This is a genomic window from Enterococcus sp. DIV2379 (genome assembly GCF_050542965.1).
Taxonomy (GTDB): domain Bacteria; phylum Bacillota; class Bacilli; order Lactobacillales; family Enterococcaceae; genus Enterococcus_D; species Enterococcus_D entomosocium.
On the sequence record NZ_CP172938.1, the window covers coordinates 230,686 to 346,028 of the forward strand.

Here is a 115,343-nt window from a genome sequence, read left to right on the forward strand (position 1 = left end):
AGATGATCCGTTACGAGTAGCTTATGTGGAAAAAGTGATCGCGGGGACAGATCCTGAACACGCATTTTACTGGGGAAGGATCACGGATTATGATCAATACATCGTGGAAGCAGCCGCATTGTCATTGACTCTTTTATTGCAAAAGGATGCTTTTTGGACAGCGTTGCCGCAGAAGAACCAGCGAAAGCTAGTGGCTTGGCTATCCCAAGCACTTGAGTGCAAGATTCCTAAGAACAACTGGACATTCTTCAAAGTGTTGATTCGCGTTGCCCTGTTTCACTGTGGGGAACCGTTGGCAAAAGAAGCATTGTCCCAAGAGTTGGCATTGATCGATTCCATGTACATTGGCGATGGTTGGTACGTAGATGGGAAAACGACGCAGCGAGATTACTATATTCCTTTTGCGTTTCATTATTATGGCTTGATTTACGCTACATTTATGCAAGACGAAGACCCAGAATGGGCACAGCGTTTTAAAGAACGAGCCACCCGATTTGCCCAAGATTTCATCTATTATTTTGATGAAGACGGCGAAGCCTTGCCCTATGGCCGCAGCCTGACCTATCGGTTTGCGCAAGGTGCTTTTTTCTCGGCGCTGGTTTTCGCAGATGTCGAAGCGATCCCATGGGGACAGGTGCGAGGACTACTAGCGAAACACTTGCGCAATTGGATGGCGCAGGAGATTTTCACTTTCGATGGTCGCTTGTCCATCGGATACCACTATGAAAATCAAGTGATGGCAGAAGGGTACAATGCACCAGGCTCGCCTTACTGGGGGCTTAAGACCTTTTTGCTTTTAGCGGTCGCAGAAACGCATCCTTTTTGGCGGGCTGAACCTGAGCCAATCAAGAGAGAGCCGCAAAAACGGATTGAAAAAGGCAATATGTTGCTGGTGCACAATGAAAAAAACCATCATTTGTTGGGGTATCCTGCAGGTTTGATGCTTGAACAGCAAGCGCATGCTCAAGCAAAATACAGCAAATTCGTCTATTCGAGCAAATTTGGCTTCAGTGTGCCGAAAGCCGGCGTCACGTATGCCGAAGGCGCCTTCGATAGTACATTAGCTATTGCTCGAGATGGCAGCTATTTTCGCACGAAGGGCGCAGTCATGGATTATCGAGTGACGGAAAAAGGCATCTTTATCCAATGGGCTCCCTTTGGGGAGGTAGTGATTGAAACTGAGATTTATCCATTTGGTCAGTGGCATGTGCGCGTGCACGAGTTGACGACGACGATTTCGTTGGACCTTCGTGAGGGCGGATTTAGTGTACCGCTGACTGGACGGTTGCCTCAGGCCCAAACAGGACCGACCTGGAGTCGAGTCAGTGAAGAGGGCTTTTGTTCTCAAATCATCAACATCGAAGGCTATCAACAAGCCAGTATTGTTCAGCCAGAAGCCAATACCTCCGTCTTTTTTCCAAGAACCAGTTTTCCGTACTTAGCACAACATATTCCGCCAGGGAAGCACCGTTTGATTTGTTTAGTCGGTGGTATCGTAGAAAAAGAAAGGATCGATCCAAATGATTACGCTAGCAATAAAAAATAAGCAGGACCAGGTGATCGTCGGTCGCATCGACCATGAAAAAGAACCCGCGCCATTTCAAGTTTCTGATGATGATTTGGCCGTATTAGCCATTAAAAACTATCCCTATGAGGAAGGAGATAAGATCGTTATTGAGGTGACGGGGGAAAATCCGTATTATGTCCTTCAGCTTGATGAAACCTTAGCACCATCACTGATCTATCTTTCCCAATCCACTTGGGAGTATCAGATTCCTTGGACGGAGTCCGCTCGAAAGTCCTCGGTGGAAACGGCCTTTACCTCGCAGCGCCATCACCTGATGGTGCGCAAAGCCCATGCGTTTGAGATCACGAATTATCAAAATTTATCCTTCAATGCCCATGATCAAAAGTCAGCGACAGGGGCGTATCCTCATGCTTCAGCGAATGTGGAAACGCGAGATGATTCCGTCTTTTTTGCCAAGAATGCGATTGATGGAAAATATGGCAACCGATCCCACGGGTCGTATCCGTTTGCTTCTTGGGGCATCAATCAGCAAGCCGATGCTGCATTGACCATTGAGTTTGGTCGTCCCGTCTTGATTGATCGGGTTCGCTTCCTATTGCGGGCAGATTATCCCCATGATAGCTATTGGACCAAAGGGACCTTGGTCTTTGCTGATGGAGAAGAGCTGGTGGTGGAAACGACAAATACGGCGTCTTTTCAAGAAGTTCGTTTTCCAAAAAAAGAAACGACTAAGCTGACCTATAAAGAGCTGCAAAAAGCAGAGGATGATTCCCCCTTCCCAGCTCTTACACAAATCGAAGTATTTGGTTGGAACTGTTAAAAAAAGAGGACGAGAGTATGACAGGTCTGCATTTGTGTGCAGTTGTCATGCTCTTTTTTTTAGGAATCAAGGAAGGAAGGTCGCTTTTTTTGTGCGGTTACGTTATAATGATTTCAGTTAATATGTTAACAAGTTAAGGAGAGGGTAAATATGCGTCTGCAAGAGAACAAACAACGCTTGATCCTGTTAGGAGAAAAAGTGACCGATGTGTGGGTAGCGGATAAAATCACCGCGTGCATCCAACAGATCGAAAAAAATAGTCAGCGCTTTGGCACACAATTTCCTTCAGCCTGTGCCACCAATGGCAAATATCGGCTGAAAGGCAACGATGATTGGACCAATGGCTTTTGGACCGGGATGTTGTGGCTCGCCTATGAGTGGACCAAGGAAAAGAACTTTCTTGATCGAGCTATGGCAAATATCGACAGTTTTCAAACGCGTTTAGACGACCATTTTGTATTAGATCATCATGATATTGGTTTTTTATATAGCTTATCTGCCGGTGCGGGCTACAAGATCACTGGCGATGAACACTGCAAGCAAGAAGTCATTCAAGCAGCAGATGTTTTGTTGGCACGGTTTCAAGAAAAGGGGGAATTTATTCAAGCTTGGGGCTCTTATGGCGACCCACAAGAATACCGCTTGATTATTGATTCGCTACTGAACTTGCCGCTTTTATTTGCAGCAACTCAATTGTCGGGAGAGCCTCGCTACGCAGAGGTTGCGAGTAAGCATTATCAGACAGTCCGAAAGACCGTCATTAAGAATGACGCCACCACCTTTCATACGTATTATTTCGAGCCAGAGACGGGGCAGCCAAGTCACGGTGCGACGCATCAAGGAAACAGCGACCAATCGATTTGGGCACGAGGGCAGAGCTGGGCGATTTTAGGGCTTCCTTTGAATGAAAGCTACCTGCATAGTCAGCCTTTTCCAGAAAATTATCCGCAGATCGTGGAGGTGTTTTTGGCTCATTTGCCAGCAGATTTGGTGCCGTATTGGGACTTTGATTTTAACGACCAACATCCTGCTGAAAAAGACAGCTCAGCTTTAGCGATTGCGGTTTGTGGCTTGTTGGAAGCAGAGAAAATGGGGGCATATCCCGATGCTAAAAAAATCGCTAAAGGGATGCTTTACCAATTAGGCGAACATTATGCAGCGAACCAAGTGCCAGAAAATGAGGGCTTATTGCTGCATGGTGTGTATGCTCATGCGGAAGGCAAAGGCATCGATGAACCCAATCTTTGGGGTGATTATTTCTATTTAGAAGGATTGATCCGATTGGCATTGCCTGATTGGCAAAGATACTGGTAAAGGGGAAGACGACATGCGAACGTTTGAGATAAAAGAAGATTTTTTGTTAGATGGAAAACCAATCAAATTGATCAGCGGAGCGATCCATTATTTCCGCATGACACCGGCGCAATGGACAGATAGCCTCTACAATCTAAAAGCACTGGGAGCCAACACAGTTGAGACCTACATTCCTTGGAATCTCCACGAACCTCGTGAAGGAGTCTACGACTTTGAAGGAATGAAAGACATCTGTGCTTTTGTAAAGCAAGCCCAAACGCTTGGCTTGATGGTCATTTTACGACCTTCCGTCTACATCTGTGCTGAATGGGAATTTGGCGGGGTGCCAGCTTGGCTGTTAAATGAACCGATGCGGTTGCGCTCAACCGACCCACGCTTCATGGCAAAGGTGCGCAACTATTTCCAGGTCTTGTTGCCAAAGCTTGTACCGTTGCAGATCACCCATGGGGGACCAGTGATCATGATGCAGGTGGAAAATGAGTACGGCTCTTATGGAATGGAAAAAGCGTATTTGCGCCAGACCAAGGAGTTGATGGAAGAATACGGCATCGATGTACCCTTGTTTACCTCAGATGGGGCATGGGAAGAAGTACTGGACGCTGGGACATTGATTGAAGACGACATCTTTGTCACAGGCAATTTCGGCAGTCGTTCCAAGGAAAATGCGGCTGTGATGAAAGAGTTTATGGCAAAACATGGCAAAAATTGGCCCATCATGTGCATGGAATATTGGGATGGCTGGTTCAACCGCTGGGGCGAGCCGATCATCAAGCGAGACGGTCAAGACTTAGCTAATGAAGTCAAAGAGATGTTAGCGGTCGGCTCCTTGAATCTCTACATGTTCCATGGAGGCACGAACTTTGGCTTTTACAATGGCTGTTCCGCTCGGGGAGCGCTGGATCTACCACAAGTGTCCAGCTATGATTACGATGCTTTACTGACAGAAGCAGGAGAACCTACCGACAAATACTATCATGTACAAAAAGCCATAAAAGAAGCCTGTCCCGAAGTGTGGCAAGCCAAACCACGGACCAAGCAATTAGCGGCATTAGGAACCTTTCCCATCGAAAACAGTGTCTCATTATTGGCTATCAAAGATCAGCTGATGGCACCACAAGAAAGCATGTATCCTCTAACAATGGAAGCTGCCAGCACAGGCTACGGCTATTTGCTCTATTCGGTTCAGTTAAAAAACTATCATCGAGAAAACAAATTAAAAGTGGTAGAAGCTAGCGATCGGTTGCATATTTTTACCGACGGCCAATTACAGGCGATCCAATACCAAGAAACGCTAGGCGAGGAGCTGTTGATCCAAGGGGCACCAAATAAAGAAACCATCGAGCTAGATGTCTTAGTGGAAAATTTAGGGCGCGTGAATTACGGGTTTAAATTGAACGGGCCTACACAAGCCAAAGGTATCCGTGGAGGCATCATGCAAGATATTCATTTTCATCAAGGCTATCGTCATTACCCATTGACGCTTTCAGCAGAGCAGCTACAAGCCATCGATTATCAAGCAGGAAAAAATCCGACACACCCCTCCTTTTATCAAACGACCTTCAGGCTGACAGAGGTAGGAGATACGTTTATCGATTGCCGTGGGTATGGGAAAGGCGTCGTTATCGTCAACGGCATCAATCTTGGTCGCTATTGGCAACGTGGCCCCGTGCATTCCTTATACTGTCCGAAAGAATTTTTGAAAAAAGGCAGCAACGAAGTCGTGGTATTTGAAACCGATGGCGTTGAGATCAAGGAACTCGTTTTCTGTGATCAACCTGTCGTAGAATAAAAAAATAGAAGTAGAGACCCAAATTTACGCGGGCTCTACTTCTATTTTTGTTTTGAAATATTTCCAGTGCTTGTAGCTGACGATGTATTCAGCGACACTTCCATCTGCCAAATAGGAGTGCTTGACTTGTTTAACCGCAGGCTCTCGGAAGCTCAGTTGCAATAAGTTCAACAATTCAGTGTCATCAGGAAAGACGATTTCGTTGGTTTCAACAGAAGCCAATGAGAAAAGGTCGATCGCAAAGTCTTTTCGGACCCGCTCATAAACACTAGCATATTGGTTGAGGTTTTTGGCGATCGGTTCTTTCATCAGCTTCTTCGGCAAATGAGTGATGTGAACCAAGAAAGGAACGTCGCCAAAATAGCGGACTCGTTTGATTCGGTAGTAGGAAGCACTGGCAGCCAATCCTAATTCTTTCAAAATCTCTGGGTCATTTCCTTCTTCCACCGCAAGGACCTTGACCTTTTCTTGGTCCAGTGAATGCAGCTCAATGTCGGAGAACTTCACACTCTGAGATACTTTTGCTTTTGAAACAAAGGTCCCTTTGCCTTGGATGCGATACAGATAGCCAGCACTCGTCAATTCATTCAACGCTTTGACTGCCGTGATCGAACTAACAGAATACATCCGCTTGATATCCGCCTCTGAATAAAACTTATCGCCGGGAATGAATTTATGGTCTTTGATTTCTTGTAAAAGATCTTGCTTGATCTGCTCATACTTTGGCAGCACAGTGGTTTCCCTCCATTCCATATGAATACATCAAGCATAACATGTTAAATCCTTTCCTGCCACTTAATTAGTGTAGAAAATTCGTTGTTTTTCAGTCTATACAGGCCTGAAAAATAAAATTCAATATGTTAAGATATTAGGTTTACGAATGGCTTGCCATGTGGTATAGTATGCTTACAAGGAACATAACATGTTAAGTGGGGCGACCTGCGGAGTAGGAGGGAAATTAGTGGAAAACATTGTATTGATCAGTCATGGCGGCATGGCAGAAGGGGTCAAAAGCAGTCTGGAGATGATCGTAGGCCAGCAAGCAAACGTTCACACCGTTTCATTACGACCAGATAGTGACAATCTACAATTTGAGAAAGAATTGAACGAGAAAATGAAAGCCCTTAACGGTCCAACATTGATTATTGCGGATTTATTAGGAGGAACCCCGTGCAACGTTGCAGTCAAGAATTATTTAGAGGATGACGAAGTGGCGATCTTCGCTGGAATGACATTGTCCGTAGTGATCGAGGCAGTCGTCAATCAACGAGCGACGATCAAAGAGCTGCTTTGCTTAGCCAAAGAAAACATCGTTGATGTCAAAGCAGGGATGAACCAAGCAGAACAAGAGATGTTAGAAGAAAAGCAAGAAGAATTAGGGGATTACAGTGCGTATGCTGGGCAAGAAAATATCGTCAATAGTCGGATCGATGAGCGCTTGATCCATGGACAAGTCGCCGGTATCTGGTCCACCAGTTTAAACACGCAACGGATCATCGTAGCCAATGATGAAGCCGCCGCAGACCCATTACAAAAATCTTCTTTACGAATGGCAGCGCCAACTTCGATGCGACTTTCCGTCCTTCCAGTGGCAACGGCAGCCAAAAATATTCGTGCCGGTCGTTATGGAAAACAACGGTTGTTTTTGCTTTTCAAAAATCCCCAAGATGTTTTGCGTTATATTGAAGCAGATGGACCGATCAAAGCGATCAACGTTGGCAACATGAGCTACAAAGATGGTGCACGGGAAGTAACCAAAAGTATTCAAGTGATGCCAGAAGAAGAACCAATCTTTGAAGCGATCGCCGCAAAAGGCATCACCGTCACGGCACAGCTTGTTCCCAATGAACCATCGATCGACTTTATGAAGAAATTACGAGGATAAACCAGGCAGGGATTGAATCGAGGAGAATATGTAGCGGAAGATTTGTCAAAAAACGAGTGTTTTTCACGATTTATCTGAGGCGACATAACGATCGATAACTAGCCAGTTAAGACTCGTTCATACAATTAGGAGGAAAATTCATGCATTTAGCAGCGTATCAAATCATTCTTATTACTGTTTATGCTTTTATTGCTATTAATGATTCACTTATTTCCAATACGTTGACCCAACCAGCGATCGCCGGAATGATTTCTGGAATGATCATGGGGGACTTAAAGACCGGTTTGATGGTCGGTGGGACCTTACAGTTGATGCGTTTGGGGATCGCCGCATTTGGTGGTGCATCCGTCCCAGATTATTTTACCGGCGCAGTACTGGGGACAGCGTTTGCCGTGATCTCAGGAAACGGCGCGGAATATGGCATCGGCTTAGCAGTTCCAGTGTCCTTGCTGATGCTGCAACTGGATGTCGTGGCTCGTTTTTGTAACGTATTTCTACTACACCGGATCGATAGAGCCATCGACAACATGCAAGTCAAACGAATCCCACGGTTAGTTTTATCGGGTTCTTTCTTATGGGGATTGTCACGGGCGATTCCGATTTTATTGATGCTTTTAGCTGGAGATGCAGTCGTTACGACGATTACCGATAACACGCCAGAATGGCTGATGACTGGACTAAAAACCGCTGGTGGCGTCTTGCCAGTCGTCGGGGTAGCGATCTTATTGCGCTACTTGCCAACAAAGCACTACATTCCTTATTTGTTATTAGGCTTCTTTTTAGCTGCGTATCTGCAAGTGCCAATGCTCGGCGTTTCCATCATTGGGCTCGTAGCAGCAATGTTAGTCTTTAAACGAGATAGCGAAAAAGGCACCGTTGCAACGGCAGCTGCCGGAGATTTTGAAGGAGGATATGATGGCGATGAGTGATCAAAAACTGACAAAAAAAGAGTTGAATACCATTAGCTGGCGTTATATTTTGGCAAGCCAATTAAACTGGAACTATGAGCGAATGATGAGTTCGGGCTACCTTTACGGCATCCTGCCCGTCTTGAAAAAATTCTATGGCCATGATGAAACCCAGCTGCAAGATATGCTGCGGACCCACAATCAATTTTTCAATACCAATGCGATCTTTGGGAACTTGATCATGGGGATCGATGTCGCGATTGAAGAACAAGACGGACACAAAGCCAAAGAAACGATCATCGCCTTGAAAACGGCCTTGATGGGTTCCTTAGCCGGTGTCGGTGACTCCTTGTTCCACGTGATTTGGGGAACGATCTTTGGCTCTGTTGCTGGCACATTGGCGCAAAATGGTTCCGTCGTTGGTTGTGTCATCTGGATCATCGCCAACATCGCGTTACTTTTCGGTCGGGCAGCGTTGCTTCCCTTAGGTTACAAACAAGGGGTCAAATTAGTGACGACCTTGAAAGACAAATTATCTGCCTTCACTAATGCCGCAACCGTTTTAGGGGTCACAGTGATTGGTGCTTTGATTCCCTCTGTCGTTAAAGCGACCGTTCCTTTTGTCTATAAAAAAGACGGCGTCGAATTAGTGATCCAAGACACGTTGGATGCCATCTTGCCATCCCTTGTACCTATCTTGCTCGTCTTGCTGACCTACTGGATGTTAGGCCAAAAGAAACTAAATTCCACTCGAGTGATTTGGATCATCTTGATCTTGTCGATCGTTTTGAGTGCGTTTGGTATTTTGGGTTAGGAAAGAATCATGGTGTAAAAGGAAATGGGCAGCTGCTGTGATTGTTTTGTAAATCGTATAAGCAGTTAGGGTAGTCAACCTGTTTTCTTTTTTAGAATAGTTGAACTAAATGGAAAAGAGTGCGGAAATGAATTTCTTCACTCTTTTCCCATTCCACGAAATGATAGCGCTATCTTTTGCGCGGGGAAATAGGAGGAGTAAAGGATGGAAAAAGGGAAAAAATATCTGCTGATCATGGGGTGTTTCTTGTTGCTGTATTCGGTAGTTGGCGCCACTCGTCTTTCTGGAAATGCCGAGGAACAAATACCCGAATTGCCGGAAGCAGAATCGATCTATCACTCGGATTTTTCTAACCAGAAAGGGTCTTGGCAAGATTTAGTCGGGAAAGCCGAAGTAGCACAAAATGCTACTGGTTTAATGATCAGTAATACGAAGCAAGGCACCAATCTGGAATCAGTAACGCTCAACAAAGATGCTCCCAAGCGGTCTTCAGGGGATTTTGAAACTACTTTCTTATATGAAGACCAAGCGAACATTGGGGTGGTCTTTCGCGCAGATGAACAAAAGACAGATCAGTGGCAATCGTTTGCTTATAATCGTGATGGGCAGTGGCAACTTGGTCAACCAGGTGGAAAATGGCTGACAGCTATTTCTGGACCTACTTTGATTGCGGGACAAAAATATAAACTCTTGCTTCAGTATGAGGGCTCGAGTTTTCGTGCCTTTTTAAATGATCAGCTATTTTATGAGAATCAAAAGGTAAACTATCCCAATGGTACGGCAATTGATGGGGACTGGTCCGGGTATGTGGGTATCCGTTTGTTTGGCAATTTATCTAAGCTGAAGGTATTATCGATGCGCAGCGGTCCTATCGGCAGCTTGCCCGTGGAAGATCACACAGCAGAATTTATGCAACTGCAAGAAAAATGGCAAAATCAACTGGTTTCCGATCACTATGATCCAAATAATCCGACTATGGCTGATTACGTGCAGATGGTCACCTCAGAAGCTGAGGCGTTGTATCAAACCATAAATAAAGCATCTGATCGAACGAGCCTATGGCCCCTCGAACAAGGGAATACTGCTTCAGCGGATGTAACGACTCAATTTACAAAATTACAGAAAATGGCTTTAGCCTATGGCACGAAAGGTAGTTCTTTGTATCAAGATGATGCAGTGGCGACGACGATTATTGATGGGATAGATTTCATGGTCACTCGAAAAGGGTATGATGGGAAAAAGTACCATGGAAACTGGTGGGATTGGCAAATCGGTGTCCCGCAAAAACTGATCAGTACTTTAATGATTTTAGGCGCTGAGTTACCGTCCGAGAAATTACAGCAATACACTGCCATTATCAGCAGTTATGTACCAGATCCCTTTAAGCAATTGTATACGAAGACACAAGGCAGTTTTACTGAGCTTGCTTTTATTCCAAATTTTGTGACTTCTGGTGCTAATCGTACAGATCTCGCGCTTACTGTATTAGGCTTGGGCATTTTGCAAAGGGACGCTGGGAAAATCACCCAAGCTTCAGCAAGTATCGAAGAAGTATTTCAGTTAGTCACAAAAGGCGATGGTTTTTATAAAGATGGCTCCTTTATTCAGCATAATACGATCCCTTATACTGGTTCTTATGGAAATGTACTGATCAAGGGTGTGGGACAAATTCTAGCTATCACGCAAGGGTCAAGTTTTGAAATGGATGCCGATCTCGTACAAACGTTTGTCAAAAATGTTGATCAAGCATTCTTGCCGTTGATCTATCAAGGAGAAATGTTGCCGTTGGTCAATGGTCGTTCGATTTCAAGAGCTCCAGCCAAAAACAAAGTCGGTTATGGCTCATCAACAGTTTATAATTTGCTGATCGTATCCCAATTCGCACCAACTCAATACCAGCAAAGATTCCGTGAAGCTGCCAAATATTGGCTCAAAGAAAATCCAGACTATTATTTGACGAATGCAAGAGACTTCAATGATTTACAAATGACGATGAATCTCTTGACAGACCCATCGATTACAGGGGATGCATTACCTTTTACGGGAACAAAACTGTACGCTTCAATGGATCGCTTTGTTCAACGAACAACTGATTATATGGTGGGTTTAGGACTATATTCCAGTCGTATTTCTTCCTTTGAAGCTGGCAACAAGGAAAACAAGCGTGGGTGGCATACAGCAGACGGGATGCTCTACCTCTATAATGATGATCAAGTTCAATTCAATTCTAGTTATTGGCCGACCGTCGATCCATATCGCTTGCCAGGAACAACCGTGGATACCATACAATTAGCGGATGAAAATTCAGCTTTTACAACGGTAACGTCTCCAGAAAAGTGGGTAGGCGGTGTGGCTTATGATGGTGCAGCTGCGGTGGGAATGGCATTAAACAAAACGGGTACAAAAAATAACGGGAATGTTTTACCTATGAACGTGCGGGCAAAAAAATCGTGGTTTATCATTGATGGGCAGATTGTCGCTTTAGGTGCGGGAATTACTGGTGATACGACAGCTTCTATTGAGACGGTCGTGGATAATCGCTTACTAAACGATGCGTATACTTATCAAATCCTTTCTGATCAAGGAAGTATTGATCAAACAAATGAAACAAGCAGCAAGCAGTGGTTGTTGTTAGACTCCGATCATTCCCAGGCCAATATCGGTTACTATTTTCCAGAAGAAACGACAGTAAACGTGGTAAGTGAAACACGAACAGGTAGCTATACAGAAATCAATGAGGCCTTTCCAAGTAATGCGGTTTATACCGGAGAATATCGAAAATTCTTGATCAATCATGGCAAAAATCCCATGGAGGATCATTATGCGTATGTCATGTTGCCAGGTATCAATGAAACAGAACTGACTGCCTATGCCCAAGAAGAACCGCTGGAGATTTTAGCCAATACCTCGGAAGTTCAAGCAGTAAAACTTGATCAAACTGACTATTTAGGTATCAATTTTTGGCAGAATGATGGAGGTAGTGTCGCCGATATTACTACTAACAAACCTCTTTCATTGATTAGAACAAGTAGAGAAGGCAAAACCATCTATGCCTTTTCTGATCCAACTCAAACAACGACGACCATGACCTTAAAATTGCCAAAAGACTACCAAAAAATCGTCTCTCAAAGTGATGGAATCAGCTATGATGCTTCGACGGATCTATTTACGGTAAACTTTGCGGAGCAAGATGGTGGAAATAAAGTGATTGTAGTCGAGTAAGGTGTTTCAATGCTATCTGTCTCATCATCAGCTAGGGATCAATCTCTAGCTGTTTTTTGTCAGCTAGAAAATGAAACGATGAAAGGCTAAACATAGATTTTTTCGTTGACTATTAATTCCTTTAACTACTTTTCAAGGGCCGAGGTTTTGTCAAAAAAATCCTCACAGAAAATGCTGAAAACTTGCGCATTAGCATGAAACGTTTGCTAATTTTCTTCTTACTTAAAAGGCGTATGTTTGCCACTAAAGAATGTATCTAAGATTGCAAGCACACTTTTCCAAGATTGCAGTGGCAACTTTTCAAGTAAGAATTGGTAGCGAATTTATCCGAAGGCGCGGCGATTAACAATATACTCTTCTCCATCAATTTCAAAAAGATAATAGTGTTGACCATAAATAGAAACAATATCTTCAGTAACTGAAACAGTTCTATTCATAAGATTATTACTAGAAATTGTTCCTACATATGGATCTCTTGGGGACAGAGACAGTTTATACAAATTATAGTTACCTGTTATTTCAACTGTTTGATCGATGAAAGTAACGCCAGAAATTTTTCCAGCAGGAGAATCTAAAAAGATTGAGGCAATTTGATTAGAACGAGGATTATTCAAATAATAGATTTTATCCCTATTATTAAGGATATTTAGTATCGCATATTTGTTGAATAATGGGACAGCAGGAAGTATCCCCTTAGAAATTGAGTCCGCCGTTTTTTGCGCTGCATCCAGCATCTCTTGATTGTTGCTAACCTGGGCATCATATAAATCAGCCATCACTGATCCATTGTCATGTTGGAGACCTAAAGTATGCCCCATTTCATGTCGGATAGTTGAAACCAGCTGTACGTAGCCAGAGGTTCCTTTTCCAGATGATGCGTCATTTAAAGCAGCTTTATTCAAAAATATTCTGTTCGTACTATTCCCCCAACCAAATCCGGAGTACCCCATATCTGCATAGGAATCGCCATCCGTTGATTGCAAAACTAAATCAACTTGGTTATCTGCTGCATTTACACTTGATTTTTCGACAATTACCGATCTCCCAATCGACTGATTCCATGATTGCGCAGCTTCATTGACAGCCTCTTGGTAGGCTTCTCCTAGTGAGTTTGAGTCGTAAATGATGGTACCGTATTCGTTAACACAAGTAGCTGTACCATACAATATTCCAGGATAGTAATAATCAACAATAGGCGTCTTCGCTATGTCGGCTGACTTTGCATCTACAGAAATTGTTCCTATAGAGTAAATTAATGCAATTAAAAATAACGAACGAATTCTTGAAAAAATTTTTTTTCATTGTTTTCCACTCCTTAAACTTGTTGACTTGATTTCATACAGATAATTCCAAAAATCTTTTTCCCATCTATCTTGTATGGAAAGATGCTCCCAGGGCATCGAATTTTTTTCAAATTCAACGAAATGTCGAATCTTTATATTTTTTCTAGCTTTTTCAATTTTCAAAAATTTGAGTGGATTCACATTTTTTGCCCAATCAAATAACCAATGATCATCTTTCTGGTAATTGTATTCATAAGGCAACAACTCAACACTTCTCTCACAAAGAATGTTTAAAATGGTTTGATCTAAATACAAGTATTCATTCTTATTTATCATACGTACTATGGCTTCTGGTCGTATCTGTTCATTGAACACAACTACATTAAATAAAATAACTCCAGAATTGAAGTAATTCTTCATAGTTTTTACGCCAAAATATTTAAAGCTGTCCTCTGTATCACTTATAACTGAGAAGTAGAAGTCTCTAACTGCAGCAATTGATTTTTGATCAGGGATCAAATCAAAGAAATTGGATACGTCATCGTATACAATAGTGTCATTATCTAAATAGAGAATGTAATCATAATTGCTAAAATATGAAGGTAGAAATAATCTCCACAGAGTGACTTCAGGAAAACGCGAATTACTATAATTCTTTATTTCGTTTATTATTTTAGGTGGATACCAAATAGTAATAATTACATTTTTTTCTCCATATAATCTAGAAATACTTTTCAATTTCAGTATTTCTTCGTTCCCTAGTTCATTTACAACTACTAATATATCTAAAGGTTCATTCCCTTCATAAGTATTTACTATTGACGCAATGGATACTGCAGCTAATTGAATATGTGACCCCGTAACACAATAAACGACAGCTTTCTTCTTCATAGTTCATGTCCACCCTTTTTAGTGTTTTTTATTTTTTAATAAAAACCTTCTATAGAAACTTAGGCAATAAAAGCATTTAAGCTTATTTTATCGTATCTGATTTCCAATATGAGCGTTAGTCCCACTATTGGGATTAACATAGTTAACGAGAATCAACAATTTCTTATCGTATTTTCCCAAAAGGGTTGTCAGATTAAGCATAAATCAAAAATCCCGTCAGAGAAATCTGACGGGATTTTGGTGGTGAACCTAGGTAAAACAGGTCATTGTTATCCATTCCAAGCGAACTAAAAAACTGTTAAATCAATATTTCGCAACCAAGTGAGGTTGCTACTTTATTCCCACTCCACAGTAGCAGGTGGTTTACTCGTAATATCATACACGATCCGATTAACGTGTGCGACTTCGTTGACGATGCGGACGCTGATTTTTTGTAGGACTTCCCATGGGATGCGGGCAAAGTCAGCGGTCATGCCATCGATTGAAGTGACTGCACGGATGCCGACGGTATAATCGTAGGTCCGGCCATCACCCATGACACCGACGGAGCGGATGCCTGGTAAGACGGTGAAGTACTGCCAAATGTCGCGGTCTAAGCCGGCATTTGCGATTTCTTCCCGCAAGATTGCGTCCGAGTCGCGGACGATCGTTAGTTTTTCTTCTGTCAATTCGCCAAGGACACGAATGCCTAGACCTGGTCCAGGGAATGGTTGGCGCCATACGATGCTGTCTGGCATGCCAAGTTGAGTCCCTAATTCACGGACTTCGTCTTTGAACAAGGTGTTCAATGGTTCGATCAATTTGAATTGCATGTCTTCAGGTAACCCACCCACATTGTGGTGTGATTTGATGGTTTGAGCAGTTTCGGTTCCTGATTCGATGACGTCGGTATAAAGGGTTCCTTGGGCAAGGAAAGAAACGCCTTCATCGCCAGCTAGTTTGGTTGCTTCATCATCGAAGACATACACGAATTCATTCCCGATGATCTTGCGTTTTTCTTCAGGATCAGAAACCCCAGCAAGTTTTGATAGGAAACGTTCTTTGGCATCAACTTTGATGATGTTCAAGCCGAATTTGCCACCTAAGCTTTCCATTACTTGCTCGGCTTCGCCTTTACGCAAGAGGCCGTGGTCAACAAAAATACAAGTCAGTTGATCGCCAATCGCTTTTTGTAAAAGAACACCAACGACAGAAGAATCGACCCCGCCGGAAAGACCAAGCAAGACTTTTTTGTCGCCCACTTGTTCGCGGATTTTTGCGATTTCCATATCGATGAAGTTATCCATTGTCCAATCACCTGTACATTGACAAACGTCAATGGCAAAGTGACGCAGTAAGTCGTTGCCGTATTCTGAATGGCGAACTTCTGCGTGGAATTGGATACCGTACATTTTGCGTTCTGCATCTTGGATAGAAGCAATCGGGCAATCTTTGCTCGTCGCCACAACATCAAAGCCTGCAGGTGCTTGAGTGACCAAGTCCCCGTGGCTCATCCACACGGTTTGGGTTGCGGGCGTGTTTTGGAAAAGGGCCGCTGCATCAGAAGTGACTTCCAATTCTGCTTTGCCGTATTCACGGTTTTTGGCAGGTTCAACTTTTCCGCCTAATTTATAAGTAATCAACTGCATGCCGTAACAGATCCCTAAAACTGGGATGCCTAAATCAAAAATTTTCTCGTCGATGCCGAAAGAGTTCTCGTCGTAGACGCTGTTTGGTCCGCCAGATAAGATGATCCCTTTTGGATTCATCGCTTTTACTTCTTCAGCGGTAATGCGGTGGCTCAATAATTCTGAGAAAACACCGAACTCACGAATACGGCGTGTAATCAGCTGGTTATACTGACTACCGTAATCAAGTACGATAATTTTTTCGACGTTTGGCAAAGTGTCAACGTTTGTCACAATAAATTACCTCAATTCTTTTAGTTTTTATTGAAAAAAGGCTAGGCCTTTTCAACAGCATAATTATAAAAATGAAGCGGTCAATACTTGCGCAAGAACACTTCATCGATCAAATGGTGCTTTGTTTTATGAAGAATTATATCGGCTCTGCTGCGTGTAGGCAAGATATACTCGTGTAAATTCTTTAAATTCACATTTTTCCATACTTCTTTTGCCATTTTAATCGCTTCCTTGCGATCCCCGATCGCATATTGGTAATAATAATTGCTAGGGTCTTGAAAGGCAGTGTCTAGTAATGATTCAAATCGTTCCAAATACCATTTTTCAATCAGTGCCGGTTGGGCGTCCACGAAAATTGAAAAATCAAAAAAGTCACTGATATAGATTTGTTGGTTGGCAGGTAGTTGCAGGGTATTGATGCCTTCCACGATCAAGATATCTGGTTGACTGATCGTTTCATACGTATCAGGAATAATATTGTAGACTTCATGGGAGTAGACGGGGATCTGGATGTCTGGTTCTCCTGATTTGACCGCATTCAAAAAGTTGATCAAGGCTTCCATGTCATAACTTTCTGGAAATCCTTTGCGATTCAAGCTGCCGCGTTCTTCCAAGACTTCGTTCGGATACAAAAAGCCGTCAGTGGTGATCAGTTGGACGGTTCTGCGGGGAAACAAACGGGCCAATAAATTTTGGACGAGCCGTGCGGTGGTACTCTTGCCGACGGCGACGCTTCCGGCGATGCCGATGATAAAAGGCGGCATTTTAACATAGCGGTGTAAAAAGAGTCCCTTGCTGAGGGTCAATGATTCAAACTCTTTCATATAAAGATGGATCAGATGGCATAAAGGCACGTAAACATCTTCCACATCTTGGACCGAGATCCGGTCGTTCAAACTTTTGATATTATCCAATTCTTCTTGAGTGAAAGGCATCATTCCGTTCGTATAAAACCCTTGCCATTGCTCACGAGGAATTTGATAAAAATTCATGGTTTCTTGCATAGTAGGCTCCTTTTTTGCGGCATCATCGGTTTCTCTTAGAAGCGATAGGCCACTGTTCGAAAGTATTTTACCATAGAAACCCGCTGAACTTGGAAAAAAGACATGATTTCCTTTGCAGAAACAACAAAAAACTGTTTTTTCGTTGTTTTTTTTGCTGGGCGTTTACTTCTGGCTGTTTTTCGGTATGATTAGAAAGAAGCAGCAGACAAATCTTGCACGCCTTTTTACTGGTGTTTTCACTACGTTCACTCGTTCTAATAGAAGCAACAAGGAAAAAACCAGTAGAAGCCAGTAGAAAAAACAAGCGAAAAGGGAATAGAAGAAAGGAGCATAAACATGAGTAATCATTACTATACAGAAAATCCTGATACAGCCCATGATTTTGAACAGTGGTCGTTTGAATTAAGAGGAAAGAAGTTTCATTTTGTGACAGATAGCGGGGTGTTTTCCCGAGACACGGTGGACTACGGCTCGCGGGTGCTGATCGATGCGTTTGAGTGGGCGGAGCTGCCAGAAGGAAGTCTGCTAGACGTTGGGTGTGGCTATGGTCCTGTTGGCTTATCGTTGGCTTATGCAAGTCAGCGACCTGTCGAGATGATCGATATCAATCAGCGGGCAGTGGATTTGGCAAAAGGCAATGCCCAGCGTAACGGCATTGAACAGGTAGATATCCATCAATCCAATATCTATGCCCAATTAAATCAACCTGCTTATGCGGCGATCCTCAGCAATCCACCGATTCGGGCAGGAAAAGAAGTCGTCCATGAGATTTTGACAGGGGCGTTTCCACTACTAAAAACAGGGGGAACTTTAACGATCGTGATCCAAAAGAAACAAGGGGCGCCGAGTGCTCAAAAGAAAATGCAAGAGACCTTTGGCAATGCCGAAATCATCAAAAAAGACAAAGGCTATTACATCATTCAAAGCGTAAAAGAAGCGTAGCTGCTCTTTGATTCTCAGCAGATCAAAGGCATCGCCAAGGCAAGCGCTGGTTAGCAGCAACTGGACCAGTTGGTTTCTCAAAAAGCCTATTGCCAACAGCCTTTCGGGCAATTGCAGCGTTGGTTAATCAGCTGTCTATATCATCGGGCTATTTTTGATCAACGAAAAAGAAAGTCGCACACTTGTTGAAAGTGTGCTATTTTTTTTGAGAAAAATTTGCTACACTTTAGGCAAGAGAGGAGAGAAGCAGATGAAATTGACGATTAAACAGATTGCTGAAATGGCTGGCGTCTCTGTCACGACCGTGTCGCAGATCCTAAACAATAAAGGCAGCCGTTTTAGTGAAGAAACCCGGAAGCGGGTCTTAGATATCGTAAATAAATATCACTATAAGCCGGATTTTTTTGCTTCGAATCTTATCAACCGCCATTCAAAAACGATCGGAATGATCGTGCCTGATGTGACGGATTTCTTTTTCTCTAAAGTCATTGAAGGGGCGGAAAGTTATTTCAATCCACTAGGTTACATGCTAGTGTTATGCAATTCGCGCCACAGCCAAGAAAAAGAGGTTCAATATTTGAATGAACTGTCTCATCGTTCGGTAGATGGTATCTTATTAGCGACGCCGCATTTACTGCCGGAGGATTATTCCTTGAAGAGCGGGTTCTTTGATGACCGACCAATTATTTTAGTCGATCGCGGGATCAATCAGCGGGACAATGGTCGTTTAATCGTGAAAGAATACGAAGGTGCCTACCAAGCCGTCAGTTATTTGATCAAAAACGGTCACCGCAACATTGTGATGCTCAAAGAAATCACCGGCTACTATCAATTAGAGGAACGGTTCAATGGCTATCGCCATGCCTTGAAGGATCATCAGATCCCTTTTAAAGGCCGATATGTAGAAAATGCTGAATTAACGGTTACCGGCGGGTACGAAGCAACGAAGGAATTATTAAAGTACAAAGAGATCACAGCATTCTTCTGCGGTAACGACGCCATGGCGATCGGCTGTTATCAAGCGATTTATGAGGCTGGCAAAAAAGTACCAGAAGACTATTCGGTGATCGGCTTTGATGCCTTGAAATTATCGGAATACATCACACCACCGCTTACCACGGTCATGCAGCCGACCTTTGAGATCGGTTTTACCGCAGCAAAGTTTTTAGTGGACGCCATTGAGTTTCCGACACGGCGAATTCCAAATAAGATTTTTGATACAAAATTAATTATTCGTGAGAGCGTGAAGACATTGACAAGCGAGAAATAATGCGGTATATTTCTTCTTGTAAGTGTTTTCATAGTTTTGCGATATTTCGTAAACTGTTTTACTAAAGTGGTTTACCCTACGAAAAATTATTGTATAATGTTAAAGGAAGCGAGGGTCATTTCGATGCGAATGGTGGATTTAATTGAAAAGAAACGTGACGGCAAGTCATTGACGAAGGAAGAAATTGACTACATTGTAACTGCGTATACTGAAGGAAGTATTCCAGATTATCAAATGAGTGCCTTGTTGATGGCTATTTTTTATGTAGATATGACAGATGAAGAGATCACGAACTTAACGCTAGCAATGGCAAATTCTGGTGAAGTGATCGACCTATCCTCAATTGAAGGAATCAAAGTCGATAAGCATTCGACTGGTGGTGTTGGTGATACGACCACGTTGATCCTAGCGCCATTAGTGGCTAGTGTTGGCGTACCGGTTGCGAAAATGTCTGGCCGCGGCTTAGGCTATACCGGAGGGACGTTAGACAAGCTTGAAGCGATCCCTGGATTTAAAATCGAGCTTTCTGAAGCCGACTTTATCCGATTAGTCAACGAAAGTAAAGTGGCCGTGATCGGTCAATCAGGAGATTTAGCTCCTGCGGACAAAAAACTGTATGCCTTACGAGATGTGACGGCAACGGTTAGTTCGATCCCATTGATCGCCAGCTCGATCATGAGTAAAAAAATCGCGGCAGGTGCCGATGCGATCGTGTTAGATGTAACCACAGGCGATGGCGCCTTTATGAAAAACTTGGAGGATGCCAAACGCTTAGCCCAAACGATGGTCCGCATCGGAAAATTGGCAAATCGCCAAACGATGGCAGTCATTTCTGATATGTCACAACCTCTAGGGGAAGCGATCGGGAACAGTTTGGAAGTGGTGGAAGCTATTGAGACACTGCAAGGAAAAGGACCGAAAGACTTGGAAGAAATGTGCTATGCACTGGGCAGCCAAATGGTCGTTTTAGCGAAAAAAGCTGATTCATTGGAAGAAGCACGCCAACTGTTGGAAGAAGCCTTGCATTCAGGCAAAGCGTTAGAAAAATTCAGACAGATGATCATAGATCAAGGCGGAGACGCTTCAGTGATCGATGACCCGAGCAAGATTTTGACAGCAAAATATGAAGTTGAGGTCCCAGCGAAAACTAGCGGCGTGGTGACGAAATTAGTTGCCAATGAGCTAGGGATCGCGGCGATGATGTTAGGGGCAGGTCGTAAGACCAAAGACGAAGACATCGACCATGCAGTGGGCATCAAATTGCATAAGAAAGTTGGCGAATCCGTAACTGAAGGGGAATCGCTATTGACGATCTATAGCAATACCGAAGCAATCGAGGATGTCAAAGCATTGATCGACCAAAATATTGAAATTGGGGAAGATGGCGCAGAACCGCCATTGATCCATGACATTATTACAGAATAAGGAGCGAATAAAAATGGAATTGAATCGCATGATCGACCACACGATTTTGAAAGCAGACGCAACGGAGGAAGATGTTTTACGAATCATCGAAGAGGCAAAAACCTATCACTTCTATTCTGTCTGCATCAATCCAACGTGGGTTTCATTAGCAGCAGAAAAATTACAAGGCGAACCAACGGCTGTTTGTACCGTGATCGGGTTTCCTTTAGGGGCAAACACATCTGAAGTCAAAGCTTATGAAACAACAGATGCGATCAAAAACGGCGCAGATGAAGTCGATATGGTAATCAACGTAGGTGCCTTGAAATCAAAACAATACAAAAAAGTTCAAGCAGACATCGAAGCAGTCGTTGAAGCAGCCAAAGACAAAGCGCTTGTCAAAGTAATCATTGAAACAGCGTTATTAGACAACGAAGAAATCGTCAAAGCCTGTGAATTAGCCAAAGCAGCTGGTGCAGATTTCGTGAAAACCTCAACTGGCTTTTCAACTGGTGGGGCAGTCGTTGAAGATGTTCGCTTGATGCGTGAAACAGTAGGACCAGAAATGGGTGTCAAAGCTTCTGGTGGTATCCACAACGAAGCAGAAGCTGCAGCTATGGTCGAAGCGGGGGCAAATCGCTTAGGAACAAGCGCAAGTGTTGCTATCGTGACTGGCTCAACAGGTGCTGGCTACTAAGCTTAGCATTATTAAGTAAAGTAGCAAAAATTAAAAACAAGAGCGGGGAAGACAATGACAATAGCGAAAAAAGAGTGGATCGACACCGCCGTTTCCGCCTTAGATAAAGCGTATGTGCCGTACTCTAAGTTTCCGGTCGGTGCTTGTCTCGTTGCCAAAAATGGGACGATATATCAAGGGATCAACATTGAAAATGCCTCATATGGCTTAACAAATTGCGCAGAAAGAACGGCTTTTTTCAAAGCCGTTTCTGAAGGCGAAAAAGAGTTTCAACATTTGGTTGTGGCGGGTCATACGCCAGAACCGATCTCTCCTTGCGGTGCTTGCCGCCAGGTCATGGTGGAATTTTGTGCGCCAGATATGCCGGTGACCTTAGTCGGCGATGATGGTGTGATCAAAGAAACCACGGTAGAAGGCCTATTGCCTTATTACTTTACGAACAAAGATTTATAAACCATGTTCATTCAGTCGATGCGGCTGTTGAAAAAAACTATATTTTTAGGGGGCTTTACAGCAATGAAAAAAGCAAAATTATTTAGTTTAGGTATTGTTGCAGTAGCTGGGTTGACTTTACTTGGTGCTTGTGGCGGAGGAAATTCAGGTTCAACTGATTCAACTGGTGGCGGTTCTGCAGACGGTACGACTGATGCAGCGCATAGTGTCGCAATCGTTACCGATATCGGCGGGGTGGATGACCGTTCATTCAACCAATCCGCATGGGAAGGCTTAGAAGCATGGGGGGAAGAACACGGGATCGCTCGCGGTGCTGGTGGTTATGACTACGTGCAATCAAATGAAGCATCAGAATACACAACAAACGTAAATGGTGCCGTTCAAAATGGTTTCAAAACGATTTTCGGTGTAGGTTACTTATTGAAAGATTCAATCGCAGCAGCAGCAGACCAAAACCCTGATACACAATTCGGGATCATCGATGATGTGATCGAAGGCAAAGACAACGTTGTTTCAGCAACATTTAAAGATAATGAAGCAGCTTACTTAGCTGGTTATGCTGCAGCTTATACAACCAAAACAAACAAAGTCGGCTTCATCGGTGGTGAAGAAGGCGTCGTTATCGACCGTTTCGAAGCTGGTTTCACAAAGGGTGTTCAAGACGCAGCTGAAAAACTAGGCAAAGAAATTACCATTGATTCTCAATATGCAGCATCATTTGGTGATCCTGCCAAAGGAAAAGCATTGGCAGCTTCAATGTATCAAGGCGGCGCTGACGTAATCTTCCACGCATCTGGCGGTACTGGTGCAGGTGTCTTCCAAGAAGCAAAAGCAATCAACGAACAATTGAACGAAGCAGACCTAGAAGACAAAAAAGTTTGGGTCATCGGTGTGGATAGCGATCAACAAGACGAAGGAAAATTCACAACTGCTGACGGCAAAGAAGATAACTTCACACTGGCTTCAACATTGAAAGGTGTTGGCGCAGCGGTACAAGATATCTCAACTCGTGCGTTAGAAGATAACTTCCCTGGCGGCGAACACATTGTTTACGGCTTGAAAGATGGCGGTGTAGACATTACTGAAGGGTTCCTTTCAGATGATGCCAAAGCAGCGATCGAAACAGCGAAACAAGACGTGATCGACGGCAAAGTAGAAGTACCAGAAACACCTGAAAAATAAAGTGGTTCTTTTCGGTTATCTTGCCCTAGCCTAGGGCAAGATGATCGTTGTTGGATTACTATGTTGATGAAAGCTACGGGTTTTCATGAGGATAGTAATCATCCTAAGCAATAGCAATTATTTTTTTGACATGACGAATGGTTTGTATAAGCGAATTAGAAAGTAAGGATGTGAGTAATTTGGCTGAGGAAAAATATGTTGTAGAAATGCGTCATATCACCAAAGAGTTTGGAACGTTCAAAGCCAATGACGATGTCAACTTGCAAGTAAGGCCAGGAGAAATCCACGCATTGCTTGGTGAAAATGGAGCGGGCAAGTCGACCTTGATGAATATGCTGTCAGGATTATTGGAACCAACATCTGGTGAAATCTGGATGAATGGTGAAAAAGTGAATATCACGAGTCCGACCGCAGCAAACAAATTGGGGATCGGTATGGTGCATCAGCATTTCATGCTGGTAGACGCCTTTACTGTAACAGAAAATATCATTTTGGGAAGCGAACCCCATCATCTCGGTGTGTTAGATCGCAAGAAAGCCCGCAAAGAAATCAAAAAAGTTTCTGAACAATATGGTTTATCGGTTGATCCAGATGCCTATGTGCGTGACATCTCTGTCGGGATGGAACAACGGGTAGAGATCTTGAAAACTCTTTACCGCGGCGCAGATGTACTGATTTTTGATGAACCAACGGCAGTTTTGACACCGCAAGAAATCGAAGAGCTGATCGAGATCATGCGCGGATTGGTGCGTGAAGGGAAATCGATCATCTTGATCACCCACAAACTGGATGAGATCAAAGCGGTGGCAGACCGTTGTACAGTTATCCGTCGGGGGCAAGGGATCGGCACTGTCAATGTCAAAGACGTCAGCTCCCAACAGTTGGCCGATATGATGGTTGGTCGTTCTGTGTCCTTCAAGACACCGAAGAAAGAGGCGTCACCAAAAGAAGTCGTGCTTTCTGTTGAAAACTTAGTTGTAAAAGAAAACCGTGGCTTAGAAGCAGTCAAAAACTTAAGCTTAGAAGTACGTGCAGGTGAAGTATTGGGGATTGCTGGTATCGATGGCAATGGGCAATCAGAGCTGTTACAAGCCATCACTGGTTTACGGAAAGTCGAAAGTGGCAAGGTCTTGCTGAATGGCGATGACATCACCAACTTCAAGCCTCGGAAAGTCACCGAAGCCGGCGTTGGTCATGTGCCAGAAGACCGCCATAAATACGGGCTTGTCTTGGATATGATGTTATCAGAAAACATCGCCTTACAAACCTACTACAAAAAACCTTTGAGTAATGCAGGTGTCTTGGACTATGGAGAGATCAACGAGTTTGCTCGTGACTTGATTCAAGAATTTGACGTACGAACAGTCAATGAGATCGTACCGGCACGGGCATTGTCCGGCGGGAATCAACAAAAAGCGATTATCGCACGAGAAATCAGCCGCGATCCTGATCTATTGATCGTTGCCAATCCGACCCGTGGGTTGGATGTCGGAGCGATCGAATTTATCCACAAACGCTTGATTGAACAACGGGATAAGTTCAAAGCTGTTTTATTAGTCAGCTTTGAATTAGATGAAATTTTGAATGTATCAGACCGCATTGCTGTTATTCATGCTGGTGAGATCGTTGGGGTCGTTGATCCGAAAGAAACATCAGAGAAAGAGCTTGGCTTGTTGATGGCAGGGTACTCCTTGGAGGAAGCAAGACGAGAGCTGCAAATGGAGGAAGTAGGTGGTTCGGTTGAATAACCGCAAAGAAAAGATCCGCAATATATTAGTGCCGATCATCGCTGTCTTGTTGGGATTCGTCCTTGGCGGAATCATCATGGCGGCCTTCGGCTACAGCCCGATCACAGGGTATACACAAATGTTCCGGACCGTTTTTATCAACGGACAAACAGGTGGGTTAAATGCCCGCAACATTGGTGAGATTTTTGTTACAGCAGGACCATTGATCTTTACCGCTCTTGGATTTGCCGTTGCAAACTCAGCGGGATTCTTCAATATCGGTCTTTCTGGGCAAGCGCTAGCAGGTTGGGTTGCCAGTATCTGGGTCGCACTAGCGATGCCGGATGCGCCTCGGTTGGTGGTCTTGCCATTAGCCGTGATCGTAGGGGCGTTATGCGGGGCGATCGCAGCTGCGATTCCTGGGTTCCTACGGGCATTCTTTGGTACGAGTGAAGTCATCGTGACGATCATGATGAACTATATCTTGCTTTATACGGGGAACCATTTAGTCAATAATGTGATGAGCGAATCCATGATCACGACAAAAGGGGTCACGAAAATGGTGGGGGAAAATGCCTCCATGCAGACCCCGTTTCTAGCAAGCATCACGAGCAACTCTCGCTTGAACTTGGGGATCTTCTTAGCTTTAATCTTCTTAGTTTTGGTTTGGTTCTTGATGAAAAAAACCACTCTTGGTTATGAGATCCGCGCGGTGGGCTTGAACCCAAGCGCTTCTGAATATGCTGGGATGAGTAGCAAACGGACGATCATTATCTCCATGATCATCTCTGGAACACTTGCCGGATTAGGTGGAGTCGTTCAAGGACTAGGAACGTTTGAAAACTTCTTCGTTCAAGGGTCATCATTAAGCATCGGGTTTGACGGTATGGCTGTATCCTTGTTAGGAAGCGGCTCATCGATCGGAATCTTGCTTTCAGCCCTCTTGTTCAGTATTTTGAAATTAGGTGGACAAGGCATGCAGTTTGCAGGTATTCCATCTGAATTAGTTGATGTTAATATCGCAATTATTATTTTCTTCGTAGCGATCAGTTTTGTGATTCGTTTCTTGTTGGCAAAAATCTTTGACGGCAAAAAAGAAGCGCTGGTCGTACAGGAGATTGAAGCCCAACCAAACGATCAAGATCAGGAAGGAGGAACCATCTAATGGATATTAGTTTAATTTCTTCGATCGTCACTCAAACATTGATTTATGCGTCTCCTCTGATTTTGACGGCGCTAGGTGGCGTGTTCTCAGAGCGAAGCGGGATCGTTAACGTGGGTCTTGAAGGAATCATGGTTATGGGTGCTTTTAGCTCGATTGTTTTCAATATTGAATTTGCGTCACAATTTGGTGCGTGGACACCGTGGTTAGGGATGCTCGTCGGCGGACTTGTCGGTGTGGTTTTCTCCTTGCTGCATGCGGTGGCAACCATCAACTTCCGTGCAGACCACATCATCAGTGGTACGGTGATGAACTTGATGGCACCAGCTTTGGCCGTGTTCTTAGTTAAAGCGATCTACAACAAAGGGCAAACCGATAACATCCAACGGACATTGGGGTATTTCAATTTCCCGATTCTTAAAGATATTCCTATCATTGGCCCGATTTTCTTTAATCAAACGTTCTTACCGGCGTACTTCGCCATTTTGATCTCAGTGATCGCGTGGTTCGTGATTTTCAAAACACGCTTTGGGTTGCGTCTTCGTTCTGTCGGTGAGCATCCTCAAGCAGCTGATACCTTAGGGATCAATGTTTACGTGATGCGTTACTCAGGCGTCTTGATCTCTGGATTCCTTGGTGGGATGGGCGGTGCCTTGTTTGCTCAATCGATCGCGGGTCGCTTTGCTGTGACAACGATCGCCGGTCAAGGGTTTATCTCGATGGCTGCGATGATCTTTGGTAAATGGAATCCACTTGGTGCGATGGGAGCAGCGATTTTCTTCGGTTTCGCGCAAAACATCAGTATCGTAGGTGGCCAGCTGCCAATCATCTCTTCCATTCCAGCGGTTTACTTACAAGCTGCGCCTTATGCCTTGACGATCATCGTGCTCGTTCTTTTCCTTGGAAAAGCTGCTGGTCCGAAAGCTAACGGGAAGAACTACATTAAATCTAAATAATTTTTTCAGTATGAAAGGGTGGGGCTATGGGACATGAATGTGTTGCTGTGTCCTGCCCTTTTTCTATCCTCTGGGTGAAAGGAAAGCGTCAGGAATTTCCAAAGCAACCCAGCGCAATTTTTGCTTAAGTTTAGTATGATAGAGGTAGTAGATCCGCTTGTAAAAGCATAAAATAAAGAAAGTAGGGAATAGAATGTTTAAACGTGTACACTTGATCGTGATGGATTCAGTCGGAATTGGTGAAGCACCTGATGCGGCAGCTTTTGGTGATGTCGGTTCAGATACATTAGGCCATATTGCAAAAGAAGCAGGCTTAACGATCCCTCACTTGGAACAATTAGGCCTAGGTACGATTCGTCCTTTAGAAGGCGTAAAGGCGGTAGCTGACCATGATGGGTATGCAACCAAATTGGAAGAAGTTTCTGTTGGGAAAGATACGATGACGGGTCACTGGGAGATCATGGGCTTGAATATCCAAAAGCCTTTCCGCGTATTTCCAGATGGGTTTCCCGATGAATTGTTGCAACAGATCGAAGCGTTCTCTGGACGCAAAATCGTCTGCAATGCGCCGTATTCTGGGACAGCAGTCATTGATGACTTTGGCGAACATCAAATGAAGACCGGGGATCTGATCGTTTACACTTCGGCTGACCCAGTGTTGCAGATCGCCGCTCATGAGGAAATCATTCCATTAGAAGAATTGTATCGTATTTGTCAGTACGTTCGGGATATTACGAAAGATGAGCCGTATATGATCGGCCGCATCATCGCGCGTCCTTATGTCGGTGAGCCTGGAAACTTTACTCGTACGAGCAATCGTCATGACTACGCACTCGATCCATTTGGCCATACAGTGTTAGATTCATTGAAAGAAGCTGGAAAAGACGTGATCGCCGTTGGGAAAATCAATGATATCTTCAATGGGCAAGGAATCACCGATTCTGTACGGACGAAGAGCAATATGGACGGTGTGGATCAATTACTGAAAGTGATGAAACAAGACTTTACGGGTCTAAGCTTTACGAACTTGGTTGACTTCGATGCGCTTTATGGTCACCGTCGCGATGTCGTAGGGTATGCCCACGCCATTGAAGATTTTGATTTGCGTATTCCAGAACTCTTAGAAGCAATGGGAGACGAGGATCTGCTGTTGATCACAGCTGACCACGGCAATGACCCAACCTTTACGGGAACGGATCACACGAGAGAATATGTGCCATTACTAGCGTACAGCAAGAAATTTCAAGGCCAAGGCCAATTGCCACAAGGCTACTATGCGGATATTTCCGCAACGATCGCTGAAAACTTTGGTGTTTCAGCTACAGAAAACGGAACAAGCTTTTTAAAACATTTAAATTAGAGGTGATGAAATGACAACGTTACATGAGAAATTACAAGAAACAACGGCATTTATCAAAGGAAGCGGCGTCGGTGAAGTGGAATTTGGCTTGATTTTAGGATCTGGCTTAGGGGAACTAGCCGATGAGATCGAAAACCCAATCGTGTTGCCTTATAACGATATCCCGCATTTTCCTGTTTCGACAGTGGTCGGTCATGCCGGACAATTGGTCTATGGAACATTAGCTGGGAAAAAAGTCTTAGCGATGCAAGGACGATTCCATTATTATGAAGGCCATTCGATGCAGACGGTCACTTACCCCGTCCGTGTGATGGCGGCATTGAAAGCTCATTCCTTAGTCGTGACCAATGCCTGTGGCGGTGTGAACGAAAGCTTCCAGCCTGGAGACTTGATGTTGATCACCGATCAAATCAACTTTATGGGGGACAACCCACTGATTGGTGAAAACGAAGAAGAAATGGGTCCACGTTTCCCAGATATGAGCCAAGCTTACCATTTGCCTTATCGGGAAGCGGCACAAAAAGTTGGCGCATCAAAAGGATTGCACTTAAAAGAAGGCGTCTATATGGGCTTCTCAGGTCCTACGTATGAAACGCCAGCAGAGATCCGCTTTGCTCGGACGATCGGTGCCGATGCTGTCGGTATGTCGACTGTCCCAGAAGTGATCGTTGCTGTTCACAGTGGCTTGAAAGTCTTAGGTGTTTCTTGCATCACAAACTTGGCTGCTGGTATGCAAGCGAGCTTGAATCACGAAGAAGTCGTGGAAACGACGGAACGGGTCAAGGCAGAATTTAAAGCGTTGATCAAAGAAACGTTAGCAGTACTATAAAAAGCAGACCAAAGGAGAAAAACGAATGAGCGTTCATATCGAAGCAAAAGCAGGCGAGATCGCAGACAAAATCTTGTTACCAGGTGATCCACTGCGGGCGAAATATATTGCTGAAACATTTTTAGAAGACCCGATCTGTTACAACAATGTTCGGGGAATGTTGGGCTATACAGGCGTTTATAAGGGCGAGCGGGTCTCTGTCCAAGGAACCGGCATGGGCATGCCTTCAGCGAGCATCTATGCCCATGAATTGATCAACTCTTACGGCGTGAAGAAATTGATTCGGGTCGGTACGTGTGGTGCCATCTCAAAAGATGTCCATGTGCGTGATCTTGTGATTGCTCAAGCGGCAGCAACAAGTTCCTCGATGGTGGCAAAAAACTTCCAAAGTTTCCATTTCCCACCAATCGCTGACTTTGCACTGCTGCGTAAAGCCTATGATACAGCGATTGAATCAGGATTTACGACCCACGTCGGCAACATCTTATCTGAAGATACCTTCTACAAAGATGACATGACGGAAACGTTACAGTTGGCAGACCTTGGGGTGATGGGTGTTGAGATGGAAGCCGCAGCCTTATACTATTTAGGGGCGAAATTCCACGTTCAAACCTTAGCGATCTGTACCGTCAGCGACCACATCATCACTGGAGAAGAAACAACGCCAGAAGAAAGACAAACTACGTTTAACGACATGATCAAAGTTGGCTTAGAAACAGCGATTGCGTAAAAAAGATACCACAGGATCGGTGCATGAACGATGCGAGGGCTGCTTGCTTTTGATAGAGCAAGCAGCCAAATCGTATTGGTTTGCATGCAACCGAGAATGTGTTATCTTTTTTTGTTGGCAAAAAGCCACGAAGAAGCGTTGCACTTTTGCCAGAAAATGGTTTAATGAAAAGAAAAGGTGTAAAAAGGAGACGAGACAATGAATAATTTTACGTTTCATGTAACGACGGACATTCGTTTTGGGAAAGACCGTCTGAACGAATTGCCAGAAGTACTGAATACATTTGGAAAAAACGTCTTGCTAGTCTATGGTGGCGGCAGTATCAAGAAAAACGGCTTGTACGATGCAGTCATGGCGCAATTGACTGCCAACGGCAATCAAGTCACTGAATTGAGTGGTGTCGATCCAAATCCACGAATCGAAACCGTTCGTCAAGGAGCCGCTCTTTGTCGTTCAGAAAAGATCGACGTCATTTTAGCTGTTGGCGGCGGTTCTGTAATTGATTGCAGCAAAGTGATTGCTGGGGCGGCTTGCAGTGAGCAAGAGCCTTGGGACTTAGTACTTTCCAGAAGCTATCAAGGACCAGCAATTCCATTAGTAACGATCTTGACCCTTGCGGCTACCGGCAGTGAAATGAATCGCGGCGCAGTGATCTCTAATCTAGAAACGAAACAAAAACTTGGCGTTCACGGACCCGAATTTTTACCGAAAGTATCCTTTTTAGATCCAACAACGACCTTTAGTGTCAGTCGTTATCAAACGGCTGCCGGTTCAGCGGATATCATGAGCCATCTGATTGAAAATTATTTCAGTAAAACAGAAGGAACAGATGTCCAAGACGGTGTAGCAGAAGGATTGCTAAAAGCAGTCATTAAAAATCTGCCCATCGCATTAAAGGATCCCTCGGACTATGACGCACGGGCGAATTTGATGTGGGCGAGCACCTTAGCCTTAAATGGTTTGACTGGAAGCGGCAAGGGTGGTGCATGGTCTTGTCATGCGATGGAGCATGAGTTGAGTGCGTTTTATGACATTACCCATGGCATCGGCTTAGCGATCCTGACCCCACGCTGGATGCTTCATGTATTGAATGAAGAAACGGCGCCGAAATTTGCGCGTTTTGCCAGAGAAGTCTTTGGTGTCCAAGAAGCAGTGCCAGAATTAGCTGCCCGAATGGGGATTCAAAAACTGTATGACTTTTTTGCTTCTTGCGATATTCCGATGACTTTGCCAGAAGTGGGAATCGCCGATGACACTCATTTTGTTGAAATGGCGGCTCAAGCAGTTCAATTCAGCTCTATTGCAACAAATGCGTATGTACCGCTACAAGAAGAAGACGTGATCGCAATCTACCAAGATTCCTTGACTCCTTCAACCTATCTTTAATCATTAAAAAGACCGTTCCTGCGACTTGGTTGTCGCGGAGCGGTCTGTTTATTTACCCTTCAGAAGAAAAAGCCAAACGGGCCATTAGCTGATTCGCAATCAAGGCGTGTCCTGCAGGAGTGGGGTGCACACCGTCATCGCCTGTCAGTGCCTGTGGGGAGCTAGCGACGGATGCTTCGGCAAACAAGCCATCCAGCGGCAGCAGTTGACAATGAAAGGCGGCAGCTAAGCGACGAACGATTTGGATTTTCGGATCAAGATCGATCCGCCAGGTTTGGCGATCTTCAGGATATGGCAATACAAAAGGTTCCAGCAAGAAAATACGCGTGATCCCCTGTTGGGTCACTTGTTCCAGAATTTGACGGTAGGTTGCCTCAAAGGACGTTGCCGCAGCTTCTGAACCAAAATCGGGACCACCGGCATTGTGCCACGTGTCGTTGATCCCAATCATAAAGACCAAGACGTCAGGCGCTAATTGGAGGCAATCTTCTTGGAGACGGGCTAAGACATCGGCAGCTTTATTGCCGCCGATCCCGCGGTTATAAAAGGTAAAGCCCGCAGTGGGGAATTTCTCTGCCAGCTGATCGGCAACGAGACGGGCAAACCCATGTCCTAAATCGTGGGGGTCTTGGCGATCACGATCGCAATCTGTGATGCTGTCACCTAAAAATAAAACGGTATCATTTTTGACTAGTTTCATAATAAGCTCCTTTCGAGTATGCCCTCAATTATAAAAGAGGGGGGAGAAAATGCCAATAAAAAAACTGCCCTTTGGTTAAAAAGGGCAGCGATAAGCGAGGCTTATAAGTAGTATTTTTTCGCAACAGTCAAATCATCGTTCAATTCATAAACAAGTGGTTGACCAGTTGGGATCTCAAGATCCATGATATCTTCGTCAGAAATACCTTCGATATGTTTTGCTAATGCACGTAGAGAGTTTCCGTGAGCCGCAACTAAGACAGTTTTGTCGTCTTTTAATGCTGGGGCGATTTCATCTTGCCAGAAAGGCAATGCACGTTCTAAAGTAACTTTTAAGTTTTCTCCACCAGGTACGTCGCGAGGGTCAAGCATTGCATAACGACGGTCGTTTGCAGCAGAACCTTCATCTGAAGATTCCATCAATGGAGGTAAAACATCGTAAGAACGACGCCAGATGTGTACTTGTTCGTCACCGTATTTTTCAGCAGTTTCTTTTTTATTTAAACCTTGTAATTTACCGTAATGACGTTCGTTTAAGCGCCATGATTTGATCGTTGGTACCCAAAGTTGATCAGAATATTCTAAAATGTAATTACAAGTTTTGATGGCACGAGTTAAAACAGATGTGTAAGCAACGTCAAATTCGATGCCTGCTTCTTTGATTTTACGTCCGCCTTCGATTGCTTCTTCGACACCTTCTGGCGCTAGATCAACATCAGCCCAACCGGTAAACTGGTTTAATTTGTTCCATTCGCTTAGTCCATGACGAGAAAATACTAATTTTGGCATGTAAAACTCTCCTTTAGATATTCGATATTTTTCTGAAATTTTCAATTCCGTATTTATTGTACACTCTTTCTCAAAGAATTTCCATGGTTTTGGAGGAAAAGCTGGGGGAAAACGCCATTCTTAAGGAAAAACAAAAGGGGATCATTAAAAAGAGGACCGCTTTTGTTTCATGCTGTTCTAGGGGGAGTCGACAACTATGAACGTAACTTGTTCCATTCTTCTTCGGATAATTTTATGTATTTATAGCATGTACCTACAGAAACACCGCATTTTTCAGAAATATATTGAATCGTTTCTTTTTTTTCGTAGTACAATTGACGGATTTTTTTAATCGTTTTTGGATCGATCTTTGGACGACCGCCAATTTTACCTTTTTTGCGGGCTTTATTTAAGCCGACCAGCGTGCGCTCTTTGATGAGTGAGCGTTCCATGATCGCAAGTCCTTCCATCAAATTGAAGTAAACCTGTCCCATCGGACCGCGGGTATCGATTTGTTCTGCCAGTGAAACCAGATGAAGCTCTCGCTGTTTTAATAGATCAGTGAGATCGGTCAGCTGTCTGGTCGTCTTCCCTAAACGATGCAGTTCCGTAACGACTAATGTGTCACCGGGTTGCATTTGTGCCACCACTGACTCCAATGAATGATTTTCTTCACTTTCTTCCACGCTAAATGTCTCATGGAAAAATTCATGACACCCAAATTCTTCGAGCTTGTTTAATTGTTCACTTGTTGAGTTATCGGTGATCGTTGAACGAGCATAGCCTATGATTTTCATAAACCCTCCTACCTTTCCCTTTTTATTGAATGTATCATAATTATTTCTTAAATGATAGGGTAATTTGCACAAAAAATAATAAAAATTAAGTCGATTGAAGAAAAATAACAAAAAAAGAGAAGCGTTTTTGCTTCTCCTTTTTTGTTTCCTTTATCTAACGTGCTTGGTACTCGGTCCTTCAGGCAATCCGACAATGATCGTATGAACCATATCCAAAAACAGACCGTGTTCAACCACGCCCACTGTAGCATCTAATTCCTGTGCCAACTCAGTAGGAGCGGTGATCGTTTCTAGATGAAGATCGATGATGTAATTGCTGCAATCGGTTTTTAAAGGTTCGCCTTCTTCATTCAGACGCAGTTTTGGATGGTAGTTTTTCTTCTCGAACAGACGCAACAGCTGTTGGCTGCCATAAGGGATCACTTCCACTGGCAACGGGAAGGCACCAAGTGTTTCGACCATTTTCGATTCATCAACGATCCACAAAACTTTTTTGGAGTTAGACGCCACGATTTTTTCGAATAAAAGGGCTGCACCGCCGCCTTTGATGCCATGATAATCCTTGCTGATCTCATCTGCACCGTCGATCGTTAGATCCACAGCATCCACTTCATCGATGGTGCGAATCGGGATACCTAATCCTTCTGCTTGTTTTTTCGATGCCCAAGAAGTTGGGACACCAGTGATCGATAGACCTTCTTCTTTTACACGTCGACCCAGTTCTTCAATCATGTAGTAGGCTGTTGAGCCAGTGCCCAAGCCAACGACCATGCCATCTTTTACATAACTAGCCGCTTCAATGCCGACCATTTCTTTTAGGTTCATTTTCTTCCCGCCTTTTTTAAATAAATGCTTTGTCTCTATTATATAGGAAGAAGCGCAAAATTTGCGGATTTTTTCGTAACAGATTTCTTTTGAAAAAAGCCTAGGAGGATACTTGACAGGTAAGAATAAGCATGATATTCTATCAAAGGTGCTTTATCTACAGGTCTCTCGTTGGAGACGTGCTGACTGTCTATCAAAGCATAGTTGATATGAATGCAGAGAATGCATTATTTTTTATCGCAAAAAAAGAACCACCTGGATGTGTGGGACTATAAAGCGAATCAAGGAAGGAGGACAACTAGGGATGCCTACAATTAATCAATTAGTACGTAAACCTCGTAAATCCAAGGTTGAAAAATCAAATTCACCAGCATTGAACAAAGGATATAACAGTTTCAAGAAAGCTCAAACGAATGTTAACTCACCTCAAAAGCGTGGGGTAGCTACTCGTGTGGGAACTATGACACCGAAAAAACCGAACTCAGCTCTACGTAAATATGCGCGTGTTCGTTTGTCAAACTTGATTGAAGTGACAGCTTATATTCCAGGTATCGGACACAACTTACAAGAACACAGCGTGGTCTTGTTACGTGGTGGACGTGTAAAAGACTTACCAGGGGTACGTTACCATATCGTTCGTGGTGCATTGGATACTGCCGGTGTTAACGATCGTAAACAATCTCGTTCTAAATATGGTACAAAACGTCCTAAAGCTTAATCTTTAAGACAAACAGATCAAATGAATCTTATTTAAATCAGAACTGATATCTCGGAAGGAGGAGTTACGGATGCCTCGTAAAGGTCCTGTTGCAAAACGTGATGTTTTACCAGATCCTATTTATAACTCAAAATTAGTAACTCGTTTGATCAACCGTGTAATGGTTGATGGTAAACGCGGTGTTGCTGCAAATATTATCTACAATGCTTTTGGCATTATCAAAGAATCTACAGGAAATGATCCATTGGAAGTTTTCGAACAAGCAATGAAAAACATTATGCCTGTATTGGAAGTTAAAGCTCGCCGTGTCGGTGGTTCTAACTACCAAGTACCAGTAGAAGTACGTCCTGAACGTCGTACAACTCTAGGTCTTCGTTGGGTGGTAAACTACGCTCGTTTGCGTGGCGAACACACAATGGAAGAACGTCTTGCAAAAGAAATCATGGATGCAGCAAACAACACTGGTGCTTCTGTGAAAAAACGCGAAGACACACACAAAATGGCGGAAGCCAACCGCGCATTTGCTCACTATCGTTGGTAAGATCCTCACTGCTTTTTATTGGAAGGTACTGAGACAACCTTAGCTTAAGTTAAGTAAGAATGAGAGGGGAACAACCTAGAATGGCAAGAGAATTTTCGCTAGAAAAAACTCGTAATATCGGGATCATGGCCCACGTTGACGCTGGTAAAACAACGACAACTGAACGTATCCTTTATTACACAGGTAAAATCCATAAAATTGGTGAAACACATGAAGGTGCTTCTCAAATGGACTGGATGGAACAAGAACAAGAACGTGGGATCACAATCACTTCTGCTGCGACAACTGCGCAATGGAAAGAAAACCGCGTAAATATCATCGACACACCAGGACACGTGGACTTCACAATCGAAGTGCAACGTTCATTGCGTGTACTTGATGGTGCTGTAACTGTGTTGGACTCACAATCAGGTGTAGAACCTCAAACAGAAACAGTTTGGCGTCAAGCGACAGATTACCGCGTACCACGTGTTGTATTCTGTAACAAAATGGACAAAATTGGTGCAGACTTCTTATACTCTGTATCAACTTTACATGATCGTTTACAAGCAAATGCTCACCCAATCCAATTACCAATTGGTGCGGAAGATGACTTTACTGGTATTATCGACTTAGTAAAAATGAAAGCTGAAATCTACACAAATGACTTAGGAACTGAAATCCAAGAGACTGAAATTCCTGAAGAATACGTAGAATTAGCTGAAGAATGGCGCGAAAAATTAATCGAAGCTGTTGCTGATACTGATGAAGAACTAATGATGAAATTCTTGGAAGGTGAAGAAATCACTGAAGAAGAATTGAAAGCTGGTATTCGTCAAGCAACATTGACTGTTGACTTTTTCCCTGTTCTTTGTGGATCTGCCTTTAAAAACAAAGGGGTTCAATTGATGTTGGATGCAGTCATCGACTACTTGCCTTCACCACTTGATGTTCCTGCGATTAAAGGGATCAATCCTAAAACAGACGAAGAAACTGATCGTCCGGCTGACGATGAAGCACCATTTGCTTCATTAGCATTTAAAGTAATGACTGACCCATTCGTAGGTCGTTTGACATTCTTCCGTGTGTATTCAGGTATCTTGAACTCTGGATCATACGTATTGAATGCTTCAAAAGGCAAACGCGAACGTATCGGTCGTATCCTACAAATGCACGCCAACACACGTGCTGAAATCCAAACAGTATACTCAGGCGATATCGCCGCTGCTGTTGGTTTGAAAGACACAACAACTGGGGATACACTATGTGATGAAAAATCACCAGTAATCCTTGAATCAATCGAATTCCCAGAACCAGTTATCGAAGTCGCTGTTGAGCCTAAATCAAAAGCTGACCAAGATAAAATGGGGGTTGCTTTACAAAAACTTGCTGAAGAAGATCCATCATTCCGTGTGGAAACAAACGCTGAAACAGGCGAAACTGTTATCGCTGGTATGGGAGAACTTCACTTGGACGTCTTAGTTGACCGTATGCGTCGCGAATTTAAAGTTGAAGCAAACGTAGGTGCGCCTCAAGTTTCTTATCGTGAAACATTCCGTGCAGCAACACAAGCGGAAGGTAAATTTGTACGTCAGTCTGGTGGTAAAGGTCAATACGGTCACGTATGGGTCGAATTTACACCAAACGAAGAAGGTAAAGGCTTCGAATTCGAAAACGCGATTGTCGGTGGTGTGGTTCCTCGTGAATACATCCCAGCAGTTGAAAAAGGACTTGAAGACTCAATGGCGAACGGTGTCTTAGCCGGTTACCCATTAGTAGACATCAAAGCAAAACTTTATGATGGTTCATACCATGATGTCGATTCAAGTGAAACTGCCTTCCGTGTTGCAGCTTCTATGGCTTTACGTGCTGCAGCGAAGAAAGCAAATCCAGTAATTCTTGAACCAATGATGAAAGTAGTTATCACTGTACCAGAAGATTACTTAGGTGATGTTATGGGTCACGTAACTGCTCGTCGTGGACGCGTAGAAGGAATGGAAGCACACGGTAACTCACAAATCGTGAACGCAATCGTGCCATTAGCTGAAATGTTTGGTTACGCAACGACACTTCGTTCATCAACACAAGGTCGCGGTACGTTCATGATGACATTTGATCACTATGAAGATGTACCAAAATCTGTTCAAGAAGAAATCATCAAGAAAAACGGCGGCAAAGCTGAATAATTGATGGAAGTATAGGAAATTAAGTAAAAAGCTATATTTTTTTCTGAGTTTCGTGTACAATATTATCGATGATAAGGGATGGGGAGCTGCGGCTCCCTACCTATCAAATATAAAAAATAAACTGCATTTTTAGGAGGAACATTTTAAAATGGCAAAAGAAAAATTTGACCGTTCTAAACCCCACGTAAACATTGGTACGATCGGACACGTTGACCATGGTAAAACTACACTTACAGCTGCTATCACAACTGTATTATCTAAAAAAGGTTTGGCTCAAGCTTCAGCTTACGACCAAATCGATGGCGCTCCAGAAGAACGCGAACGCGGAATCACTATCTCAACTGCTCACGTTGAGTACGAAACTGAAGCACGTCACTATGCTCACGTTGACTGCCCAGGACACGCGGACTACGTTAAAAACATGATCACTGGTGCTGCTCAAATGGACGGCGCGATCTTAGTAGTATCTGCTGCTGATGGTCCTATGCCTCAAACACGTGAACACATCTTGTTATCACGTAACGTTGGTGTACCATACATCGTTGTTTTCTTAAACAAAATGGATATGGTTGATGACGAAGAATTACTAGAATTAGTTGAAATGGAAGTTCGTGACTTATTGTCAGAATATGACTTCCCAGGCGACGATGTTCCTGTAATCGCTGGTTCTGCTTTGAAAGCTCTTGAAGGCGATGCTTCATACGAAGAAAAAATCATGGAATTAATGGCTGCAGTTGACGAATACGTTCCAACTCCAGAACGTGACACTGACAAACCATTCATGATGCCAGTCGAAGACGTATTCTCAATCACTGGACGTGGTACTGTTGCTACAGGCCGTGTTGAACGTGGACAAGTTCGCGTTGGTGACGAAGTTGAAATCGTTGGTATTGCTGAAGAAACTGCTAAAACAACTGTAACTGGTGTTGAAATGTTCCGTAAATTGTTAGACTATGCTGAAGCAGGGGATAACATTGGTGCATTGCTACGTGGGGTTGCTCGTGAAGACATCCAACGTGGACAAGTATTAGCTAAAGCTGGTACAATCACACCTCATACAAAATTTAAAGCTGAAGTTTACGTTTTAACAAAAGAAGAAGGTGGACGTCACACTCCATTCTTCACTAACTACCGTCCTCAGTTCTACTTCCGTACAACTGACGTAACTGGTGTTGTTGAATTACCAGAAGGAACTGAAATGGTTATGCCTGGTGATAACGTAACAATCGACGTTGAATTGATCCACCCAATCGCTATCGAAGACGGAACTCGTTTCTCAATTCGTGAAGGCGGACGTACTGTTGGTTCAGGCGTTGTAACTTCAATCCAAGCTTAATTTGATTGATCGAAGAGCAAAAGCGTACGCGCTTTTGCTCTTTTTTGGCTCTTCGACATTTAGTGTTGGTAGAGAAAAATACAACTGAAAATTTAGTCATAACCAGTTAGGCAGCGTGCTTAACTGGTTTTTGTTTTACTTGGAAGATTAAGCCTTGAATGAGATAAATTCTTGCTCGAAAGTTGTGGAAATTTCGATAGCCGTAGGCTACTCGTTTTATCACTTTTATCTTGTTGTTTGTTCCTTCTAATGCCCCATTACTATACCTGGTTTTTAAAGCATATTGAATCCCTGATTTGTATTTATTTAAAAACGTCAGCTTCTTACAAAACCATTGTGGGAGGCGTTGATCTAAGCTGTTGATCGTATCGAAAAAGCTTTGGCTGTCCTTGTGTTTAAAGTGATAGAGGAGGAGCTGACAAGTCTCGTAAGCCCTTGTTAATTGCTCGTCATAACTCAAAAGTTCATCGACGATCGCTTTTTGCGTCATTGGTCTACGAAAGGATCGATCATATTGATAATTGGAACTATCCAGATCATAGGCATGCTTAAGGAGTAATTTCCAGAATCGCTTCAATCGTCGATACTTTGTCGGTTCCGTTTTTTGAAAGCTGTTCATTGTTTTAATTCGCAACTGGTTTAACGCACGAGTGATTTGTTGGACAATGTGAAAGCGATCGGTCACGATTTTTGCGTTTGGGAAGACCGCCTTTACAAGTTCAAAATAAGGGGCATTCATATCCATCACGACGTATTTCACGTTCGCTCGTGCTTTTCGGGTGAATTTAAGGAAATATGGTTTTAAGAATGCAAGGCGACGATTCTCCAATACACCGATCAATTGTTGGGTCTCCCCATTCATAAAGACAAAACTCATTTTTCCGCTGCAGGACTTCATTGATTTGAACTCATCAAAACAAAGGACCGAAGGTAACGTATCAAAACGAGGATGATACATTTTTAAACAGGTGTGTAGGACACGCAGAACGGTTACGTCAGAGACAAAATAGCGATCGGCAATTTCTTTTCTTGTTGTATTCTTGGCCAGCTCCAAGGCGATTTGAATCTTTAATTCTTTTGAAAGATAGCAGTTTTCATCCACCAAGTTTGTCTGAGCATTGAATGTCGACTGACATTCTTTACAGTAAAAGCGTGTACGTACCAAGCGTAATTCTGTTTTTGTTGCTCGATAAGGCAAAAGTTGGACTTTTGTTTTGTGTGAGCCATTCTTGATGATTTGTCCTTCATTTTTGATGCCACATTTACGGCAATGGCTTGGTATATAGCTAAGTTTGGCATGGATAAGATTGGTGCGAAACCCCTCTTCTTCTATAGTCTCTAACCATTCTTCTTCGAAGAATAAATTTTCATCTGTTAAACCTAACAATTTTCTAGTACAATGATCCATGGAGATATCCTTTCTTGGTTTGGTTTTGTTTTAGACGACTAAATTCTACCAGTTAGGCTATCTCTTTTTCTATCTTTTTTTACAAAAAAAGTGTTGGTAGAAAATCCGTAGATTTTCCACCAACACTAAATATTGTAGAGCCTCTTTTTTTTAACTCGTAGAACCAAAAAAGAGCCGCCATCTCTAGCGTTGACGAATCCACTGTGGTTCATCGAAGCTAAAGAGAGCGGTGCTTTTTATTTTATTAGTTTTTGCTTCTTCAAGAAGGCGTCAAATCCTTGGTCAGGGCGATTGCGGTAAAACCCAGCAAATTTTTCTGACCATGGTTTGGTCTCGCGAGCTTCTCCAAAATCAGTCATTGTTTGATCGTAGGCTTCGATCGACTCATAAGAATAGTCCTGATAGTGGTTGTAATGAATGACCGCTTCTTCTGGCAAGCGAGGCTTGACCTTCATTTCTACGATTGGTTTACCGATGCTCAAGCCAGCCACAGGGTAGACATATTCCGGTAAGTGCAACAATTCAGCGATTTTGGCGCTGTCTTTGCGGACGCTGCCGGAAATGACGGTACCTAAGCCCAGCGATTCAGCAGCGATCGCACCAGATTGTAAAGCAATGCTGGCATCAGTGGTGGCGATCAATAATGGCTGATAGCCCTCATCGATTGGATAGGGGGTCTGTTTTTTCTCAGCAACTTTTTTGGTTCGGTTTAAATCTGCGAGAAACAGCAGAAAGAGCGAACTTGCTGCGATATGAGGATTGCCGGGATTCCATTCGACCATTTGTTGGCGGATCTGCGGGTCGTCGATCACCAGGATCGAATAGGCTTGCCCATTCATCCAGCTTGGTGCTTGACGAGCGGCAGTCAAAATCGCGGTTACTTGTTCTTGGCTCAAGCGGTAGTCAGGGTCAAATTGTCGGTAAGTGCGATGATTGTGCAAAAGCTCAATGGTTTCGTTCATAGGTTTGCTCCTTTAACTGTTGGGTGATTTTTGTGAATCGTTCTTGAAATCGTGGTAAATCATCTTTGGCTAAGCGGGTATAGTTCAAACGCAAGCCATTCGTATCGTTACTGAAAAGAAACGCAGGTGCTACTAAGCAATCGTTCGCCAAAAAGAGCGACCAATCTTTGCGAGTCAATGTGCGGTGACGCCAAGTCAACCACAGGTAAAGACCGCCTTTCGTCGGCTGCCATTGCCAGTCCTCCTGAAATGCCTGCAAGAGTTGGAGTAGGTCTTGCTGGCGCTGGGCCATTTCTGTAAGCAGTGTCCGCTGCTGCTGGTGGTAATCAGAGGAGCGTAAGGCGATGTTGGCAAGGACTTGCGGGAAGATCGTGGTATCGATCGCCATCCGTTTTTTCGCTTGGGCAAATTGGTCGGCTAACGCTTCTGGCACCAAAAGCCAGCCGATTTTGATTGATGATCCAAGTAATTTTGAAAGCGAGCCTAAATAAATGACGGTTTCGGGAGCCATGGATTTTAGCTTGGGCGGTACTTCATCAAAAGCCAACTCGCTAAAAACATCGTCTTCTATGATCGGTACTTGGTAGGTCTGGCAAAGGCGGATGATCGCTTGGCGCCGATGCTCGCTCATGGTGCGGCCAGTTGGGTTTTGGAAGGTGGGATTCAGATAGACGAATTTGATCTTCTTTTCCTTCAACACTTTTTCCAATGCCGCAGGCCGCATCCCTTCACTATCCTGCTTGATCCCAATCAGCTGGACATTCATCGTGGAAAACAAGGGGAGAGAGAACAAGAAAGAAGGGTCCTCTGTCGCAATACAATCCCCCGCATGCAATAAGACTTGCATCAGCAAGGTGATTCCTTGCGTCGAACCGGCAGTAATTACTAGTTTTTGACCGCTGATGGGCAAATTGAAGGAATCAGCAAGGTGCTGCAATAAGATTTCTTGCAAAGGCTCATAACCAGTCGGTAATACTTTGGTGCTTTCTTTGCGGATCTCTTCCCATGTAAAGGCGGGAAACGTGAAGTCGGGAATCAGATCGGCAGGTAGATCACCTGTGTACAGATCCAGCACATCCTTCTCGGTGCGCAAGTGCTGAATTTGTTGAACGTAAGGGTCTTGCTGCAAGTAAGGGCTGCTTAAAGACGAGCGCAAATAAGAAAGCGGTGTTTGTCGGTTCCCCCAACGACCTTCCAATACGCGAGAGCCGCTGCCTTGTTTTCGTTCGATCCATCCTAAGCTCTTCAATTCATCTAACGCTTTGACGACGGTGGAACGGTTGACGTCAAAAGTCTGAGCAAGGCTGCGCTCTGGTGGTAAACGATCCCCAGGCCCATAGGTTCCCGCTTGGATCTCTTCGATAAAATGGGTCACGATCTGCTGGTAAATCGGTTGTTTCTTTTGTTTGTCGATACTTGATGAAGCCATCCTGCACCACCTTTTTCAATTGGATGGTTTAAAAATAAGCCAAATGGCTCTTTTCGTCAAGGGGAAGATTGACTATACTTAGCAAAAAGCACAAGGAGATGAGGAAGATGGAAAAAGTAATATCAATTGCCGGGTCTGATTCAACCGGAGGTGCCGGTATCGAAGCAGATTTAAAAACGTTTCAGGAGTATGGTGTCTTTGGTTTTGCCACGATTGCTTCGATCGTCACGATGGATCCACAAGCGGGTTGGAGCCATGAAGTAACGGCAATGGAAACAGCGCTTGTTGAAAAGCAATTGATCTCCGCCTTTGCAGGTGATCCGATGGATGCCCTTAAAACGGGGATGTTAGGCAATGAAGACAATATTGTGCAAGCAGCGAAGATGATTCAACAACAGCAAGTTAAAAATGTGGTGATCGATCCCGTCATTGCTTGCAAAGGGACTGCAGAAATCTTACAGCCAAAAAGTGTCGATGCCATCATCACGCATTTGTTGCCTTTAGCAGATGTTGTCACCCCTAATTTAGTAGAAGCGGGGATTCTTTCAGGTTTGGGTGATTTGACGAGTGTGGAAGCCATGAAGCAAGCTGCTGAAAAAATCCATCAATTAGGTGCTAAATACGTCGTGATCAAAGGCGGTCATCGCTTGCCAGGAGCAAAAGCCATCGACCTTGTTTATGATGGAGAATCCTTCCTCCTGTTGGAAAGTGACAAAATCGCTACCGATTTTAATCACGGAGCAGGCTGCACCTTTTCAGCAGCGATCGCTGCTGGTCTTGCAAAAGGCAAACCCGTCGTGGAAAGTATTCGCTTAGCAAAAGCCTTTGTCACAGCAGCAATCAAAGAAGGCGTGGTCATCAATCCTTATGTGGGTCATGTGTGGCACGGTGCCTATACCCACGCCCAAGACCGTATGAAGGAAGAAGCGCCGCAATAGCAGGTTTTCTTCTATACAAATAGGAATTGAAGAAGCACTTAAAAGAAGCGGGCAACGCTTCTTTTTTTGTGTTTCGAAATCAAAAGAAAATTTTCTGAAAGAAATGCAAAAGAATCCCGGTTTTTCCATAAAAAAAGCTTGCAATCAATGTTTATCCGTAATATAATCATAAAGGTGCTGTTTACGTAAATACGTAAGTCACACTGGCAGCAAAGAAATTTTCTGCCGGCTACGAAACGAGAGGTTGCGACACGCCCGGACGCTTTGCCATGGACGAGCGTGACGGAAAATTTTCGTGGAGCTATGTCTACTTTTCAAAATAGGCGAAGGAGGGAAAACAATGGCAAAACAAAAAATTCGTATCCGTTTAAAAGCGTATGAACATCGTATTTTAGATCAATCAGCGGATAAAATCGTAGAAACTGCAAAGAGAACTGGAGCTGGCGTATCTGGTCCAATTCCATTACCAACTGAACGCAGCTTGTACACGATCATCCGTGCGACGCACAAATACAAAGATTCACGCGAACAATTCGAAATGCGTACACACAAACGTCTAATCGACATTGTGAATCCAACACCAAAAACTGTTGATGCTTTAATGAAGCTAGACTTGCCAAGCGGTGTTAATATCGAAATCAAACTATAATAATTAAGATGGAGGTGTAATCATGACCAAAGGAATCTTAGGGAAAAAAGTGGGAATGACTCAAATCTTCACTGAATCTGGCGAATTGATTCCAGTAACTGTAGTAGAAGCTACACCAAACGTAGTGCTACAAGTGAAAACAATCGAAAATGACGGCTACGAAGCAATTCAAGTCGGCTACCAAGATATGCGTGAAGTTTTGTCTAACAAACCTGCGAAAGGTCATGTTGCAAAAGCAAACACGGCTCCTAAGCGCTTCATTCGCGAATTCAAGAATGTAGAGCTAGAGGGCTTAGAAGTAGGATCAGAAATCAAAGTTGATATTTTTGAAGCAGGAGACATCATCGATGTAACCGGCACTTCGAAAGGTAAAGGATTCCAAGGCGTTATCAAACGTCACGGACAAAGCCGCGGACCAATGGCTCACGGTTCTCGTTATCACCGTCGTCCTGGATCAATGGGTCCAGTTGCACCTAACCGTGTATTTAAAAACAAACGTCTTGCTGGACGTATGGGCGGAAATCGCATCACGATCCAAAACTTGGAAATCGTACGCGTAGACGCAGAACGCAACGTTATCTTGATCAAAGGTAATGTACCTGGCGCGAAAAAATCATTGATTACAATCAAATCAGCTGTGAAAGCTAAATAAGTAGATAGGAAGAAAGGAGGAACTAAGGAATGCCGAATGTAGCATTATTCAAACAAGATGGAAGCCAAAATGGCGAAATTACATTGAACGAAGAAATCTTCGGAATCGAACCAAATGAATCAGTTGTCTATGATGCAATCATCATGCAACGCGCTTCATTAAGACAAGGAACACACGCTGTGAAAAACCGCAGTGCCGTTCGTGGCGGTGGCCGTAAACCATGGCGCCAAAAAGGAACTGGACGTGCCCGTCAAGGTTCAATCCGTTCACCACAATGGCGTGGAGGTGGCGTAGTCTTCGGACCAACACCACGTTCATACAGCTACAAACTTCCTAAAAAAGTTCGTCGCTTAGCAATGAAATCTGTATTGTCAGAAAAAGTTGCTTCAAATAACTTGGTAGCAGTAGAAGGATTAAGCTTTGATGCTCCAAAAACAAAAGAATTCAAACAAGTTTTAGCTAACTTGACAATTGACTCTAAAGTATTGGTAGTTTTAGAATCTGAAAACGACTTTGCCGCTTTATCTGCGCGCAACTTGCCAAAAGTTTCTGTAGTTACTGCTGATAACATTAGTGTGCTAGACATCGTTTCTAACGACAAAATGTTAGTGACACAAACTGCTCTTACTCAGATCGAGGAGGTGCTTGCATAATGAACTTACTAGACGTTATTAAACGCCCAGTGATCACTGAAAAATCAATGCTTGCCATGGATGACAAGAAATACACTTTTGAAGTGGACACAAAAGCTAACAAAACTTTAGTAAAACAAGCTGTAGAAGCTGCCTTTGACGGAGTGAAAGTGGCAAACGTGAACATCATCAACGTTCGTCCTAAATTCAAACGCATGGGTAAATATGCAGGATATACAAAAAAACGTCGCAAAGCTGTTGTGACTTTAACTGAAGATTCTAAAGAAATCCAAATTTTCGAAGCTGCTGAATAAGCAACTCACGCATAAATTTTACATGGGAGGGAAAAAGACGTGGCGATTAAAAAGTACAAACCTACCACGAACGGCCGTCGTAATATGACAAGTTCTGATTTCGCTGAAATCACAACTTCAACACCAGAAAAAACATTGTTAGCTCCTTTGAAAAACAATGCTGGTCGTAACAACAACGGACGTATCACGGTTCGTCATCAAGGTGGCGGTCACAAACGTCAATACCGTTTGATCGATTTCAAACGTAACAAAGACAACGTCGTTGCTACGGTTAAAACGATTGAATATGATCCAAACCGTTCTGCTAACATTGCGTTAGTACATTACGAGGATGGAGTAAAAGCATACATCTTAGCACCTAAAGGATTAGAAGTTGGCATGACTGTCGTTTCTGGTCCAGATGCAGATATTAAAGTAGGGAATGCATTACCACTAGAAAACATTCCAGTCGGTACTGTTATCCACAACATCGAAATGAAACCTGGTAAAGGTGGACAATTGATTCGTTCAGCTGGAACAAGTGCTCAAGTACTTGGTAAAGAAGGCAAATACGTATTGATCCGCTTGAACTCTGGTGAAGTACGGATGATCTTAGCATCATGTCGTGCAACAATCGGTTCTGTTGGTAATGAACAACACGAATTGATCAACATCGGTAAAGCCGGTCGTTCTCGTTGGATGCGCAAACGCCCAACTGTACGTGGTAGCGTAATGAACCCTAATGATCACCCACACGGTGGTGGTGAAGGTAAAGCACCAATCGGACGTAAAGCACCAGTTTCTCCTTGGGGACAACCAGCACTTGGCTACAAAACACGTAACAAAAAAGCAAAATCAGACAAACTTATCGTTCGTCGTCGTAAAACTAAGTAATATACTTGACCGTGTGTCGCACATTTTGAGAGGAGGTACACCATGGGTCGTAGTTTGAAAAAAGGACCTTTTGTCGATGACCATTTGATGAAAAAGGTCGAAGCACAAGAAGGCGCTGAAAAGAAAAAAGTGATCAAAACTTGGTCACGTCGTTCTACAATTTTCCCTAATTTTATCGGATTTACAATTGCTGTGTATGATGGACGGAAACATGTACCAGTTTACATCCAAGAAGACATGGTAGGACACAAATTAGGTGAATTTGCACCAACAAGAACTTATCGCGGACATGCTGCCGATGATAAGAAAACAAGACGCTAATTTTGAGGGGAGGATATCCAAAAATGGCAGAACAAATCACATCAGCGAAAGCAACTGCTAAAACAGTCCGCGTTTCTCCTCGTAAATCTCGTCTAGTTATTGACTTAATCAGAGGGAAAAGCGTTGCTGAAGCAATCGCGATCTTAAAGTTCACACCAAATAAAGCAGCTGGAATCATCGAGAAAGTCTTGATGTCAGCTATTGCCAATGCAGAAAATAATTTTGACTTAGATGTTGAAAACTTGATTGTTTCTGAAGCATTCGTAAACGAAGGACCAACGATGAAACGTTTCCGTCCACGTGCGAAAGGTTCAGCTTCACCGATCAACAAACGTACAAGTCATATTACTGTAGTCGTATCAGAAAAATAAGGAGGGACAATCAGTGGGTCAAAAAGTACATCCAATTGGAATGCGTGTAGGCATCATCCGTGACTGGGATGCTAAATGGTATGCTGAAAAAGAGTATGCTGAATTTCTACATGAAGATTTGAAAATCCGTAAATTTATCGCATCTAAACTTGCTGATGCCGCTGTGTCTACAGTTGAGATCGAGCGTGCAGCAAACCGCGTGAATATTTCAATCCACACAGCTAAACCAGGTATGGTTATCGGTAAAGGCGGATCTGAAGTCGAAAACCTAAGAAAAGAATTAAATAGCCTAACTGGCAAACGAGTTCACATCAACATCGTTGAAATCAAAAAACCAGATTTAGATGCTAAATTAGTAGGCGAAGGAATCGCACGTCAATTAGAAAACCGTGTTGCTTTCCGTCGTGCTCAAAAACAAGCGATCCAACGCACAATGCGTTCTGGCGCTAAAGGAATCAAAACACAAGTTTCTGGCCGTCTAAATGGTGCGGATATCGCTCGTTCAGAAGGTTACTCAGAAGGAACAGTTCCACTTCATACATTACGTGCGGACATTGATTACGCATGGGAAGAAGCAGATACAACATACGGAAAACTAGGAGTTAAAGTGTGGATTTATCGTGGAGAAGTTCTTCCAACTAAAAAGAACACTGAGAAAGGAGGGAAATAAACATGTTAGTACCTAAACGTGTAAAACACCGTCGTGAGTTCCGCGGAAAAATGCGTGGCGAAGCGAAAGGCGGAAAAGAAGTAGCATTCGGTGAATACGGCTTACAAGCTGTTGAATCACACTGGATCACAAACCGTCAAATCGAAGCTGCCCGTATCGCAATGACTCGTTATATGAAACGTGGCGGGAAAGTATGGATCAAAATTTTCCCTCACAAATCTTATACTGCCAAAGCTATCGGGGTACGTATGGGTTCTGGTAAAGGGGCTCCTGAAGGATGGGTATCACCAGTTAAACGTGGTAAAATCATGTTTGAAATTGCCGGTGTACCTGAAGAAGTTGCGCGCGAAGCGCTACGTCTTGCTTCTCACAAATTACCAGTGAAAACGAAGATCGTAAAACGTGAGGAAATGGGTGGTGAATCGAATGAAGGTTAAAGAAATCAGAGAATTAACCACTGCCGAAATGCTAGATCAAGAAAAACAATTGAAAGAAGAATTGTTCAATCTTAGATTCCAATTAGCAACAGGTCAATTAGAAAACACTGCACGTATCAAAGAAGTACGTAAATCGATTGCACGCATTAAAACAGTATTGCGTGAACAAGTTAAGTAATAGTGGAAGGAGGCCATTTAGCGTATGACTGAAGAAAGAAATCAACGCAAAGTTTACCAAGGTCGCGTGGTATCAGACAAAATGGATAAAACTATCTCTGTTGTCGTTGAAACAAAGAAAAACCACCCTATCTACGGCAAACGTCTGAACTATTCTAAGAAATACAAAGCACACGATGAAAACAACGAAGCAAAAGTTGGCGATATCGTGAAAATTATGGAAACTCGTCCATTATCAGCTACGAAACGTTTCCGTCTAGTAGAGATTGTTGAAAAGGCAGTGATTATCTAATCACACGAGATTTTCCTATATAGATTGTGAATTGCAAAATCTGAAAGGAGGATACACATCGTGATCCAAGCAGAAAGCCGATTAAGAGTGGCGGACAACTCAGGTGCCCGTGAAATTCTAACGATCAAAGTCCTTGGCGGATCTGGTCGTAAAACTGCCAATATTGGTGACGTGATTGTTGCTACGGTTAAACAAGCAACGCCAGGTGGGGTTGTCAAAAAAGGTGACGTCGTTAAAGCCGTTATCGTTCGTACTAAATCAGGAGCTCGTCGTACAGACGGTTCATACATCAAATTCGATGAAAATGCTGCGGTTATTATCCGTGACGATAAGAGCCCTCGTGGAACTCGTATCTTTGGCCCAGTTGCCCGCGAATTGCGTGAAGGCAACTTTATGAAGATCGTTTCCCTAGCACCAGAAGTATTGTAATAGTGATTCTTATCTAAAGGAGGTGCGAAACAAACATGTTTGTTAAAAAAGGCGATAAAGTTAAAGTTATCACTGGTAAAGACAAAAACAAAGAAGGCGTTGTGCTAGCAGCGTTTCCTAAAAATGACAAAGTCGTTGTTGAAGGTGTCAATGTTGTCAAAAAACACCAAAAACCTTCTCAAACTGCTCCTCAAGGCGGAATCGTTGAAATGGAAGCACCAATTCATGTTTCTAACGTGATGGTGGTTGATCCATCGAACGGTGAAGCTACGCGTGTCGGTTACAAAGAAGTTGACGGCAAAAAAGTCCGCGTTTCTAAGAAAACCGGAGAAGTTCTTGATAAATAATCTGATGAAGGAAGGAGGGGCTAACAGATGAACCGCCTTAAAGAAAAATATTCAAAAGAAGTTGTCCCATCATTAATGGACAAATTTAACTACAGCTCAATCATGGAAGCACCAAAAGTTGATAAAATCGTTATCAACATGGGTGTCGGTGACGCTGTTTCTAATGCTAAAAACTTAGACAAAGCTGTTGAAGAATTACAATTGATCTCAGGTCAAAAACCATTGATCACAAAAGCGAAAAAATCTATCGCAGGATTCCGTTTACGTGAAGGAATGCCAATCGGTGCGAAAGTAACTCTACGCGGCGAAAGAATGTATGAATTCTTAGATAAACTAGTAAGTGTGTCATTGCCACGTGTCCGTGACTTCCACGGTGTGAGCAAAAAAGCGTTCGACGGACGCGGAAACTACACTTTAGGTATCAAAGAACAATTGATTTTCCCTGAAGTAGATTATGATTTGATCGACAAAGTACGTGGTATGGATATCGTGATTGTAACAACAGCAAACACAGATGAAGAATCTCGTGAATTGTTGACACAATTAGGCATGCCATTCCAAAAATAAAAAAAGGAGGCGAACTACGTGGCTAAAAAATCAATGATTGCTAAAAACAAACGCCCTGCTAAATTCTCAACGCAAGAATATACTCGTTGTGAACGTTGCGGACGTCCACATTCAGTTTATCGTAAATTTCATCTTTGCCGTATTTGCTTCCGCGAACTTGCCTATAAAGGACAAATTCCCGGCGTGAAGAAAGCTAGCTGGTAAACTATACTCGCATAAAGGAGGTAAATTATCCCATGGTCATGACAGATCCAATTGCAGATTTTCTAACGCGCGTGCGTAACGCAAACATGGTTAAACACGAAAGCCTAGAAGTACCTGCTTCAAAAATCAAACGTGATATCGCTGAAATCTTGAAACGTGAAGGTTTCGTCCGCGATGTTGAATACATTGAAGATGACAAACAAGGCGTGATCCGCGTATTTCTTAAATACGGTAAAAACGGTGAACGTGTTATCACAAACTTAAAACGTATCTCTAAACCAGGCTTGCGTGCTTATGTCAAAGCTGACGAAGTACCAAAAGTATTGAATGGTCTAGGAATCGCGATTATCTCAACTTCTGACGGTGTAATCACTGACAAAGAAGCTAGAGCAAAAAATGTTGGCGGCGAAGTAGTCGCTTATGTATGGTAATTTAAAATATTCCACAAGGAGGTGCCTCTAAGTGAGTCGTATCGGTAATAAGATCGTCGTTCTTCCTGCTGGTGTTGAAATCAAGCAAAACGGAAACGACATTACAGTTAAAGGACCTAAAGGTGAATTAACACGTACTTTCTCTTCTGATATCACAATGAATATCGAAGGAAACGAAGTAACATTCACTCGTCCAAATGATAGTAAAGAAATGAAAACTATCCACGGAACTACCCGTGCAAACTTCAACAACATGGTTGTTGGTGTTTCTGAAGGTTTCCAAAAAGCGTTAGAATTAATCGGGGTTGGGTACCGTGCTCAATTACAAGGAAAAAAACTTGTATTGAACGTTGGTTACTCTCATCCAGTTGAAATCGAAGCGCCAGCTGGAATCGAAATCGAAGTTCCTTCAAACACTTCTGTGATCGTTAAAGGATCAGATAAAGAAGTCGTTGGCGAATTGGCTGCCAATATCCGTGGCGTTCGTCCTCCAGAACCTTACAAAGGCAAAGGAATTCGTTATGTTGGCGAATTTGTACGCCGTAAAGAAGGTAAAACTGGTAAATAGTCGTAATTCTTTACGACTAGCAGCTTAGGCTAGCAAAATTAAAAGAGGTGACAAATTGTGATTACAAAACCAGATAAAAACAAGACACGTCAGAAAAGACATCGTCGTGTACGTAACAAAATCTCTGGTACTGCTGAGTGCCCACGCTTAAACGTGTTCCGTTCGAACAAAAACATCTACGCACAAGTAATTGATGACGTAGCGGGTGTGACGCTAGCAAGTGCCTCTGCCTTAGACAAAGAAGTTTCAGGTGCAACAAAAACTGAACAAGCACAAGCTGTCGGTAAATTAGTCGCAGAACGTGCAGCAGCAAAAGGTATTAAAGTAGTAGTCTTTGACCGTGGTGGATACCTTTACCATGGCCGTGTAGCAGCTTTAGCTGAAGCAGCTCGCGAAAATGGACTGGAATTTTAAGAGAAGGAGGAACACCATTCATGGTTTATATTGATCCAAAACATTTGGAATTAGAAGACCGCGTTGTTGCGATCAACCGTGTAACTAAAGTTGTTAAAGGTGGACGTCGTCTACGTTTTGCTGCATTAGTTGTTGTCGGTGACAAAAACGGACACGTAGGTTTCGGTACTGGTAAAGCGCAAGAAGTACCAGAAGCAATCCGTAAAGCAATCGAAGACGCGAAGAAAAACTTGGTGGAAGTACCAATGGTTGGTTCTACAATCCCTCACGAAGTTATCGGTGTATTCGGCGGCGGACGCATCCTTATGAAACCTGCTGTAGAAGGTTCTGGGGTAGCTGCTGGTGGACCAGTTCGTGCCGTATTGGAATTAGCTGGGGTAGCTGATATCACATCTAAATCTTTAGGTTCTAACACACCAATCAACGTTGTTCGCGCAACAGTTGAAGGTTTAAAACAATTAAAACGCGCTGAAGAAGTGGCAGCACTTCGCGGCAAATCAGTAGAAGAATTAATCGGTTAAGGAGGACACTATAATGGCTGAATTGAAAATTACTTTAAAACGCAGTATTATCGGACGTCCCCAAAACCAACGTGATACTGTAAAAGCGTTAGGTCTTACAAAGTTGAATTCAACAGTTGTAAAACCTGCTAATGATGCAATCAAAGGCATGGTTAACACTGTTTCTCACTTAGTGGACGTTGAAGAGGTCTAAGGATCAGCAGATCTAGTTTGATTAAGGAGGTGCCAAACCTATGAAACTTCATGAATTAAAACCATCAGAAGGCTCACGCCAAGTACGTAACCGTGTCGGACGAGGAACTTCATCTGGTAACGGTAAAACAGCTGGACGTGGACAAAAAGGTCAAAAAGCTCGTTCAGGCGGCGGAGTACGTCTAGGATTCGAAGGTGGACAAACACCATTGTTCCGTCGTTTACCAAAACGTGGCTTTACAAATGTGAACCGCAAAGAATATGCAGTCATCAATCTTGATGTCTTGAACCGCTTTGAAGACGGTGCTGAAGTAACACCTGTTGCTTTACACGAAGCTGGAATCGTCAAAGACGAAAAAGCTGGAATCAAAGTATTAGCTAACGGAGAATTAACGAAGAAATTGACTGTGAAAGCAGCTAAATTCTCAAAAGCAGCTGAAGAAGCAATCGTTGCTGCTGGTGGATCAATCGAGGTGATCTAATGATCAGACTATTGAAGGATGCCTTTAAGGTTAAGGATATTAGATCCAGAATATTGTTCACCGTCTTAATCTTGTTTGTCTTTCGTCTGGGAACACATATTACTGTGCCAGGCGTAGACGCAAGTCGCCTAAATACCATCGCGGATCTACCATTTTTAAACATGTTGAATTTGGTAAGTGGTGGCGCCATGCAACAATTTTCGATTTTCTCGATGGGGGTTTCGCCTTACATCACTGCCTCAATTGTCATTCAGTTGTTGCAGATGGATATCGTCCCTAAATTTGTTGAATGGTCGAAACAAGGTGAAGTGGGTCGTAAGAAATTAAATCAGGCAACACGTTACTTGACGTTGGTATTAGGCTTTGTCCAATCCATGACATTAACGGCTGGATTTAACTATTACACTCAACTCGGGTTTGTAAACAATCCTAATATGGCAACCTATATCGTGATCGGACTGATTTTAACAGCCGGAACGATGTTAGTCACTTGGTTAGGAGAGCAGATCACCGAGCGTGGTATCGGAAACGGTGTGTCAATGATCATCTTTGCGGGGATCATTTCACGCTTACCAGCAAGCATCAAAGAATTGATTGAAGATTACTTCATTAACGTGGATCAATCGGATATCTGGCTAAATGCTATCTTTATGGCGCTGCTTGTGATCGCTGTGTTGATCGTCATTACTTTAGTAACGTATGTTCAACAGGCAGAACGCAAGATTCCGATCCAATATACAAAACGGGTAGCAGGAGCGCCTACCAGCAGTTACCTTCCTTTGAAAGTAAATGCTGCCGGGGTTATCCCAGTTATCTTTGCCAGTTCTTTTATTACAACACCAAATGCGATCATTCAAGCATTAGGTAGTTCATATAGAGGAGAAACTTGGTACGAAGTGGTGCAAACGATCTTTAGTTACAACACTGTACCGGGTGCGATCATCTACACTGTCTTGATTGTTGCGTTTACCTTCTTCTACGCATTTGTTCAAGTGAACCCTGAGAAATTAGCGGAAAACTTGCAAAAACAAGGAAGTTACATTCCGAGTGTGCGTCCTGGTAAAGGAACAGAAGAATATGTATCGCGTTTGTTGATGCGATTAAGCACGGTGGGATCGATCTTTTTAGGATTGGTTGCTTTACTTCCAATCATCGCTCAGATGGCTTGGAATTTACCGCAATCGATCGGACTAGGTGGAACGAGTCTATTGATCATTATCGGTGTGGCACTTGATACTGCCAAGCAGTTAGAAGGGCTTATGCTGAAACGGAAATATACTGGTTTCATCAATTAAAGTTATTGAAGTGTTGAGGATTTCCTCAACACTATTCAAAAACTTACAGGAGGAATTAGAATGAACTTCATTTTAATGGGATTACCTGGTGCTGGAAAAGGTACTCAGGCAGAACGTATCGTTGCTGAATACGGTCTTCCTCATATTTCAACAGGCGATATGTTTCGGGCTGCGATGGCGAACGAAACAGAACTAGGCCTTAAAGCAAAATCATACATGGATCAAGGCGCATTAGTTCCTGATGAGGTTACAAATGGGATCGTTAAAGAACGTTTAGCTGAACCTGATACCGAGAAAGGTTTCTTATTAGATGGTTTTCCTCGTACTTTGGATCAAGCAAAAGCGTTAGATGAGATGCTAGCTGACCTTAACAAAAAACTTGATGCCGTTATTGATATTCATGTTCCTGAAGAAGTTCTTGTAGAACGTTTAGCCGGCCGCTTCATGTGCCGCAATTGTGGGGCAACTTATCATAAATTGTTCAATCCTCCCAAAGAGGAAGGAACATGTGATCGTTGTGGAAGTCATGACTTCTACCAGCGTGAAGATGATAAGCCTGAGACGGTCAAAAATCGTCTAGCTGTCAATATCAAAAGCAGTGAACCAATTTTGACTTATTACAAAGACAAAGGGTTATTGCAATCGATTGATGGGGATCGCGACATCGACGCTGTATTCGAAGATGTTCAAAAGATCATTGACTAATCATAGATTGCCCGAGTCCAACTTGCAGCTTAAAACTTTCTCTTGAAATCTTTGACAGGATATGATAGAATATGTCAGTCCGACTTCTACTTTTTATTAAGTAGGAGCATAGTTTGAGAATATCAGGTGGGAACCGAGTTTCCGCCATTTTATCGTGTGAAAATCACAAGTACAAGGAGGTACTGTGCGTGGCAAAAGAAGATATGATTGAAGTCGAAGGTACAGTCGTCGAAACTTTGCCGAATGCAATGTTTAAAGTAGAATTGGAAAACGGACACCAAGTTCTAGCGACCGTTTCTGGTAAGATCCGGATGCACTACATTCGTATTTTACCGGGAGACAAAGTAACGGTGGAATTATCCCCGTATGATCTGAACCGTGGCCGCATTACTTATCGCTTTAAATAATTGTACTCCGTAAAACCACAGGAGGTATTATCATGAAAGTAAGACCATCAGTAAAACCAATGTGCGAACATTGTAAAGTAATTCGTCGTAAAGGACGCGTTATGGTGATTTGCCCAGCAAATCCAAAACATAAACAACGTCAAGGATAATCGGAGGTGTAACAAATATGGCTCGTATTGCAGGAGTAGATATTCCTCGTGATAAACGTGTGGTCGTTTCACTTACTTATATCTATGGTATTGGTAACACGACTGCAAAACAAATTTTAGCTGACGCTGGCGTGTCTGAAGAAGTTCGTGTTCGTGATTTAACGAATGAACAAACAGATGCTATCCGTGCAGAAGTTGATAAATTAAAAGTTGAAGGTGACCTTCGTCGTGAAGTGAACTTAAACATCAAACGATTGATGGAAATCGGTTCTTACCGTGGGATCCGTCATCGCCGTGGATTGCCAGTTCGTGGACAAAACACGAAAAACAATGCACGTACTCGTAAAGGCCCGTCTAAAACAGTCGCAGGCAAGAAAAAATAATTCCTAAGTGAAGGAGGTTAAAACTTCATGGCAGCAAAAAAAGTGAGTCGTAAACGCCGTGTGAAAAAGAATATTGAAGCGGGTATTGCACATATTCACTCAACATTCAATAATACAATCGTAATGATCACTGATACTCATGGTAATGCATTAGCATGGTCATCAGCTGGTTCATTAGGTTTCAAAGGAAGCAAAAAATCTACTCCTTTTGCCGCTCAAATGGCAGCAGAAACAGCTACCAAAGCAGCAATGGAACACGGATTAAGAACTGTTGAAGTAACAGTTAAAGGACCTGGTTCTGGACGTGAAGCAGCAATTCGTTCATTACAAGCAGCAGGTTTGGAAGTGAGTGCGATCCGTGACGTGACTCCAGTCCCTCATAATGGATGCCGCCCTCCAAAACGCCGTCGTGTTTAATGAGTGCTGCTCATTTTGAGTGTAACAAATACGTCATTGAACAAGACACTTTTCGTTTTGAAAGGGGTAATAGATAAGAATGATTGAATTCGAAAAACCAAGAATCGCAAAGATTGATGAAGACAAAGATTATGGCAAGTTCATCGTGGAACCTCTTGAAAGAGGCTACGGAACTACACTAGGAAATTCCCTACGTCGTATTTTATTATCTTCTTTACCTGGTGCGGCAATCACCAATATTCAAATCGATGGAGTTTTACACGAATTCTCAACTGTTAAGGGTGTTCGGGAAGACGTTGCTCAAATCATCTTGAATATTAAAGGTCTTGCATTGAAAATGTACGGGGATGAAGAAAAGACCCTTGAAATTGATATTTCAGGACCTGCTACAGTAACTGCTGGCGATATCATCGTTGATAGTGATGTAGAAATCCTTAACAAAGATATGTATATCTGTACCGTTTCTGAAGGTGCTACGTTCCATGCTCGCTTAACAGTGAAACCTGGCCGCGGCTACGTTCAAGCGGACGAAAACAAAAAAGAAGACATGCCGATCGGCGTTCTTCCAGTCGATTCAATCTATACACCAGTACGTCGTGTCAACTACCAAGTAGAAAACACACGTGTCGGTCGTCGGGATGATTTCGACAAATTAACGATGGAAATATGGACTGATGGCTCAATCGAACCATTGGAAGCAATGAGTTTGTCTGCGAAGATCATGACTGAACATTTAGACATCTTTGTTAACCTAACAGATGAAGCGAAAAACGCTGAAATCATGGTTGAAAAAGAAGAAACACAAAAAGAAAAAATGTTGGAAATGACGATCGAAGAATTAGACTTATCTGTTCGTTCATACAACTGTCTAAAACGTGCAGGAATCAATACTGTACAAGAATTGACAAACAAATCTGAACCAGAAATGATCAAAGTAAGAAACTTAGGCCGTAAATCTCTTGAAGAGGTCAAAGTGAAATTACATGATTTAGGTTTAGGACTACGTAAAGACGATTAAACCGTTTTCGATTACGTTAGTTCGGTTCGTCTGACCGATACAACATTCGAAAGTGAAGGAGGGAAACCACGTGAGTTATCGTAAACTAGGACGCACATCTAGCCAACGTAAAGCGATGTTGCGTGATTTGACAACTGATTTATTCATTAACGAACGTATCGTTACGACTGAAGCTCGTGCGAAAGAAGTTCGTTCAACTGCAGAAAAAATGATCACTTTAGGTAAACGTGGTGATTTGCATGCACGTCGTCAAGCAGCAGCATTCGTTCGTAATGAAGTTGCAAGTGTACGTGAAGAAAACGAAGAAGTAGTTATTGAATCAGCATTACAAAAATTATTCAATGATATCGCTCCTCGTTACACAGATCGCCAAGGTGGATATACTCGTATCTTGAAAACAGAACCAAGACGCGGAGATGCTGCACCAATGGTTATCCTAGAACTTGTTTAAAATCACACTTATCATCACTTTATAGATGTTTACTAAGAGTGTTATGATGTTGGAAGAAACTTTCCGAGTCTAGCTCAGCGCCTACACCTCGATGTATTTCGAGGTGTACGCACTCATCATAAAGTGCTTTTTTTTTACTTTCGATTACCTGTCAAGACAGGTGATGGCAAGTGAAAAAAAGATCTGGAGACAAATCGTGCGCGAATCATTGAAAAACGTGCGCTTTTTTGGTAGTGTTAGAAAGAATTAATCGCAAATGAAGGAGTCTATCATGAAGCCAATCATTGAATTGAATGCTATTACTGTGCGTTATAGCGAAGAAGAGCGTGCCGCGTTAAATAACGTATCCTTTTCCATCAACAAAGGGGAATGGGTGGCGTTGATCGGCCATAACGGCTCTGGAAAATCAACTTTAGCAAAAACCATCAATGGCTTGATCTTGCCACAAGAAGGCAGTGTTTCTGTCGGCGAATTGCCTTTGAATGAAGAAAATATCTGGAATATTCGAAAAATGGTCGGTATGGTCTTTCAAAACCCTGACAATCAATTCGTTGGTTCGACGGTAGAAGATGATGTGGCTTTCGGCTTAGAAAATCAAGGAATCCCGCGAGAAGAAATGCTGGTTCGTGTCAAAGACGCTCTGGAACAAGTACGGATGAGCGAGTTTGCGACCCGGGAACCCGCGCGCCTTTCTGGTGGTCAAAAACAGCGGGTAGCCATTGCCGGCGTCGTTGCACTGCGCCCGGATATCATCATTCTTGATGAAGCCACTAGTATGCTAGATCCAGAAGGCCGTGAAGAAGTGATCGCAACGATCAAAAAAATCAAAGAGAAAAACAATTTGACCGTGCTATCGATCACCCATGATATTGATGAAGCAGCCAACGCCAATCGGGTGCTGGTGATGCGTCAAGGAGAGCTCGTCCGCGAAGGGACACCAGCAGAGATTTTTTCTGCAGGTCCGGAACTGATTGAGCTAGGCTTAGATCTGCCGTTTCCTGAAAAATTAAAGGCGGCACTAAAACAGCGGGGTGTCACGGTACCACAAGCGTACTTAACTGAAGAAGGGATGGTGGATTGGCTATGGACATCCGTTTTGAACAAGTAGGATTCACCTACCAACCGCATTCTCCGTTTGAACAACGGGTTTTGTTCGATATCGATTTAGAGATCAAAGAAGGCTCTTATACCGCCTTAGTCGGTCATACGGGTAGCGGAAAATCTACGTTGCTGCAGCACTTGAATGCATTATTAAAACCAACGACTGGAACGGTCACGATCGGTGAGCGAGTCATCAAACCCGAGTCAGACAACAAAAATCTAAAACCGTTACGTAAAAAAGTCGGGATCGTTTTTCAATTTCCTGAATCCCAATTATTTGAAGAAACCGTTGCGAGAGATATCGCTTTTGGACCGAAAAACTTTGGCATCTCCGAAGAAGAAGCCAAAGGTTTAGCCCAAGAATACATTCAATTGGTAGGTTTAGATGAAAGTTTTCTGGAACGTTCACCATTTGACCTTTCAGGGGGCCAAATGCGCCGTGTAGCGATTGCTGGAGTCTTAGCTATGGAACCAGAAGTTTTGGTCTTAGATGAGCCGACAGCTGGCTTAGATCCACAAGGACGCAAAGAGATGATGGAAATGTTTGATCGCCTGCATCGGGAAAAGAACATGACGATCATTTTAGTGACCCACTTGATGGATGATGTGGCGAACTATGCTGATTATGTCTATGTGTTAGAAAAGGGACGTCTCGTCAAAGCCGGCACGCCGTCCGTTGTGTTTCAAGACACTGCTTGGCTGCAAGAAAAGCAGTTGGGGGTACCGACAGCAACCGCATTTGCGGAACAACTACAAGCCAGAGGACTGGCATTTGAGCAGTTACCACTAACAGCTGATGAGCTGGCAGATGTTTTAGTAGCAAAGGGGGCGACTGCCCATGATGAATAAACTGATTTTCGGTCGTTTTATTCCCGGAGACTCCTTGATCCACCGTTTAGATCCACGAGTCAAATTGATTGCTAGTTTTTATTTTATTGCGATTATCTTTTTGGCGAATAATTGGCAAAGCTATTTATTAGCGGGTGCTTTTACGCTCTTTTGTATCTCCTTTTCAAAAATCGATTTTGGCTTCTTTATTCGAGGCGTTCGACCGTTGATTTGGCTGATTTTGTTTACCGTGGCGTTACAGATTTTGTTTACTACCGGCGGTGACGTCTATTGGTCTTGGTGGATCTTTAACATCACAGAATTTGGTGTCCAAAACGGGATCTTTATTTTTTGTCGTTTTGTTTTGATCATTTTCATGTCGACGCTCTTGACGTTAACGACGCCCCCATTAGAGCTTTCAGATGCGATCGAATACATTTTGCGTCCTTTAAAAGCGATCCGTTTCCCTGTCCATGAAATCTCACTGATGCTGTCGATTGCGTTGCGCTTTGTGCCAACCTTGATGGATGAAACAGAAAAAATCATGAACGCCCAGCGTGCCCGTGGGGTCGATTTCGGCGAAGGGGGACTGTTGCAGAAGATGAAGGCGATCGTTCCTTTATTGATTCCTTTATTTGTCAGCAGCTTTAACCGTGCGGAAGATCTAGCTACCGCTATGGAAGCCAGAGGCTATCAAGGCGGCGAAGGGCGTACCAAGTATCGTATTTTGCACTGGCACCAACGGGACACATTGGTTGTCATCGTTTTTGCGCTCTTTACAGTAGCGTTAGTGTTCTTAAGAGGATAATCGAAGACCTATGATTGAAGTCAACCCACGAAAGGTTCTTAACGGAGCATCAAGGCTGCTGGCAATCCCAGCGGCTGGTTCGAAAAGACCTGTCGACCGATCAGACTTTTCTCATAGGCCTTTTTTTGAAAAAAATAGAAAGAAACAGGTGATTCAATGGTCCGCTATAAAGCGACGATCGCTTATGATGGCACGAATTTTCAAGGATTTCAACGTCAACCCAATGGACGAACGGTTCAAGAAGAGATTGAAAAGACATTAACGAAGATGAACAATGGTCAGCTGATTCAGATTCATGGCTCTGGCCGCACCGATGCGGGGGTCCATGCGCAAGGGCAAGTGATCCACTTCGATTTCCCTCAAAAGCGCCCACTGGAAAAAATGCGCTTTGGTTTAGATACCCAAACGCCAGAAGATGTTGCGGTAAAATCGGTGGAGATCGTTGACGATACCTTCCATGCCCGCTACTTAGTCATTGAAAAAACCTACCAGTTTCGGGTAGACATTGGGAAGCCCCGCAGTCCTTTCCGCCGTCATTATGCAAGTTATTATCCGTATCCGCTAGATTTGGAAAAAATCCAACGGGCGTTGCCAGATTTTTTAGGCACCCATGACTTTACCAGTTTTTGTGCGACGGGCAGTTCAGTCGATGACAAAACGCGGACGATCCATGAGGCGTCCATGGCGGTCAATGACGCTGGAGATGAGTTGATTTTTACCTTTCGCGGCGATGGATTTTTGTACAAGATGATCCGGATCATGGTGGGCACATTGCTGAAAATCGGCAATGGACGGATCGCACCTGACAGCATTCCTGCAATCATTGCGCAAAAAGACCGAAATGCGGCAGGTCCCACGGCTCATCCAGAAGGATTGTATTTGGTTCATGTTGCTTATGAATAAGGAAAAACACAAGCTTCGCTGCTCTTACACAACAAGAGAAAGCGAAAGCTTGTGTTTTTATTTTTTCTCAGGCAAAACAGAGGTGGTTTCTTGCCAATCTTCAGTCCTTGCCGTCGCGTTTTTAGGCGCAGCAGTGGTGGGTGTTTTTTCCAAGGTACCGGCAGCGACTAAGGCGGCGATGGCTACCAAAAATGCGAAAAGCAAGTAAAGCAGCCAGCTCCAAGCAACGTGATAGCGATTGCCGATGCCTAAAAAGACCATTTGTCCGACAGGTCCCCCTAGCATTACAATGGTGGAAAAGATCCCGCTGCTGATGGCGAGATGTTCTTCATCAATCTCACGAATCAGATGTGCCGAAAAGCGAGGATTGATTTTTCCAATCAGATAGCCTTCAGCAAAGAGCAGCGCAATCATGAGCCAACGGTTATGCAGGAAGAGAAAATTCAAGGTCAACAGACATAAAACGAAAGAGGTATACGCAATCAAGCGAACCAGACCGGTATTCTTGAACCAGTCGGCAGCAAACAAGGCGCCAGCGACCATACCGATCGAAGTAGCGATGCCTGCCATCGCAACGGTGTTGCCATAAGTGGCAAACCAAAGCGCAAGGTCATCCAACAGCTGGAGATTTAGTAGACCGCTCGTACTAGCAGCTAAGGTATTGATCAGTAAGGCAAAGAGGATCATCTTTTTAAGAAAAGCCGTACCAGTCAATAATTTAAAAGTATCCGAGAAATTCTGAAAGAGTGGTGTTGCTGCTTGATTGATTTTCCCTGGCACCGCATAGAAGAGCGAGCGGTTCAGGAAGATCACGATCGCGGCTAAGAAAAACGTCACGGCATTGATCAAACCAAAAGCCGCAAAGTTATTATTCAGTAAAATGATCCCCCAAGCACCGATGCCTTGAAAGACGATTTGAACGGTGGTTTGACACGCCATTTGAAAGCCCATGGCACTGTCTAAGGAATCAGCAGGCACAAGACGGCGAACATAGGGCAGCTGTAACCCAGAACAATAAGCGCCCAAACAATCAGATACAATGTTGATGCCTAGCAAAAGGAAGAAAGACCATAAACTAGGCGGCAGTTGGATCAAAAAAGCGAGTGCCACAAAAAGGACTCCTTGTAATAGTCGACTGCTGATCATCCATTGCACTTTGTTTTTGGTACGATCGGCTAGATAGCCGGTCAGGATCCTTAAGAGATCAGGGACTAACAGTGCCATGGAGGCTAAGGAAACAGCAAGGGCATTAAAGGGTAATGTACTGGCATAAACTACAAAGACGATATTAAATAAACTCATGCCGATGCCGCTGAGTAAGGCGGCGTTGACTAAGGCACGATAGCCGTTGTTTTGTTGATATTCTTTCATCGAAATCATCCTTTCACGTTCTACGTTGTAAAATCAGTATAGGATGCTTTATACTAAGAAGAGAAAATAATCCACTATAGTGGAATTTAAATGTACCAGGAGCGTACCAGAGGTTACTGTCACGAGTGGTTAACAGCTAAAAGAGTGGCATGTAAATAAGGTGCCGCAGATTTTGTTCCTCAACATTTTATAGGTTTGAATCTAAATTTGAATCTAGAACAGGAAAATTTAATTGCGGAGCTTCATTCGTGAAGTGGGATTGGTTTGGTGTTTGTAGACCGATCGTTGTGAGGAGGATGGTTATGGAAGAAGGAAAACTGTACCGACAATTGCGCAAAGAGCGCGGCTATACGATCGCTCAAGTGGCGGATGAACAAAACAGTCGCTCGTTCATCAGTAAATTTGAGCAAGGTGCTTCAAGTATCAGTATTCATCGATTGGAACGCTTATTAGAAAATATCCATGTCACAGTGGAGGAGTTTTATTATTTGCGTGCGCAACAAAAGGGCGTAAAAGGTCACGACAACCTGATGAGCTTTCCCAGCTATATGACGAGCGAATTTATGGATTTACTGGATCGAATTTTAGGGATCAACAAAGAAGCTTATTTGAGTAACGCCCACGCCCAGAGAAGCAAAGAAGGGCTGGAGGAAATGCGTAGCGAACTGATCGCCGCTTCCAAACAGCATTCTTTTGTTTTTCTGTACCTTGAGATCACAAAGGAGATACATGAAATCAATCTCTCAGGTCCTAAACCCGATCACTCTTCTGGCGACTATATGGAAAAGCTACGCACCAAAACCCGCCCCGTCATTTCCTACCTTACGAAAGTAGACAACTGGGGCGTTTATGAGATTTTGCTGTTTCGTTATTTTCAATTCTTATTTCCTGTCGAAACCTCCTATCACTTACTGCAGATCGCTATCTCTCGCACAAAAAAAGAACAAGGTTTGTCCTTGATGCGAGAAATTCAAATGGATTTGATTTTTAGTTGTTTTACGACGTTTGTCAATTTTCGCCGCCTGGAGTGGGCAAAAGAGGTGTTGACCATTGCAGAGGAATTATTGGCAGATCGCGGAGACATGCTAAACAGTACGCATCTTCTTTGCTATCAAGGATGGTACTGGTATATTTATGGCGATCAAGAAAAAGGACTGTTGAAAATCGATCAAGGGATTTCGATCTTTCGCGTCTTAAAACAAACCAAAATGGTTAAATTATGGGAGCGATCGTTGCACTCCATCAAGAAAAATGCGGAAGAACCCAACAGTTATCTTATGTTTCGCTAAACGCTCTAAGGGCTAACGGGCTAGGCATTTGGCCCCGCATCGAAGGGGACTTAGTCGGTAATGGATGCTAAGACCACTAGAGCGAACAACTGCGGAACCTGAGCACAAAAAAGAACCAAACTCACCGATCATTGAGCGACACCCATAAGTCAGCTTTTGCTCTAACTTAAGGAGATCGCCTCAAAAAGACGAGTTGGTTCTTTTTCGATTAGGTTTCTGGTGGTTGATCCATGAGTTGGCGTTGGTTGTCCAAGACTTGCTTTTTGGCTACTTGTTTCTGGTAAAACCAAGCAAACAAGATAAACAATGCGATGCAGCCAAAGAACAAGCAAACACCGATAACAAAGCCTTGCGGTAAGAAGGAGAGTTCCAAGTGATGGGTGCCACTTGGGATCGTCACACTGATAAAGCCATCTTGAAAGGCCGTGATTGGGACTTCTTTGCCGTCAAGCGTAGCAGTCCAGCCCTTGTCATAAGGGATGGTTGTTACAAGCTGCTGCTCTTTTTCAGTCGTGATGTCGGCTTTGGCACTGCGTTTGCCGACAGTCATAGCGACCCCTCGTTCTTGGATCGCATCAATTGCTTGTTGGTAGGCGTTGGTATCCAAGGTCACGACTTGCGGGTTTTGGAAGGAGATTTCAGGCGTTCCGTAGAAGCTGACGGTGAATTGAACCGTCGTATCGGTCTCATAATGTCCTAAGTCGTAGTATTGACCGTTGATACTGATTTGCGTTTCTCGCTGCTGACCGTTGACTGTCACGGTGGCAGATGAGCTTTCCAATTCTCCGAAGTTGGCAGGGAAGAGACTCAAGTACGCTTGCGAGTTCGCCGGAACCTCCACTTGCCAAGTCACTTCTTTTGCGACATTGCTTTCTTGCTCAGTAAATTTCATATACATGCCGTCATTGGTGATATCTGTATTTTTACTATGGATCACCGTGATCGGCTGAAAGGCAAAATACTCTAAATTTAAATCGGCCAAGCCATTGAAAAGATTTTTCTGGCTCGTCAAGTTGTCGTTTTGCGGCTGTTCAATCGATTCGATGGTCGGTTCAGCCAAGAAACCTAGAGGTAACGCATTTTGATTTTCATAGAGCTTGTATTCACCAGATTCTCCGACTCGTTGAAAGCCGTATTTGGTGAGATTTGGCTTGGAGATATTGTATTTGATTCCTGTAAAAGCATCCATCAGCAAGGTATTATTCGGATAGCGGATATTTAAATTGGTGCCGCGAGACCGAAAGCCCAGCTTATCCAGGTAGCTTGAGGAATTGCGGTTACGAATTGAAGAAAACATGCTGACCCCGCTGTAGCCATAATTGATACTGTCGTTGGAAGAAACAGGATCAAGGTTTTCTAATCGGAAAAAGGTATCATTGTCTTCGTTGGCTTGAGTGACTAGTTTTTTGATGTCCGGATAAGGTTCTGTATACAAACTACGAGAAGCATAGTTCCAATCATTCAAAATTCCGCGAACCATGCCGCTCGTATTGACGGCCATTTCTCCGCAGACGAAGATCAGCATCAAGATCGTCACTCGTTTTTGTGTTAAAAGACCTAATTGCCCGAACCCAATACATAACAAGTAAAGAACAAAGAATACGATCGTTAGCGCAAAGGAAGTAGCGGAAACATATTCATAGGTTCCGGCTCCTTTCAATGCGTAGGAGAGGGCAAATACCACGATCGTAGAAAGACCAATAATGAGAAACAATCCGCGATCTTTTTGCTGCAGCTGCTCCCATCCGTATCCCGCCAGCATGATCACTAAGAAGGAGAACAAATAGGCATAACGGAAAAGGAACATATTTGGGGCATGCATCCCGTGCCAAAAAAGATTCATCGGCACGATATAAAAACTGGCGATCAAAACAGCAAACATGCCAGCATATAAGAATTTATCTTTCAAGCGGATTTTCTTCGAAACAAAATATAAAATACACAACAGCAACGGCAATAAGCCGATATAGATGAAGGGAATGGAGCCGTATTTTGTCGTATCGTAAACACCGATCATGTTTTTCATCACGAGATCAAAGACATCGGTGGCTTCGGTTTTAAAGGAAGAAATCGTCGTCAATTCTTCCCCGTTCGACCGCAAATCTAATAAGGCAGGTAAGATGATCACCATTGAGGCGCCGCCAGCTAACAAAGAGGTGATGCCGTAAGGAATGATCGCCCCGCGAGCTTGCTTCCAGTTGCGACCCAATTGAACCAAGAAATACATCACGGAAAAGAGACCGATCATAAAGCCCATGTAAAAACTGGATAAAAATAACAGCAGATAACTGATAAATAACACGACTGGTTTTTTCTTTTTCACTAACCGGTCAATACCTAAAATCACTAGCGGTAGATAGATCATGGCATCAAGCCACATGATCAGCTCCGAATGGGCGGTGATGAAGGACATCAAGGCATAACAGACTGCTAAGGTCACATGCTGCCAACGTTGGATCTTAAAGGTTTGGCTGGCATAAAACCAAAACGCCAATCCTGCACTGCCGATTTTGATCAAGGTTAAAAAGTACAGGGCATCTGGCATTAGCTGATTTGGGAAAAATAAGACGAGGGGAGTGAAGATTCCCCCTAAATAATAGGAGATCAATGCCAGATAATTTAAGCCTAAAGAGGCGTTCCATGTATAAAAGATACTTTGCTTGCCTAAGAGCATATTGCGAAAGCTGGCATGAAAGTTTGAGAATTGCGAAAAGGCATCACTGGCTAAGACACTGCGGCTGCTGCCGGGGTAGATACCGATGGTCAAATAGATCACTGCCATGATAAGAAACGGCAAGAAGAAACTAGCAAGCATATAAGGCCAATGTTGTTTGGCAAATGTTTTTATTTTCGTCACAAGAAGTCACCTGTTCTTTATCAATTTTTTCTTAGTTTACCACAGGTGAATCGATTAAAAAAACAAAGACCTATTTTCTTTAATGAAAACCTAAGTGAAAGCGCACCAAAGAAAAAAGGGTACAAAAAAAGCCGTTCAAAACGAACGGCCGAAAAGGTCTAATTATACGCGCTCAACTTTTCCAGATTTCAAAGCACGAGTTGACACCCAAACTTTTTTAGGTTTTCCGTCAATCATAACGCGAACTTTTTGCAAGTTAGGTTTCACAGTACGTTTTGTCGCATTCATTGCGTGAGAACGATTGTTTCCACTTGCAGTTTTACGTCCAGTAAAGTAACAAACTTTAGCCATGTGGTTATTTCCTCCTTTGCCTTGATGTTGGAGCGCTATTTCAGCTCATACCATCTGAATTTATCACAGAAAGGTGAAAAAAGCAAGAGTAATTTTCAAGAAACATTGACTTTTCCCAGTAAACATTGTAAATTAAACAAGGTCGAAATGCAAGACGTTTGGTCAGAAAGCCCCTTTTCATATGTCTCATCCTTTTATTTGCGGTACAGCTATGATAAAATATGTAAGAAGAAAGATGGGTCATGCCCATTGAAGGAGGCTATAAAATGGCTGTAAAAATTCAAACCTCATCAGGTATTATTGAAATCAGCAATGAAGTCATTGCAACAGTGGTCGGAGGCGCAGCAACAGATGTGTTCGGCATTGTTGGTATGGCTAGCAAGAAACAAATCAAAGATAACATCAATGAAATTTTACGAAAAGAAAATTATTCTCGCGGTGTCGTTGTCCGCCAAGAAGAAAACGGCATTGCAGTGGATGTATACACGATTGTTAGCTATGGAACAAAAATTTCCGAAGTTTCCCGCAACGTGCAGGAAAAAGTGAAATACAACTTAGAAACGATGCTAGGTGTATCTGCGAACTCGGTAAATGTATTTGTTCAAGGCGTACGTGTACTGCCAGATTAGGCAAGGGATCCGTTCATGGCGGATGATTTTAAGGAGGACTATCTAAGTGAAGGTAACGAATATCAGCGCAAGTCAGTTTCAAGAAATGGTGCAGGCAGGCGCGGCTCGTCTACAAGTTAATGCAGAGTTTGTCAACTCATTGAATGTGTTTCCTGTTCCAGATGGAGACACCGGGACAAACATGAATCTATCCATGACCAGTGGAGCAAAAGCTGTCGCAGATGCGACTTCAGAAAACGTCGGCGATCTTGCCGCTACACTTTCAAAAGGACTATTGATGGGCGCACGTGGGAATTCCGGCGTCATTTTGTCTCAATTATTCCGCGGTTTTTCTAAAGCTATCCCGACCGCAGAAACACTCACTGCACCAGAATTGGCTCAAGCCTTTACTCATGGAGTAGAAACCGCCTATAAAGCAGTCATGAAACCTGTGGAAGGAACCATCTTGACTGTGGCACGCATCTCAGCTGAATATGGCGAGAAAAAAGCACAAACTACCGATGATTGTATCGAAGTGATGAAAGCCGTGGTTCACGGCGCAAAACGTTCATTGGCGAAAACCCCTGATCTATTGCCCGTCTTAAAAGAAGTCGGCGTGGTAGATAGCGGCGGTCAAGGATTGTTGTTTATCTATGAAGGCTTCTTAAATGCATTGACTGGGGAATACCCAGCCGATGAAATCTTCGAACCTTCCCCAGCGGCTATGGACGAAATGGTCAATGCCGAACATCATCGCAGCGTTCAAGGGCACTTAGCGACAGAAGACATCACCTTTGGTTACTGTACAGAAATCATGGTGAAGATCGGTGAAGGTCCGACTGTAGATAGTGAATTTGATTATGAAACATTCCGTAATTACTTAAACGAGTTAGGGGATTCCTTATTAGTGGTCAATGACGATGAGATCATCAAAGTCCATGTCCATACGGAACATCCCGGCGAAGTTATGAATTATGGTCAAAAATTTGGCTCGTTGGTGAAAATCAAAGTCGATAACATGCGTCTTCAGCATGAAACAATCTTGGAACACGATCAGCAAGAAGCAAAAACTGCACCAGTAAAACGTCCGCGGACACCATTTGCGATCATCGCGATCGCGGCTGGCGAAGGCTTGAAAGAATTGTTTACTAGCCTAGGCGCTTCTTATGTCATCAGTGGTGGCCAAACGATGAACCCAAGTACAGAAGACATTTTGGTGGCAATCAATGAAGTCAATGCTGATCAAGTGATCGTATTACCGAACAACAAAAATATCTTTATGGCTGCGCAGCAAGCAGCGGAAGTTTCCGAGATTCCAGTAGCGGTTGTTGAAACACGGACGATCTCTCAAGGGATGACGGCGATGCTAGCCTTCCACGAGCAATCCACACTAGCTGAAAACCAGCAAGCGATGACTGATGTCTTAGCAAGTGTTGTCAGTGGCTCAGTGACCCATGCGATTCGTAATACATCAATTGATGGCATCGAAATCACAGAAGGCGACTTCTTAGGAATGGTGGACGGCAAAATCGTTGTTTCTGTTCCTGATCGTTTCTCTGCTTCTATGACTACCTTAGAAAAAATGATCACAGAAGATACTGAGATCGTCACCATCATTATCGGTGAAGAAGGCAAAGCCAAAGAAGCAGCGAAAATCGAAGAAGCGATCGTTGAACTGCATCCTGAGATCGAAGTAGAGATCCATCAAGGAGATCAGCCGGTTTATCCATATCTTTTCTCAGCAGAATAAACAAATTAGGCGGCGGGGGCAAAAATCGTAGATGATTTTTGGCTCCGTCTTTTTCTATGAATGCAGGAACCCCTGCAATGAATCAAAATCACTTTTGGAAAAGGAGGGTACCTATGCTGAATCAGCCACTTACGGTATTAAAGGGTGTCGGAGAAAAACGCGCCCAAGACTTGGCGAGTTTAGGAATCGAAACCATCGAAGACCTGCTAAAGTATTACCCGTTTCGTTATGAAGACATTCAAGAACGGCAATTAGCGGAGATTCAAGACCAAGAAAAAGTAACGATCAAGGGGATCGTCGTTTCCCCACCGGTCATCAATCGCTTTGGTTACAAGAAAAGTCGGTTGCAATTTCGCATGATGCAAGACCACGATGTCTTTAATGTCTCCTTTTTCAATCAGCCTTATTTGAAGGACAAAGTAGAGGTCTCAGAAGAGATCGCCGTCTATGGCAAATGGGACGCCAAACGCAAAGGACTGACGGGAATGAAGATTCTCGGCAGCAAGAGCGCAGAAGACTTTGCCCCAATTTATCATGTCAATAAAGCCGTGCGTCAAAGTGTGTTGATCGAACTGATCAAACAGGCATTCCTTGATTTTGGTGATCAGATCACGGAGATCTTGCCTTTGTCATTGATCGAAAAATATCGGTTGTTGGATCGAAAATCCGCGATGTTTGCAATGCATTTTCCCAAAGATCCCCAAGAGAGCCATCAAGCGAAGCGTCGGGTGATTTTTGAAGAGTTTTTTTTGTTCCAAATGCAGATCCAAGGACTGAAGAAAAGCGAAAAAGCCGAGAAAAACGGCTTGGCGATCGATTATGATGTGCAACGCTTGAAAGAATTTACTCGTAAACTGCCCTTTGAATTGACGAATGCGCAAAAGCGCGTGACCAATGAAATCTGCCATGACCTGAAAAGTCCGCAGCACATGCAGCGGCTCTTGCAAGGAGATGTAGGGAGCGGGAAAACAGTCGTTGCGGCGATCGCCCTCTATGCTACGATGACGGCTGGCTTTCAGGGCGCACTGATGGTGCCGACTGAAATTTTGGCCCAACAGCACCTAGAAAGCTTGAATCAACTCTTTGACCCCTTAGAAGTGACCACCGCTCTTTTGACAGGCTCGACCAAACCAAAAGAACGGCGGGTCATCTTAGAACAATTAGCAGCCGGGGAGATCGATATCATCGTTGGGACCCATGCGCTGATCCAAGAAGGGGTAGACTTTGCACATCTTGGCTTAGTCATCACCGATGAACAACACCGTTTTGGGGTCAATCAGCGAAAAGTCTTAAGGGAAAAAGGCTATCTGCCTGATGTGCTCTTTATGACCGCCACACCGATCCCACGTACACTAGCGATCACCGCCTATGGCGAAATGGATGTTTCGGTGATCGATGAAATGCCGGCAGGACGGATTCCTGTAGAGACTCGCTGGGTCAGACCGCCGCAGTTTGAATCGATCTTAGAGTGGGCGCAAAAAGAATTGGCACAGGGGCATCAGATGTATGTCATCTGTCCTTTGATCGAAGAATCCGAAATGCTGGATGTCAAGAATGCCACGGAGATTTATGAGCAGCTGCAAAGTTATTTTTCCCCAACCTATCAAGTAGGGATGTTGCACGGGAAAATGAAGAATCAAGAAAAAGACACTATTATGGAAGCATTCAAAGAAAATCAACTGCAGATCTTGGTTTCCACGACGGTCATCGAAGTAGGGGTCAATGTTCCCAATGCGACAGTGATGCTGATCATCGATGCTGATCGTTTCGGATTAGCCCAGCTCCACCAATTACGTGGACGGGTAGGACGCGGCGCCGATGCTTCTTACTGTATTTTGATCGCGAACCCGAAAAATGAGACGGGGGTCGAACGAATGAAAATCATGACAAAAACCACCAACGGCTTTGTAGTCAGCGAAAAAGACCTGCAGTTGCGGGGGCCAGGAGAAGTCTTCGGCAATCGACAATCGGGCTTGCCAGAGTTTGCGGCTGCCGATTTGGTCGCGGATGCCCATATTCTAGAAGTGGCACAAGTCGAAGCTACCCAGCTTTGGCAAAAAAACAGCTGGCAGCTGTTGCCAGAATTTTCGGCATTGGCGAACTATTTGGCAGCAAAAAAAGCAGACAAACAATTTTTTGATTAAAGAATATGCTATACTGATTGGGAAAATGAAGGGAGTGGCAGCGAGATGCGGATTGCTGTTGATGCAATGGGCGGAGACAACGCCCCAAAAGCGATCGTAGAAGGAGTCATGCTGGCGAAAAAAGACTTTCCAGAGATTGAATTCCTCCTTTACGGAAAAGAAAATGAAATCAAAAAATACATGACGGATGATAAAAATGTCACTATCATCCACACAGATGAAAAAATCAATAGTGATGACGAACCCGTCAAAGCAATCAGACGGAAAAAAACTGCTTCAATGGTCTTAGCGGCACAAGCAGTGAAAAATGGCGAAGCAGATGCGATTTTTTCAGCTGGAAATACCGGTGCCTTGTTAGCGGCTGGTTTGTTTATTGTCGGTCGGATCAAAGGAATCGATCGTCCAGGATTGATGTCCACAATGCCAGTGATCGGCAAAGATGCTGGCTTTGATATGCTGGATCTAGGTGCCAATGCCGACAATAAACCAGAACATTTGGCAAACTATGCCGTCTTAGGATCCTTTTACGCCCAAAAAGTTCGTGGGATCAATCGACCACGGGTCGGCTTGTTAAATAACGGAACGGAAGAAACCAAAGGTAGTGAATTAACGAAAAAATCCTTTGAACTGCTGTCAGCGGATCCTACGATCCACTTTATCGGCAATGTCGAAGCCCGGGAATTACTGGATGGTGCAGCTGACGTCGTCGTGACAGATGGCTTTACTGGGAACGCTGTTTTGAAATCGATCGAAGGAACCGCCTTGAACTTGATGGCGTTGTTGAAACAATCGATTCTTGATTCAGGTACCAAAGGAAAATTAGGCGCATTGTTACTGAAAGATGCATTGCGGAAAGTGAAAAATGAAATGGATTATGCGAAACATGGCGGGGCCGTATTGTTTGGTTTGAAAGCACCAGTCATCAAAACCCATGGTGCGACAGGACCAGAAGCGGTAGCGTACACCATCAAGCAGATCCATACGATGCTAGCAACAGATGTCGTGGCACAATTGGTCGCCCACTTTGAAGAAATGCCGGCTGCAAAAGACGAAACGCAATCATAATGCAATCATTGTAATGAAATTGCAAAAAAATCTAGACAAAAAGCATAGAAAGCAGTACAATGTTTGTTAGCCATTCTATGTTTTGTGCAAACGCGTGGAGGTGAAGCCAGTTGACACGAGATGAAGTATTCAAGAAAGTTGCGGTCGTGATCGCCAATCATTTTGAAATTGACGCAGAGAACGTAACGGATACGATGAGCATTAAAGACGACTTGAACGCTGATTCGATCAGTGTGATGGAATTCGTCCTTGAACTAGAAGATGAATTTGGTACCGAGATTTCTGATGAAGATGCCGAGCAGATCGAAACAGTCGGTGGAGCGGTTGATTATATTTCAAGCCATCTTGCTTAAGACAGACATAAGAGCTAAGTCCTAGATGACTTAGCTCTTTCTTTCTCATAATTGATCCGCTGTGATTTGGGCGGCTTTTCTTTAGAATCGAAATCAAAAAAACGATCGTTAAACCTGACATGACGGCGTTGGAAGCATAATGTAAATTTTCTGAAAATTCAGTGTATTAAGTTTTCTGGGACTTGCATTATTGTTAGCATTTCTATATAATTATTAAGAATATATTATACAATGTTAAGAAAGCTTTTGGAAATGAAATGCATGTTCCTTCTTTTTTACATTAAAACGCAAGACATCTTAGAAAGTAGAGAGGGGTATTCGATTGTCCAGAGATAATCAATTACTAGATGTTCAAAACCTTCACACAGGTTTTCGTATCAAAGACGATTACTATGACGCAGTAGATGGTATTTCTTTTACACTGGATCGTAATGAGATCTTAGCAATCGTAGGAGAATCTGGTTGCGGAAAAAGTACGTTGGCTACAACGATCATGGGGCTACATGACCCAAACAACACGAAAATCACTGGGGAAATCTTATATAAAGATTTAAACTTGTCAAACTTAAATGAAACGTTATACAACAAAATTCGCGGAAATGATATTGGGATGATTTTCCAAGATCCGTTGTCTGCACTGAATCCGTTGATGCGGATCGAAGACCAAATCAAAGAAGGTTTGTCTTATCATACAGATATGAATGCCGAACAGCGCCAAGCACGAGCATTAGAATTATTAGAACAAGTTGGGATTCCAAATCCGCCACGTGTAGGACGTCAATACCCTCATGAATTGTCTGGTGGGATGCGTCAGCGGGTCATCATCGCGATCGCGATTGCTTGTAAACCGCCAATCATCATTGCGGATGAGCCAACGACAGCGTTGGACGTGACGATCCAAGCACAGATCCTTGATCTACTAAAAGATTTGCAAGAAGAAACGCAAACGGGGATCATTTTGATCACCCACGATTTAGGTGTCGTAGCAGAGATGGCCGACCGAGTAGCCGTAATGTATGGGGGACAGTTTGTGGAAGTCGCATCAGCCGAAGAGTTGTTTGCCAATCCGAAACATCCATACACCCGCTCATTGCTTAACTCGATCCCTCAAGAAAATTCTCAAGACAGTGAACTGCATGTGATCGAAGGGGTGGTTCCTTCCTTGAAAAATATGCCTCGGACTGGTTGTCGGTTTGCTGCACGGATTCCTTGGATCCCTGAAAGCGACCACGAAGCAAACCCAGTCTTGCATGAAGTAGCACCTGATCATTTGGTCCGTTGCACATGCTACAAGCATTTTCATTTTAGAGACGAAGAAGGAGAAGTGTAGATGACAGAATTAATTACAATCAAAGATCTGAAAGTCCACTATCCTATTCGCAGCGGATTCTTCAACCGCGTCACGGATCACGTGTACGCCGTTGATGGTGTGGACTTCGTCATTGAAAAAGGAAAAACCTACGGATTGGTTGGTGAGTCTGGTTCTGGTAAATCCACAACTGGGAAAGCTATCGTTGGGTTAGAAAAAATCACTAGCGGCGAAATCATTTATGATGGGCAAGACGTGACTAAACGTTCTGTCCGCAAGAAAATGAACTACAACAAAGATGTCCAAATGATTTTCCAAGATTCAATGTCTAGCTTGAATCCTAAAAAACGTGTGGTGGACATTATCGCAGAACCATTGCGCAACTTTGAACGCTTAAGCGATCAAGAAGAGAAAACACGTGTGAAAAGTTTGTTGGATATCGTTGGGATGCCAGAAGATGCCCTATACAAATATCCGCATGAATTCTCTGGCGGACAACGTCAACGGTTAGGGGTTGCCCGTGCGGTAGCTTCCAATCCAAAACTGATCGTCGCCGATGAGCCGGTTTCAGCTCTTGACTTATCCGTGCAAGCACAGGTACTGAACTTTATGAAACGGATCCAGCAAGAATTCGGCTTAAGTTTCTTATTTATCTCTCATGACTTAGGGGTCGTAAAACATATGTGCGACAATATCGCCATCATGTACAAAGGCCGCTTCGTTGAGATCGGGACCCGGGAAGATATCTACCAAGACCCGCGTCACATCTATACAAAACGTTTATTATCAGCGATTCCTCAAATCGACGTAAAAAATCGCGATGCTCACAAAGAAAACCGCCGCAAGGTCGAGTTGGAATATGTGACCCATCAAAAAGATTACTACGACGAATCTGGCAGAGTGTATGACTTGCGTAAAATCACCGAGTCGCACCAAGTCGCATTGAAAAACGGGGGTGCTGAATAATGTGGAAAACAATTCTACGTCGTTTGTTGTTGATGATCCCACAAGTCATTATTTTGAGTATCTTGATTTTCTTGATTGCACAAGCAATGCCTGGGGATCCATTTACTGGTTTGATCAATCCAAACCAAGATCCAGCTGTTATTGAGCGGATGCGTGAAGCCGCTGGTTTGAATGACCCATGGTATACCCAGTATTTCCGTTGGATCGGAAATGCCTTAAAAGGGGACTTTGGACAAAGCTTCATCTTTAAATTGCCTGTTTCAACATTATTAGCAGGACGTATCAGCAATACATTGTGGTTATCCTTATTGACGGTCATTTTGACTTACGTGATTGCCATTCCTTTAGGGATGTGGGCAGGACGTTACCAAAATTCATTGCTTGATAAAGTCGTCGTTGTTTACAACTTCTTCAGTTTCGCCGTACCGTTGTTTATCTTTGCGTTGATCGCATTGTTCATCTTCGGTTACCGATTGGCTTGGTTCCCAACGGGTGGTTCCGTTGCACCGGGGGTCAGCGGCATGGCTGAGTTTTGGAGTCGCTTGTATCACCTACTATTACCGGCAATCACTTCTGCGTTATTAGGAACAGCAGTGACGATCCAATACTTGCGAAGTGAAGTCATTGATTCGAAATCATTGGATTTCGTTCGTACCGCTCGTTCAAAAGGGGTACCAACGAACAAAGTCTTCTCACGTCACGTTTTCCGGAATGCATCGTTGCCGATCGCATCACAAATGGGCTACGAGATCACGTCATTGATCGCAGGTTCTGTGGTCATTGAGAAAATCTTCGCCTACCCAGGTGTCGGAAAACTGTTTATCGATAGTATCGTCCAACGGGACTATGCCGTGATCACTTCACTGACATTGATCTTAGGACTAGCGACCTTGATCGGTACGCTGCTGTCAGATATCATCATGAGTATTGTCGATCCAAGAATCAGAATCCAGTAATAGGAGGGGATAAATGTGTCTGAAAAGAAAGAAAAAGTACTAAAACAAGAGAGCATCCCGCCTATGGGATTGAAAATGATTTTTCGCGAATTCTTAAAAGATAAAATGGCGATTTTTTCATTAGTTTTGTTAGTCGCAGTTTTATTATTCGTGTTTATCGGCTCGGCAGTTATCGATCAATCACAAGTGATGCGTGTCAGCATCCTTGATAAATATGCTGTACCTGGCGCGATTTCGCCAAACGGCGGCACCTACCTTTTAGGGGCGGATGAAGGTGGCCGTGATGTTTGGGGACAATTGATCATCGGTGCGCGTAACTCAATCTTGATTGGTTTTTCAATCACGATCATTACGTCGATCGTTGGGGTCGGATTAGGGATCATCTCAGGTTACTACGGCGGCATCATTGATAACATTTTGATGCGTATCGTTGACTTCGTTATGATTTTGCCGATCATGTTGATCATTATCGTTATCGTATCGATCGTACCTCGTTATAACGTTTGGACCTTTATATGGGTCATGAGTGCCTTTTACTGGGTCGGAAAAGCAAGGCTCTTCCGAAGTAAGACCCTTTCAGAAGGCCGTCGCGACTATGTTAGTGCATCGAAAACCCTCGGAACCAATGACTTTGTCATCATGTTCCGCGAAATCATGCCGAACCTTAGCTCATTGATCATCACCAACTTAACAATGAACTTTGCAGCGAATATCGGTATTGAAACGACACTAACATTCTTAGGTTTTGGTCTGCCGACCAATGTTCCAAGTTTGGGAACACTGATCGGATATGCCAGCAGCGGTGATGTGCTGGTCAACAGACAGTGGATCTGGTTACCCGCATCAATTCTAATTTTAGTCTTGATGTTGAGTATCAATTACGTTGGTCAAGCATTTAAGCGTTCAGCGGATGCGCGTCAACGACTAGGATAAACAAGGAGGATACAGGATGAAGAAAAATATTTTTGGTATGGTCACTCTTTTGTCAGTGTTAGCATTGGCAGCTTGTGGCAGCAACGGCGGCGGAACCGATTCTTCTGGTGGCGGCAATGCAGCAAACGATACGGAAGATGTAAGCAACTTCCCAATCGAAGTTAGCAATGATGCAGAGGCAATCGAAGGTGGTACTTTGGATGTTGCAGTAGTGATGGATACGCAATTCCAAGGGTTGTTCCAAACAGAATTTTATCAAGATAACTATGATGCACAATTTATGTTGCCAAGTAATGAAAGTTTATTCGTCAATGACGCTGATTTCAAAATTGTTGACGGCGGGGCTGCAAATCTTGAGCTAGATGAAGACAACAACACAGCAACAATTACTTTACGCGACAACCTGAAATGGTCTGATGGCGAAGATGTTACGGCAGATGATATCATCTTCACTTACGAAGTAATTGGTAACAAAGATTATACTGGTATTCGTTATGATAGTAACTTTACTAACATTGTTGGTATGGAAGATTACCATGATGGCAAAGCTGATACTATTTCTGGTATCACCAAAGAAGGTGACAAAGTCGTTAAAATCGAATACAAAGAAGTTCACCCTGGTATGATGCAAGCAGGTGGTGGTATTTGGGCTTCTGCATTACCAAAACACGCCTTTGAAGGAATCGAAGTCAAAGATATGGAATCAAGCGATCAAGTTCGTAAAAATCCAATCGTCTTCGGACCATATGTAATGTCAAATATCGTAGCTGGTGAATCCGTAGAGTACGTTCCAAACGAATACTATTATGGAGATAAGCCAAAACTAGATAAATTATCATTTAAAGCAGTTCCAACTTCATCTATTGTTGAAGCGATGAACGCAAAACAATATGATATGGCTTTATCAATGCCGACAGATACGTATCCTACTTATAAAGATACTGATGGTTATCAAATCTTAGGCCGAACAGATACTGCTTACACCTATTTAGGTTTCAAATTAGGTAAATGGAATGCTGATGAAGGAAAAGTAGAATATAATCCTGATTCAAAAATGGCTGACAAATCATTGCGTCAAGCAATGGGGTATGCATTAGATAATGATGCTGTCGGAAGCCGTTTCTACAATGGCTTGCGTACAAATGCAACGACATTGATCCCACCAGTATTTGGCTCATTACACAATACAGATGTTGAAGGTTATACTTTAAACATCGACAAAGCAAATCAATTACTTGATGATGCTGGCTACAAAGATGTCGATGGCGACGGTATGCGTGAAGACAAAAATGGTGAGAAATTGACCATCAACTTTGCTTCAATGTCCGGTGGCGAAACAGCACAACCGTTAGCAGATTACTACATCCAACAATGGAATGAAATCGGACTTGATGTACAATACACAACTGGTCGTTTGATTGACTTCCAAGCATTCTATGACAAATTGGAAAATGATGATCCTGAGATTGATGTTTACCAAGGTGCATGGAATACTGGCTATGACCCATCACCAATGGGCTTGTATGGACCTAACTCTGCGTTCAACTACACTCGTTTTGAATCAGAAGAAAATACGAAATTGCTAGAAGCAATCGATTCAAAAGATTCGTTTGACGAAGCAAAACGTAAAGAAGCGTTTGATGCATGGCAAGAATATGCTGCTGATGAAGCATTTGTTATCCCAACACTTTACCGTAGTGCGGTGTTACCTGTATCAAATCGTGTCAAAGACTTCACATGGGCCTATGATGTGAATTACAATCCTTGGGCAACAATTTCAGTTACAGCTGAATCTCGTTAATCAATGATCGATGAAAAGACGTCCTTTCTGGGACGTCTTTTTTTCCTGTTTTTTTGCGGGTATCTGAGGAAAACAGGCTTTTTTATACAGGAGAAGATTAAGTAGATAAATTTTTATTACAGTCTTTCCAAGAATTTGGAGGAAACATTTCATAATTCGGCAAAAACCAGTATAATAGGGAAGTGTCGATAAACTAATGAAGGAATGTGACAAATGAATACACAATTAACGAAAGAACTAAAAGAAAAGTTTGATATTGTGTTCCATGATGTAGATCTGCTTGAACAAGCGTTTACGCATTCATCTTATGTGAATGAGCACCGCAACTTGCACTTGTCAGATAACGAACGTTTAGAGTTTTTGGGCGATGCTGTCTTAGAGTTGATCGTTTCACGGTATTTGTATCGTGAATTGCCAGATCTGCCCGAAGGTAAGCTGACGAAGCTACGGGCGGCAATCGTTCGCGAAGACAGTTTATCCATGTTTGCCAAAGATTGCCGATTCGATGAATACATTCGTCTAGGCAAAGGGGAAGAAAACTCTGGCGGTCGTAAACGACCTTCTTTGCTTTGTGATCTATTTGAAGCCTTTTTAGGTGCGTTATACTTGGACCAAGGACTGGAAAGTGTCAGCGGCTTTTTGACGAAAGTTGTTTTTCCAAAAGTAAAAGCAGGTGCTTTTTCCCATGAGATGGATCACAAGACCCGCTTGCAAGAAGTCTTGCAACGTGGCGGCGATGTTTCCATCAACTATCGTTTGATCAAAGAAGCAGGCCCCGCCCATGAACGGATTTTTTGGACGGAAGTCTATTGCGATGATACCTTGATCGGAAAAGGACAAGGAAAATCGAAGAAATTATCAGAACAGGACGCCGCGGCGAATGCCTTGGCGGATCTTGAACAGTAAGAGAGGACTGGCGGAGTGTATTTAAAACGAATAGAGATTGCCGGCTTTAAATCCTTTGCCGACCGCACAGTCATTGATTTCGAACATCGTGTGACTGCAGTCGTCGGACCAAATGGCAGCGGCAAGAGCAATATTACCGAAGCGATTCGTTGGGTTTTAGGAGAACAATCTGCCAAAAATCTACGTGGTGGCAAAATGCCTGATGTTATTTTTGCAGGTTCTGACACCCGCAGAGCGCTAAATATAGCGGAAGTGACGATCGTTTTAGACAATAGCGATCATTACTTGCCGATGGATTACAGTGAGATCAGCGTGACTCGCCGCTTGAGAAGAACCGGCGAAAGCGACTTTTTCTTAAATAAACAAGCTTGCCGCTTAAAGGACATCCAAGAGTTATTTATGGACTCTGGGCTGGGGAAAGAATCATTTTCGATCATTTCCCAAGGCAAGGTAGAAGCAATTTTCAGCAGCAAACCAGAAGACCGTCGTGGGATTTTTGAAGAAGCGGCGGGGGTATTGAAGTACAAACAGCGGAAAAAGAAAGCCGAGCAAAAGTTGTTTGAAACGGAAGACAATTTAAGCCGTCTACAAGATATCATTTATGAACTAGAAGATCAGTTGGTGCCTTTGGCAGCCCAAAGTGACGCAGCCAACCGTTTTTTAGCGTTAAAAGAAAAATTGACGACGGTTGATGTGGCCTATGCGGTCTTAGAGATCACGAAAGCAAAAGAAGCGTGGGAGACAGCCAAAGCTCAACTGAGTACCTTTAACCAAGAACTGGCGCAGATTTCCGAAAAGATCAACCAAGGGGAACTGTCGTTACATTCTTTGCGGCAACAACGTACTGCTTTTGATGAAACGTTGGAGCGTTTGAATCAGCAGCTTTTAGAGGTCACCGAAGGACTGAAGCAAGCCGAAGGGCAAAAAGAAGTCTTGGATGAACGTTCAAAGCATACGCAAAAAAGCTCTGCCGAATACCAAGAAACTTTAGAGGAAGTCACTGAGCGGGTCACGCTTTTAAATGAAGAAAAAGCGGAACTGATTGGCTTGCTTTCACAAAAGAATCGGAGTGTGCAGGAAGTTGAAGCAGCGATGCTGGCGTGTCAGCAAGAGCGGGAAAAGTACCAACGTTCAGCAAAAGAAATCATTGAAGAATTGCGTAGCCAATATGTCGAAGCCATGCAAGAGCAGGCAACGATCGGAAACGAATTGAAATACTTGGAGCGTCAATACCAGCAAGAAGCCGCGAAAAATCAAACGGCGTTGAGCAAGCAGACGCAAATGAATACGTCGTTGAAAGAAAAGACGACGGAAGCGCAAATCGTGGAAGAACAGCTAACGCAGGCTAAGGCGATTTTAGAAGAACAACGCAAGCAATACATCCATCTTCAAGAAAAAGCCCAGACCAACAAAAAACGCTTTGATGAAGAACAAAAGAAAATGTATCAGTTAATGAGTCAAGTGCAGCAAGTACGTGCGAAACAGCGCAGTCTGCAAGATATTCAAGAAAATTATAGCGGTTTTTATCAAGGCGTTCGCTTGATTTTGAAAAACAAACAACAGATCAGCGGCATCGTTGGCGCAGTAGCGGAGTTGATCGATGTGCCACAAGACTATACCGTGGCGATCGAGACCGCACTAGGCGCCGCTGCACAGCATGTCGTCGTTGAAAATGAACGAGATGCACGGGCAGCCATCACGTATTTGAAAGAAAATCGCGGCGGTCGTGCCACTTTCTTACCGTTGACGACCATCAAAGCCCGTCATTTGCCAGATTATGCCCGCAATCAAGCTAAGCAAGTGTCTGGCTTTATCGGTGTTGCCAGCGAATTGGTCCAGTCGCCTGAACACATCCAAACCATTACGGATAACTTGTTAGGCAGTATCTTGATTGCCGAAGACTTGCAAAGTGCCAATGCGTTAGCACGGGCATTGAACTATAGCTATCGGGTCGTTTCTTTAGAAGGGGATGTCATGAATGCTGGCGGTTCCATGACGGGTGGCGCAACGAAGAAAAATGCCGGTAGTTTGTTTAGCCAAAGCAATGAGCTGCAACAATTGACGGCACAAGCGGCACAACTGGATGAGCGGCTTTTAAAAACGGAAAAGCAAGTCCAGCATTTTGAAGCAGCGACCAAAGAAGCACAAGCAGCACTAGAAGAATTGCGGACGCAAGGGGAACAGGCTCGTATGACGGAGCATGAGCTGCAAAGCCGCTTACAAAATCTTGAGAATGACCTGAGCCGCTTGAAGCAAGAGCAGCAAGTGTTTGATTTTGAACATCGCGAAGTGCAAGCCTTCTTTGAAGAATATGATGAGAAGAAGACGAGTTTGGAAGAACAGCAAAAGAATATTGCGGCGCAATTGGCGAAAATCGATCAAGATATTCATCAAATGAATGCCGAAGAAGACTTGATCGAGGAAAAACGCCAAACCTTAGCACAAGAAAGTGCGCGCTTGCAGGCAGCTTTCGCCGTTCAAAAAGAACAAGTGGCGCATTTGCAGCAAAAAATTGCCGCTACGAATCAAGCATTGGAAGAAAACGAAGCGCGTCAGCACTCCTTAGAACGGCAGTTAGCTGCCTTGACAAGTAACGTCAGCGATCATGAGTTCTCAGAAGAAAACATTCTTCAGCGAATTGAAGCATTCACAAAAACCAAGCAGCAGGTAACAGCGGAATTGACGGTGATTCGTGAACAACGGCAAGTGGTTCAACAAGAAATCGGCGCATTAGACGAAGCCCTGAGTGCTGAAAACTTAACGCAAAAAGAAAAGCTGTCAGAAAAAACTGAAGTTGAGATCGAAAAAAATCGCGCAGAATTGGTGATGGACAATCGCTTGTTGTATTTACAAGAAGAATACAATCTTACCTTTGAAAAGGCCGCGCAAGATTTTTCTGAAATCGAGGATGCAGATCAAGCCAAAGTCGACATTCAGGAACTAAAACAAGCGATCGAACAAATTGGTCCAGTCAATTTAAATGCGATCGAACAATATGAGCAAGTCAATCAACGGCATTTGTTCTTGACGAGTCAGCGAGACGATCTGCTGTCGGCTAAAGCACAGCTGTTTGATACGATGTCTGAAATGGATGAAGAAGTCAAAACCCGTTTCGGCGAAGTCTTCGATGCGATTCGTCTGCAATTCAAACAAGTATTTCCTAATATGTTTGGCGGCGGTCATGCGGAATTAGTCTTAACAGATCCGAAAGATTTATTGAACACTGGGATTGAGATCGAGGCCCAACCACCGGGCAAGAAATTGCAAAACCTCAGCTTGCTATCAGGGGGCGAACGGGCACTGACTGCGATTGCGTTATTGTTTTCCATTATTCAAGTTCGTCCAGTACCGTTTTGTGTGCTTGACGAAGTGGAAGCAGCATTGGATGAAGCCAATGTCTCTCGTTTCGGTCATTACTTGAGTGCTTTCCAAAATGATACACAGTTTATCGTCGTAACTCACCGTAAAGGAACGATGGAGGCAGCAGATGTGTTGTATGGTGTGACCATGCAAGAATCTGGAGTGTCGAAGACCGTGTCCGTGCGCTTAGAAGAAGTGCGTGAAGGCGGTAGTTTTGCAGCAGATCAAGCATAGAGGAGGAATGGTATGATTAAACTGATTGCGATCGATTTAGACGGAACGTTATTGAATGACAAAAAAGAAGTGACTCCTCGCAACAAAGAGGTACTTGCTCGTGCCAAAGCACAAGGCGTGAAAATCGTTATTTGTACCGGACGTCCATTACGGGCGATCCGTCCCTATTTAGAAGAATTATCGCTGAAAGAACCCGGCGACTATAGCATCACCTTTAACGGCGGTTTGGTTCAAAAAAATGAGACTGGCGAGATCATTGAAAAAGCAGCGATGCAGCTGGCAGATATCCATGAATTGGTTTCAGTGGCGGAAGACTTAAATTTGCCTCTAGACGTGGTATCAGAAGAGATCGTCTTGAGTTTGCCGACTTCAGCAGCGCATCCATCGATTTATGGCTCCTTGAATCCTTTATTGGATTGTCGTCCTTTTGCCGTAGCTGATCTGGATGAATCGATGCTCTATAATAAAGCGGTGATCGCCTACCATCAGGAAGTTTTGGATCCTAAGATCCCTGAGATTTCCTCAGAGATCCGCGAGAAATATGAAATCATCAAAAGCCGGAATAACCTGTTGGAATTTATGCCTAAAGGAATCACCAAAGCCTATGGTATCAGCCTATTGGCGCAAGATTTAGGGATCAAGCAAGAAGAAGTGATGGCGATCGGTGATGAAGAAAATGACTTGCCGATGATTCGCTATGCAGGGATTGGCGTAGCGATGGCCAATGCCGTGCCAATCATTAAAGAAGCGGCTGACGTTGTCACCCTTTCAAACCAAGAAGACGGTGTGGCAGCAGTGATTGAAGAATATGTCTTAAAAGGAGGTGCGTAAGATGGGATTTTTTGACAAAATCAAAAAAGCGCTGATTGGAGAAACCAAAGAAGCAGAGCAAGAAATCGACAAACCGATAGTCGATGCTGACTCACCAGAGGCACAGCGTTCAGAAGAAAGCCAGCCAGCACAAACTCCTGCTGAACAAGGCGCTTCAGAACCAGTGGCACCTGCAGAAGCCGCCGACTCCAGTGATTTGGAGGCAGAGCAAGAAACTGCGGAAGTGTCCCCGCAGCAAGAAGCAACGACAGCGAATAAAGGAGAAGAGGCACCAAGTATTCCAGAAGAAGTGGCTAAGGATACACCATCAGAGGAAGTACCAGCTTCTGAACCAATCCTTCAAGCAGCGCCAGAGACGGAAAGTGTGCAGGACAAATACACCAAAGGATTGACGAAATCACGGAAAACCTTTGGGCAACGGATGAACGAATTGTTTGCCAACTTCCGTACGGTGGACGAAGACTTCTTCGAAGAAGTGGAAGAAACGCTGATCGGCGCAGACGTCGGCTTTGATGCGGCGATGAAGATCGCGGATGCATTGAGACAAGAAGTCAAATTGCGTAATGTGAAGAAAACGGCAGATGTCCAAAATGTCATCATCGAAAAATTGGTTGACCTATATGGGGAAGCGGGTGTCGGTGAAGTCAACGAGTTGAACATGCAACCGGGGTTGACCGTCATTTTATTTGTTGGCGTGAACGGTGTTGGAAAAACCACCAGCATCGGGAAATTAGCCCATCAATTCAAAGCCGAAGGCAAGAAAGTCTTATTGGCTGCAGCGGATACTTTCCGTGCCGGTGCCATCGATCAATTAGTGGTCTGGGGTGAACGGGCTGGGGTTGAAGTCGTTCGTGGCAATGCAGGAGGCGATCCAGCAGCGGTTGTGTTTGATGCGATGGAGCGCGCAAAACGAGAAAATGCTGACGTTTTATTAGTAGATACCGCTGGTCGTTTGCAAAACAAAGTCAATTTGATGAACGAATTAGAAAAAATCAAACGGATCATTCAGCGAGTGGACCCAACGGCCCCTCATGAAGTCTTGCTCGTGTTGGATGCAACAACGGGGCAAAATGCCATGAATCAAGCAAAACAGTTTAAAGAGACGACGGATGTTTCTGGCCTCGTCTTAACCAAACTTGATGGCACAGCTAAAGGAGGGATCGTCTTGGCGATCCGTAACGAGCTGCGGCTGCCAGTCAAATTAGTGGGACTTGGAGAAGGCATTAACGATTTAGAACCATTTGATCCAAATGAATTTGTCGTCGGCTTATTCAAAGGCTTGATCAAAGAATAAAAAAAGAAGAGCCCTGTGTCAGGTCAAATACCTGCACATGGCTCTCCTTTATTGTTGCTTTTGTGAGATCAAAGGGAAGAGAAAACGGGTCGTCGTCTCTTTCCATGAGCTTGACTTGTGACGGAAAGCTGAGAACACTTGGCGTGGCAAATGTGGGTACAGCGATGCACGACTTTGCCAAAAATCAGGAAAAGCAGTTTGAACGATTCGTTTTCTTCTGCACTGTCTAAAAACTTTGGGAAGTATCAGGCAGAATACAACGAGTTGAACGAGGGGGAAAGATTATTTCTTAAGTTCCCCTTGGCGCTCAGTGATCATTTTTTCCAAGTTGTTCAACGTATCGATATCTTTATTGGTTTCGATAAAGTTCGTAATCAAATTCAATAAAGATTGATCAGACAATTCTGCTGCTAAGAAGTCTTCTTGGGTCACATTCGGAGAATACAACCGAGTCAAAACAGTACCGCTGTAGCCGATATCTGCTACTTTCAATAAGTCGTGGTTTTTTAGTTTACGTACGACTGCTTGAATGGTATTCTTGCTTAGATCTTGCTGTTGGACAGCAATGTCATTTGCAGAAAGAGGTTTGTCTGAATTCCAGAAGATATTCATGATTTGACGTTCGCGTTTGGTAAGATTAAGTGGCTTCATTCACTATTCTTCCTTTCAAAAAAGAGTAATATGGACATAATAATTTACTGTTCTATAAGCAGTATACTTTATTTTGAAGGTAAATATCAAATTTATTCAAGTATTTTATAAATTCTTGGTAATTTTAGTAAGAGATATTACAAGTGAGGAGCAAATTTCTGCATTTTTCACCATTTTTCACTATAATAGATGGAAAGAAACAGAATATAAGAAAAAAATAGTAGAAGAACATAGAGGGCAGTCGAATGAAAATAAAAACATTGTTATCACATAAAGAGCTTTTTCCCTATTTATTGAAAGGACGCTATGGGATTGAGCGTGAAGCGCAACGGGTGCGGCTCGATGGGACGTTCGCGGGAACCGATCATCCGAAAGCGCTGGGCAATCGGCGCTTCCATCCGTATATCCAAACAGATTTTGCGGAAAATCAACTGGAACTGATCACGCCGGTCGCTGATTCAGTGGATGAATTGTTCCGTTTTTTAGGGGCTATTCATGATGTGGCGTATCGTTCGATGTCAGCAGAAGAAATGCTCTGGCCATTGAGTATGCCACCGGCTTTACCAGAAAAAGAAGAAGACATCGTCATTGCTAAATTAGACCAATTTGAAGATGTGCTCTATCGCCGCTATTTAGCTAAAACATATGGTCGCCGTAAGCAAATGGTCAGTGGGATTCATTTCAATTTCGAATTTGCGGAAGACTTTTTGCAGCAGCTGTATGCTTTGTCTGAAACGAAGGAAAGCTTCCAGACGTTTAAAACCGCACTTTATTTGAAAGTAACTCGCAATTATTTGCACTATCGCTGGTTTTTGACGTATTTCTTTGGGGCGACTCCTGCTTCAGAAGCCAACTATTTTACGACAGAAAACGGACCGCAAGAACCAGTCCGCAGTATTCGCAATAGCCGTTATGGCTACACGAATCACGAAGACGTCAAGGTATCTTACGCTTCGTTAGAGACCTATCTTGCAGATATTGCCAAATTAGTGGAGACGGGAAAGCTTTCAGAAGAAAAAGAATTCTATGCGCCAGTGCGTCTACGTGGGGGAAAACGGGTCGCAGATTTAGCCTCAGCGAGTATCCGTTATATTGAGTTAAGAAATATTGACATCGATCCCTTTGCCCGCTATGGGATTTCCAAAGAGCAAGTCGCATTCTTGCATTTCTTCTTATTGTTTTTAAGTACAAAAGAAGAAGGTAGCGATGCGGATGCGTGGATCGAAGAGGGCAATCAGAAAAATGATCAGGTCGCATTAGAACATCCGCTTGCACCTTTGACTTATCAGCAAGAAGCGCAAGCGCTGATTGCTGAAATGATGGACTTTGCCCAAGCCCTTGAGCTGCCGCATCCGCCATTTTTGGATCAGCTTTCTGAGATGCTGGCTGAACCAGAAAGAACCTTCGCTGGACGTCTTTTCTCAGCGAGTCAAGCAACCAGCCAAGCGCAGACAGCAACATTGCTGGGACAATCGTATCATCAAGCTGCTTGGGAAAAACCGTATCAATTGGCTGGTTTTCGAGCAATGGAATTGTCGACCCAGATTCTCTTGTTCGATGCGATCCAAAAAGGTATCGAAGTGACGGTACTGGATGAAACGGATCAGTTCTTGAAATTAGCCGTGAAAGACCACATCGAATATATTAAAAATGCCAATATGACCAGTAAGGATCAGTACATCGTCCCATTGATCATGGCGAATAAAACGGTCACCAAAAAAATCTTAGCCGAAAATGGCTTTCATGTACCAGGTGGTGCTGAATTCGCTTCGGCAGAAGAAGCGATCGCGTTTTATCCGCAAATCGCCCACAGCGGGTTTGTGGTAAAACCGAAAACCACCAACTATGGGATCGGTATCTCGATTTTCAAAGAAGGCGCCTCTTTAGAGGATTATCAAGCGGCGGTCGCCATTGCCTTTGCGGAAGATGATTCGATCCTCGTTGAGACCTTTTTATCAGGGACGGAATATCGGTTCTTCGTGATCGATGGGCGAGTCGATGCGATTTTATTACGTATCCCAGCCAATGTCGTGGGCGACGGCAAGCGCACGATCACGGAACTCGTCGCAGAGAAAAATCTCGATCCATTGCGCGGCACCCATCATCGGACTCCATTAGAGTTGATCCAATTAGGGGAACTGGAACAACTGATGTTAAAAGAGCAAGGGTATCAAGTGGATTCAGTGCCGGAAGAGGGGCAGATCGTTTATCTGCGAGAAAACTCGAATATCAGTACTGGCGGTGATTCTATCGATGTAACGGATGACTTCAACGATGACTACAAACAAGTAGCAGTCGATGCGGTCGCCGCATTACAAGCGTCTATCAGTGGAATCGATCTGATTATTCCAGATAAAACCAAGCCAGCCAATGAACCGGGGGCTTATGGAATCATTGAAGCCAATTTCAACCCAGCGATGCATATGCACGTTTATCCATACAGCGGGAAAGGCCGACGCTTAACTATGTCTGTTTTACGCCTGTTGTTCCCTGAAGTCTTCGAAAGCTGATGGAAGCTTAGAGAGCAAAGAACTGCACACTCTGGAAGGTGATTCCCTTCGAAAGTGTGCAGTCTTTTTTATTAGGATTCAAAAGCAGCGATCTCAATCGTTTGTTTTGTTTCTTCCACCTTGAGACCCGTTCGGGCTTCCCACCATTGTTTCATTTCTTTTTCATACGTGGTAGGAAAACGTTGGATCAAGGTCAATAACGGTACACCTTGAATCGAGGCATAGGGAAAGTTTAAAACGAGATTGTACTTCAGTTCCGACAGGAGGCTATAATATTGAAACATCATAAAGTTCATTTCATTCTGATCCTCCAGTAGGAGTACTTTCGGAGCGCGATCCAGCATAAAACCCAAGCTGCGCATCATGAACAATACGCCATCCAGATGGCTCGATTCGATCGTAGGGGCCGTTTTCAACAAATCGATATGCAAATCCAAAGCATCAAGCAGTTCTTTCTTTAATGAAAGGTAGGGCGGTGTTGATTGTTCCATGATAGTTCCTCCTTTTAATGGAAAAGACGTTTCCAAAATGACGTTTTCTCTGGTTGTTCGTGCTCTTTATCTGATGGAGCGGCAGCTGCAGGGTATTTTTTTTCGATATCGATGACGTCTTGATTGACGGCTTCTTTCCCGGCAATCAGCAAGCCGATACTGTCTGGACCGGCATCTTGGGCATCGGAGACGATCCGAAATTCCATCTGTTGTTTGGTCAGTAAAGTGATGTAATCGGTCTGGATCGATTCTGGCAATTTTCCGTTGAGCAGCACGAGCGCACCTTGATAATCTGGTAAGGCGTTCAAGAGCGTTTTCTGGTTGTCCTTCTTCTTCATTTCTGTTACTGTCATACTAAGATAACACCGTTCACGAAACGTGCCTAAATACTTGCGCTGTTCATCTGGGTTGACGCGAGGCGTCCCATACATTCCTGTATCAAGGCGTTTTTCTAATTCGTCTGACATTGAAGTATCCTCCTCAAAGCGTTTACTTATGCTTATTATAGCATATCCAACAAATAGCAAAAGAGGGGTGCGATCGTGAGAGAGTTCTGATAGAAAGTAGGGATCCTATGACAACAAAAGAACGACATTTGCTATTATTAGCAGAAAATCAGCGGTTGGAGACACCGAGGCTGCTCTTGCGCCCCGTTTCCTTGGCGGATGCAGCAGACATGTTTGCCTATGCAAATGATGAAGAAACGACGACCTTCGTCTTTGCTAGACATGGGTCGGTTGACGAAACAAAACTGCGCATTGCCGAGTATTTTGTTGCTGCACCCTTAGGGAAATATGCGATCGAAGAAAAAGACTCAGGCAAAATGATCGGGACCATCGATTTACGGGTGGAATCTGAAAAAGAGATCGCTGAGCTTGGTTATACATTAAGTCGCGATTACTGGGGGCAAGGGATCATGCCAGAAGCGGCAATGACACTGCTGCATTTTGGTTTTGAAACACTCGAATTGATTCGGATTTTTGCTCGACATGATGCTCGAAATCCCAAGTCTGGACGGGTCATGGAGAAAATTGGGATGAAATTGGAAGCAACGATCCCAGCTGCCCGCAAATCGGGTGAAGAAATCATCGATGAAGTCACGCGCGGCATCACGCTGGAGGAATGGAAAAAACGTATTATGTAAAGGAGGGCTCTCGTCATGGAACTGAACATTGAGCCAGCAGCAATTGAAAAAATAACCTCTTATGTACAGCCAGATGATCGTCTCTATTTGGATTTTGAAGACGGCGTCGGTCCGTTTCCTGCAACGGAGATCACCTGCCGTTTGGACATCCATTTTCGCCTGATCATCGTGCCACAGAGCTATCCAGAAGAAGGATTGGCGATCTACGACACCCCTTTAACGACACCCTTAGGCACGATTTGGTTGAAGCAAGGGGCTCAGGTGTATTTAGAAGAACAGACTCGGATGCAGGTGGAACCGACCTATCAACGGTTGCAATTGGTGGGAAATAGCGGGATCTTAGCTAATGATGTCCAATTGTTACGGATCGAAAAGCAGACGGCAGGCCGCTGATATGGGCACGCTGGCGGTTATTAGCGACTTGCACGTCGATATCAACCAATTATTCGACCCCCATCTGCAGCTGATCGCTGATTATTTGCAGCAAAATCAGGTGACCCATCTGCATCTGGCAGGAGATGTGGCGAATAAAAAGCAAAGGCTATTAGACGTGGTCGCATTTTTTCAAAGTCGACAGGTGCCAACGACCTTTCACTGGGGCAATCATGAAATGGTGGACTTGACGGAACAAGAGATCGAGGCTTTCGATGATCCCGCCTTTCTTAATTTTCAGACGTATCGCTTATCAGAAAAAACACTGCTGTTGGGAATCAATGGCTGGTATGACTACCAATATTCTGATCTGACCAGTGAATCTGAGATCTTGCGGCTGAAAAATTTGTTTTGGTATGACCGCATGATTCAGCGAAAGGGATCGGATAAGGAAATCAGCCAAGCCATCAATGAGCGTTTAGCGGAAACATTGGCCCGTTTGCCGCAAGACCAAGAAATTCTTCTTTCTACCCATTTTGTGCCCCAAGAAGCGTTTATTGTTCGTCAGACCGGCAAGTATGCCCGCTGGAATCACCTAAATGCGTTTTTAGGGTCGCCCGATTTTGGCGCAGTGATCGACCGCTACGCCAATGTTCGGGCAGTTGTCTTTGGGCATACCCATCGACGCTTTGAGAAAAAAGAACTTGCGGGAACCAGCTACTATTGCCGCCCCTTCGGCTACTATTATGAATGGCAGTTGACCCGCCGGTTCGTTATGGAAAATCACTTAGCAGAAGCATATTCGCCAACGAAAGTTCGGACGCTGCTGCGAAACCATCATGAGGCATTTGAGGACTATAAAACGACGCATCTTTTAGAAGAATTGGCGCAAGCGATCACACTACTGCCGTATTAGCGCAGCAACCGAGTCCTGCTTGTTTTCGTAATTGAATTTCCAAGCAATTTAAACCATTAGAAGAAAAACACAAAGGAGAAAAATTATGACATTTGAAGAAATCTTACCAGAATTAAAAGCCGGCAAAAAAATCATCCGTGAAGGTTGGGGCGGTTTTGAACTTTATGTGACATTCGTTGAAGGCGAAGTGTACGACAATGCCCCAGTCACCCCTTACTTTTTGATCAAAACAGCAGATGAGGGATTCTCGAGTTTCGCACCGACTGTTTGCGACATTCTTGCGGAAGATTGGAAAATCGTGGAATGACAGCATCGTGGATCGATGACAAAACGATTGTGTTTGTCACAGGAGCTGCTTCAGGCATCGGCAGAGCGCAAGCAGAGGCGTTTCTTGCAGAAGGCGCTCAAGTATTTGGGGTTGACTGCCAATCGTTTCCTGATACGCTTTTAGCCCAGCCCCGCTTTTTCGGCACGTGTTGCGATTTAGCGGTGGAAGAAAATTGTCTTGCAGCGGTCCAAGCTTGTGTTACACACTTTGGTGGCATGACGATCTTGTTGAATACAGCCGGGAAACTAGATGGCTATCATACGATCGCTGAGACGACATCAATGGAGTGGGAGGAGATATTTCAAACCAATGTCTCCAGCATGTTTTATTTAACGAAAGAAATTTTGCCGCTGATGCAAGCCAATGGTGGCGGAACGATCATTAATATGGCGTCGATCGCTGGAATGGTCGCAGGTGGAGGTGGGATCGCTTATACAACCGCAAAACACGCGATCGTCGGGTTTACCAAACAGTTGGCATTGGATGTTGCAGATCAAGGGATCTCGGTGAAGGGCATCGCGCCAGGTGCGATTCAAACGCCGATGAATGCGGCTGATTTTGCCGGTGACGGAAAAATGGCGCAATGGGTGGCAGAGGAGACGCCGGTCAAGCGTTGGGCGCAACCAGAAGAAGTTGCAGCGCTGACCCTTTTTCTTGCCAGCCCGCAAGCTAGTTACTTGCAGGGGGCGATCGTGCCCATCGACGGTGGTTGGACCTTGAAATAACTAGCCTGAGCCCATTAGAGGAGGACGCCAATGAAGGAACAAGCGATCCAGAACTTGTTTGCAAAAAATCGTGAATGTCGACAACTGCTTACGATCATTGAAGCGTTACAGCTGCCGGATTGCTGGCTGTGTGCCGGGTACCTGCGGAATTATTTATGGGGTTTTCTCAGCGGAAAAATAGCGGAGGTGCCGATAACCGATATTGATGTCGTGTTTTATGATCCGACTGTAAGCGTAGAAGAAACAGCGGCGATCGAAGCGCAACTGCGCCGTTCGTTTCCCGAATTTCCTTGGGAGGTTCGAAATCAAGCATTGATGCACCAGCACAACTTTGCCGAGGAACCCACTTATACAAGTACCTTCGATGCTTTAACGAAGTTTCCAGAGCGTTGTACAGCGGTGGCGGCACGAATGAAACAAGGCGAGATTGAATTGATGGCGCCTTTCGGTTGGCAGGATGTTTGCAGTTTTCGGGTGCGTCCAACACCGCATTTCGCCCAAAATGACCAGTACCTTGCGGTTTACCGACAACGCCAAGCGAAGAAGCAGTGGCAGAAAGTTTGGCCGCAGTTGTTGATTGAAGAGATCGACAACTAAAAAAGAACACTCGCGTGATGTGGCGATTTCCAAAAGTTAGACGAAAAAGCTAACTGATGGGAATCGCTGCATATGACGCGAGTGTTTTTTATTAACGCAAAGCCAGTCGTTGCGCCAAGCGGTTTCTTAAAAAGATACCTAGATAAGCTGCGGCAACGGCTTTGATGATCCCGGGGATAATAAACAAAACAAAACCACCGTTAAAAGCCGCCGGCCATGCCATGCCAGTGCTCCATTTCAGCCATAATGTACCAAACAACAAAGTTGCCAGCGCACCGACAATATTGCCTATCACTGCTCCTGTGTAGCGAAACGCCGTTTTTTCTACGACCAATCCAGTAAGCAATCCGTTAAAGAGGAAGCCGACTAAATAGCCTCCGGTTGGTCCTAACAAAACACCGATACCGCTGGAAAAACCAGCGAAAACGGGCAAACCGATCAATCCTAACAGCAAGTAGATGATGATCGCCATCGTTCCTGTTCGCGTGCCGAGGAAAGTCACCGCCAGTCCAATCGCAAAGGTTTGTCCTGTCAATGGGATCAAACCGAACGGAATCGTCAATTGGGAAAGACCAGCAATAATGATCGCAAATAATGCGGCATGGATTTGTTCACGTAATGATAATTTCATCGAATCCTTCTCTCTAGTAATAATTTCGTTAACCTAAAAAAGATTTATTTGGTTAACGAAATTATAAGCGGTGGTTTACCAAAAGTAAAGAAGAATCTTGTTTTTTTAGTGTCCTTTTTTTAATAGGACAAGTAAGTTCTTTGAGGAGAGGAAAGGGGCGATTTCTTCCAATTCATCTGTTGAGAAGGGCAGTGCTTGAACGAGACGGCAGATCGTTGCTTCTGTCAGAAACGGCAGCAGTTCTTCGATTTCATCATAAGACAAGCGTTCTGATGCGGTAACGTTTGGCTGTTCCAGGGCCGTCAGCAGGAGTTCATCCAGATACGGTGCAGGTAAAAAGGGAAGCAGTTCTTCAATCTCAGAAAAGCGAAAGTCAGGGGTTTCAAGCCAGCCTTTGATTTCTCCCGCCAAAAAGTTGGGGGTTAAAAAGGGCGCCGCCTCTTCCCAAAAAGCCATGGAATAGTGGTTGCCTTTAAGGATCTCTTCTATTTGGGGCTTTTTCAAAAACGGCAAGAGTTCTTCCATGACATCTTCTGGGATATTTTCGGCGCCATTAAGCAAGTGCTGCAAGTCAGCACTATTCAAATGAGGTGCTAGTCTAGGCAATAAGTCTAGGTCTAAAGAAGATTCTTGAAACGGTTCTTCTTGAATCAGTGCCGATAGTTCTTGCGGTTTGATCAGCGGAGCTAGTTCGGCGATTTCTTTTGGCTGCGCGGTTCCTGCTTGATAATGTTGAACCGCAGCTGCTGGCTTCCCTAACAGCTCATCGATCGATAGGCCTAAAATCGCCGCTAGCTGCGGCAATTTTTCAATGTCCGGCAGTGAGTTGCCCCGCTCCCAATTACTGACCGCTTGATAGCTGACAAGTAATTGGTCTGCCAAGTTGCTTTGGGTCAGATTTTTTTCTTTGCGTTTGGTAGCGATCTGCTGACCAATTTTTCTCATGTTGAATTCACTCATAAATGAATTCCCCCTTTCATGCTCTAAGTATAGTTTCTCAAAAGGTGAAAACGCACTCAAGCTGTGATTGAGCAGGCAAATGCCGACTCAATCACAGCTTGAGTTTACGAATGGATCAGCTGAAGGAGGTGTTCACCAAACGCTTGTGTCGTTAAACAGACGGCTTCGGGCATCAACTGTGCGAAGTCGGCAGTGACGTGCTGACTTTGCAAGGCTTGTTCAATGGCTTGCGTCAGTATTGCAGCAGCTTCCGGCCAGTTCAAATGTTCTAATAGCATGCACGCCGATAGCAGAAGTGAACAGGGATTGGCTTTGCCAAGTCCTGCGATATCCGGTGCCGTTCCGTGGGTAGCTTCAAAGATGGCTGCCCCAGTATCGTAGTTGATATTGGCGCCGGGGGCGATCCCGATGCCGCCAACTTGTGCAGCGAGTGCATCAGAAATGTAGTCGCCGTTCAAATTACAAGTGGCAATGACATCGAATTTTTCTGGATACAAAAGGATCTGCTGTAAAAAGTTGTCGGCGATCACATCGTTAACAACGATCTTTCCAGCCGCTTTGGCCGAGGCAAGGGCGGCTTCGGCTGCCTTTGAACCATTTTCTGCTTTGATTTTGTTGTATTGATTCATTGTAAAACACTGGTCGGCGTACGTGGTTTCTGCAAGCTGATAGCCCCAGTTTTTAAATCCGCCTTCTGTAAATTTCATGATATTGCCTTTATGCACCAGTGTCACCGTGGGTCGCTTTTGAGTAATCGCATACTCAATGGCAGCAGCGATCAAGCGTTGACTGCCTTCTAAAGAGATCGGCTTGATGCCAATAGCGGAAGTTTTAGGAAAACGAATCGCCTTGACGGCAAAGTCTGCTTGCAGTGTCTGGATCAAACGCTGTGTTGCATCGTCGTCTTTGGCAAATTCGATGCCAGAATAAACATCTTCAGTATTTTCTCGAAAGATCACCATATCGGTTTTTTCTGGCTGTTTTAAAGGCGAAGGGACCCCTGTAAAATAGCGAACAGGTCTGACACAGGCATAAAGATCCAGGGTCTGCCGTAAGGTGACATTCAAGGAGCGAAAGCCCTCGCCAATCGGGGTAGTCAACGGTCCTTTCAAGGCGTATTGCTGGGCCTTGATCGTATCGATGGTTGCTTGCGGCAGCCATTCCCCTGTCTGTTCAAAGGCGGCTTCTCCAGCTAAAACTTCCAGCCACTCGATGTGGCGCTGATTGTCATAAGCTTTATTCACGGCTGCATCAATCACAGGTTGCGCAGCCTGCCAAATCTCGGCACCGATGCCGTCTCCTGCAATGTAAGGAATGGTGATCGTCGTTGCTTCATGGGTTGTTTGGTTAGACATGGGCAGCTCCTCCTAATTCCGCTTTTTTTCGAATGACCATTGGCAAAATTCCTTGATGCTTCCAATAGCGAATATCTGCAGGGGCATCAAAGCGTAGACGGGTCATAAAGGAGACAGTCCCTCCGTCGGTCCGTTGCGCAGTGACTTCGACCAGCTGCTTGACCGCTGGCTCTTCTGGCAAAGCGATCGAGAATGTTTCGCTGCCATCTAAAGCAAAAGAGGTGGCACTTTCACCAGCCAGATATTCAAGAGGAATGATCCCCATCATGACCAAGTTGCTGCGATGGATCCTTTCGAAGCTTTCTGCTAAGACGACTTTAACGCCTAACAATTGTGTCCCTTTGGCGGCCCAGTCGCGAGAAGAACCCATGCCATAATCTTTACCAGCTAAAATGATACAGCTTTGGCCGGCTTTTTGGTAATTCGTAGCGGCGTCAAATATCGACAAGGTTTCCCCAGTTGGAAAATAATGCGTGACACTGCCAGTACTGCCAGGAACCAGCTGGTTTTGCAGACGGATGTTGCCGAAAGTCCCCCGCATCATAATCTGATGATTGCCGCGCCGCGAACCAAAGGAATTGAATTCACGATATGGAACTTCTTTTTCTTGTAAAAATTTTCCGGCTGCTGAATCCATACTGATGCTGCCGGCAGGAGAAATATGGTCAGTGGTGACGGAATCGCCCAATTTTGCCAAGACTTTCAGATCGGCTAAGACATCTGGTTTAGGCAATTCTTTGGTCAATGTTTCAAAGTAGGGTGGATGAGCAATGTAAGTAGATTGTTCCTCCCATTCATAACATGCGCTCGTGGTGGTTTCGATCGCATTCCAGCGTTCATTGGCATCAAAAAGATGCTCATAGGCAGCGCGAAATGCTTCTGGTCCGACGTATTCTTGAACGTAAGCATTGACTTCTTCATTGCTAGGCCAAATATCAGACAAATACACCGGCTCGTCATTGACGATAGCTAATGGTTCTTTTGTAAGATCTTTGCGAATGCTGCCAGCGATCGCATAGGCAACAACTAACGGCGGCGAAGCCAAATAGTTGGCTTTGATCTGTGGATGGATTCTTCCTTCAAAATTCCGATTGCCTGACAGAACCGACGCCACCAGTAGATTTTCCGCCTCAATTGCTTCAGCGACCGGCGCTTCTAAAGGACCGGAATTTCCGATACAGGTGGTACAACCGTAGCCCACTAAATAAAAGCCGAGTTGCTCTAAATACGGCAGCAAACCACTGTTTTGCAAATAGGTGGTCACGATCTGGGAGCCAGGTGCAAGGGAGGTTTTGACCGTACGAGGGACGGTCAAACCTTTTTCAATGGCTTTTTTTGCCAATAAGCCTGCAGAGAGCATGACGAAAGGATTGCTAGTATTCGTACAGCTAGTGATCGCCGCCAAAACGATATCGCCGGTCTCTAATTTGTCTGCTGCAGCATCTGGCCAAGTAACGCTGGCTTCTTTTTGCCATTCATCCTCCGAAAGTCCAAAGCCCTTGGGACCAACGGCTGCCGTGACTGATTGTTCAAAATCCTGACGGACTGCTGGTAGCAAAATCCGATCTTGCGGGCGTTTGGGGCCCGCTAATGCCGGCTGAACTTCTGCTAGATCAATGGTGATCGCCTTAGTATAGGTCGGCACGGTCGTTTCATCATAAAAGAAATGGTTGGCTTTGGCGTAAGCGGTAACGAGTTCGATCAGCTCGCTGGAGCGCCCGGTCGTTGCCAAGTAGTTCAAGGTCTCTTGATCGATCGGACAAAAACCGCAAGTGGCACCATATTCAGGGGCCATGTTCGCTAATGTCGCCCGATCGGCTAAGCTCAAATGACCATAGCCCGGGCCAAAGTATTCGACAAATTTTCCAACCACTTTTTCGATCCGCAGCACTTCGGTTACTTTTAGTGCTAAATCGGTAGCTGTGGTACCTGCAGGCATCTCGTTGATAAATTTCACCCCGATGACTTCAGGTGTAGGAAAGAAAGAAGGTTCGCCAAGAATCGCAGCTTCCGCTTCAATACCGCCAACCCCCCAACCGAGGACCCCCAAACCGTTGATCATCGTGGTGTGAGAATCGGTTCCTTGCAATGTATCAGGAAACAGCAGACGTTGTTCTTCGTGTGTTTTTTGCAAGATCACATCAGACAATGATTCGATGTTGACTTGATGAATGATCCCTGTTTCAGGCGGAACGACTTCGAAATTGTCGAAAGAACCTTGTGCCCATTTCAAGAATTGATAGCGTTCTGCGTTGCGTTCAAATTCCCGCTCCGTATTAAAAGCGATCGCCCCGGGCGTACCGGCTTGATCGACTTGCACAGAGTGGTCGACGACGAGTGTGACGGGGATCTCAGGATTGATGTCTTCTGCGGCACCGCCTAAAGCGACCATCGCATCCCGCATGGCAGCCAGATCAACGACTGCAGGCACCCCAGTAAAGTCTTGCAAGACGACCCGCTCTGGTTTGAATGGCACGACACCGGTAGGGCTTTCTGCCTGCCAATTCGCTAAAAATGGTAAATAATCCTCTGTAATTTCCTCGTCTTGATGACGAGCAACACTTTCCAATAAAACTCGAATGGAGTAGGGCAAGCGAGATAAATCAGCCCCTAAGTCTTGGGTGATTTTCGCTAAGTCAATATACGTGTATTGGGTGTCATTGACGGTGAGTTGAGTTTGCCACTTCATAAGAATCCTCCTTTTTACGAAGATAATCGTACTTATTAGGAATAATTATACGTTGATAATTTAAAAAATCAATTAAATTTATGAAAAATATTTCATTTTCTAAACATCGTGCTATAATGTGTGAAAGTTTGTTAAAAAGCAACGATTTTATAGGATGACTATTTTAACGATGTTTGTATACGGTTAAATAACATTGTAGTCGATAGTTTGTAGAAAGATTGGAGGTAACATCACCGTGGAAAGATTAGAAAAGAAAGAGAAATTGTCCTATCTTGCATCGCAATGTCAGAAATACAATTTGATAGATATGAATCTTTATTCAGAATATGATGTAAAGCGTGGACTGAGGGATTTAAATGGCACGGGGGTCTTAGCAGGTCTTACGACGATCTCCACCATTTATCCAGAAAAAATCATTGCTGGCAAGCCAGTTGAAGCTTGTGGCGAGCTGCGTTATCGCGGAATTGACATCAATGAGTTAGTAGCAGGGTTCGTCAATGAGAAACGTTTTGGCTTTGAAGAAATTGCATATTTATTACTTTTCGGCGAACTGCCAAACAAAACAGAACTTGCGGCATTTCATTGCCTATTAGCAGAAAAACGTACTTTGCCGACCAATTTTGTTCGTGACGTCATTATGAAAGCACCTTCTTCTGATATCATGAATAGTTTATCGCGCAGTATCTTGACACTGGCAAGTTATGATCCGCAAGCAGATGACATCAGTATTGAAAATGTGTTGGAACAAAGTCTGATGCTGATCAGTGTCTTTCCACTCTTGGCAATCTACGGCTATCATGCCTACAATCATTACAATCAAGGGGAGAGCATGTACATCCACCGCCCGACCGAAGAGTTGAGTACAGCTGAAACGATTTTGACTATGCTGCGTCCAACGAAAGAATATAGCTTCCAAGAAGCCCAAACATTGGATATGGCACTGGTTTTGCATATGGAACATGGCGGCGGGAATAATTCGACCTTTACGACACGAGTCGTTACCTCCAGTGGGACGGATACCTATTCAACGATTGCTGCAGCGCTAGGTTCTTTGAAAGGACCTAAACACGGTGGCGCCAATATCAAAGTGACGGAAATGATGGGAGATTTGAAGCGCAACGTTGCTGATATTACCGATGAACAGGCCATCCGCACTTATTTGGAAGCAGTCCTAGATAAAGAAGCATTTGACCGTAAAGGATTGATTTATGGCATGGGCCACGCGGTTTACAGCGACAACGACCCTCGTGCGGCGATCTTTAAAAATTATGTAGCCAAACTGGCACAAGAAAAAGGATCAGAAGCTTGGCAAGAATATCAATTGTATACGATGGTCGAACGCATTGCTCCTCAAGTCATCAATGAAAAGCGCAAAATCTACAAAGGAGTCAGTGCCAATATCGACTTTTTCAGCGGGTTTGTTTATAACATGTTGGATCTACCAGAAGAACTGTATACACCAATGTTTGCTATTGCACGGATCGTTGGTTGGTCCGCCCATCGGATCGAAGAGCTGGTCAACGCACAAAAAATCATGCGCCCCGCCTATAAAGAAGTGTCAAATGATCGCGAATATATCGATATAGAGTCAAGATAGATCAAAACAGCAGGGAGGACGCTCGCTGCTGTTTTTGTTTTGTTCAAAATCCTAGTGCTTATACGACCATCCAATTACTCAGAAGAAGTTTGTTGTTTTTTAATAATGAAAGCGTTGACAAGAAATAAGTTTAACGTTAAACTTTGTCTTATAGTTTAACGTTAAACCTTCAAGAGACAGACTAAAAAATTGATTGACTTCTAAGTAAAAAAACAATCAGGATACGTGGCCAATGATTGTTTAACATTCGTTCTATAGTAGACGAAAGGCTATTTGGAGGAGTAGTTACTTTTTTCCTATCTCTACCGTAAAACAAAAATGAAAAGAATGATTTTCTTTGTAGGAGGGTTACATGTGCAAAAAAAAAGCAACGCAAATTTTCACAAGAATAAAATGAAAAATAGTCTTTCTTTGTACGTCTTATTAGCTCCAGCTTTGATTTTATTAGTCATATTCACCTATATTCCAATGTATGGTTTAGTAATTGCATTTAAAGATTACGCTCCGTCACTGGGTATTTTTGGAAGTCCATGGGTTGGTTTTAAGCATTTTTCTCAATTTTTTAATTCGTTTCAATTTGGAGTAACCCTTAGAAATACGCTAACTATTTCCCTCTACAGTATGATTGTCGGCTTTCCATTGCCAATTGCATTAGCAATTCTCTGCAATCAAATTCGTGTAGAAAAATTCAAGAAGTTTTTCCAAGTCACCACCTATTTACCTCACTTCATTTCTACAATGGTTATGTGCGGGATGTTGATCTTGTTTCTATCACCTACCAATGGTTTGATTGTCAACCTCATGCGGCTTGTTGGCATAGAATTGCCTTCTTTGCTTTCTCAGCCAGGAAGTTTTGCAAGCGTATATGTTTGGAGTGATGTCTGGCAACATGTTGGATGGGACAGCATTATTTATTTAGCGGCCTTATCAGCGATCGATCCCACTTACTACGAGGCTGCGACTATGGATGGTGCCACAAGACTGCAAAAAATCAAGCACATTGATTTACCACTGATTCTTCCCACCGCAATGATCTTGCTTATATTAAGAGCGGGCAGTTTATTGAGTGTTGGTTTTGAAAAAGTTTTGCTGTTGCAAAATGCTTTGAATTTAGCAGGAAGCGAAATTATCTCCACATATGTTTATAAAGTAGGGTTAATAAACTTTCAATATAGTTATTCAACTGCTATCGGCTTATTTAATACAGTGATCAATATAATCATATTGATATTAGTGAATGCATTGTCGAGACGCTTGACGAAAACTGGGTTGTTTTAGGAGGAGATTATGAAAAAAAGTAAGAAAACTGGTTCTGAAAGGATATTCGATTTCTTTGTTTATGGGGTAGCCATTTTGTTGATCCTTCTAATCATTTATCCGCTTTGGTTTGTGATCATTGCTTCCTTTAGTGATCCAGCGGATGTCGGGAATGGGAATGTTTGGTTGTGGCCAAATGAATGGCGATTAGATGGGTATATCCGCTTATTCGAGCAGACCTTATTCTGGCGAGGCTACTTGAATACCATTTTATATACTATCGTAGGAACCGCTGTCGCATTATTCGTTAATATCCCCGCTGGTTATGCCTTATCTAGAAAAGATTTGCACGGTAGGAAATGGCTGGCTTTATTGTTTATTATTCCCATGTTCGTTTCGGGCGGCTTGATCCCGACTTACTTAACGATCAAGAATGTTGGTCTCTTAGATACGTTTTGGGTAATGGTCATTCCTTTTGCAGTATCTAGTTACAATATCATCGTAGCTAGAACATTCTTCAACAATAGTATTCCTGCTGGCTTATGGGAAGCAGCTCAAATTGATGGTTGTGGAACGATCCGCTATTTCTTTAGTATGGTACTGCCACTTTCAAAAGCGATATTGGCTGTTATCGGTTTATGGACAGCAGTTGGTATTTGGAATTCATGGTTCAATGCATTGATTTATTTGACCAATGACAATCTACAACCATTGCAATTGATACTTAGACGGTTACTAATAAGTAATCAATTACTACAAACACAAGCAACCGGAGAACTTGCATCTGAGCTAAGAGCAACGGCAGACATGATGAAATATGCAGCAATTGTCGTATCTACAGCACCAATTATGATGTTATACCCGTTTTTACAAAAGTATTTTAATCAAGGTGTCATGATCGGCGCGTTGAAAGAATAAAAAATGGAGGAATGATGATGAAACAGTTTAAATGGAGGTATTTGTTTTGTTCTTTAGGAATTTTAGGGATGATGACTGGCTGTGGAAATGAAGGGGCGGTAGAGGAGCAAGGAAGTGACACGAATCAATTTAAAATCACCACTGTTCGCTGGTCAGACTGGGGAGATGATTTTACAAAAGGCTTTTTAGAAGATGCAGAAGAAAAAGCGGGGATTCAAATTGAATGGGATATTCATCTTTCAGCAGATTGGGGTGAGAGAAAGTCTGTATTGATGGCTGGGGGCGATTTGCCTGATGCCTTTTTAGGGTCAATCACCTTTAATGATGCAGAAATAGCACAAAACCAAGATGTGTTTATTCCATTAGAAGACTTGATTGCAGAAAACATGCCTAATCTTACTCGTATCATGTCGGAAGATCCGAAAATTAAAGCAATGATTACATCACCAGACGGGCATATCTATAGCTTGCCGAAAAAATTACCAATGCGTCCGCTCATTGCGAACCAACTATTTATCAATCAAACATGGCTTGATAATCTTGGCTTGGAGATGCCTGATACCTATGAAGACTTTATTGATGTCTTAACAGCTTTTAAAGAGGAGGACGCCAATGGAAATGGAGATGCAACGGATGAGATTCCGTATGGTGTCGGAAACTTTAGTGAAACCTTCTCATTCATTTTACCGTTTAACAATCGGCTTGGAGCTGACAATACGTACGAAATGTCAATGAAGGATGGAAAACCAATCTACTTACGCATGGAAGAAACCTATCGTGATGGCATTTCTTGGATGAGTGAGGCGTATCAAGCTGGGTTAATTGATCCAGAATTGTTTACTCAAGATACATCCATGAGTGATGCGAAACGAATGAATAAAGATACCGCTCTTGTAGGGGTGGCTGCTGGATGGACGGCGGATGCAACGTTTGGCTTACATGCTGAGGAGTATGTTGCACTACCACCATTGAAAGGACCAGATGGACAACGCTATGTCATATCCGATCCAGATCATTATAACTACGGTCGGAATGAGTTTATGATAACAACGAGTTGTGAAAATCCTGCTGCGCTCTTAAAGTGGGCTGATCAATTCTATACAGATGATGCAAGCATTCAAACCTTTTATGGCTCATTTGGTGTTGGTGTTGAGAAAAACGGGGACCAGTATACAGTTTTACCACCACAGGATGGGAAATCAGCGGATGAATGGGCTTGGATCAATTCATTGCGCGATTTTGGACCAAAATATGTGGATGATCAATTTAATGAGCGTGTGACGATTGATGAAACACAAGGGGATGGATTGAAATTGATTCTTGATAGTGAAATCAATCAATACGTCCAACCTGCATTTCCGAATGTGATTTACTCGCAAGAAGAATTGGCTCGGTTGTCAGCACTTTATGTAGATATTAGTTCTTATGCTTCGCAAATGGCTGCCAAATGGGTAGTAGAAGGCGGAATTGAAGAAGAATGGGAGAGCTATCTGGAACAATTGAACGCAATGGGGATCGAAGAGTTTATGGAGATCCAAAATGATGCCTTTGATCGATACTCAGCAATTATAAATTAGATCGTGCTGGCTGAAGTAGAAATACTGCTTCAGCCTTCCTATTCTAGGTGAAAGGAGTATACATGAAAACTTTGTTTCGATTTGATACGCCATTGATGAAAGGATTAACAAGGATTACCGATATATGCTTGCTTAATGGCTTATTTCTTCTTACTAGTCTGCCGATCCTTACAATCGGCGTCTCTTTGACAGCCATGAACACTTGTTGGCAAAAAATACTGGCGGGCCAAGAAGAAGGGCTTGTGCGACACTACTTTTCTACGATAAAAAGGGATTTTTTTGAAGCAACAATTATTTGGTTAGGTATTCTTTTTTTTACAACGATCTTTTCACTCAATTTCTATTTGTTTACCCTTCAAGCTATAGTCTTTAGGGTGATTGGCTTAGCCATTTTATTCCCTTTCATCGTCTGTCTCTTATTATTGTTTGTCATGCTATTTTCTTATATTGGTAGATATGAAGATGGTGTGTGGCGCAGTATCAAGAACTGTTTGCTGATAGCGATTCAAAATGGGAAGCAAGCGGGTTTGCTGTTGCTCTTTAATAGTATGATGATGTATTTTAGCTTGAGTAGTCCCGAAAGATTGTTGACTGCTATTTACGTTTATACGTTTGGTGGGTTCGCCATGACTTCATTGATCAATAATCTACTCTTAAAAAAAATGTATCAAAAGACTGAGCGAACCATCGCTGAACCCCAAGAAATTTGATGAGTTCGTAGTTAGCTAGAGACCTTGATCCATGTGCTGTTGCCCCTTTGTCCTACAAAATAGAGAGCGTAAGAAGAACTCAAGGAGGAAAGAGTCCACTTTCTTAAATTGTCATTGTTCTAATAAAGGGTACCCATTCTTGTTGGCTATCCTTTGATTGATGCTTCTCGACAATGCGGTATAATAAGGAAAAACAAGTACTATCGAAAGGACAAAGCGCATGAGGATTACAATTAAAAAAATTGCAGAAGAAGCAGGGGTCAGTGTGACGACAGTCTCGAATGTTATAAATAAAAAAGCGCACCGTGTGTCCCAAGATAAGATAGAAATGATCGAAGGGATCATAAAAAAATATAATTATTCACCAAATATGAATGCACGAGCGTTAGTCAAATCTTCTTCTCGCTTAATTGGGGTACTGTATTTTTCAGATCAAAAAAATTTGGACTTTGCGGACCCTTTTGTGACAGAAGTTCTAGATGGCATACAGCGAGTGACAAAAGAGCACAGCTTTTTTACACTCGTCCATAGCGTGACCAAAACAGATGATATTGGAGAATTACAGAAAAATTGGAAATTTGATGGGTTTATTGCAGTAGGATTTAGTCAAGAATTATTTGAAGAAGTCAATCGGATTGTCCAGGTCCCAATCGTTTTCATTGATACGCATCTAAAGGATGAAGTGTTCAATCGAATCACGGACTATCCGAATAGTTTTTTTATTAATACGAATGATCAAAAAGCGGCATATGAAGCGACTGCCTTTTTACTTGAAAAGGGTCTGACTAAGATCGGCTTTTTGTCCTATGAATTTGATCAATCAAAGACATCGGTTATTCAACAAAGGTATCTAGGCTATCATCAGGCTTTGCAGGATTTTGGTATAAAGCTTGATGAGGGATTAGAGTATACAGAAGAACAACAAGCAACAATGATCAGCAGCATAGACAAGTTTCAAGCAGTGCTCGTTACAGCAGACTACTTAGCGATCAAGTTTATTCATAAATTAAAACAAGAAGCTATTTTTTATGAAAAGAAACTGTCGATCATCAGTTTTGATGATATCCGTTATGCAGCTTTAAATGATCCTCCATTAACTACGATCAGATTAGATCAGATTAAAAAAGGGGAAGCAGCCATGACTACCTTGGTCAATATCATTGATAACCATTCGAATGAACCGCAAATCACATTACTCAATGGGAAATTGATTGTCAGAAAAACAACATACTAGAAAGGAACGTGTTATGGGGAAAATTGCAGATAGATACTATACGGTCGATCCGTGGATTATTTCAGAAGAAGGGTTTGATAAAGAACGAAGTGAAGTGTCCGAGTCGATCTTTTCTTTAGCAAATGAATATATGGGCATCCGTGGTTATTTAGAAGAAGGGTACTCGGGAGAACGATTGCTAGGTAGCTACTTCAATGGAATCTACGAAAATAGTCCTAAGGAAAACCGTGTGAAGTATAAGGGGATCATTTCGAGGAGTCATTTTATGGTCAATGCGGTCGATTGGCTATATACCAGAATTTGGTGTGGTGAGATGTTACTTGACTTAGCTTATTCAGATATCGAATCTTTTCAACGACGACTTGATCTTAGAACAGGTATCTTGACTCGTAGTTTTTATTGGAAACCTGAGAAGGATATCAAATTAAAGGTGACTTTTGAACGTTCACTAGATAGAGCAACGGTATCATTAGGGTATCAGCAGATCTCGTTAAAAGTTATTGAAGGTAGTCCATCCATCTCAATTTTGATGGGGATTGACTTTGCCACGAGCCATCTATCTGAAGGTCAAAATTTTTGGGTGGAACGAGAAAAAGAATCTTCAAATAGGCATGCTTTTTTAGCAGCAGAAACAAGAAGTACTAAGCAAACAATTTATGCTGGCTTTTCTCTATCCGCCACTGAGTCCCTCGACACGCAACTTGTGGAAAGGGATAAATTTATCGGCCGTAAGTTTAACGTTAAACTAGAAGAAGGGATGAACTTTCAAGTAAACCGAAATGCTGTAAATATTGCCGATAAAACCGGACTTGATTTAAATCAACTAAAACAACATTGTCTCACCGATCTGGAAAAAAGTCTTTCCTTTGGTGAGATGGAACGAAAGAGTCGCACCTATTGGCAAAACGTTTGGGCTAAGGAAGACATCCAAATCGATGGTGATCCAATTAATCAACAGGGGATTCGCTACTGCATCTTTCAGCTGCATCAAACATACCATGGTCAAGATCCTAGTCATAATATTGGTGCGAAAGGGCTCACTGGTGAAGCATACGGTGGACATGCTTTTTGGGATACGGAAACGTCCTGCCTTCCTTTTTACTTATTGACAAATCTTGATGCAGCAAAAAATTTATTAGAATTTCGCTATCATACTTTGCCGGAAGCCAAAAAACGAGCACGCCAGCTTGATTGCCAAGGAGCTTGTTACCCTATCGCTACATTGAATGGGAACGAAGCCAGCGATCTTTGGCAGCATGCAAGCCTTCAGTTTCAGCCAAGTACCGCTGTTGCATATGGCATCTGGCACTACATGCAGGTAGCAAAAGATACTGAATTTTTGTATGGACATGGGATCGAAATGTTGATTGAAATTTCACGCTTTTTGGCTTCTAGAGGTGATTGGTCTCCAGAAGGTGAATTTGGCTTTTTTGGGGTGATGGGACCAGATGAATTTCAGATGATGGTAAACCACAATACGTATACAAATTATATGGCGAAAAGAACATTCGATTATACTGTAGAGGTATTGAAAAAATTGAAAACGAGTAATGAAACTAGATATAGTACACTTCTATCAGCGCATGGTTTGAGTGAAAAGGAGATTGGCTACTGGCAAATTTGTAGCAAAGAAATGCTTATTTTAAAAACGGAGTATGGTTTGTTTGAACAACATGATGGTTTTTTCAAATTACCTCATGTGGATATCCGCTCGATTCCCATCGAAGAGTTCCCGCTTTATGATCATTGGTCCTATGATCGCATCTATCGTAACAATATGATCAAACAACCAGATGTCTTAATGTTTCTTTTCTTGTATAACCAATCTTTTCCGAAAGCGGAAAAGCAAATCAACTATGATTACTATGAACCAAGGACGATTCACGAATCCTCGCTGTCACCTTCGATCCATTCTATTTTGGCGGCAGAATTGGGAATGGAAAATGAAGCATATCATTTTTTTGAATTTGCCACTAGAATGGATCTGGATAATTTCAATCGTAATACTCGTGAAGGATTGCATATGACTTCGATTGCTGCAGCTTGGATGAATATTGTCTATGGATTTGGTGGCGTGAGAACTGATAGGGAAGGAATAAAACTAGCCCCCACAATTCCAGTTGACTGGAAAAAATATACATTCAAAATTACGTATAACCAATGTTTGATTGACGTGTCAGTCACCCATCAGTCAATCAAAATTTCGCTAATAAAGGGTAGAGCTATTCAACTACAAGTTTATCAAAAGAAACTGACACTTACTCAAAACCCCATCGTCATTGAGCGATCAACGAAAAGAAGCGTCTGAATTTCTTAGCCCTCATTCGCATAAAAACAACGGTGAAGAAAAGCACCGTTGTTTTTTGTTTTTTTGCAAGCAAGAGGAACTTTTTGTGCGTAATTAAAGATAGGAAAGAGTAGCAAAATATCAAGTATTTCTCCTTTTTCATATAGGAATGCAAAAATTGATTACAAAGTTTCTTGCATTTTTTGTATGATAGAGGGAGGAATAAAGGAGGAAAGTTCACGAATGAAAATAAAGAAATGGATGGCAATTGCCATTATTACCAGTCAATTTTCAACATTGCTGCCAGTATCAGCGGCTGCGGCTGTTTTAACGAGCGAGTCTACTGCTGGTCAAAATACAGCTGAGTCAACGATTCCGGGAGTGAACGGGCCAACAATGGGCTTGGTCCCTGAAGATGCCGCAACGGTACCAGGAGAAAACGGCGAAGTAGTTCCAGGAGAGTCAACACCTGTTCCTGAACAGCCAACACCAGAACCATTGCCAGAACCGGAACCAACCCCGACGCCAGAACCAACACCAGAAGAACCGGCACCAAATCCTGATCCAGAGCCGAATCCAGAGCCAGAACCAGAACCAACACCGGAGCCGGCGCCAGAACCAGAAGAACCAGCACCAAACCCAGAACCAGAGACAACACCAAATCCAGAGCAAGAATCAACACCAAGCCAGCCTTCGCCTGACATCAAAGAAGTACCGAACGTACCAGAGTTGACGGTAACGCCGCCGCAAGAAGATGAGCCAGCAAAATTTGAAGTCACGCCAGTCAAAGAAACGTGGGACTTTATTATGGAGATTGGAGAAGATGCTCGTAAAGTTGGACAAGAAGAAGATCTTTACGCATCGGTCATGATTGCACAAGCGATTTTAGAGTCTGGTAGCGGAAGAAGTCGTCTGAGCCAGGAGCCTTTTTATAACCTATTTGGTATTAAGGGACTTTATGAAGGGAATGGGATTTCCTTCCAAACGCAAGAAGACGATGGTTCCGGTAATTTATACACAGTTCATGCCACGTTTCGCCAATATGACAGTATCGAATCTTCTTTGAAAGATTATGCGAAATTGTTGAAAGAAGGATTGGACCACAATCCGAATTTTTATAAAGGTGTTTGGAAATCAGAAACGGAGTCTTATGAAGATGCCACGGAATATCTGACCGGGCGTTATGCATCAGATACACAATACAATGAGAAGCTAAATGCGCTGATCGAAGCATATGCTCTGACGAGTTATGACAAAGAGAAACCAGAATTACCGACAGGCAGCGAACAGATGATCTATCCTGTCAGCAATCCAGTTGTCTCTTCTGTCTTTGGTCCACGAGGCAATGGGTTTCATCGTGGAGTGGACTTCGCCGCCCCACAAGGAACGCCGATCATGGCTAGTCTTTCAGGAACGGTGATCCGCTCAGAGTATCATTCTTCATGGGGGAATTATGTTGCTATCGAGCACAAAGATGGGCTGACGACATTGTATGCGCACAATCATCGCAATTTAGTGGAAGTCGGTCAAACGGTCGAACAAGGCGAAGTGATTGCTTCCATGGGAAGTACGGGGAACAGTACAGGTCCTCACTTGCATTTTGAAGTTAGTCTTTCACCTAGTTTAGCCCGGCATCAACTGATTGATCCATTAGATGCCTTGTCAAAATAACAAAGAATAAAAGAGAGCAGTGTAGCTGCTTTCTTTTTTTTGTCAAGAAAAACGAATCATTTCAGGAAAATTATGCTTTGAGATTTTTTTAGCGCATTCATTTTATCTTGCACGATAAATTTATTCCGAAAACAAGTGTTTTTCTTTGTAAAAAAAACAAAAAGAATTTATGCTAGAAAGGTAGGGAAAAAAATTCCCAAGAGGAATATCCACTTTAGACAAGGTCGTGTATGCGACTTTGCGATGTCTCTAGTATCCTTTCTTATTTAACCAAGGAGTGTGAAAAATGACTGACGATCAGCAAACAACGAATGTGTCTAATGAAGCAGCGCAAGCAAGTCCACTGTCCTTTGAAGAAAAAGTCATTGAAACAATTGTTGGTGTCGCTTTGCAGTCAATTGATGGCTTGATTAGTGTAAATGGCAGATTTCTTTCAGATATGACCGAAAACCTTGAAGAACAGCCGCAAGTCGCTTCTGGCATCGATGTGGAAGTTGGCAAAGAAGAGGTTGCAGTTGATTTGGAAGTAATCGTGGCTTACGGCAAAGATATCCCTAAACTCTTTGCGCAAGTCCAAGAAGTGGTTTTAGAAGAAATCAGTCGCTTGACTTCTTTAAAAGTTAAAGAGATCAATATTCGAATCGCCGATATCGTCAAACAGGAAACGATCGATCAAATCGAAGGTTGAGCACCACGCAAAAAATCGAAGTACATCAAAGAGAAAGGAAGAATAAACAAATGATATCACTATATACAACACCCAGCTGTACGTCATGTCGTAAAGCCCGTGCATGGTTGACCGAAAATGAACTGCCATTTAAAGAGAGAAACATTTTTAGCGATCCATTAAATAGTGATGAACTAATGGAGATTCTTTCTTTAACAAAAAATGGAACGGAAGACATTATATCTACTCGTTCGAAAGTGTACCAAAAGTTAGACATCGATTTAGAAGAGTTGAAGCTAGAAGAGCTACTTTCATTGATCGAACAATACCCGAACTTATTGAAACGGCCAATTATCTTAGATGAGAACAAGCTCCAAGTGGGGTACAATGAAGAAGACATTCGTAAATTCGTGCCACGAAACTTACGAAAGATCATTTTCAAACGACGCCAAACAGAGCTGCTCATGTTTAATTATCGCCAAAAGCAAGAAGAAGGCGAATCTGTTGCGAACTTTATCTAATAATAGGAACAAAACCGGCAAATGAATACAGCGATGTATCATTGTCGGTTTTTTTGGTATTTTTTCAAGGGTCTTCTTAAGAGGATCAGTAAATCCGTTGATTCCGCAAAAAAACACGATTCCAAAAAGGAATCGTGTCGGTTGAAATCTTAAAGTTTTTGGTTGTAGAATTCAACGACTAGTGCTTCGTCAACTTCTGCAGACAATTCATCACGCTCAGGTAAACGAGTTAATGAACCTTCTAATTTTTCGCTATCAAAGCTTACAAATGACGCGCGGCCAGCTGTTGCTTCAACTGCTTCTTTGATTGTTGAGATGTTTTGTGATTTTTCACGAACGCTGATGACTTGTCCAACTTCAACGTGGTATGAAGGGATATCAACGCGTTTGCCATCAACTAAAACGTGACCGTGGTTTACTAATTGACGTGCTTGACGACGAGTAGTTGCTAAACCTAGACGGTAAACAACGTTATCTAAACGTTGTTCTAGCAAGATCATGAAGTTAACACCGTGTTTACCTTCTTTGATTTTGCTTGCTTTGATAAACAATGTACGGAATTGACGTTCGTTCATGCCATACATATGACGCAATTTTTGTTTTTCAGTTAATTGCATGCCGTATTCTGATTTTTTGCCACGGCTGTTTGGTCCGTGTTGTCCTGGAGCGTAAGGGCGACGTGCCAATTCTTTTCCAGTTTCTGATAAAGAAATTCCTAAACGACGAGAAATTTTCCATGATGGTCCTGTATAACGAGACATAATTTAGTTCCTCCAATAAAATAGTTTGGAGTAAAATAATCCGTTGAAAAACTCACATTCGTGCAGTTCGTTCTTCAATCTTCACCTTTGCAGCCGCGGTTACGCAATTGCACCCGAGGGGCAACGAACTGGTGACGAGCTGTTATTTTCCTGCTGCATTATTTTACACAAGGAATAGTATACGACAAACTAGGGGCAAAAGTCAAGATGGAGCTGGCTTTGGATTTGATGAAAACAAATCTTGAAATTTTTCATTAATTACTTATATTTTCAAATATCTCTTTACAAAACAGCTTTTCGTCATTAGAATATGAAAGTATTGTGCAAATGATAACGAAGTGAAATTATTCATAAAAGGAGTAGAAAAAATGAATCCAGTATCCCCATTATTTGAGAAGATCGATTCTTCCATAGAAAAGAAAATCGATCTGATCAAGAGTAGTTATTTGCGTTACGCTGTACGTGCGATGATGGCTTGTTTATTCTTGACCCTCGGAACAGCTATTGCTTTTGCGATCGCTATGAAAGGTGAATCGATGGTTCACGGGTTAGGGAAAATTCTATATGCATTTATGTTTAGCTGGTCTTTAGTCATGATTCTTTATATGAACGCAGAATTAGGAACATCAAATATGTTGTATATGACTGTTGGGGTTTACCGTAAACGTCTAAGTATTCCTTTGGCATTGAAAATTTTGCTTACGTGTGTCTTGTTCAACTTGATCGGCGGGGTGATCTTCGGCTCAATCGTTGCACTGACAGGTCCTTTTCAAGGGCTGACCGCAGACAACTTTATGCTGACCTCGATCACTGCGAAATTAGAAAAATCGACCATCCAAATTTTAGTAGAAGCGATGTTCGCCAATATCGTTGTAAACACAGCTGTGCTAGTAAGCATGCGGATGAAAGACGATGCCGGAAAAGTTGCAGCAATCATTTTCATCATCTTCATCTTTGCTTTCTTAGGATTCGAACACGTTATTGCTAACTTCCCAGCGTTTACCTTAGCTTTCTGGGCTTCAGGCGGACACTTGGCAGGTATGACTGTCGGTAGTGTGATCCATAATTTAGTTTTTGCCTTTATCGGTAACTATATCGGCGGTGGCTTGGTCATGGGGCTGGGCTATGCATGGTTGAACAACTCAAAATCGACCTATGTCGACTAATTAGAACCTACCAAAAGAAGCAGCGATGCTTCTTTTTTTTTCTTTTCTCTAACATTTCTCCAGGAAGAAGCCATCATCCCTTAACGGAGCGTTGAAATCAGCGCCTATTTATGTTAAGAATAAGTATGTACGGTTTTTCTTGCTGTTTTTTGTAAAAATGACCGCAACCAAGACCAAAATCTTAGTTACTTCTTAATAGAAAGCGAGCCTTAACCTTTTATGAATCGGAAATTCTTTGCCTTTGATATTGATGGAACCTTGCTTGACTCGAACAAACAGCCACTAGACAGTACGCTAAAAGCCCTTGATCTTTTACGAGATGCTGGCCATTTCGTGACCGTTGCCACTGGACGCAGTCGTTTCCACGCTCAAGATATTATTCGTTCGTTGTCCTTTGATAATTACATTTTATGTAATGGCGCAGCTGCTTTTCTTTCGCATCAGCAGGTGTATAAAAACTTACTCGATGAAACGCAATTGGCTGCTTTCGTGGCAGAAGCCCAAGAGCTTGGGATCGACACGGCATTTGTCGGGATGGATACAGCGAAACGAGCGTCTTCTTTGGATATTGCTAAAATGGAAGCAGCGATGCATTCTTTTGGTGCCCAACTTCCTGAGTTGGACATGGATTTTCCCGAAGAAAAAGAAGTCTATCAAGCATTGGCTTTTTACGGAAAAGAGTATGAGCATTTCTTTGACGAGAAATACAGCAAACTGCGTTTTGTGCGTTGGCATGAAAACAGTGTGGATGTCGTTCCAAAAGAAGGCTCCAAAGCAGCAACGATCCTGTGCGTCGCGGAACAATTAGGGATAGCGCAAGAAGATGTGATCTGTTTTGGTGATGGCCAAAATGATCGTGAAATGCTGACTGCCGCAGGTGTCGGTGTGGCAATGGGCAATGCGGTCCCTGAGATCCAACAAGTCGCAGATATGGTGACCGCTAGCAATGATGAAGATGGCATCTGGTTAGCCTTGAAAGAATTACAACTGATTTAAAAAGGAATCCTTTAGACATAGCACAGTCGGTTTACGGCATCTGTGCTATGTTTTTTTGTTTTTTCTCGGTCGCAAAGAAAATAAATTGGTACAATAGAAAAAAGGGGGAATGCAGCAAATGAAAATCGCATTGATTGCTCATGATCGAAAAAAAGATGTAATGGTAAAATTAGTGACTGCCTA

117 protein-coding genes (2 of these 117 only partly in view) are annotated in these 115,343 nt (G+C 43.4%); 94 read left to right on the forward strand and 23 right to left on the reverse strand.

The genetic code is table 11. The features are described 5' to 3' along the window. The 4 genes from IGI92_RS01075 to IGI92_RS01090 form a co-directional block, all read left to right on the forward strand. A protein-coding gene (locus tag IGI92_RS01075) for a DUF2264 domain-containing protein (RefSeq protein WP_086332891.1) crosses the window boundary here: on the forward strand, positions 1 to 1,546 show its 3' portion. It extends 221 nt beyond the left edge of the window; 1,546 of the gene's 1,767 nt are visible here — the last part of the coding sequence; its start codon lies off the left edge, out of view; its stop codon occupies positions 1,544 to 1,546. Beyond that, positions 1,521 to 2,348, forward strand: coding sequence for a DUF7402 domain-containing protein (locus IGI92_RS01080; protein ID WP_008376442.1), 828 nt, complete (start codon positions 1,521 to 1,523; stop codon positions 2,346 to 2,348). The genes IGI92_RS01075 and IGI92_RS01080 overlap by 26 nt, the downstream gene beginning before the upstream one ends. A gap of 150 nt (positions 2,349 to 2,498) precedes the next feature. Further along, a complete protein-coding gene (locus IGI92_RS01085; RefSeq protein ID WP_430607699.1) occupies positions 2,499 to 3,662 on the forward strand; it encodes a glycoside hydrolase family 88 protein in 1,164 nt (387 codons plus the stop codon). Positions 3,663 to 3,675: 13 nt separating this feature from the next. Further along, positions 3,676 to 5,451, forward strand: a complete 1,776-nt coding sequence (locus IGI92_RS01090) for a glycoside hydrolase family 35 protein (protein ID WP_430607701.1) — start codon at positions 3,676 to 3,678, stop codon at positions 5,449 to 5,451. A 24-nt stretch (positions 5,452 to 5,475) separates the two neighbouring features. Here the strand turns inward: IGI92_RS01090 and IGI92_RS01095 are convergent, their stop codons facing one another. Beyond that, a complete protein-coding gene (locus IGI92_RS01095; RefSeq protein ID WP_430607703.1) occupies positions 5,476 to 6,183 on the reverse strand; it encodes a GntR family transcriptional regulator in 708 nt (235 codons plus the stop codon). 190 nt (positions 6,184 to 6,373) lie between these two features. On the opposite strand from IGI92_RS01095, the gene IGI92_RS01100 reads away from it, so the two are divergent. The 4 genes from IGI92_RS01100 (at position 6,374) to IGI92_RS01115 (ending at position 12,280) form a co-directional block, all read left to right on the forward strand. After that, positions 6,374 to 7,336: a PTS mannose/fructose/sorbose transporter subunit IIAB gene (locus IGI92_RS01100; RefSeq protein ID WP_430607704.1), complete on the forward strand. Its 963-nt coding sequence runs from the start codon at positions 6,374 to 6,376 to the stop codon at positions 7,334 to 7,336. A gap of 140 nt (positions 7,337 to 7,476) precedes the next feature. Beyond that, a complete protein-coding gene (locus tag IGI92_RS01105) occupies positions 7,477 to 8,265 on the forward strand; it encodes a PTS mannose/fructose/sorbose/N-acetylgalactosamine transporter subunit IIC (protein WP_005226797.1) in 789 nt (262 codons plus the stop codon). Then, positions 8,249 to 9,058, forward strand: coding sequence for a PTS system mannose/fructose/sorbose family transporter subunit IID (locus IGI92_RS01110; protein WP_005226799.1), 810 nt, complete (start codon positions 8,249 to 8,251; stop codon positions 9,056 to 9,058). Before IGI92_RS01105 ends, IGI92_RS01110 begins: the two co-directional genes overlap by 17 nt. A 204-nt stretch (positions 9,059 to 9,262) precedes the next feature. After that, complete coding sequence (locus IGI92_RS01115; RefSeq protein WP_430607706.1) at positions 9,263 to 12,280, forward strand: polysaccharide lyase 8 family protein; 3,018 nt, start codon at positions 9,263 to 9,265, stop codon at positions 12,278 to 12,280. Positions 12,281 to 12,603: 323 nt separating this feature from the next. On the opposite strand, the gene IGI92_RS01120 is transcribed toward IGI92_RS01115, so the two are convergent. From IGI92_RS01120 to coaA, 4 genes are all read right to left on the reverse strand, one after another. Next, positions 12,604 to 13,446, reverse strand: a complete 843-nt coding sequence (locus tag IGI92_RS01120) for a matrixin family metalloprotease (RefSeq protein WP_430607707.1) — start codon at positions 13,444 to 13,446, stop codon at positions 12,604 to 12,606. A 132-nt stretch (positions 13,447 to 13,578) separates the two neighbouring features. Continuing rightward, positions 13,579 to 14,454: a glycosyltransferase gene (locus tag IGI92_RS01125; RefSeq protein ID WP_016611513.1), complete on the reverse strand. Its 876-nt coding sequence runs from the start codon at positions 14,452 to 14,454 to the stop codon at positions 13,579 to 13,581. Between the two features lie 335 nt (positions 14,455 to 14,789). Further along, positions 14,790 to 16,355 carry a glutamine-hydrolyzing GMP synthase gene (guaA, locus tag IGI92_RS01130; RefSeq protein WP_016611511.1) on the reverse strand — a complete coding sequence of 522 codons (1,566 nt, stop codon included), beginning with the start codon at positions 16,353 to 16,355 and terminating at the stop codon, positions 14,790 to 14,792. Positions 16,356 to 16,435: 80 nt separating this feature from the next. Next, a complete protein-coding gene (gene coaA, locus IGI92_RS01135; protein WP_005226828.1) occupies positions 16,436 to 17,359 on the reverse strand; it encodes a type I pantothenate kinase in 924 nt (307 codons plus the stop codon). Positions 17,360 to 17,695: 336 nt separating this feature from the next. Here coaA and IGI92_RS01140 point away from each other — a divergent pair, with 336 nt between their 5' ends. The 13 genes from IGI92_RS01140 (at position 17,696) to IGI92_RS01200 (ending at position 31,457) form a co-directional block, all read left to right on the forward strand. Beyond that, positions 17,696 to 18,301, forward strand: coding sequence for a class I SAM-dependent methyltransferase (locus IGI92_RS01140; protein WP_016611508.1), 606 nt, complete (start codon positions 17,696 to 17,698; stop codon positions 18,299 to 18,301). A gap of 250 nt (positions 18,302 to 18,551) precedes the next feature. After that, a complete protein-coding gene (locus IGI92_RS01145; RefSeq protein ID WP_430607709.1) occupies positions 18,552 to 19,571 on the forward strand; it encodes a LacI family DNA-binding transcriptional regulator in 1,020 nt (339 codons plus the stop codon). A gap of 123 nt (positions 19,572 to 19,694) precedes the next feature. Next, a complete protein-coding gene (locus IGI92_RS01150; RefSeq protein ID WP_042890150.1) occupies positions 19,695 to 20,996 on the forward strand; it encodes a pyrimidine-nucleoside phosphorylase in 1,302 nt (433 codons plus the stop codon). A 13-nt stretch (positions 20,997 to 21,009) separates the two neighbouring features. Beyond that, positions 21,010 to 21,672 carry a deoxyribose-phosphate aldolase gene (gene deoC, locus IGI92_RS01155; protein ID WP_005226835.1) on the forward strand — a complete coding sequence of 221 codons (663 nt, stop codon included), beginning with the start codon at positions 21,010 to 21,012 and terminating at the stop codon, positions 21,670 to 21,672. Positions 21,673 to 21,726: 54 nt separating this feature from the next. Then, on the forward strand, positions 21,727 to 22,125 hold the full coding sequence (locus IGI92_RS01160) for a cytidine deaminase (protein WP_005226837.1): 399 nt from the start codon (positions 21,727 to 21,729) through the stop codon (positions 22,123 to 22,125). A gap of 63 nt (positions 22,126 to 22,188) precedes the next feature. Continuing rightward, on the forward strand, positions 22,189 to 23,307 hold the full coding sequence (locus tag IGI92_RS01165; protein ID WP_034872080.1) for a BMP family lipoprotein: 1,119 nt from the start codon (positions 22,189 to 22,191) through the stop codon (positions 23,305 to 23,307). A gap of 137 nt (positions 23,308 to 23,444) precedes the next feature. Next, a complete protein-coding gene (locus tag IGI92_RS01170) occupies positions 23,445 to 25,055 on the forward strand; it encodes an ABC transporter ATP-binding protein (RefSeq protein WP_005232559.1) in 1,611 nt (536 codons plus the stop codon). Next, the gene (locus IGI92_RS01175; protein ID WP_005226844.1) at positions 25,048 to 26,199 is read left to right on the forward strand and encodes an ABC transporter permease; all 1,152 of its coding nucleotides are present in this window, start codon (positions 25,048 to 25,050) and stop codon (positions 26,197 to 26,199) included. Before IGI92_RS01170 ends, IGI92_RS01175 begins: the two co-directional genes overlap by 8 nt. Further along, the gene (locus IGI92_RS01180) at positions 26,199 to 27,152 is read left to right on the forward strand and encodes an ABC transporter permease (RefSeq protein ID WP_005232556.1); all 954 of its coding nucleotides are present in this window, start codon (positions 26,199 to 26,201) and stop codon (positions 27,150 to 27,152) included. The genes IGI92_RS01175 and IGI92_RS01180 overlap by 1 nt, the downstream gene beginning before the upstream one ends. Before the next feature lie 193 nt (positions 27,153 to 27,345). Beyond that, positions 27,346 to 28,512: a phosphopentomutase gene (gene deoB, locus IGI92_RS01185; protein ID WP_008376404.1), complete on the forward strand. Its 1,167-nt coding sequence runs from the start codon at positions 27,346 to 27,348 to the stop codon at positions 28,510 to 28,512. A 10-nt stretch (positions 28,513 to 28,522) separates the two neighbouring features. Further along, positions 28,523 to 29,341: a purine-nucleoside phosphorylase gene (locus IGI92_RS01190; protein ID WP_008376402.1), complete on the forward strand. Its 819-nt coding sequence runs from the start codon at positions 28,523 to 28,525 to the stop codon at positions 29,339 to 29,341. Between the two features lie 25 nt (positions 29,342 to 29,366). Continuing rightward, positions 29,367 to 30,071, forward strand: coding sequence for a purine-nucleoside phosphorylase (deoD, locus tag IGI92_RS01195; protein ID WP_005226852.1), 705 nt, complete (start codon positions 29,367 to 29,369; stop codon positions 30,069 to 30,071). Between the two features lie 198 nt (positions 30,072 to 30,269). Then, positions 30,270 to 31,457, forward strand: a complete 1,188-nt coding sequence (locus IGI92_RS01200; protein WP_430607712.1) for an iron-containing alcohol dehydrogenase — start codon at positions 30,270 to 30,272, stop codon at positions 31,455 to 31,457. A gap of 52 nt (positions 31,458 to 31,509) precedes the next feature. Here the strand turns inward: IGI92_RS01200 and IGI92_RS01205 are convergent, their stop codons facing one another. From IGI92_RS01205 to rpiA, 4 genes are all read right to left on the reverse strand, one after another. Further along, a complete protein-coding gene (locus tag IGI92_RS01205) occupies positions 31,510 to 32,157 on the reverse strand; it encodes an SGNH/GDSL hydrolase family protein (RefSeq protein WP_005232551.1) in 648 nt (215 codons plus the stop codon). A 101-nt stretch (positions 32,158 to 32,258) separates the two neighbouring features. Then, a complete protein-coding gene (gene gpmA, locus IGI92_RS01210) occupies positions 32,259 to 32,945 on the reverse strand; it encodes a 2,3-diphosphoglycerate-dependent phosphoglycerate mutase (protein ID WP_430607713.1) in 687 nt (228 codons plus the stop codon). A 194-nt stretch (positions 32,946 to 33,139) separates the two neighbouring features. Continuing rightward, the gene (locus IGI92_RS01215; protein WP_005226873.1) at positions 33,140 to 33,721 is read right to left on the reverse strand and encodes a recombinase family protein; all 582 of its coding nucleotides are present in this window, start codon (positions 33,719 to 33,721) and stop codon (positions 33,140 to 33,142) included. 150 nt (positions 33,722 to 33,871) lie between these two features. Further along, positions 33,872 to 34,546, reverse strand: coding sequence for a ribose-5-phosphate isomerase RpiA (gene rpiA / locus IGI92_RS01220; protein WP_005226875.1), 675 nt, complete (start codon positions 34,544 to 34,546; stop codon positions 33,872 to 33,874). 304 nt (positions 34,547 to 34,850) lie between these two features. On the opposite strand from rpiA, the gene rpsL reads away from it, so the two are divergent. From rpsL to tuf, 4 genes are all read left to right on the forward strand, one after another. Continuing rightward, positions 34,851 to 35,264 (forward strand): 30S ribosomal protein S12, encoded by a 414-nt coding sequence (gene rpsL / locus IGI92_RS01225; protein ID WP_003127956.1) that lies wholly within the window; start codon positions 34,851 to 34,853, stop codon positions 35,262 to 35,264. Positions 35,265 to 35,334: 70 nt separating this feature from the next. Further along, entirely contained in the window at positions 35,335 to 35,805 is a 471-nt protein-coding gene (rpsG, locus tag IGI92_RS01230) for a 30S ribosomal protein S7 (RefSeq protein WP_003127957.1), read from the forward strand. An 80-nt stretch (positions 35,806 to 35,885) separates the two neighbouring features. After that, positions 35,886 to 37,970 carry an elongation factor G gene (gene fusA, locus IGI92_RS01235; RefSeq protein WP_005226900.1) on the forward strand — a complete coding sequence of 695 codons (2,085 nt, stop codon included), beginning with the start codon at positions 35,886 to 35,888 and terminating at the stop codon, positions 37,968 to 37,970. 148 nt (positions 37,971 to 38,118) lie between these two features. After that, entirely contained in the window at positions 38,119 to 39,306 is a 1,188-nt protein-coding gene (tuf, locus tag IGI92_RS01240) for an elongation factor Tu (protein ID WP_005226902.1), read from the forward strand. 106 nt (positions 39,307 to 39,412) lie between these two features. Here the strand turns inward: tuf and IGI92_RS01245 are convergent, their stop codons facing one another. The 3 genes from IGI92_RS01245 to IGI92_RS01255 all read right to left on the reverse strand — a co-directional run bounded on the left by IGI92_RS01245 (position 39,413) and on the right by IGI92_RS01255 (position 43,105). Then, positions 39,413 to 40,714, reverse strand: coding sequence for an ISL3 family transposase (locus tag IGI92_RS01245; protein ID WP_430607715.1), 1,302 nt, complete (start codon positions 40,712 to 40,714; stop codon positions 39,413 to 39,415). A 236-nt stretch (positions 40,715 to 40,950) separates the two neighbouring features. After that, complete coding sequence (locus IGI92_RS01250) at positions 40,951 to 41,676, reverse strand: nitroreductase family protein (RefSeq protein ID WP_315039649.1); 726 nt, start codon at positions 41,674 to 41,676, stop codon at positions 40,951 to 40,953. After that, on the reverse strand, positions 41,660 to 43,105 hold the full coding sequence (locus IGI92_RS01255; protein ID WP_315039650.1) for a PLP-dependent aminotransferase family protein: 1,446 nt from the start codon (positions 43,103 to 43,105) through the stop codon (positions 41,660 to 41,662). Before IGI92_RS01255 ends, IGI92_RS01250 begins: the two co-directional genes overlap by 17 nt. A gap of 107 nt (positions 43,106 to 43,212) precedes the next feature. Here IGI92_RS01255 and thiD point away from each other — a divergent pair, with 107 nt between their 5' ends. From thiD to truA, 34 genes are all read left to right on the forward strand, one after another. Continuing rightward, positions 43,213 to 44,043: a bifunctional hydroxymethylpyrimidine kinase/phosphomethylpyrimidine kinase gene (gene thiD / locus IGI92_RS01260; RefSeq protein ID WP_128432534.1), complete on the forward strand. Its 831-nt coding sequence runs from the start codon at positions 43,213 to 43,215 to the stop codon at positions 44,041 to 44,043. A 340-nt stretch (positions 44,044 to 44,383) separates the two neighbouring features. Then, positions 44,384 to 44,692, forward strand: a complete 309-nt coding sequence (gene rpsJ / locus IGI92_RS01265; protein ID WP_003127966.1) for a 30S ribosomal protein S10 — start codon at positions 44,384 to 44,386, stop codon at positions 44,690 to 44,692. Between the two features lie 22 nt (positions 44,693 to 44,714). Next, entirely contained in the window at positions 44,715 to 45,344 is a 630-nt protein-coding gene (gene rplC / locus IGI92_RS01270) for a 50S ribosomal protein L3 (RefSeq protein ID WP_003127967.1), read from the forward strand. Between the two features lie 29 nt (positions 45,345 to 45,373). Then, the gene (gene rplD, locus IGI92_RS01275; protein ID WP_005226910.1) at positions 45,374 to 45,997 is read left to right on the forward strand and encodes a 50S ribosomal protein L4; all 624 of its coding nucleotides are present in this window, start codon (positions 45,374 to 45,376) and stop codon (positions 45,995 to 45,997) included. Then, positions 45,997 to 46,290, forward strand: a complete 294-nt coding sequence (locus IGI92_RS01280; RefSeq protein ID WP_005226911.1) for a 50S ribosomal protein L23 — start codon at positions 45,997 to 45,999, stop codon at positions 46,288 to 46,290. Before rplD ends, IGI92_RS01280 begins: the two co-directional genes overlap by 1 nt. A gap of 39 nt (positions 46,291 to 46,329) precedes the next feature. After that, positions 46,330 to 47,163 (forward strand): 50S ribosomal protein L2, encoded by an 834-nt coding sequence (gene rplB, locus IGI92_RS01285; protein WP_005226912.1) that lies wholly within the window; start codon positions 46,330 to 46,332, stop codon positions 47,161 to 47,163. Positions 47,164 to 47,205: 42 nt separating this feature from the next. Then, positions 47,206 to 47,484 (forward strand): 30S ribosomal protein S19, encoded by a 279-nt coding sequence (rpsS, locus tag IGI92_RS01290; protein ID WP_005226914.1) that lies wholly within the window; start codon positions 47,206 to 47,208, stop codon positions 47,482 to 47,484. Positions 47,485 to 47,507: 23 nt separating this feature from the next. Beyond that, positions 47,508 to 47,855: a 50S ribosomal protein L22 gene (rplV, locus tag IGI92_RS01295; protein WP_003127973.1), complete on the forward strand. Its 348-nt coding sequence runs from the start codon at positions 47,508 to 47,510 to the stop codon at positions 47,853 to 47,855. 13 nt (positions 47,856 to 47,868) lie between these two features. Further along, complete coding sequence (gene rpsC / locus IGI92_RS01300; RefSeq protein ID WP_005226916.1) at positions 47,869 to 48,525, forward strand: 30S ribosomal protein S3; 657 nt, start codon at positions 47,869 to 47,871, stop codon at positions 48,523 to 48,525. Positions 48,526 to 48,527: 2 nt separating this feature from the next. Beyond that, the gene (gene rplP / locus IGI92_RS01305; RefSeq protein WP_005226918.1) at positions 48,528 to 48,962 is read left to right on the forward strand and encodes a 50S ribosomal protein L16; all 435 of its coding nucleotides are present in this window, start codon (positions 48,528 to 48,530) and stop codon (positions 48,960 to 48,962) included. Next, positions 48,952 to 49,140, forward strand: coding sequence for a 50S ribosomal protein L29 (rpmC, locus tag IGI92_RS01310; protein ID WP_005232529.1), 189 nt, complete (start codon positions 48,952 to 48,954; stop codon positions 49,138 to 49,140). The genes rplP and rpmC overlap by 11 nt, the downstream gene beginning before the upstream one ends. Positions 49,141 to 49,164: 24 nt before the next feature. After that, the gene (gene rpsQ / locus IGI92_RS01315) at positions 49,165 to 49,431 is read left to right on the forward strand and encodes a 30S ribosomal protein S17 (protein WP_005232528.1); all 267 of its coding nucleotides are present in this window, start codon (positions 49,165 to 49,167) and stop codon (positions 49,429 to 49,431) included. A 60-nt stretch (positions 49,432 to 49,491) separates the two neighbouring features. Then, entirely contained in the window at positions 49,492 to 49,860 is a 369-nt protein-coding gene (gene rplN, locus IGI92_RS01320; RefSeq protein WP_003128006.1) for a 50S ribosomal protein L14, read from the forward strand. A 35-nt stretch (positions 49,861 to 49,895) separates the two neighbouring features. Next, positions 49,896 to 50,207, forward strand: coding sequence for a 50S ribosomal protein L24 (gene rplX / locus IGI92_RS01325; RefSeq protein WP_005232526.1), 312 nt, complete (start codon positions 49,896 to 49,898; stop codon positions 50,205 to 50,207). A 27-nt stretch (positions 50,208 to 50,234) separates the two neighbouring features. After that, complete coding sequence (gene rplE / locus IGI92_RS01330; protein ID WP_005227088.1) at positions 50,235 to 50,774, forward strand: 50S ribosomal protein L5; 540 nt, start codon at positions 50,235 to 50,237, stop codon at positions 50,772 to 50,774. A gap of 18 nt (positions 50,775 to 50,792) precedes the next feature. After that, positions 50,793 to 50,978, forward strand: coding sequence for a type Z 30S ribosomal protein S14 (locus tag IGI92_RS01335; RefSeq protein WP_003128010.1), 186 nt, complete (start codon positions 50,793 to 50,795; stop codon positions 50,976 to 50,978). Between the two features lie 32 nt (positions 50,979 to 51,010). Next, positions 51,011 to 51,409 carry a 30S ribosomal protein S8 gene (gene rpsH / locus IGI92_RS01340; protein ID WP_005227093.1) on the forward strand — a complete coding sequence of 133 codons (399 nt, stop codon included), beginning with the start codon at positions 51,011 to 51,013 and terminating at the stop codon, positions 51,407 to 51,409. Positions 51,410 to 51,440: 31 nt separating this feature from the next. Continuing rightward, complete coding sequence (gene rplF, locus IGI92_RS01345; protein ID WP_005227095.1) at positions 51,441 to 51,977, forward strand: 50S ribosomal protein L6; 537 nt, start codon at positions 51,441 to 51,443, stop codon at positions 51,975 to 51,977. 57 nt (positions 51,978 to 52,034) lie between these two features. Then, positions 52,035 to 52,391 carry a 50S ribosomal protein L18 gene (gene rplR / locus IGI92_RS01350; protein ID WP_005227097.1) on the forward strand — a complete coding sequence of 119 codons (357 nt, stop codon included), beginning with the start codon at positions 52,035 to 52,037 and terminating at the stop codon, positions 52,389 to 52,391. Positions 52,392 to 52,411: 20 nt separating this feature from the next. After that, positions 52,412 to 52,912, forward strand: a complete 501-nt coding sequence (gene rpsE / locus IGI92_RS01355; protein WP_003128014.1) for a 30S ribosomal protein S5 — start codon at positions 52,412 to 52,414, stop codon at positions 52,910 to 52,912. Positions 52,913 to 52,925: 13 nt separating this feature from the next. Further along, positions 52,926 to 53,105 (forward strand): 50S ribosomal protein L30, encoded by a 180-nt coding sequence (gene rpmD / locus IGI92_RS01360; protein WP_003128015.1) that lies wholly within the window; start codon positions 52,926 to 52,928, stop codon positions 53,103 to 53,105. A 40-nt stretch (positions 53,106 to 53,145) separates the two neighbouring features. Continuing rightward, positions 53,146 to 53,586 (forward strand): 50S ribosomal protein L15, encoded by a 441-nt coding sequence (gene rplO / locus IGI92_RS01365; RefSeq protein ID WP_003128016.1) that lies wholly within the window; start codon positions 53,146 to 53,148, stop codon positions 53,584 to 53,586. Next, positions 53,586 to 54,881: a preprotein translocase subunit SecY gene (gene secY, locus IGI92_RS01370; RefSeq protein ID WP_005227099.1), complete on the forward strand. Its 1,296-nt coding sequence runs from the start codon at positions 53,586 to 53,588 to the stop codon at positions 54,879 to 54,881. Before rplO ends, secY begins: the two co-directional genes overlap by 1 nt. 60 nt (positions 54,882 to 54,941) lie before the next feature. After that, positions 54,942 to 55,586 (forward strand): adenylate kinase, encoded by a 645-nt coding sequence (locus IGI92_RS01375; RefSeq protein ID WP_005227100.1) that lies wholly within the window; start codon positions 54,942 to 54,944, stop codon positions 55,584 to 55,586. A 188-nt stretch (positions 55,587 to 55,774) separates the two neighbouring features. Further along, positions 55,775 to 55,993, forward strand: a complete 219-nt coding sequence (gene infA, locus IGI92_RS01380; RefSeq protein WP_002288695.1) for a translation initiation factor IF-1 — start codon at positions 55,775 to 55,777, stop codon at positions 55,991 to 55,993. A gap of 32 nt (positions 55,994 to 56,025) precedes the next feature. After that, entirely contained in the window at positions 56,026 to 56,142 is a 117-nt protein-coding gene (rpmJ, locus tag IGI92_RS01385) for a 50S ribosomal protein L36 (RefSeq protein ID WP_002288710.1), read from the forward strand. A gap of 17 nt (positions 56,143 to 56,159) precedes the next feature. Continuing rightward, positions 56,160 to 56,525 (forward strand): 30S ribosomal protein S13, encoded by a 366-nt coding sequence (gene rpsM, locus IGI92_RS01390; RefSeq protein WP_005227102.1) that lies wholly within the window; start codon positions 56,160 to 56,162, stop codon positions 56,523 to 56,525. Positions 56,526 to 56,552: 27 nt separating this feature from the next. Then, positions 56,553 to 56,942, forward strand: coding sequence for a 30S ribosomal protein S11 (gene rpsK / locus IGI92_RS01395; protein WP_005227104.1), 390 nt, complete (start codon positions 56,553 to 56,555; stop codon positions 56,940 to 56,942). A gap of 79 nt (positions 56,943 to 57,021) precedes the next feature. Next, entirely contained in the window at positions 57,022 to 57,960 is a 939-nt protein-coding gene (locus tag IGI92_RS01400) for a DNA-directed RNA polymerase subunit alpha (RefSeq protein WP_008376367.1), read from the forward strand. Between the two features lie 70 nt (positions 57,961 to 58,030). Further along, on the forward strand, positions 58,031 to 58,411 hold the full coding sequence (rplQ, locus tag IGI92_RS01405) for a 50S ribosomal protein L17 (protein ID WP_003128038.1): 381 nt from the start codon (positions 58,031 to 58,033) through the stop codon (positions 58,409 to 58,411). 271 nt (positions 58,412 to 58,682) lie between these two features. Beyond that, positions 58,683 to 59,519 carry an energy-coupling factor ABC transporter ATP-binding protein gene (locus IGI92_RS01410; RefSeq protein WP_005227109.1) on the forward strand — a complete coding sequence of 279 codons (837 nt, stop codon included), beginning with the start codon at positions 58,683 to 58,685 and terminating at the stop codon, positions 59,517 to 59,519. Then, positions 59,495 to 60,361 carry an energy-coupling factor ABC transporter ATP-binding protein gene (locus IGI92_RS01415; protein ID WP_008376364.1) on the forward strand — a complete coding sequence of 289 codons (867 nt, stop codon included), beginning with the start codon at positions 59,495 to 59,497 and terminating at the stop codon, positions 60,359 to 60,361. Before IGI92_RS01410 ends, IGI92_RS01415 begins: the two co-directional genes overlap by 25 nt. After that, positions 60,351 to 61,148, forward strand: coding sequence for an energy-coupling factor transporter transmembrane component T family protein (locus IGI92_RS01420; RefSeq protein WP_005227113.1), 798 nt, complete (start codon positions 60,351 to 60,353; stop codon positions 61,146 to 61,148). Before IGI92_RS01415 ends, IGI92_RS01420 begins: the two co-directional genes overlap by 11 nt. Positions 61,149 to 61,304: 156 nt before the next feature. After that, complete coding sequence (gene truA, locus IGI92_RS01425; RefSeq protein ID WP_244732896.1) at positions 61,305 to 62,051, forward strand: tRNA pseudouridine(38-40) synthase TruA; 747 nt, start codon at positions 61,305 to 61,307, stop codon at positions 62,049 to 62,051. 57 nt (positions 62,052 to 62,108) lie between these two features. Here truA and IGI92_RS01430 read toward each other — a convergent pair whose 3' ends face one another. Further along, the gene (locus tag IGI92_RS01430; protein ID WP_061053635.1) at positions 62,109 to 63,422 is read right to left on the reverse strand and encodes an MFS transporter; all 1,314 of its coding nucleotides are present in this window, start codon (positions 63,420 to 63,422) and stop codon (positions 62,109 to 62,111) included. Positions 63,423 to 63,724: 302 nt separating this feature from the next. On the opposite strand from IGI92_RS01430, the gene IGI92_RS01435 reads away from it, so the two are divergent. Next, a complete protein-coding gene (locus IGI92_RS01435; protein WP_420657321.1) occupies positions 63,725 to 64,711 on the forward strand; it encodes an Rgg/GadR/MutR family transcriptional regulator in 987 nt (328 codons plus the stop codon). Between the two features lie 208 nt (positions 64,712 to 64,919). On the opposite strand, the gene IGI92_RS01440 is transcribed toward IGI92_RS01435, so the two are convergent. Both IGI92_RS01440 and rpmB read right to left on the reverse strand, forming a co-directional pair. Next, positions 64,920 to 67,568: a YfhO family protein gene (locus IGI92_RS01440; protein ID WP_034872076.1), complete on the reverse strand. Its 2,649-nt coding sequence runs from the start codon at positions 67,566 to 67,568 to the stop codon at positions 64,920 to 64,922. A 162-nt stretch (positions 67,569 to 67,730) separates the two neighbouring features. Further along, on the reverse strand, positions 67,731 to 67,919 hold the full coding sequence (gene rpmB / locus IGI92_RS01445) for a 50S ribosomal protein L28 (RefSeq protein WP_005232504.1): 189 nt from the start codon (positions 67,917 to 67,919) through the stop codon (positions 67,731 to 67,733). A 266-nt stretch (positions 67,920 to 68,185) separates the two neighbouring features. On the opposite strand from rpmB, the gene IGI92_RS01450 reads away from it, so the two are divergent. The 14 genes from IGI92_RS01450 to ftsY all read left to right on the forward strand — a co-directional run bounded on the left by IGI92_RS01450 (position 68,186) and on the right by ftsY (position 86,429). After that, positions 68,186 to 68,548: an Asp23/Gls24 family envelope stress response protein gene (locus IGI92_RS01450; protein WP_005227125.1), complete on the forward strand. Its 363-nt coding sequence runs from the start codon at positions 68,186 to 68,188 to the stop codon at positions 68,546 to 68,548. Positions 68,549 to 68,594: 46 nt separating this feature from the next. Beyond that, a complete protein-coding gene (locus tag IGI92_RS01455; RefSeq protein WP_005232500.1) occupies positions 68,595 to 70,277 on the forward strand; it encodes a DAK2 domain-containing protein in 1,683 nt (560 codons plus the stop codon). Positions 70,278 to 70,354: 77 nt separating this feature from the next. Next, positions 70,355 to 72,421 (forward strand): ATP-dependent DNA helicase RecG, encoded by a 2,067-nt coding sequence (gene recG / locus IGI92_RS01460; protein ID WP_430607722.1) that lies wholly within the window; start codon positions 70,355 to 70,357, stop codon positions 72,419 to 72,421. Positions 72,422 to 72,466: 45 nt separating this feature from the next. After that, positions 72,467 to 73,486, forward strand: a complete 1,020-nt coding sequence (plsX, locus tag IGI92_RS01465; RefSeq protein WP_430607723.1) for a phosphate acyltransferase PlsX — start codon at positions 72,467 to 72,469, stop codon at positions 73,484 to 73,486. A gap of 110 nt (positions 73,487 to 73,596) precedes the next feature. Continuing rightward, positions 73,597 to 73,839 carry an acyl carrier protein gene (acpP, locus tag IGI92_RS01470; RefSeq protein WP_005227129.1) on the forward strand — a complete coding sequence of 81 codons (243 nt, stop codon included), beginning with the start codon at positions 73,597 to 73,599 and terminating at the stop codon, positions 73,837 to 73,839. Between the two features lie 322 nt (positions 73,840 to 74,161). Continuing rightward, positions 74,162 to 75,169: an ABC transporter ATP-binding protein gene (locus tag IGI92_RS01475; RefSeq protein ID WP_005232494.1), complete on the forward strand. Its 1,008-nt coding sequence runs from the start codon at positions 74,162 to 74,164 to the stop codon at positions 75,167 to 75,169. Next, the gene (locus IGI92_RS01480) at positions 75,170 to 76,114 is read left to right on the forward strand and encodes an ABC transporter ATP-binding protein (RefSeq protein WP_005232492.1); all 945 of its coding nucleotides are present in this window, start codon (positions 75,170 to 75,172) and stop codon (positions 76,112 to 76,114) included. It begins immediately after the preceding gene. Continuing rightward, the gene (gene opp4B / locus IGI92_RS01485; RefSeq protein WP_005227132.1) at positions 76,114 to 77,070 is read left to right on the forward strand and encodes an oligopeptide ABC transporter permease; all 957 of its coding nucleotides are present in this window, start codon (positions 76,114 to 76,116) and stop codon (positions 77,068 to 77,070) included. The genes IGI92_RS01480 and opp4B overlap by 1 nt, the downstream gene beginning before the upstream one ends. Positions 77,071 to 77,133: 63 nt before the next feature. Continuing rightward, positions 77,134 to 78,003, forward strand: coding sequence for an ABC transporter permease (locus tag IGI92_RS01490; protein ID WP_153883525.1), 870 nt, complete (start codon positions 77,134 to 77,136; stop codon positions 78,001 to 78,003). A gap of 16 nt (positions 78,004 to 78,019) precedes the next feature. After that, positions 78,020 to 79,804, forward strand: coding sequence for an oligopeptide ABC transporter substrate-binding protein (locus IGI92_RS01495; RefSeq protein WP_430607726.1), 1,785 nt, complete (start codon positions 78,020 to 78,022; stop codon positions 79,802 to 79,804). A 213-nt stretch (positions 79,805 to 80,017) separates the two neighbouring features. Next, positions 80,018 to 80,710, forward strand: a complete 693-nt coding sequence (gene rnc, locus IGI92_RS01500; protein ID WP_005227136.1) for a ribonuclease III — start codon at positions 80,018 to 80,020, stop codon at positions 80,708 to 80,710. Between the two features lie 15 nt (positions 80,711 to 80,725). Then, a complete protein-coding gene (smc, locus tag IGI92_RS01505; RefSeq protein WP_430607728.1) occupies positions 80,726 to 84,304 on the forward strand; it encodes a chromosome segregation protein SMC in 3,579 nt (1,192 codons plus the stop codon). A gap of 12 nt (positions 84,305 to 84,316) precedes the next feature. Continuing rightward, positions 84,317 to 85,135 (forward strand): Cof-type HAD-IIB family hydrolase, encoded by an 819-nt coding sequence (locus IGI92_RS01510; RefSeq protein ID WP_016619609.1) that lies wholly within the window; start codon positions 84,317 to 84,319, stop codon positions 85,133 to 85,135. 1 nt (position 85,136) lies between these two features. Beyond that, positions 85,137 to 86,429 (forward strand): signal recognition particle-docking protein FtsY, encoded by a 1,293-nt coding sequence (gene ftsY, locus IGI92_RS01515; RefSeq protein WP_087664795.1) that lies wholly within the window; start codon positions 85,137 to 85,139, stop codon positions 86,427 to 86,429. A 282-nt stretch (positions 86,430 to 86,711) separates the two neighbouring features. On the opposite strand, the gene IGI92_RS01520 is transcribed toward ftsY, so the two are convergent. Continuing rightward, positions 86,712 to 87,080 carry a BlaI/MecI/CopY family transcriptional regulator gene (locus tag IGI92_RS01520; protein WP_005227140.1) on the reverse strand — a complete coding sequence of 123 codons (369 nt, stop codon included), beginning with the start codon at positions 87,078 to 87,080 and terminating at the stop codon, positions 86,712 to 86,714. A gap of 245 nt (positions 87,081 to 87,325) precedes the next feature. On the opposite strand from IGI92_RS01520, the gene gshAB reads away from it, so the two are divergent. Then, positions 87,326 to 89,590 (forward strand): bifunctional glutamate--cysteine ligase GshA/glutathione synthetase GshB, encoded by a 2,265-nt coding sequence (gene gshAB / locus IGI92_RS01525; RefSeq protein ID WP_430607730.1) that lies wholly within the window; start codon positions 87,326 to 87,328, stop codon positions 89,588 to 89,590. Between the two features lie 71 nt (positions 89,591 to 89,661). Here the strand turns inward: gshAB and IGI92_RS01530 are convergent, their stop codons facing one another. Together IGI92_RS01530 and IGI92_RS01535 are read right to left on the reverse strand one after the other, a co-directional pair. Beyond that, positions 89,662 to 90,081: a hypothetical protein gene (locus IGI92_RS01530; protein WP_005232469.1), complete on the reverse strand. Its 420-nt coding sequence runs from the start codon at positions 90,079 to 90,081 to the stop codon at positions 89,662 to 89,664. A gap of 14 nt (positions 90,082 to 90,095) precedes the next feature. After that, a complete protein-coding gene (locus IGI92_RS01535; protein ID WP_005232467.1) occupies positions 90,096 to 90,548 on the reverse strand; it encodes a YueI family protein in 453 nt (150 codons plus the stop codon). A 107-nt stretch (positions 90,549 to 90,655) separates the two neighbouring features. On the opposite strand from IGI92_RS01535, the gene IGI92_RS01540 reads away from it, so the two are divergent. From IGI92_RS01540 to IGI92_RS01565, 6 genes are all read left to right on the forward strand, one after another. Continuing rightward, positions 90,656 to 91,225: a GNAT family N-acetyltransferase gene (locus tag IGI92_RS01540; protein ID WP_005232465.1), complete on the forward strand. Its 570-nt coding sequence runs from the start codon at positions 90,656 to 90,658 to the stop codon at positions 91,223 to 91,225. A 15-nt stretch (positions 91,226 to 91,240) separates the two neighbouring features. Beyond that, on the forward strand, positions 91,241 to 91,618 hold the full coding sequence (locus IGI92_RS01545) for an iron-sulfur cluster biosynthesis family protein (RefSeq protein WP_005232463.1): 378 nt from the start codon (positions 91,241 to 91,243) through the stop codon (positions 91,616 to 91,618). 1 nt (position 91,619) lies between these two features. Next, positions 91,620 to 92,513 (forward strand): metallophosphoesterase, encoded by an 894-nt coding sequence (locus IGI92_RS01550; RefSeq protein WP_005232461.1) that lies wholly within the window; start codon positions 91,620 to 91,622, stop codon positions 92,511 to 92,513. An 85-nt stretch (positions 92,514 to 92,598) separates the two neighbouring features. Next, complete coding sequence (locus tag IGI92_RS01555) at positions 92,599 to 92,820, forward strand: DUF2829 domain-containing protein (protein ID WP_005227147.1); 222 nt, start codon at positions 92,599 to 92,601, stop codon at positions 92,818 to 92,820. Beyond that, the gene (locus IGI92_RS01560) at positions 92,817 to 93,566 is read left to right on the forward strand and encodes a 3-oxoacyl-ACP reductase (protein ID WP_005232459.1); all 750 of its coding nucleotides are present in this window, start codon (positions 92,817 to 92,819) and stop codon (positions 93,564 to 93,566) included. Before IGI92_RS01555 ends, IGI92_RS01560 begins: the two co-directional genes overlap by 4 nt. Positions 93,567 to 93,596: 30 nt before the next feature. Further along, positions 93,597 to 94,163, forward strand: a complete 567-nt coding sequence (locus IGI92_RS01565) for a nucleotidyltransferase family protein (RefSeq protein WP_430607733.1) — start codon at positions 93,597 to 93,599, stop codon at positions 94,161 to 94,163. A 91-nt stretch (positions 94,164 to 94,254) separates the two neighbouring features. Here IGI92_RS01565 and IGI92_RS01570 read toward each other — a convergent pair whose 3' ends face one another. The 4 genes from IGI92_RS01570 to acnA all read right to left on the reverse strand — a co-directional run bounded on the left by IGI92_RS01570 (position 94,255) and on the right by acnA (position 99,798). Beyond that, positions 94,255 to 94,794: a biotin transporter BioY gene (locus tag IGI92_RS01570; protein WP_061053646.1), complete on the reverse strand. Its 540-nt coding sequence runs from the start codon at positions 94,792 to 94,794 to the stop codon at positions 94,255 to 94,257. Positions 94,795 to 94,899: 105 nt separating this feature from the next. Further along, entirely contained in the window at positions 94,900 to 95,754 is an 855-nt protein-coding gene (locus IGI92_RS01575; protein ID WP_086299000.1) for a helix-turn-helix domain-containing protein, read from the reverse strand. Positions 95,755 to 95,858: 104 nt separating this feature from the next. Then, positions 95,859 to 97,109 (reverse strand): NADP-dependent isocitrate dehydrogenase, encoded by a 1,251-nt coding sequence (gene icd, locus IGI92_RS01580; RefSeq protein ID WP_430607735.1) that lies wholly within the window; start codon positions 97,107 to 97,109, stop codon positions 95,859 to 95,861. After that, positions 97,102 to 99,798: an aconitate hydratase AcnA gene (gene acnA / locus IGI92_RS01585; protein ID WP_429946977.1), complete on the reverse strand. Its 2,697-nt coding sequence runs from the start codon at positions 99,796 to 99,798 to the stop codon at positions 97,102 to 97,104. Before acnA ends, icd begins: the two co-directional genes overlap by 8 nt. A gap of 235 nt (positions 99,799 to 100,033) precedes the next feature. Here acnA and IGI92_RS01590 point away from each other — a divergent pair, with 235 nt between their 5' ends. The 10 genes from IGI92_RS01590 (at position 100,034) to spx (ending at position 112,237) form a co-directional block, all read left to right on the forward strand. Beyond that, a complete protein-coding gene (locus tag IGI92_RS01590) occupies positions 100,034 to 101,395 on the forward strand; it encodes a citrate/2-methylcitrate synthase (protein ID WP_016619617.1) in 1,362 nt (453 codons plus the stop codon). Positions 101,396 to 101,713: 318 nt separating this feature from the next. Further along, positions 101,714 to 102,673 carry an ABC transporter permease subunit gene (locus tag IGI92_RS01595; RefSeq protein ID WP_142437165.1) on the forward strand — a complete coding sequence of 320 codons (960 nt, stop codon included), beginning with the start codon at positions 101,714 to 101,716 and terminating at the stop codon, positions 102,671 to 102,673. Between the two features lie 9 nt (positions 102,674 to 102,682). Beyond that, positions 102,683 to 103,570, forward strand: coding sequence for a carbohydrate ABC transporter permease (locus tag IGI92_RS01600; protein WP_005232446.1), 888 nt, complete (start codon positions 102,683 to 102,685; stop codon positions 103,568 to 103,570). A gap of 11 nt (positions 103,571 to 103,581) precedes the next feature. Further along, positions 103,582 to 105,147 carry a sugar ABC transporter substrate-binding protein gene (locus IGI92_RS01605; protein ID WP_430607738.1) on the forward strand — a complete coding sequence of 522 codons (1,566 nt, stop codon included), beginning with the start codon at positions 103,582 to 103,584 and terminating at the stop codon, positions 105,145 to 105,147. Between the two features lie 62 nt (positions 105,148 to 105,209). Then, a complete protein-coding gene (locus IGI92_RS01610; RefSeq protein ID WP_087626795.1) occupies positions 105,210 to 105,857 on the forward strand; it encodes a DUF624 domain-containing protein in 648 nt (215 codons plus the stop codon). Between the two features lie 220 nt (positions 105,858 to 106,077). Further along, complete coding sequence (locus IGI92_RS01615; RefSeq protein ID WP_430607741.1) at positions 106,078 to 107,091, forward strand: LacI family DNA-binding transcriptional regulator; 1,014 nt, start codon at positions 106,078 to 106,080, stop codon at positions 107,089 to 107,091. 13 nt (positions 107,092 to 107,104) lie between these two features. Continuing rightward, complete coding sequence (locus tag IGI92_RS01620) at positions 107,105 to 109,399, forward strand: glycoside hydrolase family 65 protein (protein WP_430607744.1); 2,295 nt, start codon at positions 107,105 to 107,107, stop codon at positions 109,397 to 109,399. Between the two features lie 222 nt (positions 109,400 to 109,621). Next, positions 109,622 to 111,049 (forward strand): peptidoglycan DD-metalloendopeptidase family protein, encoded by a 1,428-nt coding sequence (locus IGI92_RS01625; protein WP_430607746.1) that lies wholly within the window; start codon positions 109,622 to 109,624, stop codon positions 111,047 to 111,049. 286 nt (positions 111,050 to 111,335) lie between these two features. Further along, positions 111,336 to 111,737: an Asp23/Gls24 family envelope stress response protein gene (locus IGI92_RS01630; RefSeq protein WP_005227156.1), complete on the forward strand. Its 402-nt coding sequence runs from the start codon at positions 111,336 to 111,338 to the stop codon at positions 111,735 to 111,737. A 50-nt stretch (positions 111,738 to 111,787) separates the two neighbouring features. Beyond that, the gene (gene spx, locus IGI92_RS01635; RefSeq protein ID WP_008376310.1) at positions 111,788 to 112,237 is read left to right on the forward strand and encodes a transcriptional regulator Spx; all 450 of its coding nucleotides are present in this window, start codon (positions 111,788 to 111,790) and stop codon (positions 112,235 to 112,237) included. Between the two features lie 149 nt (positions 112,238 to 112,386). Here spx and rpsD read toward each other — a convergent pair whose 3' ends face one another. Beyond that, positions 112,387 to 112,998 carry a 30S ribosomal protein S4 gene (gene rpsD, locus IGI92_RS01640; protein WP_005227158.1) on the reverse strand — a complete coding sequence of 204 codons (612 nt, stop codon included), beginning with the start codon at positions 112,996 to 112,998 and terminating at the stop codon, positions 112,387 to 112,389. 368 nt (positions 112,999 to 113,366) lie between these two features. Here rpsD and IGI92_RS01645 point away from each other — a divergent pair, with 368 nt between their 5' ends. The 3 genes from IGI92_RS01645 to IGI92_RS01655 form a co-directional block, all read left to right on the forward strand. Further along, entirely contained in the window at positions 113,367 to 114,164 is a 798-nt protein-coding gene (locus tag IGI92_RS01645) for a formate/nitrite transporter family protein (protein ID WP_005227159.1), read from the forward strand. A gap of 219 nt (positions 114,165 to 114,383) precedes the next feature. Further along, positions 114,384 to 115,160, forward strand: coding sequence for a Cof-type HAD-IIB family hydrolase (locus IGI92_RS01650; RefSeq protein ID WP_005227160.1), 777 nt, complete (start codon positions 114,384 to 114,386; stop codon positions 115,158 to 115,160). A 118-nt stretch (positions 115,161 to 115,278) separates the two neighbouring features. Further along, positions 115,279 to 115,343, forward strand: partial view of a methylglyoxal synthase gene (locus tag IGI92_RS01655; RefSeq protein ID WP_008376307.1) — the beginning only. 358 nt of this gene lie beyond the right edge of the window; only the first 65 of its 423 coding nucleotides appear in the window; it begins with the start codon at positions 115,279 to 115,281; its stop codon lies off the right edge, out of view.

Coding starts and splice junctions, on each gene's coding strand:
- IGI92_RS01080 (WP_008376442.1), top strand. CDS start 1,521: ATGATTACGCTAGCAATAAAAAATAAGCAGGACCAGGTGATCGTCGGT.
- IGI92_RS01085 (WP_430607699.1), top strand. CDS start 2,499: ATGCGTCTGCAAGAGAACAAACAACGCTTGATCCTGTTAGGAGAAAAA.
- IGI92_RS01090 (WP_430607701.1), top strand. CDS start 3,676: ATGCGAACGTTTGAGATAAAAGAAGATTTTTTGTTAGATGGAAAACCA.
- IGI92_RS01100 (WP_430607704.1), top strand. CDS start 6,374: ATGTTAAGTGGGGCGACCTGCGGAGTAGGAGGGAAATTAGTGGAAAAC.
- IGI92_RS01105 (WP_005226797.1), top strand. CDS start 7,477: ATGCATTTAGCAGCGTATCAAATCATTCTTATTACTGTTTATGCTTTT.
- IGI92_RS01110 (WP_005226799.1), top strand. CDS start 8,249: ATGATGGCGATGAGTGATCAAAAACTGACAAAAAAAGAGTTGAATACC.
- IGI92_RS01115 (WP_430607706.1), top strand. CDS start 9,263: ATGGAAAAAGGGAAAAAATATCTGCTGATCATGGGGTGTTTCTTGTTG.
- IGI92_RS01125 (WP_016611513.1), bottom strand. CDS start 14,454: ATGAAGAAGAAAGCTGTCGTTTATTGTGTTACGGGGTCACATATTCAA.
- coaA (WP_005226828.1), bottom strand. CDS start 17,359: ATGCAAGAAACCATGAATTTTTATCAAATTCCTCGTGAGCAATGGCAA.
- IGI92_RS01140 (WP_016611508.1), top strand. CDS start 17,696: ATGAGTAATCATTACTATACAGAAAATCCTGATACAGCCCATGATTTT.
- IGI92_RS01145 (WP_430607709.1), top strand. CDS start 18,552: ATGAAATTGACGATTAAACAGATTGCTGAAATGGCTGGCGTCTCTGTC.
- IGI92_RS01150 (WP_042890150.1), top strand. CDS start 19,695: ATGCGAATGGTGGATTTAATTGAAAAGAAACGTGACGGCAAGTCATTG.
- deoC (WP_005226835.1), top strand. CDS start 21,010: ATGGAATTGAATCGCATGATCGACCACACGATTTTGAAAGCAGACGCA.
- IGI92_RS01160 (WP_005226837.1), top strand. CDS start 21,727: ATGACAATAGCGAAAAAAGAGTGGATCGACACCGCCGTTTCCGCCTTA.
- IGI92_RS01165 (WP_034872080.1), top strand. CDS start 22,189: ATGAAAAAAGCAAAATTATTTAGTTTAGGTATTGTTGCAGTAGCTGGG.
- IGI92_RS01170 (WP_005232559.1), top strand. CDS start 23,445: ATGGTTTGTATAAGCGAATTAGAAAGTAAGGATGTGAGTAATTTGGCT.
- IGI92_RS01180 (WP_005232556.1), top strand. CDS start 26,199: ATGGATATTAGTTTAATTTCTTCGATCGTCACTCAAACATTGATTTAT.
- deoB (WP_008376404.1), top strand. CDS start 27,346: ATGTTTAAACGTGTACACTTGATCGTGATGGATTCAGTCGGAATTGGT.
- IGI92_RS01190 (WP_008376402.1), top strand. CDS start 28,523: ATGACAACGTTACATGAGAAATTACAAGAAACAACGGCATTTATCAAA.
- deoD (WP_005226852.1), top strand. CDS start 29,367: ATGAGCGTTCATATCGAAGCAAAAGCAGGCGAGATCGCAGACAAAATC.
- IGI92_RS01200 (WP_430607712.1), top strand. CDS start 30,270: ATGAATAATTTTACGTTTCATGTAACGACGGACATTCGTTTTGGGAAA.
- IGI92_RS01205 (WP_005232551.1), bottom strand. CDS start 32,157: ATGAAACTAGTCAAAAATGATACCGTTTTATTTTTAGGTGACAGCATC.
- gpmA (WP_430607713.1), bottom strand. CDS start 32,945: ATGCCAAAATTAGTATTTTCTCGTCATGGACTAAGCGAATGGAACAAA.
- IGI92_RS01215 (WP_005226873.1), bottom strand. CDS start 33,721: ATGAAAATCATAGGCTATGCTCGTTCAACGATCACCGATAACTCAACA.
- rpiA (WP_005226875.1), bottom strand. CDS start 34,546: ATGAACCTAAAAGAAATGGTCGGCATTGAAGCGGCTAGTTATGTAAAA.
- rpsL (WP_003127956.1), top strand. CDS start 34,851: ATGCCTACAATTAATCAATTAGTACGTAAACCTCGTAAATCCAAGGTT.
- rpsG (WP_003127957.1), top strand. CDS start 35,335: ATGCCTCGTAAAGGTCCTGTTGCAAAACGTGATGTTTTACCAGATCCT.
- fusA (WP_005226900.1), top strand. CDS start 35,886: ATGGCAAGAGAATTTTCGCTAGAAAAAACTCGTAATATCGGGATCATG.
- tuf (WP_005226902.1), top strand. CDS start 38,119: ATGGCAAAAGAAAAATTTGACCGTTCTAAACCCCACGTAAACATTGGT.
- IGI92_RS01245 (WP_430607715.1), bottom strand. CDS start 40,714: ATGGATCATTGTACTAGAAAATTGTTAGGTTTAACAGATGAAAATTTA.
- IGI92_RS01250 (WP_315039649.1), bottom strand. CDS start 41,676: ATGAACGAAACCATTGAGCTTTTGCACAATCATCGCACTTACCGACAA.
- IGI92_RS01255 (WP_315039650.1), bottom strand. CDS start 43,105: ATGGCTTCATCAAGTATCGACAAACAAAAGAAACAACCGATTTACCAG.
- thiD (WP_128432534.1), top strand. CDS start 43,213: ATGGAAAAAGTAATATCAATTGCCGGGTCTGATTCAACCGGAGGTGCC.
- rpsJ (WP_003127966.1), top strand. CDS start 44,384: ATGGCAAAACAAAAAATTCGTATCCGTTTAAAAGCGTATGAACATCGT.
- rplC (WP_003127967.1), top strand. CDS start 44,715: ATGACCAAAGGAATCTTAGGGAAAAAAGTGGGAATGACTCAAATCTTC.
- rplD (WP_005226910.1), top strand. CDS start 45,374: ATGCCGAATGTAGCATTATTCAAACAAGATGGAAGCCAAAATGGCGAA.
- IGI92_RS01280 (WP_005226911.1), top strand. CDS start 45,997: ATGAACTTACTAGACGTTATTAAACGCCCAGTGATCACTGAAAAATCA.
- rpsS (WP_005226914.1), top strand. CDS start 47,206: ATGGGTCGTAGTTTGAAAAAAGGACCTTTTGTCGATGACCATTTGATG.
- rplV (WP_003127973.1), top strand. CDS start 47,508: ATGGCAGAACAAATCACATCAGCGAAAGCAACTGCTAAAACAGTCCGC.
- rplP (WP_005226918.1), top strand. CDS start 48,528: ATGTTAGTACCTAAACGTGTAAAACACCGTCGTGAGTTCCGCGGAAAA.
- rpmC (WP_005232529.1), top strand. CDS start 48,952: ATGAAGGTTAAAGAAATCAGAGAATTAACCACTGCCGAAATGCTAGAT.
- rpsQ (WP_005232528.1), top strand. CDS start 49,165: ATGACTGAAGAAAGAAATCAACGCAAAGTTTACCAAGGTCGCGTGGTA.
- rplX (WP_005232526.1), top strand. CDS start 49,896: ATGTTTGTTAAAAAAGGCGATAAAGTTAAAGTTATCACTGGTAAAGAC.
- rplE (WP_005227088.1), top strand. CDS start 50,235: ATGAACCGCCTTAAAGAAAAATATTCAAAAGAAGTTGTCCCATCATTA.
- rpsH (WP_005227093.1), top strand. CDS start 51,011: ATGGTCATGACAGATCCAATTGCAGATTTTCTAACGCGCGTGCGTAAC.
- rpsE (WP_003128014.1), top strand. CDS start 52,412: ATGGTTTATATTGATCCAAAACATTTGGAATTAGAAGACCGCGTTGTT.
- rpmD (WP_003128015.1), top strand. CDS start 52,926: ATGGCTGAATTGAAAATTACTTTAAAACGCAGTATTATCGGACGTCCC.
- rplO (WP_003128016.1), top strand. CDS start 53,146: ATGAAACTTCATGAATTAAAACCATCAGAAGGCTCACGCCAAGTACGT.
- secY (WP_005227099.1), top strand. CDS start 53,586: ATGATCAGACTATTGAAGGATGCCTTTAAGGTTAAGGATATTAGATCC.
- IGI92_RS01375 (WP_005227100.1), top strand. CDS start 54,942: ATGAACTTCATTTTAATGGGATTACCTGGTGCTGGAAAAGGTACTCAG.
- rpmJ (WP_002288710.1), top strand. CDS start 56,026: ATGAAAGTAAGACCATCAGTAAAACCAATGTGCGAACATTGTAAAGTA.
- rpsM (WP_005227102.1), top strand. CDS start 56,160: ATGGCTCGTATTGCAGGAGTAGATATTCCTCGTGATAAACGTGTGGTC.
- rpsK (WP_005227104.1), top strand. CDS start 56,553: ATGGCAGCAAAAAAAGTGAGTCGTAAACGCCGTGTGAAAAAGAATATT.
- IGI92_RS01400 (WP_008376367.1), top strand. CDS start 57,022: ATGATTGAATTCGAAAAACCAAGAATCGCAAAGATTGATGAAGACAAA.
- IGI92_RS01410 (WP_005227109.1), top strand. CDS start 58,683: ATGAAGCCAATCATTGAATTGAATGCTATTACTGTGCGTTATAGCGAA.
- IGI92_RS01415 (WP_008376364.1), top strand. CDS start 59,495: ATGGACATCCGTTTTGAACAAGTAGGATTCACCTACCAACCGCATTCT.
- IGI92_RS01420 (WP_005227113.1), top strand. CDS start 60,351: ATGATGAATAAACTGATTTTCGGTCGTTTTATTCCCGGAGACTCCTTG.
- truA (WP_244732896.1), top strand. CDS start 61,305: ATGGTCCGCTATAAAGCGACGATCGCTTATGATGGCACGAATTTTCAA.
- IGI92_RS01430 (WP_061053635.1), bottom strand. CDS start 63,422: ATGAAAGAATATCAACAAAACAACGGCTATCGTGCCTTAGTCAACGCC.
- IGI92_RS01435 (WP_420657321.1), top strand. CDS start 63,725: ATGGAAGAAGGAAAACTGTACCGACAATTGCGCAAAGAGCGCGGCTAT.
- rpmB (WP_005232504.1), bottom strand. CDS start 67,919: ATGGCTAAAGTTTGTTACTTTACTGGACGTAAAACTGCAAGTGGAAAC.
- IGI92_RS01450 (WP_005227125.1), top strand. CDS start 68,186: ATGGCTGTAAAAATTCAAACCTCATCAGGTATTATTGAAATCAGCAAT.
- recG (WP_430607722.1), top strand. CDS start 70,355: ATGAATCAAAATCACTTTTGGAAAAGGAGGGTACCTATGCTGAATCAG.
- plsX (WP_430607723.1), top strand. CDS start 72,467: ATGCGGATTGCTGTTGATGCAATGGGCGGAGACAACGCCCCAAAAGCG.
- IGI92_RS01480 (WP_005232492.1), top strand. CDS start 75,170: ATGACAGAATTAATTACAATCAAAGATCTGAAAGTCCACTATCCTATT.
- opp4B (WP_005227132.1), top strand. CDS start 76,114: ATGTGGAAAACAATTCTACGTCGTTTGTTGTTGATGATCCCACAAGTC.
- IGI92_RS01490 (WP_153883525.1), top strand. CDS start 77,134: ATGGGATTGAAAATGATTTTTCGCGAATTCTTAAAAGATAAAATGGCG.
- IGI92_RS01495 (WP_430607726.1), top strand. CDS start 78,020: ATGAAGAAAAATATTTTTGGTATGGTCACTCTTTTGTCAGTGTTAGCA.
- rnc (WP_005227136.1), top strand. CDS start 80,018: ATGAATACACAATTAACGAAAGAACTAAAAGAAAAGTTTGATATTGTG.
- IGI92_RS01510 (WP_016619609.1), top strand. CDS start 84,317: ATGATTAAACTGATTGCGATCGATTTAGACGGAACGTTATTGAATGAC.
- ftsY (WP_087664795.1), top strand. CDS start 85,137: ATGGGATTTTTTGACAAAATCAAAAAAGCGCTGATTGGAGAAACCAAA.
- IGI92_RS01520 (WP_005227140.1), bottom strand. CDS start 87,080: ATGAAGCCACTTAATCTTACCAAACGCGAACGTCAAATCATGAATATC.
- gshAB (WP_430607730.1), top strand. CDS start 87,326: ATGAAAATAAAAACATTGTTATCACATAAAGAGCTTTTTCCCTATTTA.
- IGI92_RS01530 (WP_005232469.1), bottom strand. CDS start 90,081: ATGGAACAATCAACACCGCCCTACCTTTCATTAAAGAAAGAACTGCTT.
- IGI92_RS01535 (WP_005232467.1), bottom strand. CDS start 90,548: ATGTCAGACGAATTAGAAAAACGCCTTGATACAGGAATGTATGGGACG.
- IGI92_RS01540 (WP_005232465.1), top strand. CDS start 90,656: ATGACAACAAAAGAACGACATTTGCTATTATTAGCAGAAAATCAGCGG.
- IGI92_RS01545 (WP_005232463.1), top strand. CDS start 91,241: ATGGAACTGAACATTGAGCCAGCAGCAATTGAAAAAATAACCTCTTAT.
- IGI92_RS01550 (WP_005232461.1), top strand. CDS start 91,620: ATGGGCACGCTGGCGGTTATTAGCGACTTGCACGTCGATATCAACCAA.
- IGI92_RS01555 (WP_005227147.1), top strand. CDS start 92,599: ATGACATTTGAAGAAATCTTACCAGAATTAAAAGCCGGCAAAAAAATC.
- IGI92_RS01560 (WP_005232459.1), top strand. CDS start 92,817: ATGACAGCATCGTGGATCGATGACAAAACGATTGTGTTTGTCACAGGA.
- IGI92_RS01565 (WP_430607733.1), top strand. CDS start 93,597: ATGAAGGAACAAGCGATCCAGAACTTGTTTGCAAAAAATCGTGAATGT.
- IGI92_RS01570 (WP_061053646.1), bottom strand. CDS start 94,794: ATGAAATTATCATTACGTGAACAAATCCATGCCGCATTATTTGCGATC.
- IGI92_RS01575 (WP_086299000.1), bottom strand. CDS start 95,754: ATGAGTGAATTCAACATGAGAAAAATTGGTCAGCAGATCGCTACCAAA.
- icd (WP_430607735.1), bottom strand. CDS start 97,109: ATGTCTAACCAAACAACCCATGAAGCAACGACGATCACCATTCCTTAC.
- acnA (WP_429946977.1), bottom strand. CDS start 99,798: ATGAAGTGGCAAACTCAACTCACCGTCAATGACACCCAATACACGTAT.
- IGI92_RS01595 (WP_142437165.1), top strand. CDS start 101,714: ATGAAAAGAATGATTTTCTTTGTAGGAGGGTTACATGTGCAAAAAAAA.
- IGI92_RS01600 (WP_005232446.1), top strand. CDS start 102,683: ATGAAAAAAAGTAAGAAAACTGGTTCTGAAAGGATATTCGATTTCTTT.
- IGI92_RS01605 (WP_430607738.1), top strand. CDS start 103,582: ATGATGATGAAACAGTTTAAATGGAGGTATTTGTTTTGTTCTTTAGGA.
- IGI92_RS01610 (WP_087626795.1), top strand. CDS start 105,210: ATGAAAACTTTGTTTCGATTTGATACGCCATTGATGAAAGGATTAACA.
- IGI92_RS01615 (WP_430607741.1), top strand. CDS start 106,078: ATGAGGATTACAATTAAAAAAATTGCAGAAGAAGCAGGGGTCAGTGTG.
- IGI92_RS01620 (WP_430607744.1), top strand. CDS start 107,105: ATGGGGAAAATTGCAGATAGATACTATACGGTCGATCCGTGGATTATT.
- IGI92_RS01625 (WP_430607746.1), top strand. CDS start 109,622: ATGAAAATAAAGAAATGGATGGCAATTGCCATTATTACCAGTCAATTT.
- IGI92_RS01630 (WP_005227156.1), top strand. CDS start 111,336: ATGACTGACGATCAGCAAACAACGAATGTGTCTAATGAAGCAGCGCAA.
- spx (WP_008376310.1), top strand. CDS start 111,788: ATGATATCACTATATACAACACCCAGCTGTACGTCATGTCGTAAAGCC.
- rpsD (WP_005227158.1), bottom strand. CDS start 112,998: ATGTCTCGTTATACAGGACCATCATGGAAAATTTCTCGTCGTTTAGGA.
- IGI92_RS01645 (WP_005227159.1), top strand. CDS start 113,367: ATGAATCCAGTATCCCCATTATTTGAGAAGATCGATTCTTCCATAGAA.
- IGI92_RS01650 (WP_005227160.1), top strand. CDS start 114,384: ATGAATCGGAAATTCTTTGCCTTTGATATTGATGGAACCTTGCTTGAC.